The organism is Halomonas sp. CH40 (genome assembly GCA_041875495.1).
GTDB lineage: Bacteria > Pseudomonadota > Gammaproteobacteria > Pseudomonadales > Halomonadaceae > Vreelandella.
The window spans coordinates 3225456-3340798 of sequence record CP112982.1; the positions used below are offsets into that span (position 1 = coordinate 3225456).

A 115343-nucleotide genomic window follows, 5' to 3' on the forward strand; every position below is an offset into this window, starting at 1 on the left:
GGGCGGTTGAATGCTTTCACAATGGCAGGAAAGCCTGCTGTTCCCAGCAGCAAACCGGCCCCACCTGCCTTCAACACATCGCGACGTTTCAACAGGATGCTCCCTTATCGTTGTTGTCTTGCATCATGCCGGGTTTAAGTTCCTGAATACAAGTAACCCTTGCAATATCTAAGCACCAAGAGCCGAGCGCCTGCATTTTGAGAGGAGAAATCACTGCCAGGCTAGTGCCGGGCATTATCTGGAACTGCCCCAAATGCCGCCTGAGCTTACCGCCGCCAACGGCTGGGTGCGAAGGTAGCCGGTCAGCCCCTTACCGATAGTGATGGGTGATCGTCAGCGACTGTATCAACTTTTCGAGATACTTTTGGATAATGCCTGCCGCTATCGTCAGGCTGAAAAGTATCTCTATGTTAAACTATGGTCAGAAGAAGGACCCAATCACTGGCAGGTATTCATTCAGGATAACCGTGTGGGGATTGCCCCGGAGCATAATGATCAGGCATTTTCACTGTTCATCCGCCTGATGGCCGATAGCGAGCCGCCCGGGGCCTGCCATGGCTCGTCAGATAGTGCGCCAACTGGATGGCAAGCTGAGTATTGATGACAGCAGCCCGGAGGGCACTACCTTCCTTCAGGCTCTTATTTGTGAAGGATATAAGCAATGCAAGAGGCGCGTAGACAAGGGAACCACCAAATTCTCCTGGTTGAGGATGATCAGGCTGATGCCTATATCACCCAACGGGTTTTCAAGGAAATCGCCCAGAACCTGCATCAGGGCATTGTCCTTGAGCACAGCGAAACCGGTGAAAGCGCTCTGGCGCTATTGGAAGCGCGCCTGGGTGATCGTCAGCCTCTACCTGATCTGATTCTGCTTGACCTTAATATGCCCCGCATGGACGGTTTCACGTTTCTGGAACATATCAAGGTTCACCCACGACTACGTCTGATTCCTGTTGTTGTCCTCACCACCTCCAGCGCGCAGAGCGACATCCGCCGATCCTATGCGCAAGGAGCAGCAGGCTATGTGGTGAAATCTACCAGCATGGATGAATTCACTCACCACATGCAGCATCTGGCGATTTACTGGTTCGAGCTGGTCAAACGGGCAGCCCCTTGAGTTTCAGGACACCATTATGCAATCACTTGACATCATTTTGATCGAGGATGAAGACGGCGATGCCGCCTTGATCCGCTATAGTCTCAAGTTCAGCGGTGGCGAGCACCAGATTACCTGGCTGAAAAGCCTGGAGGCATTGAACCAGCATCTTGAAGCGCACAACACAGCGGCGGATATCATCCTGCTTGACCTTAATCTGCCGGACTCCACCGGGCTTGAAACCGTCTCCCGCTGCAAGGCCATGGCGTGCGGCACACCGATTGTGGTGCTGACCGGCCATGATGATATGGATTTTTCCCTCAGAGCCCTGGAAGCCGGCGCCCAGGATTACCTGATCAAGAACCAGCTAAAAGCTGAAAACCTGCTTCGCGCCATACGCTATGCCATGGAACGCCACCAGTTGGAACGCCGACTGCAGCAGTCAGAAGAATTGATGATGGCCGCGATAGAAGGCGGCAACCTGGGTGTCTGGGAATGGAATCTGGAAGACGACAGCTATTACAACAGTGAACACCTGCTTGAAAGTCTCGGGTTTGATCCGGATGACCCGACGTTACCTGCTTCCGCTTCCCAGTGGATGAACCGGATTCACCCGGATGATCAGCGCGCTTTTCTTGCCGCTCTCCATGAACACCTGAACAACCAGACCAAGCGCTACCAGAGCGAATTCCGCTATCAGCACAAACAGGGGCACTGGGTCTGGCAGTTCGCCTCCGGCCATGTGGTCAGCTGGGATAGCCACTGCAATCCAAAGCGCATGGTGGGCATCCAACAGGATATTTCCGAGCGCAAGGCCATGGAGGAACAGTTGCGTGAGCTGGCCATGCATGACCCCTTGACCGGCTTGCTCAACCGGCGCAGTTTCATGAATGCCATGAATCGTGAATATGCCCGGGTCAAACGCCAGGAAGACTATTCCACCAGCATTCTGATGCTGGATATCGACCATTTCAAGAAGGTCAACGATACCTATGGCCATGCGATTGGCGACGAAGTGCTCAAATTCTTTGCCGCCACCGTTGCAGATGGGCTGCGCGAAAATGACGTTTTTGGCCGCTTAGGAGGAGAGGAGTTTGCCATCCTGCTGCCAGATACGCTGCCAGCAGGCGCTCTCAAGGTGGCCGAAAAAGTTCGCGCCAGCATTGAGGCCATGCGGGTTGATGCTGACGGCCAACGCTTTGGCATTACCACCAGTGTCGGAGTGGATAAATTGCGCGCTGATGATCATCGTCCGGATAGCGCTCTGGCTCGTGCGGATACCGCGCTTTATTCGGCAAAGCAGAACGGCCGTAATCGGGTGTGTCAGCCAACAGACATGATGAATGACAACATCGTAACCTCTGAGTAAACCAGGGGTAATTGGGACTGTTTATGCGCCTATTGACTTACTCGCTCTTATCAGCTCGGCTTATTCTGCTGGCACTGCCCTCATTCACCCAAGCAATGCCGACCACTACCGTGGAGGTGTTTGAACCGCCCAAGGATACCTTCTCGTGGAGCTGACGCCCTGGCAACAGCTGGAAGGCTACTACGGTAATGGCCTCTGGTTAATCCTGAGTCTGGCGGCATTACTGATCCTGGCCACCCTGTTTCTGCTGATACTCTATCTGCGCACAGCGCGCCTGTTTCAACGCTTTAATGCGCTTTTCTATTACTCGCCCAGTGCCAAGCTGCTGCTGCATGTCAACGCAGACGGCGCCCCCCTCGTTTCGGATAGCAACCTGGCGGCAAGCGAGCTTTTTCAGGCTGATAGCAAACGGGACCTGGTGGGTAAAGGCATTCTTGATCTTTCCCCTCCTTACCAGGCGGATGGCAGCCTATCCACTCAGCTTGCCGGGGAACTACTTGAGCGCGCCAGCGACCAGCCCCAATCGTTTATTTGGCAGCTTATTGACCTTAAAGGACAAAAAGTTACCGCTGAAGCCAAGCTGATCAAATTCAATCAGGGTGCTTTGGTTGATAGACTCGACCACGCGCCCACTTATCTGGTCGCCCTGCACAACATCACTCAGCAGGAAAAGGATCACGCTGACCTTGAAGCCGAGCGCAACGCCCTTAAAAACATTCTGTGGGGCACCGCGGCTGGCACCTGGGAATGGAACGTCCAGACCGGCGAAACCCGTTTCAATGAGCGCTGGGCGGAAATGGTGGGCTATCGGCTGGAGGACATTTCGCCGACCTCTATCGACACCTGGATGACGTTCTGCCATCCGGATGATCTGCCCCATTCCGAGGCCATGCTGAATGAGCACTTTGCCGGCAAACGCGATGCCTATGATGTGGAAGTCCGCATGCGGCATCGCGACGGCTCCTGGATCTGGGTGCAGGATAGAGGCCGCGTGGTTTCCTGGGACGGCGACGGCAATCCCCTGTGGATGGCCGGCACTCACAGCGACATCACAGCGCGCAAAGAGGCTGAAGCCCAGGCCTACGCGGCCATGGAGCAGACCCGCCGACATGCTGCCCTGCTACCCGGCATGCTTTACCAGTTCTGGCAGCATCCGGATGGGCGGTGCGCCTTCCCTTATGCCAGCCAGGGTATTGCAGAAATCTATGGGGTCACACCAGAAGCGGTACGCGAAGATGCCCGCCAGGTTTTCGCGGCCATCGACAAAGATGACGTTCAAAGAATTGCCGATTCCATCCAGAATTCTGCTGAACAGCTGACAACCTGGCGAGCAGATTATCGTGTCAATCATCCACGCGGCCATCAGCTCTGGGTGGAAGGCATTGCCACCCCGGAGCGCCTGGAGGACGGCAGCACTCTGTGGCACGGTTATCTCAGGGATATCAGCGATGAGCATGCCACTCAGCTAGAACTGGAGCAGTACCGTGCCTCTCTGGAACGCTCCAACAAAGAGCTTGAACACTTTGCCTATGCCGCCTCTCATGACCTGCGCCAGCCGCTACGCATGGTGACCAGCTATGCCCAACTGCTGGAACGCCAGCTAGGTGATGATCTGGACGACGATACCAGCATCATGCTGCATTACATGCGTGATGGTGCCCAGCGCATGGACAGCATGCTGCTCTCACTGCTGGATTACTCCCGGGTGGGCCGCAAGGGCCAACCCATGCAGGCGATGGCGCTCAAGGAGGCTGTCGAGGAAGCCATGCATTTTCTGACGCCTGCCATCCAGGAAGCCGCTGCCCATTTCGATATTGACGATTACTGGCCACAGGTCTACGCCAGCCCCGATGAAATGACCCGGCTTTTCCAAAACCTGATTAGCAATGCGCTGAAGTATCGTGCGCCTGATCAGGACATTGTGATTGGCCTGCACGTCGCGTCCAGCGCCGATGCCCGCACCTGGCAGGTAACCGTCAGCGATAACGGCATTGGCATTGCCCCGCATCAGCAAGACCGCCTGTTCAAGGTGTTTCAGCGCCTGCATACCCGCGAGCAGTACGAAGGCACCGGGGTTGGCCTGGCCATCTGCCGCAAGATCGTCGAACGTCACGGTGGCAAGATCTGGGTGGAATCGGAAGGTGAAGGTCAGGGCAGCCGGTTTATTTTCACCTTGCCGCGGCAACGACCAAACCGGGATGATCGGTAATGCGCGTTTATAGACGATTCTATCAGTCGCTAACGTTCACGCTGACCATTTTGGTGGCCAGTACCAGCTGGGCCATGCCGGATTTTGAGACCTTCTTTACTCAGCATTCCACCCCCATGTGGATGATTGACGTCGAGACCGGCATTATCGAGCGCGCCAACCCCGCGGCCAGAGCCTTCTACGGGTTTGAACAACTGGAAGGCAGGCATATAGACCAGATTAATATGCTCAGCCCCGCACAAATCAATGCCGAAATCCAGCTGGCGGCTGAAGCCCAACGCAACCATCTATATTTTCGCCACCGCCTGGCGGATGGCAGCGTCAAGGTCATGGGTGTCTATACCGATCCCTTCGAGGTCGAGGGGCGTGAGGTGCTGATTTCATCCCTGTATGACACCAGCGATTTTGAGGACTCCGCCGAACGTCATTATATTCAGCGTATGGAGGAGCAAGTCGATCTGCAAACCGCTGAGCTTCAGGCTTCTCGGCAACGTACTTTCTGGATAGCAGCGGTTGGCACCTCGCTACAACTGGGCGTGATCGGTATTCTGGCCATCATTCTGCTGCGCCTGCGCGCCGCACAGCGAGAGAACAATCGCCTGATCAAGGAGCTTTCCTTTCGCAACCGGGAGCTGGAAAGGTTAAGCCAGGTAATGGCCCACCACTTCCAGGAACCTAGCCGTCGGCTGGTCAGCTTTGCCCAGCAGCTGTCCCAACAGCTCTCTGGGCAACAGTCTCAACAACAATCTCAACAACGAACTCAACAACAGTCACAACAGCGCTCGGAAACCGTCACACTGGAGGCGGAAAGCACCCGGACAGCGGTTAACTTTATTGATAACCAGGCGCGCCAGCTCAGAGCACTGGTCAGTGATATACAGCGTTATCTCAGCCTGGAGATAACGCTTAAACCGGAAACCATTGATGTCGCAGGCTTGATTGAAGAGGTCTGCACCGAGCCTGCCTTGGCACCGCTGAAAAACAGCGGCGCCCTGGATATCGTGACGCCACTGCCCGCCGTCAAGGCCGATGCTCGCCAACTCAGGATGATTTTCCACGTGCTACTGCATAACGCCTGGCAGTATCGCCACCCGGATAAGCCGCTCCAGGTGCGAATCTCGGCGCAAATCATTGGCAATCACGCCAGGTTGCGGATAGAGGATAACGGTAGTGGCATCAGCCCCGAATATCGCACCCAGGTACTCGAGATGTTTACCCGACTGGTGCCTCACAATGAGCGCTACCCAGGCACAGGTATGGGTCTGGCCTTGGTAGTCAAGGCATTGCGCAACCTGGACAGCAGAATCGTCATGGAAGACGGTATCGATGGTGGTATTGCCGTACTTTTTGATTTACCCCTAGCGAGGTGATTCCTTGGACACTCCCCCCTCTGAAACGTCATCAAACCCCTATGCACAAGAGGGCCTGAATGACTTTGTCGTATTGCTGGTAGAAGACGAACCCGCCGACGTTCACTTGACCCGAATGGCCTTTGATAAGAGTCGGCTACTGGTCAAAATGTGCGACGTCGGAGATGGCGTTGAGGCCCTGGCATTTCTGCGACAACAGGCCCCCTATCAGGATGCGCCGCGCCCGGATATCATTCTGCTTGACCTTAATATGCCACGCATGGATGGCAAGACCCTGCTGCAACATCTCAAGCAGGACGACGATCTCAAACATATTCCAGCCATCGTCCTCACCACCTCGGAAGCAGAATCGGATATTGTCGATACCTATAATCTTGGCTGTGCCGGTTTTGTGACCAAACCCGTGGATCTAGTGCAGTTTCTGCAAGCCATACAGAACGTTGAAGACTACTGGCTGACCCTGGTCAAACGTCCGCAATGAACCAAACCAGGCAAGACACTATGATCCCAGACACCATTATCCCAAACGCTCAGCAGGTGGATTATCAGACACTCGCTGAGCACCACCCCTTTATGCTCAATCGCTTTCTGCCGGATACCACCCTGGTGTTTGCCAACCGCCCCATGGCGGCCTTTTTCGGCGTCACGCCAGAGGCCATGGTTGGCCAGCGTTGGCTGGAGGCCTGCCAACACGACGAGCAGCAGAAATGGCTTGAGCTGTATCCGAAGTTCACACCGGAAGCGCCTCGCCACCGTATCGTCAATCAGGTACAGGACGCAGATGGCCAGTCGCGTTGGGTGGAGTGGATCAATACCGCCTTTTTCAACGCAGCAGGCGAGATTCTCTATTTTCAGGGAGTGGGCATGGACGTCACCCAGAGAGTGACCGCCCAGAACCAACTGCAAGAAAATGAGGCGCGCTATTCCCTCGCCCAAAAGGCCTCCAGTTTCGGTATCTGGGACTGGTATCCTCAGCGCGACGAAGTCTTCTGGGATGATCATTGCTACCGGATGTTGGGGCTGACGCCTTCTGATATCCCGCTGACCTTTGCCAGCTGGCAGGCACTCCTGCATCCGGACGACCTTGAACGCTGCAGAAGCGCCGTACATAACCAGCTTGAGGCGGGTGATGAATTCATTGTCGAATTCCGCTATCAGGCGGCCCAGGGCTACCGCTGGGTTCAGGGGCGCGGCCAGGTCGTGGAACGGGACGCCCAGAACAACCCTACCCGCCTGATTGGCGTGCACCTGGATATTCACACGCTCAAGGAAACCCAGCTGGAGCTGACCCGCTCTAATGAAGAGCTAGAGCACTTTGCTTATGCGGTTTCCCACGACCTGCGCCAGCCGCTGCGTATGGTCAACAGCTACCTGCAACTGCTGACCCAGGAACTGGGCAACGACCTGAGCCGTGATGCCGAAGAAATGATTGGCTTTGCCCGCGAAGGCGCCGAACGCATGGATGCGATGATTCTCGGCATCCTCAACTATTCACGGGTGGGTCGTAAAACGTCGCCGCTAACTTGGGTCGATAGCCGGGAAGTAGTCGATGAAGTGCTCAGCTACCTTAAGCCTAAGCTGCAAGAGACGGGCGGACACATTGAGGTTCGCGGTGACTGGCCCGAGGTGTATGTCAGCCGCGATGAACTGGTACGCCTGCTGCAGAACCTGTTGCACAATGCCCTTAAATACGTAGATGAAAACACAACGCCCAGGGTGATTATGTCAGGCCGTCAGTCATATAATTGCTGGCATGTCACGATCAAGGACAACGGCATAGGCATTGCCCCTGACCAGCAGAACCGCCTGTTTCGGGTATTTTCACGCCTACAGCCGCGCAGCCGGTTTGACGGCACCGGCATTGGCCTGGCCGTGTGTAAACGCATTGCCGAACATCACGGTGGCCATATAGACGTCGATTCTCAAGGGGACGGCTACGGCAGCTGTTTCCGGTTTTCCCTGCCGATTTACACTGAGCCATTAACGACCCAGAAATAGACAGCCCGTTGATAAACACCAGCAATCTGTCTGACTCAAAGCTAACTGCTAGACGTAAAAGTCCAGGTCTTCCTGAGTCTTCAGTAGATCGCGCATCTTGATGGGGTCATCACCAAAGAAAAATACCAGCCCCCAATGGGTGCCAAATGCTGAGCGATCGGGCACTGTTTCTTCGGCAGGCGCGGTTAATTCGTGCGACTCGAAATACGGATGCTCAATACACTCTTTAGGCATTTCCAGCTTGCTGACCACACGGCGTTTCGGATATACGCCAAAGCAGCCTGCGTAACCTTTGGCATCCACCACTTCGCGTGGGAAAAAGGCAGCCACTTCCTCTTTTGTGCTCTTCGGATCAAATACCAGCATGGACGCCTGATAAGCATTGAACCCATAGGCACGCTCGATCAGTTCAAACGCCTTGAAGCCCGGCGGACGATAAGCCACCTCACCAAAGTACATTTCACCATCGGCGGTGACAAAGTATTCAGGGTGAATCAGCCCGAACTGAATATCAAAGGTCTTGATCAACAGCTCAATCTGCTTGGTAATCAGGTGGCGCCAGCTTTCAAGCTGCTCGGTGGCAGGCACAAATACCGAATAGCCAAGCGTGACGTATTCGGAAATATTCAGAAACTGGATCTTACCATCGTGGATCCATGCCTCCACGGCGAACTCCCAGCCGTCGAGATGGCTCTCCATCAGCAAGGGGTATTCTTCTTCTGGAATATTATCAATTTCTTCTACCGTACGGATCATACGGTGGCCAAGACAGCCTGCCTTATCAAAAGCTTTGACATGAATCGGATCATCCACGTCGCCATCAAGCTTCAGCAGCGTCTGGTTGACGCGCTTCATAAAGCGAATGATGTCTTCTTTTTCGTGAGCTTCTTCGAAAATCCCGACGCGGATGCCTCCCAGCTGGGCACGGCGCTTCATCAATGCCTTGTCACGAAACAGGATCGATTGCCCAAACATGCGCGGGTTATCAAGCAACACGGAGTTAATCGCACCGGACCATTCCACGGTTTCTTCAAATAATGGAATGGCAACATCAACGCCCTCTGCCTTCAGCCTTTCGGCGATCTGCATTGAGCGGTCGTTAATACGCACAAAGTCCCAGGCAATAAACGGTATCTTGTTGGCCGCACAAAAATCGGTCGCCCACTCTGGCGCAACCACAACATAACGACGATCAAATTTCTGAGCCGCCTTGATCGCATTGATACTCCAGCCCAGCAGGGCGATATAGCCTTTATTGGGATCTTTAGGCGTTTCGGTACCCTTCACGGAATCCATTTCCGGATCGCGCCAGGACAGAACTTCTTGAGACATTTTGTCTTGAGACATTTTGGATTCAGACATAGCAGACATTAATTATTCTCCAGAAATTTATACTTATAAAATCGTCGTTAGCTCATAAAAGGGCTTTAATCAACGCCCTTGAGCACCACGACGCAACCAATCATGAACAAAGGCCAGCTTGCGGTGAGCCGCCTCGGAAAGCACAAAGGGGTAAATATCCGACAGCCCCATGGAACGGTTTACGTGGTTGACCCGCATCACCAGATTAGCGGCGACATTAACCAGCACCTTGGTATCAGGCTCTGCATAAGGGTCCCAGCGGTGGCTCGGCATTTCGGGCGTTAAAAGCCCCGTGGCAATAAAGCTGTCGGTGATATCGGTCAAGTGCAAAAGGTGTGCGGCGGTTTCCGCCCAGTCTTCATGGGGGTGCGCAGACGCGTAGGATGTCAGGTAGAAAAGCTCCCAGTCTTGAGGTGGCCCTTGCTCATAATGCTTTTCAAGCGCAGCGCCATAGTCAGCGCGCTCATCGCCAAACATCTCACGGAAAGCTACCAGGAAATCCTCACGCAGGCTGAGACGCCACCACAGCATGTGGGCAATCTCATGGCGCATGTGCCCTATCATGGTTCTGTAAGGCTCATTCAGTGCTTCTTTACGCGTCACACGCACCACAGGGTCAGCTTCAGACACGCTAATGGTGACCACACCCTCACCGTGACCCATCGGCGCCAGCGTATAACCATCAGCAAGCATATGAAAAACAGGCCTTGTTCCTGGGTCTTCCGGCCTGAACCAGTGCCAGCGACCCAGATTATCAATCACCCAACGCTTTGCCGCTTCTGCCTCTGCCCAATTGGGAATGACATCGGGGATTTCCAGGTCAGGGGCCAGTGCCGTCATCGCACATGAGCGACAGAAAGCACCCTGTTCAGGCGCAATCCAATTACAGCCAATCACATTTCGGTTAGCACAAAATGGAGGTGTCGGCAGAAAAGCCCGCGCCTGGGGGTCATACGCAACTGGCGTACCTTCAGCGGTCAAGAGGTTGTGGAACCATAGCGTTCCGTAGCCTACCGGGTTTGAAAATGCCTGCATTAACATGCCCCTCGATAATTGAAAAATACAAAACCTTTAAAGTCATACATAAGAGCCGATAGTCGACACTATAGTTATTTTTTTAATAGGAAGTACCCATAAAATTTTAGCTAAAAACTATAATTAAGCGCGAGCATGGTTAGACAACAACTTAACAGATAAGTTTAATTTTGTGAGTTAAACAGAGTGCTTCATGCTTTAACAATACTCATTGCTTTACATGAAAACATCCATTCTAGATAACTTACAACACCATGTTTTCATGTCGTCATTGGAAGATGCCTGATCATTCGCTTGGGCCTGAATGCACTTATAAACACACCACACAAAATACACAAGTATTAAATTAACAGTAATGAAGCTTGCCTGTACAGCGCAGCAAAATCACCACAGATGCGGAAAAGCCAGCACAGGCATAAACATTATTTTTTTAACTTCTTGCAGCAAATTTATAACCGAAACCGTTATTTTTAGTGGAATTCACTGGAAAACAGGGATTTTTTTTGAACAACTTACCTTAAAAATGTCTGAGGCATCATGTGCGGCAATTTATGTTAAACGGTATTTAAACTATTTTTCCTGCCTTCAGACAGACGAAATCTGAATTTCAAGACTATCTTCAGTCGCCTCCTTGGCATCAGTCAGGGTGCTCTGAAAGCCCAGCCTCTCAACTTTATTGGCATTTGAGGGGGATGACATCATGAGCTGTGTCGCTAGCTCATGATATGCATCAGGTTTAAATGAGGAAGTGCTGTTAGATGATGGCGTGGCGAACCTTGGCGGAGATCCATTCCGATACCAGGACGGTCGCAAAAATCATCACAAAGATGACGCTCACCTGATCCCAGGCCAGGCTGTTGATAGAGGCATTTAGCTGCAGGCCAATACCACCCGCTCCCACCAGGCCCAGCACCGTCGATTCACGAATGTTGATATCCCAGCGGTAAACGCTGATACCGGCAAAGGCGGGCAATACCTGGGGCAGCACACCATAGCTCATCACCTGCATGCGGCTGGCTCCGGTGGCGGCAATCGCTTCAACCGGCGTCGGGTGGATCTCTTCAATCGCCTCATAGAGCAGCTTGCCTACAAAACCAATCGAGCGCAGCGCTATAGCAATAATGCCCGCCAGCACACCCGGCCCCAGAATCGTCACCAGTAACATTGCCCAGATCAGGGAATTGATGGAGCGCGACGAAACAATAATTGTCAGTGCCAGACTGCGAATCAGAGGATGCGGTGAGGTGTTGCGGGCAGCGAGAAACGCCACGGGAAAGGCCATCATGATACCCAGCGCCGTACCCAGAGTGGCAATATTGAGGGTATCCCACATGGGCAGCCAGAGTTGATGGGCATAAGTCCATTCAGGCGGCAGCATACGGCTGATCAGGTCCGTGCCCTGGCGTCCCGCATCCTCAACAAATACCCACATAGTGTTATCGGAGATGACTTTCCAGCACAATAGAAACAGGCTGATTCCCGCCAGCCAGGCCAGGTAGCCAAGCCATTGTGCTTTGGTGGTTCGCAGGCGCCACTGCGGCTGCCCCTGGGGAGAAGTGGAAACAGGCATGGTGAGTTCCTTGACTTAAATGACTGAAGGCAGGCTACTGCGTCCAGCGCCGCACAAAGCTTGAGCTGTATTCAGACAGCAATACGATGGCAATAATGATCAGCAACACCGCCGCTGACGTGTCGTATTCGTAGCGGTTAATCGAAGTGTTCAGGGTCGCCCCTATGCCACCAGCGCCGACAATGCCGATGACTGCCGATTCGCGGAAGTTGATATCCAGGCGATACATGGAGAGCCCAATCAAACGCGGCATGACCTGAGGCTGCACGGCGTGGTTCAGGGTTTGCCACCAGCCAGCGCCTGTGGCCCGCACCGCTTCCACCTGGCGCTCGTCAAGGTCTTCAATATCTTCAGCCAACAGCTTGGCCATAAAGCCAATGGTGGCAAACGCCAGGGTGATCATCCCTGCAAAGGGGCCAAAGCCGAACATCACCACAAACAGGATGGCAATAATCACTTCCTGAAAAGTACGCGAGACGGCGATAATCCCACGACAGACCCAGTAGACCGGCAGTGGGGCAATATTACGTGCCGCCCCCAGCCCGACAGGCACGGCAAGCGCCACGCCAATCACGGTGGATGTCACCGTCATGGTCAGGCTTTCCAGCAGCCCTGCCCAGATATCGTCCCAGCGGCTGATAAAGTCGGGTCGGGTGAAGGCGGCCAAAAATTCCAGCCCGCGGCCTGCGCCTTCGGCAACCCTGGCCCAGTTAACCTCGACGCTGCTCAGCGCCAGAATCAGGTAAACCACCAGACCCACCCACAGGGCCAGGCGCAGGAAAGGAGACTGAATCAAGGGCAGCCGACGCCACCGCCCTGCCTGAGCCGCTTTCTGGCGCTGCTCACTGAGCGCTGCTTCGGTCAGCTTCACCGCGCACCTCCTGCGGCAACCCTTGCCATTGGCGTCGGCGGCGTTGGGGCAGACGATGTCTCTACCGCCGTCTCATTTTCCGGCTCGGGCGTTGTATCCCAGTCTTCCTCACCGTAGATGGTGGTCAGAATGTCGCTGGTCAGCTCACTGGGCGGGCCATCAAAGACAATCTCACCGGCACGCAGACCAACGATGCGGTCAGCAAACTGCTGGGCCAGCGCTACATCATGGATATTGATAATGGCGGCCAGCCCCCGTTCAGCGCATAGCTCACAAATCAGACGCATGATCTGGCGGGAGGTTTTCGGGTCCAGGCTGGCGGTCGGCTCATCCACTAACAGAAGCTTGGGGCTTTGCAACAGCGCCCGGGCGATACCTACCCGCTGGCGCTGACCACCGGAAAGCGCATCCGCGCGTTTATCCAGCGCATGGGGAAGGCCAACCCGCTCCAGCAAGCGAAACGCTTCCAATACGGCCGATTGCGGATAGCGGCGCAGAAAACTGCGCCAGAAGCCTACATAGCCCAACTGGCCGGAAAGCACGTTCTCCATTACGGTCAAGCGGTCGACCAAGGCATACTCCTGAAAGATCATGCCCATGGAACGCCGCGCATGGCGCAGTTTCTGGCCGGAAAGCCGGGTCAGCTCGGTGTCTTCCAGCGTCACACTGCCCTCAGTCGGCTCTACCAGCCGGTTAACGCAACGGATCAGGGTGCTTTTACCCGCGCCGGAAGGGCCAATCAGGGCCATCACCTGGCCTTTAGGCAAGGTCAGTTCGATATTGGTCAGGGCGCGGTCCCCGGTCGGGTAGCGCTTACCCAGGCCGCTTAACTTCAGCATGATCTCAATCCCGTTTTTAGTTTGCCTGATACAGCAACACGGCCAGAAGGCAAGCCTCCTGGCCGTTAACATTCATTTGAATCAGCGGTTTAGTCGCAGTCGTAAGTCACGCCGTTGGCATCGGCGATGGTACGAATCACGTTCCAGTGTTCCTGATAGGTAATCGGGATGAACTGGGCTTCACCGGAGTTGGCAAACTCAGCTTCCAGGGCCGAGCCTTCCCAGTCATAGCTGAAGAAGGCGTCCTGAATCTGCTCCTGAAGCTCAGGCGTCAGATTATGGGCCGTGCCGTAAGCGGTGGTCGGGAAGGTTTCGGAGGTAAAGATAGAAACGTAGTCATCTTCAGCAACCACGTCTCGCGCCAGCATGCGGTTGAGCACCGAGTTGGCTACGGCAGCGGCTTCATAGTCCTTGTTGACGACGCCCAGAATGGAGTTGTCGTGGGAGCCGGAAAACGCTGTTTCAAAGTCTTCGTCAGCTTCCATACCGTATTCAGAACGTAACAGCGCCGAAGGAGCACGGAAACCGGAGTTGGAAGTGGGTGACGTAAACGCCAGCTGGCTGCCCTGGATATCTTCAACGCTTTCAATACCGCTGCCCGGGTAGGTGATGATTTCCATCTCATACCCGAAGCTGCCATCTTCTGCTGCCATAATGGTGAACGGACGGAAGCCACCACAGTTGACTGCAACAGGCACACCGCCGGTGTTGAAACCCGCCACATGCAGTCGGCCTGCGCGCAAGGCTTCCTGCTGAGCAGCGTTAGACTGCACCGGGAAGAACTGCACCCGCTTGCCGGTTGCCTCAGCCAGGTGGTCCAGGAAATCAGCCCACACATCGGCGTAAACGGCCGGGTCTTCCACAGGGGTATAGGCAAAGATCAGCGTATCTGGGTCGACCCACTGGGATTCGTCGGTGGGAATATCTGCCACCAGATCGCCGTCATTATCGGCATAACGTGACGACATATCAGCGCTTGCCTGAAGGGCAGCAACGCTGAAAGCACCGGTAATGGCAACGCTGAGCAGCGAACGCAGGAAGAAGGGCTGCTTAAACGGGTGAGTATGAACGCGCATGGAACACCTATAGGGGATAGGGGTGAAAACATCATTTACAGTTCAATCCTTGCAGAACCGGATGACGTTTCCACGACAGCGCCATGACACTTGAATGACACCTGAGGCGGGCTGATGCTAGCTGAACGCAATCACTGCCAACCCACCTGATGGACAATAACAACAACGATTTAAATCTTTGACACCTTCACAGCCGTGCCTGTAGCAACCAGGAATAGCATTGATTTACCACCTCCTGAAATTTCGCTGTAGTCGAGATCAATCCCAATAACCGCATTGGCCCCCATCTGCGCGGCTTCTTCTTTCAACTCATCAAGGCAGGCAATACGTGCATCGCGCAGAGCGTTCTGGGATGACTTGTTGCGACCACCAAAGAAATCACGCACCCCTGCAAACATGTCCTTGAAGACATTCATACCAAATACGCATTCAGCGGAGACGATATCGATGTGCTCTGTCACACGATAACCTTCCAAGTGTGACGATGTGGTAAGCGTAACTTTCTGCGACGACATGGATACCTCACGTTTTAGCGGATCAAGAAGCAAAAAATAAACAAGGCAGGCCTTAATAATATAAACCCAGGCTTAAAAAGGAAAAAATACAGTAGCCATGATTAAAACATATAAAGCTAAAAAAGGACCTGACAAAGCAGAAACAAAATAATAGATTACTATTCTTTACTTTTAAATATATTAGCCATCATCAAACTTATCAAAAACTTTCCAGCTGGTTCAGAAAATAAATAAAAACAGCTATCCACCGCTTAAATTAGTCAAAAGCAGTATCCCTAAAAATGTGAAGATTAAAGATAATAAGCATTATTGCCAAAAGTTCAGTTTGTTAAAACTTCACATAAATCATCCCCTATGGCATGCTGCATTGCACTTGCCGATATTTCTCGCGGAGAAAACAATGAGCCTTGGGGCCCGACTTATCCTGATTGCGGTTGGTCTGGTGTTAGTAGCAGCCCTGGCTACCTGGCAAGTCTTTGACCGGATGATCAATGGCGTTATTGAACAATGGGGAACACAGGTCGCCGAAGTCCAGGTTCGCTACGATAGCGCCCGCCTGCTGCGGCCTCTGGAACGCGAAATAGCCCTGGCGCGGCAAATGGCTGACTCCCCGATTATCCAGGACCTGGCGCATACCCCGGATAATGACAGCCTTTTCCAGAATGCCCTGGCTGAAATGGAGCGCTTTCGCGGCAACTTTGGTGCCAATAACTACTTTATTGCCTACGCCCACAATGGCGCCTATTACTATAATAATGCCGATAATGAGTTTGCTGATCAGCGCTTGCGTTACTACCTGTCAGAAGACGACCCCGATGATGCCTGGTTCTACCGTTTGATCGAACAGGGTCGCGATATTCACCTCAACGTTAACCCTGATACCGAGCTGAACGTCACCAAACTCTGGATTGATGTGCTGATGCGTGACCGGGTAACCAATGACATCCTGGGTATCGTGGGTACCGGCATAGACCTTGAAACCATCTTGGCTGAAACCGTCGCGATTGATCAGCCCGGCATTACCACTATCTTTGTTGACCATGGCGGTGCCATCCAGCTGTATCGCGACCGTAACTTTATTGAATATGCCAGCCTGGTCAAACCGGAGGGGCAAAAAAACCACCTGACGCAGTTGATCAGCGGGAGTGAAAGCCGCCAGCACACCCTCAGCCTGCTGGAGACGGCCAAGACAACACCGGGCGATATTCACACTGCATTTGTGTCAGTGGAGAACAAACGCCACCTGATGGGCGTTGTCTGGCTGCCCAGTGTCGGTTGGTATGAAGTCACCCTGATGGATCTGGATGTGATCATGCCCTCCTCGCATTTCATGCCTTTACTGCTGACGGGCATCAGCATTCTTATGATCAGCATCGTGTTGCTGCATGTTGCCGTGCGGCGCTTTGTGTTGAAGCCGATCAGCCAGCTCGAAGCCGCCATGCAAGCCCTCAAGGGCGGCTACTATGATAGCCGTGAGCTGCCCAAGGGAAACGGCGAGATGGCTCGGCTGATCTGGCATTTCCACGACATGGCCAACACCATACAGACACACACCAACGAGTTGGAAAGCCGAGTTGAGGCACGTACGGCTGAACTCGACAAACTGGCCCGCTTTGACTTGTTGACAGACCTGCTGAATCGCCGTGGTACTGAAGAGGCCCTGAAACAGACCTGCCTTAGAGCCGAACGGGAAGAGCAGTCTCTTTGCCTGTTATGGCTCGACATTGACCGCTTCAAGCTGATCAACGATAACCACGGCCATGAAGCCGGTGATCTGGCTCTCCAGCAGGTCGCGGACTGCCTGCGCGAACAGCTACGCCCCTATGATGTAGCAGGGCGCTGGGGAGGCGACGAATTCCTGATCATGCTCTACCCCTCAACCCATCAGGATATGCAACAGATTGCTGAGCGGCTGCGTCATCGGATAGCGGATCAGGTAAGTCTCAATGGCGAGCCGATTACCGTCAGTATCGGCGGCTATTGCACTAACGAAGTCGAACCTCTCGCGGACATCCTCGCCTACGCCGACCGAGCGCTATACAAAGCAAAGTCAGAAGGGCGCAACCGGATCTGCACCGTCAAGGTGCCCCCTGGCCATCCATACGCCGGGACGTCCAACCACCGCGAATAAACCCCATCAGGTCATCGGCAAGCAGCAGCTCACCATCCTGAGGGTGGATGCCAATGCGCAATGGGCGCCCCTGATGACGGGCCTTTCGGGCCTGAACAGCATTCCAGGCGCGCAGAAAGGTGGCGCGCAAGCGGGTATCCGCTTCAAACCCCACCAATGGCAGAGGATCAAGCTGGCCGGAGCGAGTATCCAACAGGCCACGAGTGACCTCGATACGCCGATAGGGCAACATCGGCCAGCGTGTCTTGGGCAAGGCCCCCAGCGCCCAGGCGGGGGGCACATAGCTGCTCGGCTCTGGCAAGCCTTGCTGGTCAAACCAGGCAGCACTACGGCGCATCAAAGCCTCTATGCCTTCTGCGTCCAAGGCCAGGTGTTCGGCCACATCGCGAGAGATCAGGGCGGAATGCAGGCGATGCCAGAGGCCTTTTACATACGGCGCCTTATGGTGCCAGCCGTGGGCGGCAAGCTCGATGCCCTGGGCCGACCAGTCGGCCAGTTGGCGAATATCCTCCGCCTGCCAATCCCGCCCCGGCACCACCAGCAGGGTAATTTCATTATGGCCGTTATCCTGAAGCTGCCCAATCAGCCAGCGTACCCGTTCCAGGGTTTCAGGCATCACATCATGAATACTGATCAAGGCCTTCATGGCCGCCCTCCCCGTGCGTGGTCGGCAAGCACGTCCAACCATTGCGCCACGGTTTGCTGGTTCAGTGTGATAGCCGCCTGGCGGGCCTGCAGTGCCTTTTTCTGCCAGCGTTCAGCGGGCCACTCGGCCAGGGTATCGAGAACATCGGCAACGCTCTCCCCCTGGCGCAGCGGAATCAGTACATCCGCCAACTGCTGCCAGTCGTGAATACCGGCATTCTCGGAAACCAGCGCTGGCCGCCCGCGAGACAGGGCTTCCAGGGCGATCGAGCCAAACGTTTCCATATGCGAAGGCAGTACCAGAAGGCTCGACTGATCGATCAAGGCGCGCAGATCATCGCGGCTCAGCCAGCCTCGGTAGTCAAGGTTATCAAGCTCCCTGACGGCCTGCTCAACGACCTTGCGCAGCGGCCCGTCGCCGCCCATCACAAAATGTAATTCAGGATGGCATCGGGCAGCCTCAATAAAAGCATCAATATTCTTTTCCGCCGCCAGCCTTCCTGCATAGCAGACCTGGGCCAGGGTTACCGGTGGAGGCACCGCTGGCGCTTCCAGAAACCCCGGTTCAAGCGGCGTTCCCATGATGTCCACCTGGGTGGCGCCGAGTTTTTTTACCTGCTGCACCAGGTCACTGTTATTGACCAGTACGGTGCCACTGCGGCGGCTGATAAAGCGGTTAACCCCTTGCAGAAAGCCATTGATCACGCGCTTTTTGACAGGCCCCCAATACAGATCGGCCAGCCCCTCAAAATCGGTGTGATAGGCAGAAATAAAGCCGCAGCCGTGACGCCGCGCCATCCACAGCCCCAGCATGCCAAAAGGCCCGGGGGTGACGCTGACGATGATATTGGGGCGCAGCTCGGCCAACTGGCGGTTAACCCGCCACAGGTTGGGCACCACCAGCCGCTGGGTGGCATCCCCGGGTAGCGGGACAGAAAGAATATCCACCCGCCCACGGGGCTTGGGCTGAAGGGTTTCCACAACGGCCACCTGCTGGTGTAAATGAGCCAGCAAGTCATGGTAGTAGGCGCCCGTACCATTACGCTCGGCCAGTGAGTCCGAGAAAATTGCAACGCGTAGCTGTCCAGCCGCCAGCCGGGGCGCTTCGGGGGAATACTCGGCAGTCTCGTTCACGGCGTTATCCGGATTCGATGAGGAAGAGCTATCAGCTGATAGTAGAGAGGCAAGAGGCGTTGCTCAAGCGGTGATTGAGGTAACACCAGGGCATCGCCGCTATTGGCACGCGGGCGATGGGGTCGCTTCGGCAGCGCAAGCAGATGGGTTTCCAGCCTCTCGCTCACTTCAACCTCCAACGACTCCAGGGCTGCGGGAATCACCTCACCGGGGGCAGCGCCCAGGTCGGCCATATCCACCACGGCTGCCCGCCCGGTTGGCCAGCGGGTCAGCGTCTCGGTCATATAATCCAGGGTATCCGCGAACTGGTCGGCAAACAGCTGCTGAAACGCGACAGCGTTCACGGCGCTGCCAAACAGCACACGGGCGCTGTCAATGGAGCTGATCTGAGAGTTCAGGGCCGCCAGCGGCTCGCGCACGCAGATAATAAAGCGCCCGTCTGGGCACAACCCATAAAGCCCCTCAAGCCAGCTACCGAAGGCGGCATTCTTGGACAGCAGACGACGCTGGCCACCGTCCACATACATATGGCGCTGCAGGCAGCTGTAATAGAATGCCAGCAGCCGCTGACGCCGCTCTCGCGGCATCTGCCGATCCAGATGGCCAAGCTGCTGCAGGCCGACAGCAGCAGGAAACGCTAGCAGCATGATAAAGCAGCCGGCCACCGGCAGCAGCGCCAGGTAATCTTCCTCGGCGGCTTCCAGCCCCACTTCGTGAATATCATCCAGCCCACCCGCAAGGCGTCGCGTCAAGGCATTCACGCCGCGCTGCCCCAGCCCGCCCAGGCGCTGATCCAGCCAGGCCAGGGCATGGATGATTTTGCGCTGAACAATAGACGGCGCCAGCAGCGCCTCCCAGGTGGTCAAAGTGGTATAGCGCTCGTGGTCGACGGCCAGGGTGCGGTGCAGAAAAGTGGTGCCACTGCGCGGAATGCCGGTCACAAACAGCGGCTGCTTGATGACCACCTTCCGGTAGCCAGGAAACAGCAGCTCATCCAGCAGCAGGCAGGCCGCATGGATCAGCTGCACCAGCAAGAACAGCGGCATGCCCAACAGCAGGACGACGGCGCGTCTGAACGTCATGGGTGCCAGCGGGTCGCGCCAGCGCACCAGCGCGCCCAGCCACCAGCCCAGATAGCGGCCAAGCCCTTCGGCCAGAGTGCGTAGATGCTTCATGGTTCCTTGAATACCAGCTTGTGGGAAAAAACGTAATTAAAGCTCATGCCCACCAGGCCTCCCAGCCAGACCCCCAGCAGAGGCAGCCAGAAGGTTGCCTCTGGCATAACGCCCATGCGCCCACCCAGCGCCACCGTTAGCGCAAAAACGCCGTAGTTAAGCAGGCCACCCAGCGCAAAGACCGAATAGAACCGCCATAAATCCGCCAGCAGATGACGAAAGCGCCGCTGATGATGGAAGGTAAAATGGCGGTTCAGAAAATAACCGGCGGTCATGGCCATAAAGTACGAGAACACCCGTGCCAGATAGACATTGGCATCCAAACCTTCATGCAGCCCGTATAGCGCGCCGATATCGATCAGGGCGATGCTACAGGCCACCATGGCAAATCGCCCAAAGGTGGCCAGAGAACTGCTGGATGTTAGAAGACGCTTGATCATGCCTTGATTTTATCTGGCCTGCAGCAGGATACCAGCGGGTAACCTTCATCCTCCAGGCGCTGGGCCAGAGCAGCGATATGGGCAGGGCCGACTTCGCAGCAACCGCCCACCAGAGTAGCGCCCTGCTTAATCCAGCCCAGGGCAATCTCGGCGTAGGCAGCCGGGGCCAGATCCTTGCGCGAGGTCAGCTTGTCCACGGTGCCCCCCGGTTGCAGCGGTGCCACTGAGGTAAAGCCATTGGCGTAGCCGCCAAAGGGTACGCCCAGCCCGGACAACTCGCCCATGGCAGCCGTCACTGCTTCAGGTACCGAGCAGTTGACCAGCACCGCCTCGGCGCCTGCGGCAACCACCGCCTTGGCCGCAGCGGCCAGGGGCTCACCAGAACGCAGCCGGGTGCCATCGCCGTCATCCACGGAGAACGCCACCCACACCGGGAAGCGTCTTTCCACCGCTGCCTGGGTTGCGGCAAGCGCCTCGCGGGCCAGCGACATGGTTTCGCACAGGAAGACATCCACGCCCGCGGCCTGCTGCTCTACCAGGCGGCGGTAATCGCGCTGGCAGATCGCCTCATCCGGCACGCTATCAGGGTGATAACTGGCCACCAGCGGCGGCAGACAACCTGCTATGCGCACCTCTTTCTGGCCGCTTTCGTCCCGCGCCTGATGGGCAGCTTTTAGCGCCGCAGCGTGCAGCGTCTCAAACATTGCAGGGTCGCCATCACGGGCCAGACGCTGGGGCGTGGCGCTGTAGTTATTCAGCTTGATCACCCGAGCGCCCGCCGCGATGTAATCCCGGTGAGCAGCGACGACCAATTCAGGTTCATCCAGCATCACCTGGGCGGACCACAGCGGCGTTACCGGGCGCTGGCTGCGCTTTCTCAGTTCTTGGCCCATGCCACCATCAAGCAGTACGATATTTTCTTTCACTTGGCTATTCCCCTACCTGGAGGCCGTCGGGTTGCTATCTTCTTGCCCATCGCCGGTGTAACGTTTCAGGCCGATGGTAAGCGCCGAGGTTACAAGATTAACCTTACAATCGCGATGACTTTTCAGAAGGATTCAGCATGCAGCCTGACCCGCATTATTACCCCTGCTCCTCACGCCGCATGGTCACCTTTGGCCAGCACGGCATGGTGGCCACCTCGCAATCACTGGCGGCCCAGGTAGGCAGCGATATTCTCAGGCAGGGCGGCAATGCCGTGGATGCCGCGATTGCCACAGCCGCGGCGCTGACCGTGGTGGAACCCACCTCCAACGGGCTTGGCAGCGATGCCTTTGCCATTGTGTGGATGAAAGGTGAACTCTATGGCCTGAATGCCAGCGGCCCAGCGCCGCAAAGCATTTCCTGCGACGCCGTCACCGCGCTCGGGCATAGTGAGATGCCAGCCAACGGCTTGCTGCCAGTGACCGTACCCGGCGCTCCGGCGGCCTGGGCCGCGCTCTCCGGGCGCTTTGGCAAGCTCGACTTCGCGCAACTGCTTACTCCGGCCATTCAGCTGGCGGAACGCGGCTTTGCGGTCTCCCCCGTGGTCAGCCAGCTTTGGCAGCAGGCGGAACACCGCTACCGCCAGTGCGAGCAGCCCGAGTTTACTCCCTGGTTTGCTCATTTCGCACCTGCAGGCCATGCGCCGCAGCCGGGGGAAAGCTGGCGCTCTCCTGATATGGCAAGGAGCCTGCAGCGTATCGCTGATACCCGAAGCGAGGCCTTTTATCGCGGCGAACTGGCAGATGAAATGGACGTCTTCTCACGCCAGCACGGCGGTTTTTTGCGCAAACAGGATCTGGCGGACTTTACGCCGGAGTGGGTCACGCCCATCAGCGTGCGCTATCGCGGCCACGACATCTGGGAAATTCCGCCTAACGGCAGCGGCATGATTGCCCTGCAGGCGCTGGGCATGCTGGAAACCCTTGGCGACGAACCACGCAACCCGGCAGACGCCCTGCATCGGCGCATTGAGGCCACCAAGCTGGCCTATGTGGATGGCCTGCATTACATCACTGAGCCCGGTGAGATGGCCGCAAGCACTGAGCAGATGCTGTCTTCGGATTACCTGACCGCCCGCGCCCGCCTGATTAGCGAAAACGCCCTCCTCCCTGAGCATGGCAACCCCATCAAGGGCGGCACCGTCTATCTGGCCACGGCGGATGCGGAAGGCAATATGGTGTCGTTTATCCAGAGCAACTTTGACGGCTTCGGTTCCGGCATGGTGGTGCCGGGTACCGGTATCAGCCTGCAGAACCGTGGCTGGTCGTTTTCACTCAACCCGAACGATGCCAACGTGTTGGCACCAGGCAAGCGCCCTTACCATACAATTATTCCGGGCTTTATTACCCGCAACCATCAAGCGGTAGGGCCCTTTGGCGTCATGGGCGGTTTCATGCAGCCCCAGGGGCATGTGCAGGTCGTCATCGCCCTGCTGGAAGAGTTACTTAACCCCCAAGCGGCACTGGATAAGCCGCGCTGGAAATGGACTCATGGCAAGACGGTGGAGGTCGAACCCGATTTCCCCGACCACCTGGCCCAGGCGCTGGCCCGGCGCGGCCACACTATTGTCAGAGCCAACGATGGCCTGACCTTCGGGCGCGGCCAGATTATTCTACGCTCCGCTGAGACAGGCGGGCTGCAGGGCGGCACTGAACCCCGCGCTGACGGCGCGGTATTGCCTGTGTAGCGCTCATTGAGCAGGCTAGGCCTTCCACCAACCGGGCAATAACGCCTGCAGCTTTGGCGCAGTAAAGCGGTCATCCAGCAGTTCGATCAGGCCGTTATCGTCCGGGCTGCGGATGACCCGCCCGGCTGCCTGCACCACTTTCTGCAAGCCGGGGTAAAGATAGGTATCGTCATCGCCCTGCCCAAAACGGGCCTGAAGCCGAGCCGCCTGGGCCTGCTGGAAGTGGCCAAAGGGCGGCAGGCCCAGGGTGGCAATATAGACGCCGACCAGAGCATCACCTGGCAGGTCGATGCCCTCGGCAAAGACCCCGCCCAGCACGGCCAGCCCGACCACCCCGCGCTGGCGGCGGAAAACCTCGATAAAGGCCTCACGCTCCGCTTCACGCATACCGGCCTGCTGAGCATGCAGCGGCAGCGAAGGGTCAACGGCGGCCAGGTGGTGCTGCAGACGCTGCAGATAGGCAAAGCTGCTGAGGTAGATCAGATAGTTCCCCGGTTGCGCCGCATACTGGCGGCTGACCCGCTGGGCAATTGGCGCCAGCGAGCGCTCCCGGTCTCGATAGCGGGTGCTGATCCGCGGATAGCGTACTTCGACCTGGGCCGCACGGAACGGGCTGGCAATCGTCTGCGCCACCGTGCGGGGTGGCAGGCTCAGCAAGTCGCGGTAAAAGCGCGTCGGCGTCAGGGTAGCTGAAAACAGTACGCAGGCATGGGCGGCCTTGAAGCGCTCGGCAATCAGATCCCCCGGCACCACATTGTCAATCGCCAGGGTAGCCAACCGCCCTGGCCGAGCACGGCCACCCTGGCGGTTCTGACGGCTGACCAGCGTTACCGAGCAAAGCGAATGCTCGCCAAAGTCATCCATCAGGCGCATAAAACCTAAGGCATCAAACAGCAGCGTCTGCAGCTCGGGCACCACCGCATGCTCGGTCATATAGGCGGTCAGGTCATTCACCAGACGCTGCAAGGCGCGATTCAGCTCGCTGGGCACCTCCTCCAGATAACGGGTCAGCGGTTCATCACTGGCCTGCTCGCTATCGTAGGTCTTGATCAGGCGCCGCCAGGCCCGCTGAAGCGCCTCAAAGGTAGATGCCAGGCTTTTCGGGGCGGCGCGTTTGGCACTACTGACATCCGCTTGGCGCAAACGGGCGGAATACATACCGCGGGCGCGCTCGACCAGATTGTGCGCTTCATCCACCAGCGGCATCACCCGCCAGCGGTTCTGGCGGGTCAGCCCGTAGAGCAGCGCCTGACGGTCGAAGTAATGGTTCACATCGCCGACCACCACATCGCTCCAGCGGGCCATTTCCTGGCCAAGGTAATACGGGCAGATGGCATGCTCGGCCGCCAGCTGCTGAAGGCGCTGCCGGGTGAGCCAGCGTGCCTTGGCGGCCGCTTCCCTGGCCGCAGGCAGGCGGTCGAAGAAGCCGCTGGCCAGCGGGCAGCTATCGCCATGGCAGGCGCGATCAGGGTATTCGCAAGCCTTTTCCTTGGCAGTCAGCTCAACGATTCTGAGCGGCAGCGGCGAGGCAGAGGCCGTGGATGAGATTGAGGTATCGACCAGTTGCTGCAGGCTGGCAAGCACGGGTTCGCGCCCGGTAGTGCGGGCGGTGAGTACAAACAGGCGATCAAGCTGCTGCGCTGGCATGGCCATCAAGGCAGGAAACAGCACGCCCAGGGTTTTACCCAGGCCGGTGGGTGCTTCCAACAGCAGGGTGCGCTGGGTGCTGGCGGCTTTGTAAACCGTCTCGCTCAAGCTGCGCTGGTGGGGGCGAAAATCGGCAAACGGAAAGCGCAGCTGCTGGAGCGCCTGATCCCGCTCGCCGCGGTGTTGCTGCTCCTGACGGTGCCAGGCCTTGAACCGGCGGCACAGGGCTTCCAGCTCGGCCATCAGCTCTGCCCGCGTCATGCACGCCTGCTCAACGGTTTCCTGGTGGCTGCTGATATCCACATACACCAGACGCAGCTCTACCTCGTCCAGGCCATCGCGCTGGCAAAGCAGGGCACCGTAGACCTTAAGCTGTGCCCAGTGCAGGCGATGCTGGCCCGCGCCGATGCGCGACAGGTCACCTCGGTGGGTCTTGATTTCTTCCAGGTAAACCGGCGTGGCATCTGCGTGGTAGCCATCCGCGCGACCGCGTAACTGAACGCCCAAGCACGCCCCTTCCAGCAGGTACTCCGCCTGATACCCGGCCGGGCGTTGCGATTGCGCCCACTGATGCCCGGCAATCCCCTCTTCCGCGCTGGGCGAAGGCGTATAGCGATACTCCAGGCTGCCGGTGCGGGCGGCAAACTCACACAGCGACCTGACCGCTACTTTCATAACGGGCCATCAGACGTCTGGGCGGTTTCGGTCTGCCAGCGCACATGGCAGACGCTGACGTTAACCCCCTGGGCCTGCAGGGCGTTCAGCCACAGCCGCTGGTGATCCTGCAGGCGGTCTCCCGGCCCTTTGACTTCAATCAGCTGATACGTCTTCGCCTGCTGATTCAGGGCAATCAGATCCGGCAGCCCACGGCTGTGATGGCGCAGGTCCAACAATAGGTGTTCAAAGATAAAGCGCCAATCCGCCGCGGGAATACACGCCAGGGCCGCCTCCACGCGCTCGGGCGTCAGCGTTGGCCAATACACTAAAGAGCAGCGAATGCCCTGCTTGCTGGCCAGCCGCTCTTGGATGATCTGGCGATAGCGACCGTCATCAAGCGCCTTGAAGGCCTGATCCACCAACCCCTGGCGCGCCTCGACAAACCCCGGCCGGAACAGGTCTGCAGGGCCCGCCTGGAAGGGGTGAAAAAAGGCGCCGCGCACCGGGGCAAACAGCACCGGCCAGAACAGCAACGCAAAGATACCGGTAAACAGGCTGTTTTCAACGTGATAAAGCTGCCAGTCTGTATCGCTGAGCGCTTCAATCACCACCTGTTCAACGCGCCCCACTGCAGGCGGCAGGCTAAGCTGTTGCAGCGGTAACGCCTCAATAGTTGGCTTTTCAACGACCAGCCCCGCCTTGTGTGCACTGCGTTGCAGAATGCGCTGGAGTTGAACGCGGGTTTCCGGCTGGGGAATCTGCGCCAGCGCCTCCACAGCCTCAGCGTATACCTGCTCAGGCGGCGCCGATTTTTCCTTCAGGCGCAGAGCGCGAACCCGGGCATCCCGGTGCTGGCTATGGGCATAAAGGGCCAGGGCAAGGTCACGCTCGCCCCGGCGTTCTGCTTCACGGCCAAGGCGAAACAGCACCCGTTGGCGGCGATAGTCCAGCCATTCGGTGCCCACGGCGTCAGGCAGCTGCTGGCTAAGCACCGCCAGCGCTTCGCCCTGGGCGGCGCGCGCTTCCAAATCCGCCAGGTGCAGATACAGGTCTACTTCATCACGCTGATGAAAAGGCCGTGATGCTGAGGTAAGGGGGACGTCTTCAAAGCGCTGCTGCTGCAGTTCGGTGACCACAAACTCTGACCACCGCTGGCGCAAGTTGCCAAAAAACATCAGCCGCAGGCGATCAAACAGAGCCGCCCGGCATAGCTTCACCACCTGTACCGGCGCTTGCAGCCACCAGTCGGTTAACGGCTGAGCGTTACCCTCATCAGCCTCCAGCAGTTTCTCCACCAGCTGCGCCTTGCTGTGCGAGGCCAGCCAGCGTTCATCCGGCCTGAGGTGGCGCGCCAGCGCCAGGCACTCCGGGCGTTTCAGCAGCGGGCAAAGCTGTTCCAGCGTCAATAAGGGGGCCACACTGACCCAGCCCGTGGCAGACAGCATCACCAGCGCCTGATCAAGGTCCGGCACCTCCGCATACGTCAGGGCATCACAACGAAACAGCTCGCCTTTACGCATCACCATGCGCATCAACAGCGCCTGGGCAGGCTCAGGCAGCTGCAACAGCTCACCCAGCGCATCCGCTTCCTGCTTAGTCAATAAATCCGCATAGTGGTTGAGGCAAAGGGAGATCATCTGCTCGGCATTACGCAGATAATACAGCGGGTCATCCAGTGAGGCGGCCTTGATATCAGCGGTGGTCATAATGGATTGAATGGTAGACTGGTTCCCTATGTGCATGATGGAAGAAGCGAGCATTAACCACAGCCAATAATGCCATCATAAACGTTCACCTTGCGAGGACACCATGCGAACCTTACAACTCAACGCCGATATGGGTGAAAGCTTTGGGCCCTGGGTGATGGGCCTGGATCATGAGGTGATGCCGTATATTGACCTGGCCAATATTGCCTGCGGCTTCCATGCCTCCGACCCGGATGTGATGCGCAGCACGGTGCGCATGGCCGTTGAGCATGGCGTGAAAGTGGGCGCTCACCCCGCCTACCCGGATCTGGTCGGTTTCGGGCGGCGCAGCCTGGCCTGTTCAGCGGCGGAAATCGAGAATCTGGTGCTGTATCAGATCGGCGCGCTGGCGGCGATCTGCCGGGCGGAAGGCACCGAGCTTAGCTACGTCAAACCCCACGGCGCCCTGTACAACGACAAGGCACGCAGTGAAGAGATCTTTACCGCCGTGGCCAAGGCAGTGGTCGCCTTTGATCCTCAGCTGCCATTAATGACGCTGGCCATCCGCGACACCTCCCGCCTTAGACAGCTGGCCGAGGCGCAGGGCATTACCCTGCTGCTGGAAGCCTTTGCCGACCGTGGCTACGATGCGGATGGGCATCTGCTGTCGCGCCGCCTGCCGGGGGCCGTTCATCACGACCCGGATACCATCATTGAGCAGGCGCGGCGGATTGCTCAGAGAGAGGCGCTGACCGCCAGCGATGGCAGCGCCCTGATACTCGAAGCGGATGCGCTGTGTGTGCACGGTGATAACGCCGAATCGGTGGCCTCGGTGCGCCGGATTCGCGAGATGCTGGAGACGCTATGATCATGGCTCAGCCCTTGCCCCGATTGGAGCGCGCTGGTCTGGATGGCTGGATGGTGCGCCTGTTTGAGCACATCGACGATAGCAATCTGCCCTGGCTGACTGCCCTGGCCCATGACTGTGAAGTCGCCTTTGGCTCAGCGCTGGTTGATCTGGTGCCCTCCTACACCACCCTGCTGGTGGTGTTTGACCCAGCCCAGCTGGCCCCAAAGGCCGCGCGCCAGACGCTGACTCAACTGCTCGCTAACTTAAGCCCCCAGGAAAACGCTGTTGAAGGCAAGCTTCATGATATTCCCACCTGGTATGACGAAAGCGTAGGGCCGGATGTTGAACGGGTGGCAGAGCTCTCCGGGCTTTCGACTGAACAAGTGATCGAACGCCATGTCCAGCAGGAGTACCGCGTGTTCGCGCTGGGTTTTGCGCCAGGGTTTGCCTTTATGGGGCTGCTTGACCCCACGCTTCATTGCCCGCGCCTGGACACGCCGCGCCAGCGGGTACCGGCAGGCAGCGTGGCAATTGCTGGCCAGCAGACGGCAGCCTACCCTAGCGTCACTCCCGGCGGCTGGAACCTGATTGGGCGCACCGCCATCAGGCTGTTTGACCGCCAGCGCGAGGGCTTCAGCCTGCTCAGGGTGGGCGACCGGGTGCGTTTTGTCAGTATCGATCGCGCCCGCTTTGAAGCTGACGGCGGCGACACCACGCCGCTCAAGGCAGCACCCAGACAAAAGGAGGCACGCCGCTGATGAGTACGCCGATTGAAAAAGGCCTGGATGGCCTGCGCGTGACCCGTGCCGGGCCGCTGGCGCTGTTGCAGGATGCTGGGCGTTTTGGCGTTCGCCATCTCGGCGTGACCCAGGGCGGCCCCGTCGACCTGCATGCCTGGGCCTGGGCCAACCACCTGGCCGCTAACCCCTGGGGCACCACGGCGCTGGAAGTGACCTTTGGCGGGCTGGAGCTGGTAGCAGAACGGGCAATGACCCTGGCCATCACCGGCGCCGACCTGGGCGCCCAGCATAACCGGCAGCAGGCCCCCTATTGGCAAGCGTTCCAGGTCAAACCAGGCGACACCCTGAGCTTTGCCACCCCGGTAAACGGGTTGCGCAGCTATCTGGCCGTGGCGGGCGGCTTACATGGTGAAGCGGTAATGGGCAGCACAGCCTGCGTGGTGCGCGAACAGCTGGGAGGAATCGACGGCCTGGGCCACCCCTTACGTGAGGGTGACCGCCTGATGGTGCAGAAAGCCACCCGCCAGACCCGTGATACACCGGTTACTGCGCCGCCAAGCCTCCCTGACTACAGCGCCGACGCCACCCTCGATTGTCTGCCAGGCGCCCAGATCGACGCATTCAGCGGCAAAAGCGTCTTCGATGCGTTCAATAGCCAGTGGCAGGTGGACCAACGCACCGACCGTATGGGCGTCCGCCTCACCGGGCCAAAGCTGCGCTGCAACATCGACTCCATGATCTCGGAAGGCATTTCGCTGGGTGCCATTCAGGTACCGCCGGATGGCCAGCCGATTGCGCTGCTTAACGACAGACAGACAATTGGCGGCTACCCCAGGCTGGGTAACCTGACACCCCTTGCCGCCTCGCGCCTGGCTCAGTGCCAGCCGGGGCAGAAGGTGAAGCTTCAGGCGGTGTCTGTTGAGGTTGCGCAGCGCAGGCATCAGGCGTTTTTGGCGGGGTTTAGGGGCTAAGGTGGTGGGTTTGTTGTTAAGAGATCTACTGACCTGCTACTTGAAAACTCAATGGCTCTTATACCTTTGAGTTTTTGAGGTTTGGCTGGTATCGGCCATGAGCTGTCTTTTAGGCACCACTGATGTAGCGATTTAACATTTGTAGCAGGGGCGCGACGTCAGGAGCGTCCCCTGCCTACACTTGTTAGTGGTTGTATAACGTGAAGTCGTGGTCGAACCACAGAACAAAGAAGACGTCTCTTTGCCGGTACGGTTCGCGTGAGCCACTAACGCTGAAATAAGCGGCGGCACGTCAGGGACGACCGGTGGACGGCCGCCAGGCCGGAATGATGGTGTTGAGGTGATCCCCGCCCGGCAAGCTCGCCCGCCTGCGGCGAGTGGGTGGCTTGCTTTGCGAAGCCGGAACTGTCATTCCCGAGTGGGGTAATCGGGAATCCACCTTGATCTTTGCTCGATGATGCACGGTTGATGGTGAACCGCCACGTCAGTTAAGCACGTTGTGCTAAAGTAATGGCATCACGACAAGGAGTCATCATGAGCGATCAGGACGATAGCCGCCGCGCCGACCACGATAGCCCGTGGAAGATGGCGTTGGAGTCATACTTTCAAGAGTTTCTGGCACTGCTGTTCCCAGCCATCAATGAGCAGGTGGACTGGTCAAAAGGTTACAGCTTTCTCGATATAGAACTTCAGCAGATTACGCCGGATGCAGACAGTGGAAGACGCTACGCTGATAAACTGATCAAGGTGTACGCTAAAGATGGCAGCGAGACCTGGGTGCTGATTCACGTCGAGATCCAGGGTGAGCCTGAAGAGGCGTTTGCTGAGCGAATGTATACCTATCAGTATCGGTTGCGAGACCGCTACAGCATTGACGTTGTCAGCCTGGCGGTATTGGCGGATACCCGTCAGAACTTTCGTCCGACGACGTTTCATTATACGCGCTGGGGATGCGAGCTGACGTTTACTTTTCCCACGGCTAAACTGATCGACTGGGAAATGCATTGGGCGGATCTTGAAGCCAGCAATAACGTCTTCGCATTGGTAGTGATGGCTCAGATTCAAGCCAAGCGGGTGAAAGGCGGCGCGACGCGCAAGAATGTCAAGGTTGCCCTGGTTCGGCTGCTGTATGAACGAGGCTACAGCCGAGAACAGATCATGCGGTTGTTCAATATCATCGACTGGATGCTGCAGCTGCCCAGAGCACTGGAACCCGAATTTGTCCAGGCGGTCTACGCCATACAGGAGGAAAAGCAAATGCCTTATGTGAACACAATTGAGCGCTTAGGTATCGAGAAAGGCGAAAAGTTGGGGATCGAGAAAGGCCGACAAGAAGAACGCCAAGCAGCCGAACAGCGCGCCCTGGAAAGCAAGCGCAATGCTGCCCGTAAGTTAATTGCCTTTACTGAGATGAGCGATCAGCTCATTGCGGAGATTGAAGAGCTGCCGGTTGAAGAAGTCGAAAAGCTACGCACCGAAACGCGGCATTGAAACTTTTTACGTCGCTACGAAAGGTCATTAGCCACGAACGCTCACGGACGGCACGGACAAACTCCTTTCGTTTTTTATGAGCAGTTTGGTTTTGACCTTGTCCGTGTTTTCAGTGAGGGTCTGTGGCCATTTTTTTACTCACCACGCCGCCGCACGGCCACCACACCTGCCAATTCGGTTACCCCCGAAACTGTCATTCCCGAGTGGGGTAATCGGGAATCCACCTTGAATTTTGCTGCTGCCGCCCGAAAACCAAGGTCAACGTGGATTCCCGCTAAAGCCATGCGGAAATGACGGATGTGGGTTCGCAAGTATGACGTTTGCGGGCTTGCTAACTGGCTTTGCTTTGCGCCAGAGAGGAAAGCGCTTCGCCAATGGAATGCAGCATTTCCTGGGTGTGGCCAACGTCCTGCCGGATCTCTTTGGCGGAGGAGGACGAACGCTCGGCTAGTTTGCGCACTTCTGCCGCGACGACCGCAAAGCTTCTGCCTGCTTCACCTGTTCTACCAGGCTCTGCTGCGGCTGATTACGCTCAGGAACGGCAAGACGTGGCAGCAGGGTAATGCACAGGGCCTGCTCGCCGCTTGGTAGCTTTACCGCCGCACTCCTCATTAAGAGTGCCCCAGGCATCTACTGCTTCACAGTGATGCCCATCCGAGTGATGGCTTTCCTGCATCAGCTCCGTAATGGCATTGGCATCAAGGGTCGGCACAAGGGTACCCAGCCCACAGCCATTCATTGGCGTGTCCGGTGTTCCCAGTCGCGTATAAAAGCCTGGTTGCGGTAAGGCAGTAGGGATGTTCCGGTGATGCGAGCAAGTAGGACTTTCATGTAGCAACCTCCCTGTTAAGTCTGTATAGATAAAGATGTTATAAGTTCCAGTTAGAATGAATATACTTGTACAATTCTTTAATGTATTTTTTTGTTAAATAAAAAGGAGTTGGGGTAAATTGAAAAATTATCTGTATATAGTCAGTATTTTACTGAGGTTTTGCTGTAAAGAAAAAAAATGAATAACTGATAAACCCTTGCGGCTTCTTAAAACATTGCCTACTGTAAATTTGTTGCATAGCTTTTTTGAGGCGTTTTTTGAACAGCTTTTTGCATAGCCCGATCAAGACAAGTAGCCGGTGAGCAACAAGGAGGCAGGACGATGGATAGCAAGAGATGCGGATGTGCCAGGGTGGAGGAGCAATGCCGTCGCTGTGAAGGCAAGCTGCCGTTTGATATCACCATGGCGTTTCAGCCAATTGTGGATGTAAAGGCGGGTAAGATACACGCCCACGAAGCTCTGGTTCGCGGCACCAGCGGTGAGTCCGCTGGGCAGGTGTTGGCCCAGGTAACAGACAAACTGCTCTACCGCTTTGATCAGGCCTGCCGGGTCAAGGCCATTGAACTGGCCAGCCAGTTGGGTATGTGCCAGCCGCTATCGATCAATTTCCTGCCCAATGCTGTCTATGAGCCAGAAGCCTGCATCCAGGCTACGCTGGAAGTCTCCCAGCGTGTGGGTTGGCCAATTAGCAAGCTGATTTTTGAAATCACCGAAACCGAAAAGGTACGCGACCAACAGCATCTGCAGTGCATTGTGGATGTCTATCGTCGGATGGGCTTTAAGGTAGCGTTGGATGATTTTGGCAACGGGTTTGCCAATCTGGATCTATTGACCTCGCTGACCCCGGACAAGCTGAAGATTGACCGTGCCCTGGTGATGGGCTGTGACAGCGACAAACGCCGCCAGGCGATTCTCCGCTCTCTGGTACACCTGCGGCGCGAACTGGGCTTCAAGCTGATTGCCGAAGGCGTGGAGACTTCGGCAGAAGCCCGTTGGCTATTGGCCGCTGGCATTGACCTGCAGCAGGGCTTTTTCTTTGCTCGCCCTGCCTTTGAGCAGGTAATTGAAAATGTCGATGATGCCCTTGAAATCGTCCACCGGGCACCCGCCGCCCCCAAAACTCGGGCGCCGAGCCGTTTTGCCAGTGCTTTGAGGTGCAGCCGAGCAATGCATCAGACAGGTTAACGGCGAATGCCAATGGTTCTGCCTGCCATGGCCGGGCGCTCTGCCGAGCGTGGCAGTGCATCAATGGCTGTTTGAATAGCCGAGGGAAAGGGCGCTGGGCGTACTGTTGTGCTATCCATACCCATCAGCATCTGCTCGCTGGTGGCCAATCTTTCCCCTTGGCTGTCATGCAGCTCAAAAAATACATGCAGGCGCTTGGTATCGCTATCCAGCAGTGCCAGCGAGACCGCCAAGGGCTCGCCTTGATGGGTTTCACGCTGGTAACACAGGTGGGTTTCCAAGGTATAAATGGTATAGCCATAGTCGGCCCGCCCGCTTTCATCCAGGCCGATATGATCCATCAGTGCCTCCACCGCCAATGAAAATACCCGGGCATACTCGGCGTCGTTCATATGGCCGTTATAGTCGACCCACTCAGCGGCGACCTGAGTGTTAAAGATAATCATTGTGTGGCTCCCCTGGTTGTTATTGCTCGGCTGCGCGCAGAATGGCATCCAGCGCAGCCTGGTAGCCCTGGGTGCCCAGCCCGGCAATCACGCCGTTGGCGCGCAGCGACACATAGGAATGCTGCCGAAAAGCCTCGCGCTGGTGAACATTGGAAATATGCACCTCAATCACCTTGCCCTCAAAAGCGTTGAGGGCATCCAGAATGGCAACCGACGTATGGGTATAGGCCGCCGGGTTGATGATGATGGCATGAGTGCCATCAGTGCGCGCGGCCTGGATCGCATCAATCAGCACGCCTTCATGGTTGCTTTGCAGGCAGTCCAGCTCCCAGCCGGCCAGCACGGCTTTCTCACGCAGGGCATTGTTGACGTCATCCAGAGTTTCATGGCCATAGATGTCGGGTTCCCGGCTGCCCAGCAGGTTGAGGTTAGGGCCGTGAAGAACCAGGATTTTATGCGGGGTGTTGGGATAAGTGGGCATGGCGACTCCTGAACGGAAAATAGATCAAGCATCATTCTAACCACACAGAGGCTGACGCGGCATGGATGCCGGGTAAAAAGCGCGCTAAAAAAACGCCCCTGACAGACATACGTCAGGGGCGCCAGCGTCAGTCACTTGTCAGACGGTTAGCCAAACAGCGCGAAGCTTCCAGAGTTCAGATACATATGAACGATAATACCGGCGATATAACCCAGCATGATTACCGGGGTCCAGCGCAGGTGGCCCATAAAGGTATAAGCGCCGCGGGCCTGACCCATGACCGCCACACCCGCCGCTGAACCAATCGACAGCAGGCTACCGCCGGTACCGGCCGTCAGGGTGATCAACAACCACTGCCCATGGGACATATCCGGCTCCATGGTCAGCACCGCAAACATCACCGGGATGTTATCGATCAACGCCGAGATCACGCCCAGGGTGATGTTGGCACCGGTGGCGTTCCAACCCAGGTACAGGCTCTCGGAAAGCATCGCCAGATAGCCCATGAACCCAAGACCACCCACGCACATGACGACCCCATAGAAGAACAGCAGAGTATCCCACTCGGCCCGCGCCACGCGGTTGAAGACATCAAAGGGCACCACGCTACCCAGGTTTTGCAGCTTCTTGTGATCACCCCGGCGGCTATAGCGTTCACGCTTGCGCTCCAGCGAGCGCGGCAAGCTGCGGCGGAGGTAGTAGCCGAAGAACTGCAGGTAGCCAAGGCCCGTCATCATGCCCAGCACCGGCGGCAGATGGAGGACGATATGGCACAGAACGGCGGTGGTAATGGTCAGCAGAAACAGGAAGATAATCCGACGGGCACCGCGTTTCAGGTAGACATCTTCGTAAACGCTTTCCGGCTTGGCATCCTTGATAAAGAAACTCATCACGATGGCGGGCACCAGGAAGTTGACCAGCGACGGGAAGAACAGGATAAAGAACTCCTGGAACTCGACCATGCCCGCCTGCCAGACCATCAGGGTGGTGATATCGCCGAAGGGGCTGAAGGCGCCGCCCGCGTTGGCCGCCACCACGATATTCACACAGGCCAGATTGATAAAGCGCTTGTCACCCTCGGCGACTTTGGTCACCACGGCACACATCAAAAGAGCCGTCGTCAGGTTATCGGCAATCGGCGAGAGCACAAAAGCCAGGCCACCGGTCAGCCAGAACAGCTTGCGATAGTTAAAGCCTTTACGCAGCATCCAGGAGCGCAGCGCATCAAACACCTTGCGCTCGTCCATGGCGTTGATATAGGTCATCGCCACCAGCAGGAACAGCATCAGCTCGGTGAACTCCAGAAGCGTCACGCGAAACGCGTGTTCGGAATCTGCCGACATGCCGTTCTGGACATACACCCAGCCGATGAGGCCCCAGATAATACCGGCGGCTACCAACACAGGCTTGGACTTGCGCATGTGGATCTTTTCTTCGGCGATGACCAGCATGTACGCCAACACAAAGACCGCAATGGCAAAAAAGCCCACGCCTGTACTGGTCAGGTCAAGCTCGCCGGTAGCCGCCAGCAGCGCAGGGCTGAACAGCATAAGCGCCGAAAACGCGCAGATGGCTAACAAAAAAAGCCAGCGGCGATGGCATCGCGGCTGGCTGGGAGGTTCGTTCAAGGGTGTCATAGTGAGTTTATCCTTACCGTCTTTCGTCCAAAGGCGTGAAAGAGAGTGGTTGATATAAGGGGTGGCAAAAAACCGCATTAGTCTAGCAGCCCGTATTGCAATGCAATAAGGAATAAAAACGAATGAATCTCGAAGATAAGCCAATAACCGTGTCTTTTTTTTGTAAGGTAGCCCTTTGGGGAATGGTATCTTCGTAAGAAGTGGTTTTCGCAGGATAATGAACTGATGTTGACATTCGACTTTATGTGCAGGTTTTTACACTATGTCACATAACAACGCCTTAAATTCCTCAAGTTAGAAATTCCCACGCCGAAAGACTAGACTATAAATATTAAAAAAAGTGAACGGATAGGCTGGCTGTAGTCATACTTGGCAAGCCAATTCGGTCACTTAAACCAATAAGCCTTGTCGGCAGCGCCGCTTCAAGAAGCGATCGCCACATGCGCCAGTCAGATCATGAAAGCGATACAGTCTGCGGGCAAGGCAAAGGATTAGGTTCTGGTATGTCTATTTCATCACTGGGTATTGGGTCTGGGCTGGACCTGAACGGCCTGCTCGATCAGCTGCGTGACGCTGAGCGTGAGAAGCTGAAGCCCATCGAGCAGCAGCTGGAATCCGAGCAGACACGTATCTCGGCCTATGGCCAGCTTGAAGGGGCGCTCTCGGAGTTCCAGTCAGCGGCAGATGCCCTTGGCGATACGTCTTTATATGAAAGCCTGTCGACCAGCACCAGCGGTGAAGCCGTGAGTGCAGCGGCGGATGAGACTGCCATGCCGGGCAGTTATACCGTCAATGTTGATTCGCTTGCGACGCGCGGAACGCTGGCGTCTCAAGGGATTACTGACGCGCCTGATGCCGCTATTTCTGGTGCCGAGCAAACGTTAACGTTTTCATTTGGTGGTGATACTGACACCACAACCGATACTCAGGTGACGATTGCTGCCGATAGCTCCCTTGAGGATATCCGTGATGCGATCAATGCCGATGACAATGCAGGCGTAGACGCGTCAGTCATCTTTGACGGTAGTGAATACCGTTTGGCACTCAGCTCCCGAGAAACCGGTGTCGAAGCTTCAGTTGATGGTTTTACCTTCAGCGGCACGGCGCCCTTTTCAGAAAGCACGGGAACAGCCGCCCAGATGGGTACAGATGCCTCACTCAACGTCAACGGCGTGACCATTACCAGCGCGACTAACCAAGTAGAAGGCGCCATTCAGGGCGTCACGCTCAATCTGCAGAGCGAAGGTGCCAGCACGGTTGCCGTTGAGCAGAATACCCTGGCCGTGCGCGAAGCCGTCACGGGGTTTGCGGACGCCTATAACACTCTGAAAGATTCCATTGGTGATCTGACAGCGTTCAACCCCGAGACGGGGCAGGCAGGCGAGCTCAACGGCGATAGCACAGTGCGCACTGTGGAATCCCGCCTGCGCAGCGAACTAAGCGGCGGTGTCGCCAGTAGTGGCGATGGCTTTTCGATGCTCAGCGATATCGGGATTTCCATTGAGCTGGATGGCAGCATGTCAATTGATCAGGAGCAGTTGGATAACGCGATTGCCAACGATCAGCAGGCGCTTTCTGATTTTTTCGCTGGCAATGACACAAGCACCGGCCTGGCTGAGCAGCTGAGTGACAGTGTCGGCCAGATGCTCAGCAGCACCGGCACCGTGCAAGGGTCAATCAACGGCGCTGAAAGCCGTATTGAGTCCCTTAATAGCCGTTACAGCAGCATGGATCAGCAGGTAGAACGCACCATTGACCGCTACCGCACCCAGTTCAGCCAGCTGGACGGTATGATTGCCGAGATGAACCAGACCAGTAATTACCTTACCAACCAGTTTGCCGCTCTGGATTCTCAGATGAACGCCGGTAACTGATCACGGTTGAGGGGCTGAAATGTCAGCCCGCCTCTTGATAACCCGCCATAGGCCGTTGCCTGGGCGGTTTTTTTGTATTCTGCGCTGAAAAATACGCCGTCGTGCAATGGCTTAATTGTGAATAAAGGTTAAAGTTGGCCGTTAATCAGTCGATAATAACACTGATTAATTTTCACCTTTACCACGATGGCGGCATGTTTTGTTTTTCTTGGCGCCGTCAGCCCACAGCGCAGCTTCCTGTCTATCGGTCAGAGTGTGTTAGCAACTGCGCAATACGTGTTGGGTTTAGCCAGAAACACTGAGGACTCCCAGTATGGCAACAATAACCTCTCTCGGTATTGGCTCAGGCCTTGATCTCAGCGGGCTGCTTGATCAGCTCAAGGATGCAGAACGAGAAAAGCTGACACCAATTACCCGTCAGCAGGAGCAGCAGGAAGCCAAGATCTCGGCCTATGGCAAGCTGGAGACGGCCCTGGACAGCCTGAATGACGCCGTGGATGCGCTAAGTAAACCGTCATTGTATGAAAGCCTTTCCGCCAGCGTGCGCGGCGACGAGATCACCGCGACCACTGACGCCACCGCACTACCCGGCAGTTACCGGGTAGAAGTTACCGCGTTAGCGACAGCCGGTACCTTGGCCTCTAACGGTGTGGCAGCCAGTGATACCGCGCTGGCGCTTGATGGTGCCACCCAGCTGCGCCTGGACTTTGCAGGCCAGGATAGCGTGACTCTGGATATCGCCGCCGATAGCCGCCTTGAAGATATTCGTGATGCGATTAATGCCACGGAAAACAGCGGAGTCAGTGCGAGCATTATCTTTGATGGCACCACGGAAGGTTATCGTCTGGCACTTAGCTCCAGTGACACCGGTCAGGATGCTTCAGTGAATGGTTTTACTTTCTTGGATGCTTTAGACGCTCCAGTTGCTACCCAGCCATTGAGCGTTGATGCCGACACCTTGACCGGAAACAGCGGCCAGGATGCCTCTCTAACCGTTAACGGCGTCACCATCACCAGCGCCAATAACCAGATTGAAGGCGCCATTCAGGGCGTAACCCTGGATCTCAACGCCCTTAACATCGGCGCGGGCGAGACCGCCAGCAGCACGGTCAACGTGGAACGTAATACCCTGAAGATCCGCGAATCGGTGGGTGACTTTGTCGAGGCCTTCAACGGCCTGAAAGAGACCATTGGCACCCTGACCAGCTTTGACGGCGACCGTGAAACCGCCGGTGAGCTGGTGGGCGACAGCACGGTGCGCACCATTGAAGGGCGTTTGCGCAGCGTGCTGGGCAGCGGCGTCGCCGGGGGCGAATTTTCCACGCTGAGCCAGTTGGGGATTACCCTGCAGCGCGACGGCACCCTGGAAATGGATGACGATACCATCAGCAGCCTGGCCAAGAACCAGCCGGATGCGCTAAGCAGCTTCTTTGCCGGTGCCGAAGGCAATAATGGCCTGGGCGACCTGCTGGGCACCGCCATTGACCAGCTCACCGGCAAAAACGGCACCCTGGGTGTTGCGATCAGCGGCGCAGAAAACCGTATTGAAAGTCTCAACACCCGTTATGAACGCGCCGAGCTAAGCATCGAACGCACCATTGAACGCTACCGGGTACAGTTCGGCCAGCTGGATTCGATGATTGCCCAGATGAACCAGACCAGCACCTACCTCAACCAGCAGTTTGACGCCCTCGACGCCGCGCTTGGCCGTAAGAAGTAAACACACTGCAAACGCCTAACGGGTGGCTCCACCCGTCGGGCTATTCTTTCAGATGGGTATAAAGATCAAGGAAATAATAGGGTATATGGGGAGTTGACGGCTCTTACCACGGCACGCTGCGCCGCCCAGTCTGAAACTCCACTACCTTCTGGTAAATCTCTCGCGCCCGCGCCATGGCATCCTTTTCCATCTCATCCAGGCTGACCTCGCGGTTGCCTTTGGCGCCCTGGCTGTGTAGCAAGGCTTGCACATCGGCGCGGTAGCGTTCCAGCAGGTGGGTAAGGTTGGCATGGATCATCTGGATTTCCAGCATCAGCTTGCGTTGCATTTCACGGTAGCGCAGTAGGTCCTGCGGCTGTTTGGCGTTATCAATCAGGCTTTGCAGGGTGGTATTCACCAAGCTGCGTGCCTGTTCCAGCCGGGGGGTGATCACAAACACCACATCGTAAAGCTGAACAGGGTCTTTATAGTGTTGGAAACTGTGTTGAAAGCTCATGGTATTGATTACCTGGAGTTAGTCATTTTCTCGGCGCATTTCAGCCAGCTTTTCTGGCGTGATCGGCTGCTGCCTGGCGTCCAGCATCTGGCCGCCCAGTGCCGCAACATCATGGGTAAAGGCAATCAGGTCGTCTGGGTTACGTGAGACTTTATGGGCGTTTAAAAAGCGGATCAGGATAGACACCCCTTTAACCGGCGGATGTTCGCCTTCTTTATGCAAAGGCGGCAGCTTGCCCGGCGAGGTCGCGCTGGCCACCATCAATGGGTAGCCATGCGGTCCCGGCGGCAGGTGAAAAGCACCCAAGGCGTCCTCGTAAAAGGCGTTTCTGTCTTTAAGCATCTTGCCCAATGCCTGGTTAATTGCCTGGCTTGGCTGTTCAAACACCACAAACAGGCATTGCTCTGCGCGAGCCTTGGGTTTTGCCGCTGTTTTTTGTCTGGAAGGGGCTTCTGGCGTAGCAGGCGGTGGGGTCACCGCTTCTTCAGGTTGTTTTGCAGCCTGGCGAGGCTTGATAACCACACGGTAGAACAACACCAGGCTGATCAGCCCAAAGAAAACGGCAGCACCGGCCAGCAATACAGGGATCTGTGAGGGCGACATCAGTCTTTCCTTCCATACCAAATGTTAAATCATAGGATACGCTTTTATAGGCAAAATGCAGCTTTCTCATCAAGTTACCAACCGTTACATCTTTTTTAACTTTTAACCCTAAAGGTTTGTCCTGGCAGGCCGTAATTATTAATAACGGCACACACTGTGGCCGACAAGCAGGCCTCAACGGCCAGTGCAATTGAAAGGAGAATTACCATGTCCGTGATCAACACTAACATCACTTCCATGATCGGCCAGCAGAACCTGCGTGAGTCACAAAATGCGCTGCAGACTTCAATGGAGCGTCTGTCCTCTGGCCTGCGCATCAACAGTGCCAAGGATGATGCGGCCGGTCAGGCAATCGCCAACCGGATGTCTTCACAGATCACCGGTCTGGCACAAGCGCAGCGTAATTCTAACGACGGTATTTCTGTGGCTCAAACTGCAGAAGGCGGGTTAGATCAGATTAATAACAACCTTCAGCGTGTTCGTGAGCTGACTGTTCAAGCACAGAACGACACGAATTCACCGGACGATTTGAACTCAATTCAAGATGAAATCAATCAGCGCTTGAAAGAAATCGACCGTATCTCATCTGAAACCGATTTTAACGGAACAAAAGTTCTTGCCAGCGATCAAGGTCTGAGTATTCAGGTAGGTGCTAATGATGGTGAGATAATCAATGTCAATTTGAGAGAGATGACTGCAGAAACACTCAACCTATCAGACTTTAACGTTAATGGACAGGTTCGTGATGATAAGGCAACCACTTCAGATCTGATAGCTGATTCCAATTTCACTTTAGATCCAGCAGATGGCTCTTTTGATACCACTCAGAACAGAGCAGCGTCTGGTACAAACTTAAATCAGTTAGTTAATGATGGTGACTTGGTCGATATTGGTAGTGGTAGTTTTGCCACTGATGTAGCAAATAATCGTGCCACTTCACTTAATTTTGCTTCGGAAGCCCAAGGTACTGACACTATAACTATAGACGGCGAGGTATATACGTCTAACAGCGGTACTGGGTTTACCACAACTGATAGTGACGTTTCGTTTGCAGCAGCAAACACAGATTTAACTGGCCGCCTTGATTTTTCAGACACCACCTATGTTGAAATCAAAGGTACAGATGCTGCTGGTAATACCTTTGATGGTACTCCTGGTAATCAATTGTTTGTCAATTCTTCTGGCGAACTATTCTCAGACGCTAGTGGTACTGCAATTACAATAGACGCTAGCGGTGATACAGCCGGCGTTGGTAGTAATGCTACGATAGATAATTTCTTGGGTGGTAATGCAGGTACTAATGACGCAGTTTTGACTCTGGAGTCGGCTACGTCTGGCAACGTAGGAAATATTACCTATACTGGTAATAGTGTCGATACAAATGCGGATATTGCTGGTACATATACAGATGCAGATGTTGCTGGCTTGATTGATCAAGAGAGTTCTGATATTACAGCAACTTTGAACTCTACTAGCTATACCATTGACTCTGCTGGTGAAGTTACAAGTAGCGGTGATGCAGTATATTATAATGGATCAGCTTTAGCGGTGGCTTCAGCTGGTAATGAGGCTACGGCGACAGGTGGCGCTGCCTCAGGTGCTGACACCTATACACTCGACGGGGGTACTGGCGAAGTCACCCTAACAAACGCTGATGTGAGTGGTGCTCAAGTATTTGTTGATGAAGATAAGTCTGGACTAGATGCTCTGACTACTGATGACGGCGGTCAGGAAACCTACTATAGAATTAATGATGATGATGGTAAATTTGTAGAGTATAACTCTTCTGAAGATGGCAGTGGTAATGCCTTGTTTGTTGACTCAAGTGGTGTAGTTAGTACTGATGAATTCAGTGAAGATGCAAGCGCTCTGTCTAGTGATCCGCTTGAAGCACTTGACTCTGCTCTTAGCCAAGTCGATAGCTTACGCTCTGATTTAGGTGCAGTACAAAACCGCTTTGAGGATGCTATTACCAACCTGAGTACTAACCAGACTAACCTTGCTGATGCCCGTTCGCGCATCGAAGATGCCGACTACGCCGTCGAAGTGGCGAACATGACCAAGAACCAGATCCTGCAGCAGGCCGGTACCTCCGTTCTTGCCCAGGCCAACCAGCTGCCGCAGGGCGTTCTGTCTCTGCTGGGTTAATCTGAGGCTTGGGATTGATAGAGACTTTTCTCTATCACTGAGAAGCACACTAAACCGGCTCCCTTTGGGGGTCGGTTTTTTTAGGTTAGCGCCCTAAAGTTTCTTAGCTTTCTGCCGATTTATAGTTAATTGCTTTGGACACAAGGATGCGCTGTGAGCGTGATCAATACCAATATCGCTTCTTTGACAGGGCAAGCCAACCTGCGCAATAACCAGTCATCGCTGAGCACGGCGATGGAACGCCTATCGTCAGGTATGCGGATCAATAGTGCAAAAGACGATGCGGCGGGGCAGGCGATAGCAAATCGTATGACCGCCCAGATCAATGGGTTTGCTCAAGCACAGCGTAATGCCAATGATGGTGTTTCCTTTGCTCAGACGGCAGAAGGCGCATTGGATAAAGTCAATGAGCGTCTGCAACGCATACGGCAGTTATCGGTTCAAGCGTTAAACGAGACAAACTCTCCCCAAGATATTAAGTCTTTACAGAACGAAGTGAACCAAAGTTTAAGTGAAATCGAACGCATTACGGAAACAACAAGCTTCAATGGGATTTCTATTTTTTTAGAAGGCAATGAGGTAGAAGTCCAAGTTGGTGCTAAAGACAACGAAAAGATTTATTTGCCTAGCATCGCTCTAAGTAGTGAGGTTTCACGTGTAAAAAGCATAAATTTTGTTTCATTGAGTGAAATCTCAAATGAAATAGATAATGTTGAAGTTGTTGACAACAATGTTGATGCTTTAAGTGATGCCATTTATCGTCTGCCTAAAGCTCGCTCTGAAGATGTAGCTCGCCAAATTTCACTGGGAGATGAAATTAGTGTAGGAGATATTGATATTCGCCGTGACGGCGAAGATGTTTTTACGCGATATGAACGCAAAAGTAGAAATGAAGCAGCATCTTTAATTCTATCTAGTCCAGGTCAATTTTCAATCAGTAATGATAATGGTTCATCCGTGCAGGTTATAGTAGATGAGGATGGCTCTATTTCGGGTTTGTCAGGTGAAAAATTTGGAATCGACACAAATCAGGCTTTTGCTCTGGGTGTGGATGTGGATTCTGAGATACAAGATGTCAGTAGTCTTTTTGCAAATGACCCAGCATTAGATAACTTAAGTTTTTTTACTCGTTTCCCAGGCGGTAATGAACGAAATATTGGTGTCACTAGTAACCCAGGCGCGACTATTTTTGGAACCTTCATCCGAGACGAGACAGCTAGTAACGTGGGCGATTTTTTTAGTGGGCGTAATGTTTCTATTGAGGGTGTTGATTACGAAGTGTCCAGCCTTGGAGAAGACGTCTCGGTTTTAGGCGAGACACAATATATTTCTCTAGATAACACTTTTACAGGCACGCAATCTGTTTATCGCCAATTTGGTAACGTTTTTCTGGATGATGATGATAATTCAGTAGATATATCAGATGAGAAATTGAATGACCTAATTAAGGTAGAGGATAACGTGCCAGATTCAAATCCTGATGTGAAGGAAGAAGAAAATTATCTGGTTCCCAAGGAAAAAGTGTTGAATACAATTGATGAGTCAATTGCAAAAATTGATAGTGCAAGGTCAAACTATGGAGCGGTACAAAACCGTCTAGAAGGAGTTATTGGAAACTTAGGGATGTCACAAACAAACCTCTCTGCAGCCCGTTCGCGCATCGAAGATGCCGACTATGCGGTCGAAGTCGCCAATATGACCAAGGCGCAGATATTGCAGCAAGCAAGCACATCAATATTGGCACAAGCCAATCAAATTCCCCAAAACGTTCTCTCCTTATTGGGATAACGCGGATCTACAATGACCGATGACGAACGCCAGCATGTGATCAATGAGCTACAAAAGGTCATCGATGATACCCAAGCCACCCTCAGCCGCTTTGAAGCCACCAGTATGGAGGATGAGATGCGTGAGGACTATGGCACGCTGCTGGGGATACTGGATGACGCGGTGAAGCAGCAGCGTGAGCATACCAAGGTGATGCTGGGGTAGTGGCGTAATACAGCCCCGTCATTCCCTGCCTCTGGCGGGAGCCTATTGTGATGCAGGCAATCGGGCATCATCTGCCAAGGTCAGAATGGATTCCCGATAACCCCGCTCGGCAATGACGGTGGGGTGGTGGCTCGGGAATGACGATGTTGACCTGATATTCGGTCATGGCAGCTTTAGGCTCTCCATCGGTGCTGAGTACGCTGAGGCGGCATCACTTTCAACTCATCAGCATGACAGCAGTTCTTCCAATGTCTCGGCATGGAAGATACGCTTACCCCACGACTCAAGCTGCTCGGCATTAGCCGCGTTGAGCTTATTCTGTGCCCAGTCAGGGCACTCGCCATACTTAGAAGTAATCTGCAGTTTCAGAAGTTTGGCTTCGCCTTTTACTTCCCCTCTTGCTTCTCCTCTCGCTTCCCACTGTTCAGGCCATTTCTTGATTCGTTCTGCCAGCATGTCGTGTACCTCATGCAAATTGGTGAAATCGCTCACTTCGGGGAATTCCAACCCTGGGGCACGATTGGGCAAGAGAATGGCGGTGCGCTGATCAGTCGGCAATGTCTGGAAGGTGCTCAGCCCTGAATCAATGCTGCGTCTCGGCGCGTAGCCTTTCGACTTCGGTCACTGGGAGCTCTTCAATCTCTGCGATTAACTGATCGTTCATTTCGGTCAACGCTATCAGTTTGCGCGCGGCATTACGTTTGCTTTCCAGAGCACGTTGCTCGGCTTCCTGACGCCCTTCCTGGCGACCTTCCTGACGACCTTCCTGACGGCCTTGCTGGCGGCCTTTCTGGATGCCTCTTTCTTCCCATAGTTCAGGCCACTTTTTAATTCGTTCTGCCAGCATGTCGTGTACCTCATGCAAATTGGTGAAATCGTTAACCTCGGGGAACTCCAACCCTGGGGCACGGTTGGGCAGAAATACGCGATAGAACCAAACGATGATTGCCCGCCTTAAATTGGCTTGTTCTGGCCCGCTTAGCCATTCTGCTAAATGCCCCATCGCTTCTGAAACGTCTTTTTCGTCACGGTGTTTTTCAATGCGAAACACCGCCGCTACGATATTGCGCATTTCGTCCGACCAGCCCGGCGCATCGACAATCGCCCCTTCGTCCAGCAGCAAATAGCGCAGATTGGGCCGGTAGTCCTCTAAACCACCCGGTACCGGTTCGACCAGGTCCGCAATGTTCTGTGCTGCATTCCAACGTTTTTCTCCATTATAGAGCACAATCGGCAGTACCGGCGGCAATTTACCGCTTGGCGTAAAGGCTTCCTGGCGAATCAGGTCCTGATACAACAGCCCCAGATAACTCATGATCCGCACAGCCATGTGCTTGTCTTCAGAGGATTGGAACTCCAGTAGAAGATAAACGTACAGCCAGCGATCCCGCCACCATATTCGCCAAATCATGTCATCTTCGCGGTCGCGCAACTCATCGGTGATATAGGTGCCGCTGACCTGCTCCATCTGGCTAAAATCCAGCTGCTCCACCCAGGCTTCATTTACAAAGCCGGTCAGTAGATCCCGCACCATCTGTTTGTGCGAAAACATCAGATTATAGCTGTGGTCGTGGCGATGATGAACCTTCCTGGCCATGGGTGCTCCTATCTCAATATCACAACTTTAGCATAAATGCATATGTTGAGTGAGGCGATGGAGCAGCAGTGTGAGTATACCAAGGAGATGTTGGGTTGAAGTCGCGGGCACTGGCGGGAAAGGTCAAAATGGATTCCCGATAACCCCATTCGCGAATGACGGTGCGGTGATGAATCTGGTGTTCGGTAATGACAGTGACAGGCGGGCTTCCATCATCAACAAATGCGTTTGTTTCTCGTTGCTACATCAACGTGACTTCAAATCTGTCAGCCGTAACAACAGGTGTTTTGGCATGCCGGGGGCCTTCCTTTATTTCTACCAAGCCATAATCGCCCATTTTTTTAATAGTGCGGCTTAAGCTTTCTTTTCGACGCCCTGTTAGCTCGGCAAGCTCCCCCAGTGATTGTGGCTTACATTGGCGAATCGTTTTAAGAAGCTCAAGGTTTTTCGTATTCAATAGGCGAGACATGGACTCGACGCTATCGAACCATATCTTGGGTTCTTCAGCCGCAGGTGTATAGAGACCTTTGGCCATCGATATCGTACGTTGGCGGAAATCATCACGATTCATTATGCCGATCTTGATGGTTGTCATATTCCTTCCTCTCGAAGTATTTCATCGACTTGTTGCCAAAAGTCTTCAATTAGCTGAGCGGCAGAGTCAAAGTAATAATCACTGACAACGCTGCGATAATGACGGTGATCCCATTCTTCGCGGCGCCCCGCGAACTTTCTACGTTTAATTTTTGGTGCATGTGCATTGTCAAATCCAAGTAGCCGTGTCCCGCTCTTATGATGCAACGTCAAACTGTACTTTATTCCATGAGGAATACTGGGTGTTGCATTGACTCGTCGCACTTCAAATTTGACCCAAAAATCACCCTGGATGCCATACTTAATATCGTCGAGAGCTAATAAGGTGTCTAGTCCTTGATCATCCATGTGATTATTTCCTGTTCCATGGATGAAATTTAGATGGATTGATCTCAGGTGTCAACTGTGTGAGTGTCGGCCACTGTGTGATGTTGTTCCCGATGGCCCGGTGAATATTGATGTTGCAGAGTTGAACGTAGATCAGCTGCAAAATGAAGCCGTGAAGACGTTGCCATTCTGCAGGCCTACTAATCCGATACGCCGATCGTCTTTTAAGTGCGCAGGTATACAGGAGCCATGATGACCCCAGAAGAGCACAAACATGTGATCAATGAGCTACAAGAGGTCATTGACGATACCCAAGCCACCCTCAGCCGTTTTGAAGCCACCGGCATGGATGATGAGATGCGTGAGGATTATGACAAGCTGCTGGGGATACTGGATGACGCGGTAAAGCAGCAGCGTGAGCATACCCAGGTGATGTTGGGGTAGTGGCGTATACAGCCCCGATTCGCTGCAGGTAGCCATAACCCAGAACTTGATTAAGCACTTAACCCGTGACGGTGCCCTGTTGCATCGGCATAGGCTCGGGTCTGCAGAGGAAGCAGGGCTTTGCGCAGTGGCGTCGTGGAGTCGCTTAGGCCCCATCGCTTGCTGGGGGAATATCGCCCTTGGGTGGGTATATCTCCGCTTCCCAGCAGCTGCTGATGGAAATACTGTGTGAGCTGTTGCAGGTGGCGTGCGGTATTACGGCGGCATACGGGGTAGTGGCTTAGTAGCTCAAGCACACAGAGTGTTCGCTGGAAGTCTTTACGAGGCATCACGCCACGCAATAGTTCCAGTTCCGCTTGAGTCGGCTGATAGCCACGGAACCAGACAGCTTCTGCCAGCTGCTTCACATCGTCGATCGAATGCTCAAGAGGACGTGACCCGACTCGATACAGCCGTTTATGTGTGAAGGAAAACGTCATGACTCGTCCTCGCTACAGTGATAGTCGTCAAGAATCACCTTCAGATTACCCAGTATACGTGCTTGATCGCCCACATAGTAGCTGATCGCTTCTCGAGCTAATCGCTCGAACTCATTAATGTCGATATAGGAAAGTTTCAATAGCGTCTGGATATCGATTTGATCACGATCACCAAAGCGACCGAGCTTCGAAATAGCCACATCTAGCGCGCTTGCGACGTACACTTCTACATTAGGGGCGCTGCTTTGGGCCATCAGTTGAACGACGCGATCTTCATAATCTTCATGTAGAGGAGACAACGCAGTATTAAAACTGGTGTCGAGCTCCAGCATCTGGACATTGCCTTCTTCATCAGAAAAAATATAAGCGTCTTCACCCAGAAGGGCCACTATTTCAGATTTATTGGCTAAACCATGTGAAGAGATCTCGGCGTCTATATCCGCACTTCCCCGTGCCTGTGAGTGGATATGAACCGCACAGCCACCGAAAACAATCACTTGAAAGATACCTTTATCACCGTTTGCATACACCGGTTCCAACACATCGAAAAACTCAACGAGGGCAAGCCCTAGCGCAGTTCCAGGCTCAATTATCGGGTAATCACCCGGTTCTATCGACATGATTTCTCCTGGAAAACGGATACCAAACACTATTGCAGCTTACGCTGGCAAACGCTTAATCGCATCCTACCTTATCTTATCTATCCACTGCGTAAAAATCAGCCAGAGACGATGTGTTTATCCATTCCCGCATGGCCTTGGTAGGAGTCTATTGTGATGCAGGCAATTGAGCATCATCTGCCAAGGTCAAAATGGATTCCCGATAACCCCATTCGGGAATGACGATGTTGACCTGATATTCGGTCATGTCAGCTTTAGGCTCTCCATCGGTGCTGAGTACGCTGAAGTGGCATCACTTTTCAACTCATCAGCATGACAGCAGTTCTTCCAATGTCTCGTCACGGCCGCGAGACGCAACCCCTCTCCATGACAGATTGCCGTATCATCACGAGCATAGTGAAGTGATCTGGGGGTTGCGCTGGGTCAAGCTTGAGAAGGTGATCCAGCACCGTTAAAGGCAAGATCAGTGCTTATCTTCGGGCAATCTCGTCAACCGCCAATCCCGTCGCTTCGACAATCTGCTCATCACTGAGCACACCGAAGGCCAACAAATGACGGGCAGTATCACGCTTTTCTTCTAAAGCACGGGCCTCTGCTTTCTGCAGAACCTTCTGGCGCTCTTCTCGGCGCTCTTGTTGCGCCTAATTTTCAAGATTCTCTGCCTTATCCTCCACCAAGCTGTTGAGCTGATCTAAATTGACCTCAGCTCCGCGCCGCTGCAGGTGAAGGCGAGATCAGTGCTTGCCCAGTAGAGTCTCCAAACTATCCGCTGTCAGAATCTGCGCTACCCAGTCATCAAGTTGTGCATCAGAAGCGGAGGCAATGTGCTTGTCAGCCCAATCAGGCAGCTCACCAAATTTCAGAGCGATCTGCTTGCGCAAGGTGCCCTCTACACCTTCATGTACTGCTTTCGCACGCTCATAGCGCTCAATCGTATTCACGTAAGGCATATGGTTTTCCTCCTGTATGGCGTAGACCGCCTGTACAAACTCGGGTTCCAGGGTGCTTGGCAGCTGGAGCATCCAGTCGATGATGATAAATAACGTTACGACCTGGTCGCGGTTATAGCCCCGCTCATACAACAGCCGTATCAGCGCTACTTTGACGTCCTTGCGTGTGGCACCGTCTTTCACTCGCTTAGCCTTAATCTGGGCCATGACCACCAGAGCGAAGACATTATTACTGGTTTCCAACGCCGCCCAGCGCGCTTCCCAATCGATCAATTTAGCCGTGGGGAAGGTAAACGTCAGCTCGCACCCCCAGCGTTGATAATGGAAGGTGGTAGGCCGAAAGCTGTCACGGGTGTCGGCCAGCACCGCCAAGCTCACCACGTCCACCCCATAGCGATCTCGTAGCCGGTACTGGTAGGTGTACATGCGCTCGGCAAAGGTGTCTTCCGGCTCGCCCTGGACTTCAACATGAATCAGCACCCAGGTTTCACTACCGTCGTTAGCGTAGACCTTGATCAGCTTATCGGCGTAGCGCCTACCGCTATTGGCATCCGGCGTGATCTGCTGCAGCTCCTTATCGAGAAAACTGTAGCCCTTCGACCAGTCCACCTGCTCATGAATTGGAGGGAATAGCAGATCCAAAAACTCCTGAAAGTACCCTTCCAACGCCATCTTCCACGGACTGTCGTGGTCAGCGCTTCGAGAGATATCCGTTTCGCTCATGCGCACTCCTATTTTAATAGGTCGATTCTACCACGGCAGGGCTTGTCAAGCGCTATCGCCGCTCACGCTATCGGCCTGCTACGTCAAGAAAAAAAGAACCCACCTAAAAAGCCCTGCCCCACGCTGCCGATTAAGGGCAGGCGTGAGGCAGGGCGTAGGGGATGTCAGTTATGAAAGTGACCTTACAGCCACCCGCGTTGTGCAAAGGAGGTAAAGCCTTCATGGCCAACGACAACGTGATCCAAGACCCGGATATCCACCAGCCCCAGAGCTTCTTTGAGGCGTTGGGTTAATCTGAGGCTTAGGATTGATAGAGACTTTTCTCTATCACTGAGGAGCACACTAAACCGGCTCCCTTCGGGAGTCGGTTTTTTTATTGGGGGAGCTATGACCGATGATGAGCGCCAGCATGTGATCAATGAGCTACAAGAGGTCATTAACGATACCCAAGCCACCCTCAGCCGCTTTGAAGCCACCGGCATGGAGGATGAAATGTGTGAGGATTATGAAAAGCTGTTGGGGATACTGGATGACGCTGTGAAGCAGCAGCGTGAGCATACCCAGGTGATGTTAGGGTAGCTACGTAATACAGTTCCGTCATTCCCTGTCACTGGCGCGAGTCTATTGTGATGCAGGCAATCGTGCTTCATCTGCCAAGGTCAAACTGGATTCCCGATAACCCCATTCGGGAATGACGGTGCAAGGTAATGTCGGGAATGACGATGTTGACCTGATATTCGGTCATGGCAGCTTTAGGCTCTCCATCGGTGCTGAGTACGTTGAGGCGGGATCACTTTCAACTTATCAGCATGACAGCAGTTCTTCCAATGTCTCGGCATGGAAGATACGCTTACCCCACGCCTCAAGCTGCTCGGCATTAGCCGCGTTGAGCTTATTCTGCGCCCAGTCAGGGCACTCGCCATACTTAGAAGTAATCTGCAGTTTCAGAAGTTTGGCTTCACCTTTTACTTCTCCTCTCGCTTCTCCTCTTGCTTCCCACTGTTCAGGCCACTTCTTGATTCGTTCTGCCAGCATGTCGTGTACCTCATGCAAATTGGTGAAATCGCTCACTTCGGGGAATTCCAACCCTGGGGCACGGTTGGGCAAGAGAATGGCGGTGCAGTGGTCAGGTGGTCAGTCGGCAATGTCTGGAAGGTGCTCAGCCCTGAATCAATGCTGTGTTTCGGCACGTAGCCTTTCGACTTCCTTAACCGGTAGCTCTTCAATCTCGGCAATTAGCTGATCGTTCATTTCGGTCAACGCTATCAGTTTGCGCGCGGCATTACGTTTGCTTTCCAGAGCACGTTGCTCGGCTTCCTGACGCCCTTCCTGACGACCTTCCTGGCGGCCTTGCTGGCGGCCTTTCTGGATGCCTCTTTCTTCCCATAGTTCAGGCCACTTTTTAATTCGTTCTGCTAGCATGTCGTGTACCTCATGCAAATTGGTGAAATCGCTCACTTCGGGGAATTCCAACCCTGGGGCACGGTTGGGCAGAAATACGCGATAGAACCAGATAATAATTGCCCGCCTTAAATTGGCTTGTTCTGGCCCGCTTAGCCATTCTGCTAAATGCCCCATCGCTTCTGAAACGTCTTTTTCGTCACGGTGTTTTTCAATGCGAAACACCGCCGCTACGATATTGCGCATTTCGTCCGACCAGCCCGGCGCATCGACAATCGCCCCTTCGTCCAGCAGCAAATAGCGCAGATTGGGCCGGTAGTCCTCTAAACCACCCGGTACCGGTTCGACCAAGTCCGCAATGTTCTGTGCCGCATTCCAACGTTTTTCTCCATTATAGAGCACAATCGGCAGCACCGGCGGCAATTTACCACTTGGCGTAAAGGCTTCCTGGCGAATCAGGTCCTGATACAACAGCCCCAGATAACTCATGATCCGCACAGCCATGTGCTTGTCTTCAGAGGATTGGAACTCCAGTAGAAGATAAACGTACAGCCAGCGATCCCGCCACCATATTCGCCAAATCATGTCATCTTCGCGGTCGCGCAACTCATCGGTGATATAGGTGCCGCTGACCTGCTCCATCTGGCTAAAATCCAGCTGCTCCACCCAGGCTTCATTTACAAAGCCGGTCAGTAGATCCCGCACCATCTGTCTGTGCGAAAACATCAGCTTATAGCTGTGGTCGTGGCGATGATGAACCTTCCTGGCCATGGGTGCTCCTATCTCAATATCACAACTTTAGCATAAATGCATATGTTGAGTGAGGCGATGGAGCAGCAGTGTGAGCACACCAAGGCGATGTTGGGAGCTGCAATACCCAGAGTGGCGTGGCCATGAGGGGGGGGGGGGGGTGGACGTAGCGGGTTGAAGTGAGCCTTAACGCGCTGAGGGTATGAACGTAACTTTATCGACGTCCCGCGTTTCGTGATGTACTATGTACACATTGCCATGCATTGGTCTAAGGACACGCCCTACGTGAGTCATGCCATTGAATTTATTGAAACGTCGACTTTTACCCGACAAATCCAGGCTATGGCGACGGATGATGAGCTGAAGGAACTCCAACGCACCCTCATCGCTCAACCAGATAAGGGTGACCTGATTCAAGGCACGGGAGGACTGCGAAAGATCCGCATGGCCTTGGGGCATCAAGGCAAACGCGGCGGCGCTCGGGTCATTTACTTCCTGGCCACCGCTGACACCATTTACTTGATATTGGCCTACCCTAAGAGCGTGAAAGACAGTTTGACGCCTACCGAGAAGACCACATTGAAAACACTGACCCACCAGTTGAAGGGAGAGGTTTCCAAATGAGCATCTTTGACGAACTTCACACATCACTGCAGGAAGCCGTCGATATCAAGCAAGGCAAGGCTCAGGCTGCGCGTGTGACACGCCACGAGGTGGCGGATGTCAAAGCTATCCGGGCCACGCTGCACGTGTCACAGGCCGAATTTGCCGAAGCCATGGGGACAAGTGTCGATACCATCAAAAGCTGGGAAACCAAACGCCGCAACCCCACGGGCCTTGCGGCCAAGGTGCTGGCGACGATTCAGGACAACCCGGCTTACTTCAAAGAACTCGCCTCCCATTGACCTCATGCTGGTTATACAGCGCGCTTAGCGCGTTAGTAGGTGAGAGAATCCGGTATCGGCATCTGAAAGTTGTGGCCGCACGCTAGGCACTAAGAATCAATGCTGCGTTTCGGAGGCGGCATCACTTTCAACTCATCAGCATGACAGCAGTTCTTCCAATGTCTCGGCACGGAAGATACGCTTACCCCAAGCCTCAAGCTGCTCGGCATTAGCCGCGTTGAGCTTATTATGTGCCCAGTCAGGGCACTCGCCATACTTAGAAGTAATCTGCAGTTTCAGAAGTTTGGCTTCCCCTCTTGCTTCCCCTCTTGCTTCCCACTGTTCAGGCCACTTCTTGATTCGTTCTGCCAGCATGTCGTGTACCTCATGCAAATTGGTGAAATCGTTAACCTCGGGGAATTCCAACCCTGGGGCACGGTTGGGCAGCAGCACGCGATAGAACCAGATAATAATTGCCCGACGTAAACTGGATTGCTCGGAGCCGCTTAACCACTCTGCCAGATGCCCCATGGCGTCTGACACGTCTTTTTCGTCACGGTGTTTTTCAATGCGAAACACCGCCGCTACGATATTGCGCATTTCGTCCGACCAGCCCGGCGCATCGACAATCGCCCCTTCGTCCAGCAGCAAATAGCGCAGATTGGGCCGGTAGTCCTCTAAACCGGTTACCGCTTGGCGTAAAGGCTTCCTGGCGAATCATATCCTGATACGCGAGCATTGGCGGGAAAGGTCAAAATAGTTTCCCGATAACCCCATTCGGGAATGACGGTGCGGGATAATGTCGGAAATGCATATGCGGAATTCCGACAGGCATTCCTGGGCTGATGTAACCAATGGCCGTTTTTTGAGCTATTCTTATTATTGAATATACATCTGCCAGGGAAGGCTTTATGACGACGACGTTGCTTGATCCCACCAATGATTACGTTTTCAAACGCCTGTTTGCCGAGAATCCTGATCTGCTGGTGGCGCTGATTAACGATCTGCGCCCGGATTTACCTGCGATCACCACGGTCGATATCACCAACCCCAATATCGAGCCTAGTGAGCTGGCGGGTAAATACATCATTCTGGATGTGCTCGCCCGCGACAACTCAGGCCACTGCTATAATGTCGAGATACAGGTACGCCGTTACGATGCCTGGCACAAACGCGGGCTTTTCTATCTGGCCAGCCTGCTCAGCAAGCAGCTAAGCGCCGGGGAAGATTATCAGGCACTGAATGCGGTGGTCGGGATTCATCTGCTGGATTTTGATCTGTTTACTGCCACGCACAGTGAGCGACAGCAGGCTATCTGGCGGTTTGAGATGCGCGATGGTACTCAGCCGCATATATCGCTCGGGAACCTGTTGCAGATGAACCTGATCGAACTGAAGAAAGCCGACCGTCTAGGCATACCTGAAAAGCCCTTGCGGGCGTGGGTTAATTTTCTCGAGCACTGGAAAGAGGGACAGGCAATGGTAGATACAAGCTATGAACCAGTAAGAAAAGCCATGGAACGTCTGAAAGAACTCAGCGCTGATGAAGAAACCCGGCGGCTGGCTTTTGTACGCGAACGCGCCCTGCGCGATGAAATCTCCTTTATTAACGATGCTGAACGCCGAGGGCGTGAAGAGGGTCTTGAAGAGGGCCGCAAGCAAGAACGTGAAGTTGTCGCTCGCAACCTGATTGCCATGCAGGTGCTTGATGACAAGCAAATTGCTTCAGCCTCTGGTTTGCAGGAAGCTGATATCCAGCGCCTGCGTCATGAAACCAGGCACTGATCAAAGGCGCTCTCTTTTATTTGGATAAAAGCAACCCGTCAACAGCATCGCCACGCCTGTCATTTCCGCATACGCTTGGCGGATTCCATGCTGACGCAGGTAATCGGGCATCGTTGGACAAAGTCAAAATGGGTTCCCGATAACCCCATTCGGGAATGACAGTATGGGGTGATGTCGGGAATGACGATGTTGACCTGATATTCGGTCATGGCAGCTTTAGGCTCTCCATCGGTGCTGACGAGTACGCTGAGGCGGCATCACTTTCAACTCATCAGCATGACAGCAGTTCTTCCAATGTCTCGGCACGGAAGATACGCTTACCCCACGCCTCAAGCTGCTCGGCATTAGCCGCGTTGAGCTTATTCTGCGCCCAGTCAGGGCACTCGCCATACTTAGAAGTAATCTGCAGTTTCAGAAGTTTGGCTTCGCCTTTTACTTCTCCTCTCGCTTCCCCTTTCGCTTCCCACTGTTCAGGCCACTTCTTGATTCGTTCTGCCAGCATGTCGTGTACCTCATGCAAATTGGTGAAATCGTTAACCTCGGGGAATTCCAACCCTGGGGCACGGTTGGGCAGCAGCACGCGATAGAACCAGATAATAATTGCCCGACGTAAACTGGATTGCTCGGGGCCGCTTAACCACTCTGCCAGATGCCCCATGGCGTCTGACACGTCTTTTTCGTCACGGTGTTTTTCAATGCGAAACACCGCCGCTACGATATTGCGCATTTCGTCCGACCAGCCCGGCGCATCGACAATCGCCCCTTCGTCCAGCAGCAAATAGCGCAGATTGGGCCGGTAGTCCTCCCTGGCCATGGGTACTCCTATCTCAATATCCAAACTTTAGCATAAATGAATATTTTGAGTGAGGCGAGCAACAGCGTAAGCATACCAAGGAGATGTTGGGTTGAAGTCGCGGGCACTGGCGGGAAAGGTCAAAATGGATTCCCGATAACCCCACTCGGGAATGACGGTGTGGGGTAATGTCGGAAATGATGGTGCTGTAGTTAAGGGAGCGTGATGATATGCTCGCCCGCGAGAACTCAGGCCACCACTATAATGTCGAGATATCGGTACGCCGTTATGATGCTTGGCACAACTGCGGTGGCGTTCTGATCTCTAATTTCGCGCTATCTGTCTGAAGGCAGCCTTGTCAGGCGCAGTCTGCGGCACCTTCACCAAACATGTCGAACATTAGTTCACGGCCCATGGAAGTGAGCACAAAGCGGCCGTATTCATTATAAATGGCGGCTTCGCTGTTGATCAGCACTTTCTGGCAGGTAGCCCATTCAGGCGCCTGCTTGCTGATAGCGGCCAGGTCTCGGCGCTCAATGCCGCGATGGGGCAGGGTAATACTTTCGAGTACGTGACCGTGGTGGTAAAGCAGTTCAGCCGCTGTCGCAAGGCACTGACGCAGGCTGCGTTGCAGATGCGCGGCGGTTGATGTGTTGGGAGTCATAAAAGGTCTCCTGCAAGAAGCCCAAAAAAGGGGCTTGTTGCAGCGCATTATAAAGCATCGCGAAGCTAATACCAAGGTCGAATAAAGACCAAGGTCTAAATGGCTTTGTATGTCTGCTCTATATTTCATTTCCCTGAATTCAACATAAAAACCCGTGGAATAGACACGTAAATGCTGTTCGACCCTCGTATTCTTTAAAAATGGGGATGTAAAAAATCAGCGCCAAGAGTAATGTTGTTACTGCAGGCGTCGTAAATCATTAGCTGGAATGAGCCATAGGTTGAAACAGCTTGCCCCCTGAAAAGCGCTTCTGTGGCCAGTATCCTGAATACATCAGCTGATAGATTGCGTTGATACAAAACCATCACACGTTCAATAATAATGAGGTTTACAAGATGGAAGAGAAACCAGAAAAGGTTCGTCAAAAACCCGGTCTCGGGCTTGCCCTGACGCCTGTCATACTGACGCTGATCGCTATCGGCACCCAGATTTTCTATTTTGGCGACTTCACTCCGCATATCCCATTGGCTATCGGCCTGGCCATCACTTCTGTGGTAGGTATCAAGCTTGGCTTCCGCTGGAAGCGGATTGAAGATGGCGCCTTCCACGTTATCAACGTCTCGTTACCGTCGGTATCGGTGTTGATTCTGGTCGGCATGATCATTGGTGTCTGGATCGCCAGTGGTACCGTTCCCAGCCTGATCTATTATGGCCTCTTGATGCTGTCACCGGCCTTCTTCCTGGCCGCCGCCATGCTGATCTGTTCGGTCGTATCGGTGTCTCTGGGTACCTCTTGGGGTACAGTCGGTACTGTCGGCCTGGCGCTGGTGGGTATTGGTGCTGGCTTTGATATCCCGATCTACTGGACAGCCGGTGCAGTGGTTTCCGGTGCTTTCTTCGGCGACAAGATCTCCCCGCTCTCCGACACCACCAACCTGGCATCAGCCGTCACCGGTAATGACGTCTTCTCGCATATCAAGAACATGATGCCAACCACCATTCCAGCCATGCTGATTGCACTGGTGATCTATCTGGTGGTGGGCTTCACCATGATCGATGATCAGGCCGCTTCTTTTGATCGTATTGAAGCAATCACCATGTCGTTGAACGAAAACTTCACGATCTCGCCCTGGCTACTGTTGCCGGCATTGCTGGTTATCATTCTGGCGGTCATGAAAATGCCGCCGATTCCTTCCCTGTTTGCCGGTGTGCTTGCCGGTGCATTTACCGCAATGGTGACGCAGGGCGTTGGCTTGCACGATATTGTGACCTATGCCAACTACGGTTACTCGATTGAAACCGGCGTTGACGAGATGGATAGCCTGCTCAACCGCGGGGGTATCCAATCAATGATGTGGACCATTTCCCTGATCCTGATTGCACTGGGTTTTGGCGGCGCGCTGGAAAAAACCGGCTGCCTGGAAACCATTATCAAGGCGATCATGGCTAAGGTGCGTTCCTTCAAAGGCGTCCAGACATCGGCGATTGCCACTTCTTTCGCGACCAACCTGGTCGCAGGCGACCCCTACCTCTCTGTTGCGCTGCCGGGCCGTATGTATGCACCGACCTACCGTGGTCTGGGCTACTCGACCCTGAACCTGTCGCGTGGTATCGAGGAAGGCGGAACCCTGATGTCGCCGCTGATTCCCTGGAACGCGGGCGGTGCCTTCGTTATCAGTGTGTTGGGTCTGGGGATTGGTGAAGGCAACGTCGAAAACCTGCTATACATTCCATTGGCCTTTGCCTGCTGGTTGTCGCCGCTGATTGGTATCTTCTACGCTCAGACGGGGCTGTTCTCGCCCAAGGCGACGGATGAAGAACGCACGAAATGGAAAGAGCAAGACGAGCATGTTGCTTCTTCTGATGCCTTAGGCGCTGCTGCCGATGCGGCTGTGAGCAATGCAACATCAGCATCTGGTTCAAACGCTTAGAGACGGCTGATAGCCAACACCTGAAACAGCGTTAGACTGGATCGCGAACACCCCGCCCTTTTAGCAGGCGGGGTGTTCGTTTTTGAGATCAACGTTTTTAGATCAATAACGGTGGGAGAGACGTCATGAGTCTGAGCCGTCCAACGGTTGTCATTGGGGGTGGAATTGTTGGCATATGCTGTGCCCTTTATCTGCAAAAAGACGGCCATGCCGTGACCCTGATAGAGCCTGCCAAGCCAGGTGATAGCACGGCCAAGTGGAGCTGCGGGCAGATTGCGGTCAGTGAAATTATTCCCCAGTCCAAGCCGGATATCATCAAGAAAGTGCCCGGTTGGTTGCTCGACCAGAAAGGTCCTCTGGCCCTGCGGCCCGCTGCGTTGCCGGGCTTGCTGCCCTGGATGCTGCGTTTTGTCACCCATGCCCGCCCGTCCAGAATCAACACCATTGCCCATGAGTTGGCCAGCCTGACAAGCCGCGCCTTTCAGGATTACGCCCCGCTGCTGGAAAACTGCCGCCGCGATGACCTGATTGGCCAGCATCCGACCCTGGAGCTTTTTGATACCGCCGCCGGGCTGGCCCATGAGCAGACGTACGTTGAGCTACGCCGCTCGCTGGGGTTTGCCTCCGAGGTGCTCAATGCCGAGCAGATTGCCGAAAAAGAACCGGCGCTGGCCGGGCGCTTTTCACACGGCTTGCTGCTGGAAGACTGGCGCACCGTGTGTGATACCGAAACCTTTATTGTCGAGCTGGCCAACAGCTTTGTTGAGCAGGGCGGAACGCTTGTAAAGGGCAGTGTCTCGATGATCAACACCCAGGGCAGCCGCGCAGTGGGCGTGATCCTGGAAAACGGTGACCAGCATCCCGCGGAACAGGTTGTGGTGGCCGCCGGAAATGGCAGCAAGGCATTTTTTGACACTCTGGGCGTCAAGGTGCCGCTGATCAAGGTGGGCGGGTATCAGGTGGTACTACCCACGCCGGATGTGGAACTGACCCATGCCAGCTTTTATGCCGATGGCGGCTTCGGCATCATTCCTATGGAGCGTGGCCTGCAGATTGGCGGCACGATAGAATTTGCCAGTGAACACGCTGAGCCCAATTTCAAGCGCGCCGAGATGATACTTGAAAAAGCCAAGGGCATATTGCCTGGGCTCAACACCGATGGAATGGAGTTTGGCGCCGGTTGGCGGCCTTTTCTGCCGGATACCAAGCCGGTGATTGACCGTTCCCCCGCTCTTGAAAACGTGGCGATGGCCTTTGGCCACGGCCAGTTAGGCTTGACGGTGGGGGCAACCACCGGGAAGCTGGTGGCTGACCTGCTGGCGGGCAAGGCTACGGATGTTGACCTGACCCCGTTCAAGGCATCGCGTTTTTAGCGTTTTCAGGAGTGAGCCAAACATGGTGATTCAATGAGCGTAGCGGCGAATAATGCACCTTCCCTTTCGGTAGGTATCGTGTTGCTGCATCGTTTTACTCTCTTGCCGTTTGCGGCCTTTGTGGATTGCCTGCGCCTGGCGGCCGATGAAGGTGATCGCAGCCGCCCGCTGCGCGCTCAATGGGTATTTATGACGCCCCACGGCGAACCGGTAGCCTCCAGCTGCGGCGCGGTGATTTCGGCGTGTCAGCCGTTTCAGCCGCCTTCCCGTTTTGATTACCTGGTGGTGATTGGTGGCGTGCAGGAAGACAAAACCGCCCTTGAAGCGGCGACCAGCGCCTACCTGCGTGAAGTCGATCATGCAGGCATTCCGCTGGTGGGGCTATGTACCGGCGTGTTTGCGCTGATTCAGGCCGGGCTGATGAAAGGGCGACGCTGCTGCGTCAGCTGGTATCACTATCATGAAATGGCCAAACGCTTTCCCACCGCTGAGCCAGTGGCGGATCGGCTGTTCATTGATGACGGTGATCGTATCACCTGCGCCGGTGGGGCCGCCGCCGCCGACCTGGCAGCGTTTCTGATCGAGCGGCATATCGGCAAGGCCTGGGCGATGAAAAGCCTGCATATCATGCTGCTGGATGAAGCCCGGCAGGGCGCGTCGCCTCAGCCCCAGCCGGTGGTATTTGGGCGGGTGGAAGACCGCATCGTCAGGCGCGCCATCCTGGTGCTTGAGCAGCATCTTGGCCAGGTGATCAGCATGGATGCCCTGGCCGAGCGGGTAGGTACCTCGCGGCGCAATCTGGAACGCCGTTTCAAGGCGACGCTGGACGTCAGCCCTCAGCAGTTCGCCCGTGAGCTGCGCCTGCGTTACGGCCTGTGGTTGTTGAATTATACCGGCAAGAGCGTCACTGATATTGGCGCCCGCTGTGGGTTTGCCGATACCGCACACTTTTCGCGCCAGTTTCGCGCCTGTTTTGGCGCTTCCCCTTCAGAGCTGCGCAAAAACGCAACGCTGCCCAATGGCCATCAGGTCGACCCTTTCTTTCTGCATGTTGACGGCCAGCCAGCGCTTTAGCGGTGGCTTGCGGCTGGGAGCTGTTTTGCTCCAGGGTCGTTAATATTTGAAATGTTCATGCGTTTTGTCGCATTCGTTCAATTCGTGGCGCGCGTAATCGCCTTTAATCAAATACTACAGAAATCCCTATTACTCACCAACAATAATGACGTAGGGCTGTCGGGGTGGCGTACACCGCCCGCAGAAAGCCTGACGCATTCAGGAGCCTTCCATGCAACGCTATTCTGGCTTCGGGCTGGTCAAGCATGCGCTCAGCCATCACGAAAACTGGCAGCGCCAGTGGCGCAACCCTACTCCCAAACCGGCCTACGACGTCATTATTGTCGGCGGCGGCGGCCATGGGCTAGCCACTGCCTACTATCTGGCCAAGGAATTCGGTATCACCAATGTCGCGGTGATCGAGAAAGGCTGGTTGGGCGGCGGCAATACTGCGCGCAACACCACCATCGTGCGTTCCAACTACCTGTGGGACGAATCGGCCTTCCTTTATGAACATGCCATGAAGCTCTGGGAAGGGCTGTCCCAGGATTTGAACTATAACGTCATGTTCTCCCAGCGCGGGGTCATGAACCTGGGACATACCCTGCAGGATATGCGCGACATTCAGCGCCGGGTCAACGCCAACCGCCTCAACGGCATCGACAGTGAAGTGCTCGATACCGCCGGGGTGCAGAAAATCGTCCCCATCATGGATTGCTCCAAGAATGCCCGTTACCCGGTGCTGGGGGCCTCCTGGCAGCCGCGTGCCGGGGTGGCCCGCCATGATGCCGTGGCCTGGGGCTATGCTCGGGGCGCCGACGCGCTAGGCGTAGACATCCTGCAGCAGACAGAAGTCATCGGCTTCAAGATCCGTGACGGCCAGATCTACGGCGTGCACACCAACCGCGGCGATATCGAAGCCAAGACGGTGGGCTGCGTAGCGGCCGGCAACTCCGGGGTGCTGGCAGGAATGGCGGGCTTCAGACTGCCGCTGGAATCCCATCCGCTGCAGGCGCTGGTCTCCGAGCCGATCAAGCCGGTGCTGGATACCGTGGTCATGTCCAACCATGTGCACGGCTATGTCAGCCAGTCGGACAAGGGCGATCTGGTCATCGGTGCCGGTATCGACGGCTACAACGGCTACGGCCAGCGCGGTAGCTACCCGACGGTGGAGCACACCCTGCAAGCCATTGTGGAAATGTTCCCGATCTTCTCGCGGGTGCGCATGAACCGTCAGTGGGGCGGTGTGGTAGATACCTGCCCGGATGCCTGCCCGATTCTGTCGAAGACGCCGGTCAAAGGCCTCTACTTCAACTGCGGTTGGGGCACCGGCGGCTTCAAGGCCACGCCCGGTTCGGGCCATGTGTTTGCCGCCAGCCTTGCCAAGGGCGAGATGCATCCGATTGCAGCGCCTTTCTCCATCGACCGCTTCCACAGCGGTGCGCTCATCGATGAACACGGCGCGGCCGGCGTCGCGCACTGAGGAGTTTTCGTCATGTTCATTATTTATTGCCCGTATTGCTGCGAATATCGCGAAGAAGAAGAGTTTCACCCCAAGGGCCAGGCGCACATTGAACGCCCCAAGGATCCTGAGGCCTGCAGCGACGAAGAGTGGGGCGATTACCTGTTCTTCCGCGATAACCCGCGCGGTGTTCACCATGAAATGTGGGTGCATGCCGTTGGTTGCCGCAAGTTCTTCAACGTGACCCGCCACACGGTGAGCTACAAGATTCTGGAAACCTACAAGATGGGCGAAAAGCCCTCGGTGACCGCCGAGAGCGTTGCAGCCACCACCGCCACCCCGGAAAGCGTTCAGAAAGAAGGAGTCCGCGCATGAGCCAGCATCAGGATACTGCCGGTCGCCGGCTCAAGGCAGGCGGGCAGATTGACCGCTCCCGTTCCCTGAACTTCACCTTTAATGGCAAGGCTTACCAGGGCTATGCCGGTGATACCCTGGCCTCGGCGCTACTGGCCAATGGCGTTGATATCGTCAACCGCAGCTTCAAGTACTCGCGTCCGCGCGGCATTGTCACCACTGGGGCCGCCGAGCCCAACGCGGTTGTCCAGCTGGGCGCGAGCGAAGCGGCCCAGGTGCCTAACGTGCGGGCCACCCAGCAGGCCCTCTATGCAGGCCTGAGCGCGGCCAGCACCAACGGCTGGCCGAACGTCCAGCTCGATATGATGGGCATGATTGGTAAGCTCGGCGGCAAGTTCATGCCGCCAGGGTTCTATTACAAGACCTTCATGGCCCCGGCCTCGATGTGGATGACCTATGAAAAATACATCCGCAAGGCCGCCGGCCTGGGCCGCAGCCCGATGGAGCCGGATGCCGACATTTACGATCATCTTCACCAGCATTGCGACATCCTGGTGGTGGGCGCTGGCCCAGCGGGCCTGGCAACCGCGCTATTGGCTGCCCGCAGTGGTGCTCGGGTCATTGTCGCTGACGAGCAGGAAGCGCTGGGTGGCTCGCTGCTCGATGCGCCCTATACTCTGGATGGCGAGCCTGCCGAGCAGTGGGTGGCACGCGTGGTCGAAGAGCTAGCCGGCATGCCACACGTGACCCTGCTGCCGCGCACCACCGCCAACGGCTACCACGATCACCACTTCGTGACCTTGCACGAGCGGCGCACCGAGCACCTGGCCGATACCGCGCCAAACGTCAACGGCCGTCGTCAGGTGCGCTCGCGCATGCACCGCGTGCGGGCCGGTCAGGTGGTGCTTGCCACTGGTGCTCATGAGCGGCCGCTGGTGTACGCCAGTAACGATGTTCCCGGCAACATGGTGGCTAGCGCCGTGACCGCCTACATTCATCGCTATGCCGTGGTGCCGGGCAAGACGCTGGTGGTCTCCACCGCCAACGACGAGGGTTACCGTGCTGCTATTGCCTGGAAGCAGGCCGGCCATGCAGTCGCCGCCATTGCCGACGTGCGTGACACCCCGGACGGTGACCTGGTTGAAAAAGCCCGCGAACTGGGTATCCGCATCATCACCGGCAGTGCTGTGATCGAAGCCAAGGGCAGCAACCGGGTCAGCGGCGCGCGGATTGCCAAGGTCGACCTGCAGCGTTTCTGTGTCAGCGGCGCGGTGGAAGAGCTGGCCTGTGACACCATCGCCACCAGCGGTGGTTTCAGCCCGGTCATTCACCTGGCCTCACACACTGGTGCCCGCCCGACCTGGCGCGATGACCTGATCAGCTTTGTGCCCGGCCTGGTGGAAGGCGTGCATGCCTGCGGCGGCGCCAATGCCAACTATGCCCTTGGCTCGCTGTTCTCTGAGGCTGTCGACGTTGCCGCCCGCGCTGTAGCTGCCCTTGGCATGAGCCCTGAGCCGATCACCCTGCCGACAACTGATGAGCCGCGCATTGGCAAGGCGGTGGCACTTTTCCAGGTGCCCCATGAAAAGGACACCCTCAAGGCACCCAAGCAGTTCGTTGACCTGCAAAATGACGTCACCGCTTCTGCCATCGAGATTGCCACTCGCGAAGGTTTCGAGTCGATTGAGCACGTCAAGCGCTACACCGCGCTGGGTTTTGGGACCGATCAGGGCAAGCTGGGTAATATCAACGGCATGGCGATTGCTGCGCGCTGCCTGAAGCGCCCGATTCCCGAGGTCGGCACCACCGTTTTCCGGCCCAACTACACCCCGGTCACCTTTGGCGCCATTGTCGGCCGTCATTGCGGCAGCCTGTTTGACCCTGAGCGTTACACCGCCATGCACGACTGGCACGTGGCACGCGGCGCTGAATTCGAGGAAGTCGGCCAGTGGATGCGCCCCTGGTACTATCCACAGAAAGTGAATGGCAAGCTGGAAAGCATGCACGAGGCCGTCCAGCGTGAATGCCTGGCGGTGCGTGAAAAGGTCGGTATTCTTGACGCCTCGACCCTGGGCAAGATTGATATCCAGGGCCCCGATGCGCGCGAATTTATCGGCCGGGTTTACACCAACAAGTGGGCCCAGCTGCCGGTCGGCAAATGCCGCTATGGCCTGATGTGCAAGGACGACGGCATGGTCACCGATGACGGTGTCACCAGCTGCCTGGGTGAAAACCACTTCCTGATGACCACCACCACCGGCGGCGCCGCGGCGGTACTGGAGTGGCTGGAGCTATGGCATCAGACCGAATGGCCGGAGCTGGATGTCTACTTCACCTCAGTTACCGATCACTGGGCGACCATGACGGTGACCGGGCCTGAAGCCCGCAAGCTGGTTAGCGAACTGACCGATATCGACCTCGACCGCGATGCCTTCAAGTTTATGGAATGGCGTTCCGGTAAGGTGGCCGGCGTTCCGGCGCGTATTTTCCGGATCTCGTTCACCGGTGAGCTGAGCTTTGAAATCAACGTTCAAGCCAACTACGCCGAACACGTCTGGAAAACCCTGTTTGAGCACGGTGAGAAGTACGGCCTGACCCCCTACGGCACCGAAACCATGCACGTGCTGCGCGCCGAAAAGGGCTTCATCATCGTCGGCCAGGACACCGATGCCTCGGTGACCCCGGAAGATCTCGGTATGCAGTGGTGCGTCGGCTACGACAAGCCGTTCTCCTGGATCGGCAAGCGTGCGCTGACCCGTTCGGATACGGCGCGCCGTGACCGCAAGCAGTTTGTCGGCCTCAAGCCCAAGGACCCCAGCGTGGTGTTGGGAGAAGGCGACCAGATCGTTCGTGATCCCAACCATGCCATCCCGATGCCGATGGTCGGTCACGTGACGTCCAGCTACTACAGCCCGACCCTCAAGAGCGGCTTTGCGCTGGCCGTCGTCAAGGATGGCCATCAGCGGATGGGCGAGAGCGTCTTCCTGCCTACCGTCGATGGCACGGTTCACGAAGCTGAAATTGTCAGCCCGATTTTCTATGACCCCAAGGGAGAGCGCCAGCATGTCTAAGGTCGCGACTTTCGATACCCGTGCCGAGGCCGACCTGCCGGTCGCCACCCCCATGGCCTACAGCTTTGCGCACAGCGGTGCGCCTGCCGTCACCCCGCAAAGCCGCGTGGTGCTGCGCGAACGCCCGCTGCAGGGGCATCTGATCCTGCGCGGCGGCGCCATCGTCCTTGATGAAGCCGTGCGCAAGGTGCTGGGCATCAACCTGCCCGGCGAGCCCCAAGGCCTTACCATTGATGAGTCCGGCCAGCGCTCGGTGCAGTGGCTATCCCCGGATGAATGGCTGGTCATCGTGCCCGACGGCGAAGCCTTCGAGCTTGAAACCGCCCTGCGCCACGAGCTCGCCGATGCCCACTACGCCATCAGCGACGTCAGCGGCGGCCAGACCCTGCTAGAGCTGGAAGGCGAAGGCGCCACCGAGGTACTGATGAAAAGCGTCATCTACGACGTTCACCCATCGCACTTCAAGGTCGGCAAGGGCGTGACCACGGTGTTCGCCAAGGCCACCGTGATCCTGCGCCGCCCCAGCGACACCCGCTGGGAGCTGGTCGTCCGCCGCAGCTTCGCCGACTACACCTACCGCTGGCTGCTCGACGCCGGCGACGAGTTCGCCATCGGCGTGGAGCGCTGAGCCTCGGCTAGACGCAGGGTAGGTTAACGACACCGGCCTGGCAGAGACTTCTCTGCCAGGCCGGTTTTTTATGAGTGTTGTTTATGGTGGAAGGGCGCTGCCCACTAGCGAACAAAGCGACCCTCCCGCAGGCTGGTTCAGTGCAGGGGTTGATCCGGGAATGACAGTTCAGCGCAGAGATTGATCCGGGAATGACAGCCCCCCACACCCGTCATTCCCGCATGCCTTTAGCGGGAATCTGTGTTGAACCTGGCTACGCCCCCCAGGTACCGATTCGCCAGCCATGGCAGTGCGCTTCGCTCTGCCAGATCTTATCGTCCCACGGCACCTGTTCATCGCGGTTGAAGATCACCAGATGCGCTTCATCTGCCCCCACACGATCGGCGTAGTCGGCGGTCTGCTCCAGCCCCTTGGCCAGCACTGCCTCGCGGCTTTGATGCTGGAGTTTAAGCTCAATCACCACACGCTGCACCGGGCCGGTAAAGCCTTGGGTCTCATCCAGCGGCCACTCGATAAACAGATCCGTGCGCTTGCGCCCCAGGCCATATTCACGGCTGATACGCCCGCCGCCATTGATGATTCGCTGCAAAAACGCCTGCATCAACAGCTGCGGCCCGGCCTCCTTATACTGAAAGCGCTCCAGCCAGCTCTCGGCGTGTTCACGGAAAAACTGCTGAAACCCGGCCAGTAGTTTTGGGATATCTAGCCGGTGCTCAGGGGTTAAATACCACACCTGCTCCTGGTTGGGGATGCGCGTCTGCATGATCCAGGTGAGATCTCGCGGAATCACTTCACGATAGATCCGGTTGCTGATGCGTAGCGACGGCGTGGTCTCGATCAAGCCCAAGTCTTCCACATACTGCTGATCGTCCGGCGCGATATTCTGGATATCCAGACTCTCCTCACTGGAGAGCAGCGCACTCATCACCCGCTGTACCCGCGGCTCGCGCAGTTTATCGGTCAATTGGTCCAGGTGGGTGGCGCGAGATTGAATCAGCTTTTCGCGCGCGCTGCGGTAATCTTCCAGTGTCAATAGACGAGAGCGTTCCCGGGCGGGCTTGAAACGCCACGTCAGCTCGTAGCCCAAGGCATTGACCAGCCACGGCTGGCCACGGGTATCCTCCCACAGTTCAGGGAAGATACGGGAATCGAAAGGCTGCCCGGTGGCTTCCGTATGCTGGCACCAAAGCTGCTCGCATTCTTCATACATAAAACTGCCCATACGCAGGGATTCAGCCTTAATATTGAAAGCGCTACCACCGGTAATCACCTCGGCGCCTTCCTGATGAAGGCGGTAGTCGCGTACATCGCGGACGCCACACAGGATAATCGACTGTGGGAACGCCGCCGGGCGCTGGGCATAGCCAGCACGGATCTGGCGCAACAACGAGATAAGGGTATCCCCCACCAACGCATCCACTTCATCCAGAAACAGCACCGTGGGTCTATCCATCAATGCCACCCACGCCTCCAGCAAACGGGTGAGAAGATCCTGCGGACTGCTTCCCCGTTGGGCGGTAAGCCACACTTCCAACGACGTCTCACCAAGGTAAAGCCGAATAGAACGCACGATGGCGCTACACACAGCGGGAATCCCTTGCGTCTCATCCCCGCGCGCTGCCTGCGCCCCTTCGATATTGGCGTAAGCGCAGGCGTAATCCCCCTGTTCGTTAAGCGCCTGCATCATCGCCAACAGCGTGGTGGTCTTACCCGTCTGGCGCGGGGCATGAAGAACAAAATAGCGCTCCTGATCAATCAGATGCTTAATATCCTCCCAGTCTACGCGGCTAAGCGGGTCAATGTGGTAGTGCTTACTTGGCTTAGTCGGGCCAGCGTTATTAAAGAAGCGTTCCATATGGTAATCCCCTGCTTGGCGCAGCCTTGGTGTTGCCTTCAGATTAACATAGCCAGTCTCATCAGCACGGCCATCGACTTCCTCAGCCATATATGCCCAAGAGCTAGGTTTCACTCGTCATTCTCGCGTGCTGTCCCACGCCCGTCATTCCCGCGTGCTCTTGGCGGGAATCCATGGTGATGCAAACATGCCGGCATCATCAGGCAAGGTCAAACTGGATTCCCGATAACCCCATTCGGGAATGACGGTGCGGTGGTTATTGTATTCGGGAATGACGGTGCGGTGGTTGTCGTATTCGGGAATGAAGGTGCAGTGGTAGTACACTCGGGAATGACGGTGTTGAGCGCCAATAATCGGTACAGTTGGAACGCATCATTATTGCTGAAAGAACTTTAACATATAACCTTATGCCATTAATCACGATGCGTGAGATTGTCACACCCAGCATGTGCCTCAGTCGTTGTCGTTGACACCTGCTCCGGCGCCGCCTCGGGAGGCGTCTGAAGACTCGACCAGAATACGATGCGCCAGCGCCTTCAGGCGTGACCATATAGCATCATCTACGTCGATGCCTTCCTGCAGCGAGCGCTCGCGACAGGCCATCAGGTCGGATTCTGAATGGCGCGCCAGCAGGTCAAGATCGTGGTCTGCGCCCAGGGAAGGCAGTAGCTCAACGTGGTTGGCCATCACCAGGGTAATGCCGTCGTTGGGTTCGTTTTCTTCCGGCACATCGCGCACCGAATAGATGCGTACTTCAGGCGTCGGATGACCGGCCCGAAAACCTACGACCTGCTCGGTCAGCGGCACCTGGGCATTGCGCCAGAAAGCCGTGATATTGATGCCTCGCCCGGCCAGGCGGGAAAGATAGCCCATGATCAGCTGGCGGTTGTGGCAGCGGCGGATCTTGACCACTGAAAGCCCCCGCGCTCGGGCCTTGGCAAAGCCCAGCTCGGTAGCCAGGCTGATACTGCGCAGCACGCTCTGGCCATGGCCGTCGAGTACCGCCAGGTCGTCATCCTGATAGATGACTTTGGGCAGGGATTCCGGGTCTTCTTCAAGCAGGAAATCCAGCCCGCGGTTAAGCTGGTCAATCGCGTTGAAGCCATGGCACTGCATCCAGGCCACCATGTCAGCAGCATCGGCGGCATCGCCATCTTCAAAACCAATCCCGGTGAAGGCTTTGCGGCACAACCCCTGTAGCTCGTTGAAGGAGACTTTCATGATGTTTCTCCACGCGCAGAAGGATGAACGGAAGGCACTACTGCGCTGGCATGGGGCGATAGCCCGGCCGCGCCAACGACACCGTTTTCAAGCGTTGGCTGCAGCGGAAAGCTCCAGTCATCAAAGTGGCTGAGATCCTGCGGCTCGGCGTTGAGTTCTTCCACCAGCGGTGCGCCCTGGAACAGTGTAATGCGCACCCAGCGGTCAGATTTCGGGTCAAAGCGGCTGGCCCCGAAAAACGCAAGTTTGGTGCGCAGCAGGTGCATGGGTTTCATATCCTGGTGCCACAGATTGGCGTGGATATCGCCGTAGGTATCCTTTACCAGGGTCTGTACCCGGCGGATGATTTCCTTGTGGCGCGGCTTGGCGAGCAGAAAATCCACCACCTTCGCCTTGGGGTTGCCTTCAAGAAATTCGCAGATGGCCTCATGGCTATGGGCGACCCTTGGCCCCATGGCAATCAGCATTTCCTTCTCGGCGCCGGATTCTTCATGACGCACCCCTAGCCGTGGCTCTTCCTTTTCCACTGAGCGGTACCAGAACCAGTAGCTGCCTTCGCGGCTTTGGTAGTCATGCGCCAGCGCCCAGCTGTAATGGGTCTCGATCAGCTGACGCAGGCGAATCAGCGGCATATCCGGTTGAAGATCCAGGTTTTCGGTTACCCCCATCTGCTCTTCCAAAGGGTCTACCAGCTCAGGATATAGCTCAATCAACAGGGTATTGATCAGCTCCTGGGCCTCAAGTGACAGCGTGCGCTCACTCCAGGCTGTCAGCTGCGCCCAGAGGTCATCTTCCAGGGGTGCACTTTCCAGCCAGGCGAGTACATCCGGCAGGCTGGCGACTGTCTCAGCATTGCGCTCGGTCTGCTCAGCATCTTCGGTCACGGTTTCCGTCAGATGCTGCAGGGCGCGCCGGGTCAGCGCTATCATCCGCTGGCGATCTTCCTCGCTGGGCGCCTGGCGCTGAGCAAGCGCCAGGGCGGTTTCGCGCTGGTTGACCCACTGGGCAATCAGCTGAGGATGATTGATCAGAAACGGGGCCATCCCCAGCCCGGTGGAGTTGCCAATGCCCAGATAGCGGCGCAGCTCGGTGGCCAATGCGCAGGCGCTTTCCGGCGCCTGGCTGCGGGCCAGATGTTCGACCTGCTCAATCGAAAAATGGCGCAGCAGATAGACACCGGCCATCTGCGGCGAAAAAGGCCGCCGAAAATCCGGGTTTTCATACAGGCGAGCAAAATCGGCAATGCCGAATTTGCCGTTGCCGTAAACCGCAGTAGTGCGATACAGGTAGCCAACTCGGGTCAACCACTGGGGGTCAGGCTGCTCCCCTTTGGCCAACGCTTCCACAAAGTGAGCAAAGTTGCGCAGGCTTTTATTGGCGCGGGAAAGCACCAGCACTCTGGGGTGCTGGCGGCCAGCCTCCTGCAGCGGCACATTGGCCGCCATCTGCTCCAGCAGGCTCTCATCCACATCACCTTCCACCAGGCCAAAGGTAACGTCCCAGGCCTCCGCAATCACTCGGTCGGAGCGGCGTGAGTCGTCCAGCGCCTGGGCAAACATCACCCCGTGGTAGCGCCCGTAGGGCGTCTGCAAGCGGTAGATGGCAGTGCCATAACCGTTTTCATCCAGATCAAAGCGCTCGCGGCTGACCTGCCAGCGCTGGCGCCCCATCTGGCGCATCAGAGTACGCACAAAACTCAAGCGGCAGGCATGCAGGCTCCCCAGACGCTCAAGCTGCATAACATCATCGGCACAGCGCAGGTTAAGAGGGGCCAGCGGCGCCAGCCCCCAATCGCGGTTATTCATGAACGATGACCTTCTTACGCGTTGTCAGCCCCTGTTCGCGCGCCATGGCATAAGCCGCTTTTGGCCCTAACCACAGCGACGGCAACAACACCAGCGAGACAGGAATGGCCGTAATCACGATAAACTGCTGCAGCACACCAATCTGCCCGGACCCCATGTAAAGCAGAATGGCCGCCATCAGCGCCATGGTGATACCCCAGAAGATACGCACGGCCGTATGCGGCTCATCATGGCCGGTACACACCACGGCAATCGCGTAGCTCATGGAGTCACCAGTGGTCGCCACGAAGATGGTGGTCAGCATCAAAACCGCCAGCGCCATGAAGGTGCCACCCGGTAGCGCCTGAGCCACGGTCAGGGTTGCGACATCAAACTGGAAATTATTCAGGGCTTCTGCCAGATCAATCGCGCCGCTCATCTGATAGTAGATGCCGGACCCGCCAAGCAGGGTAAACCATACGGTGGTGGCAATCGGTGCCATCACGGCAACGGCCAGAATCATCTCGCGAATGGTACGACCACGGGAAATACGCGCTACGAAAATCGCCATCAGCGGGCCGTAACCGATAAACCAGGCAAAGAAGAACACCGTCCACCACTGCATCCACCAGCCCGGCGCGGTTTCCGAGGTCACGGTGGCCATGGCGAAGAACGAAGTAATGTACTGGCCAAACCCTTGCAGGTAGGCATTGGTGAAAAACAGCGTTGGGCCGAAGACGAAGATCACCGCCGCAATCGCTAGCGCCAGAAAGACATTAAAACGGCTGAGGATCTGAATGCCTTTATGAATACCGGTGGCCGCCGAGGTCACGTAAACCGCCCCCAGGCCAATCAGAATGATCAACTGAGTGATATAGCCTTCACTGATACCAAACAGCTCATGCAGGCCAAAGCTGACCTGAGTGGCCAGAAAGCCGATCGGGCCCACGGTGCCCGCCACGACGGCAATCACACAGCAGGCATCGACCACACCGCCCAGCCAACCACGCATCAAACGCTCACCCAGTACCGGGGTCAGCAGGGTGCGCGGCTGCAGCGGCAGGCCACGGTCGTAGTGCCAGTAGGCCAACACAATCGCGGTCAGTGAACCCAGCACCGCCCAGGCCAGAAAGCCCCAGTGCATAAATGACTGCGCCAGCGCGCTGGCAATCGCTTCCACCGTGCCGGCTTCGCTATCAAAGGCAGGCGGCGTCACCACAAAGTGATACACCGGCTCACCGGCAGCAAAGAACACGCCACCCCCGGCCAGCAGGGTACACATGATGATGGAGAGCCATTTGAAGGTGCTCAACTCTGGCTTGTTCAGCCCACCAATCTTGGCGCTGGCCGCCGGGGAAATGGCAAGCCCAATGGCAATAAAGAACGTCAGCAACAGAAACAGCTGAAAGTAGGAGCCAAGCACTGCCGCCGTCCAGGCGAACCCGGTGGAAATGACGCTGGCCACCCCCTCGATATTAACCAGAGAAAGCAGTACAAAAAGAATCACGAAGCCGCCACTCAGGGCGAGTACGATCGGGTCGCCGAACTTGCCAAGCCCGGAGGCATCGTCCTTGTTGGGGGGCTGATGGGAGGAAGAGTCCATGTTTAAACCTCATTATTGATTGTTGTGGGTATTAGTCGTTGTGACTGTTGTGTGATGGGCGAGGCACTGCAGCCAGCCAGTGCCTCCTGAAGTGTCAACTCACCTCATTGGGGTCGTCGTGCGCTCCAGCAATTCGACCCAGTTGCGCCCCATAATGCGGGCGACATCTTGCTCAGCGAAGCCTTTAGCGCGCAGGGCTTCAATCAGGTTGGGGAAGTCGCGGCTATCGCGTAGCCAGGCCAGCGGCTTGGGCCAGCCCGCGTTATTAGCGCTGCCTTCGCCGTAATCCATCTCTTTTGACCAGCGCCCGTTGCGCATCCATTCCAGCACCGAGGTTGGCTGGTTCTGGCACAGGTCGGTTCCCAGGCCGACATGCTCGATACCCATCAGGTCAACGGTGCGGGCAATCATGTCGCAGTAATCTTCCAGGGTGCAGTCCGGGCCGTTCTTCAGGTGGAACGGATAGGCCGAAAAGCCCAGCAGGCCGTCGTTCTCGGCAATCGCCTTGAGCACCTTGTCAGACTTGTTGCGCTTGGCGTCATGGAAGAAGCTCGGATTGGCGTGGGAGATAATCACCGGCCGCTCGGAAATCTCGATGGCGTCAAGGGTCGAACGCTCGCTACTGTGCGACATATCGATCACCATGCCGACCCGGTTCATCTCGCGGATCACCTGGCGGCCAAAGCGGGTAATGCCGCTGTCTTCGCTTTCATAACAACCGCAGGCCAGCAGGCTCTGGTTGTTATAGGTGAGCTGCATGATCAAAAGCCCCAGCTGACGCAGCACCGCCACCATGTCGATATCATCTTCGATTGGCGAGCAGTTCTGGGCGCCAAAAAAGATACCCACTTTGCCCGCCTCACGGGCGCGCTCGATATCCCCCGGCGCATGAACGGGCATGATCAGGTCGCCGTGGGCTTCAAAACGGCGATTCCATTCGCCGATGCGGGTCAGGGTCTCGCGCAGGGTTTCGTGGTAGACCAGAGTGGCGTGGACGGCATCCACACCGCCCTCGCGCATCTGTTCAAAAATTTCCCGGGACCAGTTGGAGTACTGCAACCCATCCACGGTCAGCATCTGTCTGGACATGCGCGACTCCTTACGCCTTGACGTAGCAGGTCTTGACCACGGTGTAGAACTCACGCGCATAGCGCCCCTGTTCACGCGGACCAAAGCTTGAATCCTTACGCCCACCGAAGGGCACGTGGTAGTCCGTTCCCGCCGTCGGCAGGTTGACCATCACGCAGCCGGTCTCGGCTTGTGCCTTGAAACGGGTGGCCAGGGCCAGGGAATCGGTAATAATGCCTGCGGTCAGGCCGAAGTTAGTGTCATTCAGGGTGGCAATCGCCTCGTCCATATCCGCCACCTTGATCACACAGGCAATCGGGCCGAAGACTTCTTCACGGTTAATCGCCATCTCATTGGTGGTATCCACAAACAGGGTCGGCGCCATGAAGTAACCGTCGCTGGCACACTCAACCCGCTCACCGCCGAAGGCCAGTTTGGCACCCTCGGCCTGGGCGCGCTCGATCCAGTTCAGGTTGGATTCAAGCTGACGGGCATCGGCCACCGGGCCAATCTGTACGCCGTCTTCCAGCGCTGGGCCGACCTTGGCTTTCGCCAAACGCGCGCTGAGCTTGTCGACAAACGCATCGTGAACCGCCGTGTGGACAATCAGACGCGACGAGGCGGTACATTTCTGCCCGGTGCCGGAATAGGCGCCGTTGAAGGCGGCTTCCACGGCCAGATCCAGATCGGCATCCTCGGCCACAATCAAGGCGTTCTTGGAGCCCATTTCCAGCTGGCACTTGACCAGATTGCCGGCGGTGGCAGCGGCGACGCGGCGGCCGACTTCCAGCGAGCCGGTAAAGGTCAGCGCATTGATGGCGGGGCTGGTGATCAGCGCTTCACCGACGCTGCCGCCGCTGCCCATCAGCAGGTTGAAGGTACCTGCCGGTAGCGCCTGACGGCTGATGATCTCGGTCAGCGCCCAGGCGCTGGCGGGCACCAGATTGGCGGGTTTGAAGATCACGGCGTTACCGAACGCCAGCGCCGGGGCAATCTTCCATACCGCCGTTGCCATGGGGAAGTTCCAGGGGCTGATAATCCCCACAATGCCCACCGGTTCACGGCGGGTCTCGACTTCCACACCAGGGCGCACGGAATCGACCCGCTCATCCAGCTGGCGCAGCACTTCGGCGGCATAGTAGTGGAAGAACTGCGCCGAGCGGGCGACTTCGCCCATACCTTCTGCCAGCGGCTTGCCTTCCTCACGCGACAGCAGGCGCCCAAGCTCTTCCTTGCGTGCCATCAGCTCATCGCCAATCGCCATCAGCACGCCGTAGCGCTGCTCTAGCCCGGTTTTGGCCCACTCCCGCTGCCCAAGGCGCGCAGCATCAATGGCTTCTTTTACCTGAACGGCACTGGCCTGGGCATAATCACCGATCACATCCGTCAGATCAGAGGGGTTGGCATTGGTAATGTGGCTTGTACCGTCGACCCATTGACCGTTGATATAAAGCGCGTGCGGGGATGACATAAAGATTTCCTTCAGCAGGGTGAATAACAAGCGTTTGACGTCATGCTAAAGAAGACGTGAAGATAAGGATAATCAATAATACAGATAAAATGATCAGCAAAACTTACCACCTTAAACGGTTGATAACAGACCATGCTCCCCGACCTGAAACTGGCGCCCATGCGCTATGTGCTGGCGATTCTTGATGCCGGTGGTTTTCATGCCGCCGCCCGTCAGCTGCACCGCAGCCAGCCGGCCATTTCCATGGCCGTGCGCGACCTGGAAGAGCGGCTTGGCCAGCCGCTGTTTGAGAAAGGCGGCGGTAAGGCCCTGCTGACCCCTTTCGGCCACTGGTGCGTGCCGCGCTTTCGCGAGCTGGTGGCCCACCATGACCGCGTCTGCCGGGATGCCCTGGCGATTGCCCGCCAGCAGCACGGCCGGGTAGATATTGCCGCCGTGCCTTCGGTGGCCAGCCGCCTGATGCCCGCGCTGCTGGCCGGGTTTCTGCAACGCTACCCAGGGATTGATATCAGCCTCCAGGACGGCCATTCCGAACGGGTCAACGAAATGGTGCTCAAGGGTGAAGTCGAACTCGGCATCACCAGCCTATGGCTGCCCGACGAGGCGCTGAGCTTTGAAGCCCTGCTGCACGATGATGTTGGCGTGGTCTGTCGCGACGACCACCCGTTGGCGCAGCAGAAGGCGTTGCACTGGCGGGCCCTCAAGCCCTATACGCTGATTCGCAATGGCACCTCGCGCTTGCTGGAAGGCTCACCGGCGGCAGAGCTTCTCACCCATAGCAGCCTGTATATTTCCAATATGATCTCGCTCACCGCCATGCTGGAAGCCGGTATCGGCGTCACCACGCTGCCCCGGCTGGCCTTTCAGGAAGAGCACAAGCGGCTGTGCTTTATCCCCCTGGCTACTCCCCACCTTGAACGTCAGATGGGCCTGTTGCGCCGTTCAGGGCAGAGCCTTTCCCCCGCCGCTGACGCCATGTACCACTATCTGATGGCTCAGCTGGGGGAAGATGAAAAGCGTTGAAAGCCGCCGTTAACACCCGTGTCGCAACGGGGCAGGCGGCTTGCAGCCTTTAAGTCTAGACTCGGCAAGGTTGACTGTTTTTTGCCCTGGAGGCCCCATGGATTACCACGCTTACCGCCACGCCCTTGCCGCCGAACTGCAAGGCGCTGAGCTGCCCTTCCCGCGCGCAGAATTTGCCGCCCGCCTGGCACGTACCCGCAGCCTGATGCAGGCAGCTGGCCGTGATGCCCTGCTGCTCACCGACCCGGCAGATATTTTTTACCTGACCGGTTATCACACCTTTGAAGTCTCGGTGCATACCGCCCTGGTGGTCACCGCTGAACGCGTCACCTTACAGGTGCCCTCAATAGAAACCGGCCCGGCCGTGGTCACTGCCACCGTGGATGAGATTCTTGGCTATCGCTGGGAAGGCATTGATGAGGTGATCGCTCCGCTGGCCGACCTGCTGGCGCCGTGTCACGCCATCGGGCTGGATGCATTCAGCGCGGGCCTGCGTTTTGGTGTTATCCAGCCATTACAGGAACGCCTGGGCAGCGAGCGTTTCCACCCGGACGGCGGCAACATTCTTGACGGCCAGCGGCTGGTCAAGCGTGAGCTTGAGCTGGATTGCCTGCGTGAAAGCGCCCGGATTACCGCTGCGGGCCTGGCGGCGGCAGAAGCCATCATTGCCCCGGGCATGACCGATAATGATATCGCCGCCGAAGGCGCCCGCGCCCTGATTGCCGAAGGCAGCGAATTCATGAGCCTGCAGCCGATTGTCACCAGCGGGCGGCGGATCAGTGTGATTCACGTCAACCACAAGCGCACCCCGATTGCCCCAGGCGACCCGGTGTTTCTGGAATTCGGTTCCGCTTACCAACGCTACACCGCGCCCATGATGCGCACTGCTGTGGCGGGTCGGGCCAGCACTGAAATGCAGGCAGTGCGAGATACCTGCCGAGGCATTTATGAGGCGCTGATCAGCACCATGCGCCCCGGCAACACCTTTGATGATGCCGCCAAAGCCGCTGAAGCCGTGTTGGCACCTCATGCGCAACGGCTGTTTTTCTCCGGGGTGTTTGGTTATGCGGTGGGTGCCCAGTTCCCGCCCAGCTGGGTGGAAGGCACCGGCTATATTGCCCGTGGCCAACAGCGAGTCTTCGAGGAAAACATGGTGTTCCATCTGCCCATCTGCCTGCGCCTGCCCGGCCAGTGGGGGATCGGCATCAGTGATACCGTGCGGGTCACCGCCCAAGGCGGCGTGGCGCTGACCAACAATGATTGGCAGATCAATCAGAAACTGTGACTAGCATAAGGGGTTACCCAAAACGCCGCCTACCTGATAAAGGTAGGCGGCGTTTTTTTACAGCCTCAATGCTTGTGATATCGCCACTTGGGCGCGTGTATCTTGAAAGGCTTGTAGATACCTTATGCTTTCTGACCTTCGCTGGTTGAGTTTTCGCTTACCAAATGCCTGGTCGTGAGGTACTGGTTCGTCGGGTTGTTGCTTGTTGAGGCGGATAAATGTAAATTTTTGATAAGGTTTATTCTAGGACGACCAAGCTGCAGGTACATTGTCAGGCAAATATTCTAATGACCGACAGGGCAGACAAAGATGATGTCCAACCCACTACTGAAGACTGACTTCGACTACCTCAACGACCCGGCCCGCCTTGAAGCGCTTTATAGGCTCAATATTATAGATACACGCAGTGAAAAGGTTTTTGACACTATCACCCATTTGACAGCCTCCCTTTTTGGGGTGCAGCTGGCCACCATTCATCTGGTGGATGACCATCGTCAATGGGTAAAGGCGTCGTCGAATGGCACTCGTGCGCCGGATACTCCTGTGGGTAAAACCTTCTGTGAGCGCACCGTGGCGCAAAAAGCCATGGTTCTCATACCAGACTTGCAGCAGGACCCTGATTTCCGCAGCAGTCATTTCGTCACTGGGCCATCAGGGTTGCGTTTTTACGCCGGTATGCCCTTGATCACCAAAGATAATCAGGTGATTGGCACTCTTTGTCTGCTGGATTCACGCGCCAATCTCTTTGAATCCTTTTCTGACCGCGACATCAGTCTGTATCGCTACCTGGCCGATATCGTGATTCGCACCATGGAGCTTCGAGAGAGCCACATAAGTGCCCAAAGACGTTTTATCCAGGCGAGCGAGGAGGATGGTATTACTGGCCTGGTTAACAACCGGGGCGTCCTAGCACATTTAAATGAGAAATTCAATCATCATGGTGGGTCTGAGAGCATTGCTGGAATGATCGAGATTCGCTTACAAGGCCTCGAACGCATTCGTCATGCCTATGGAACCGTGTTCACTAATCAATTGTTGCAACAGGCCGCCAGGCGAATTCAGATGGCAATTCAACCTGAGGATCTTTTGGCAAGAAGCACGGATATCAGTTTTCTGGTCTCCAGGGTGTCTGTCGCTTCAACGGAAAAGCGCGCCAGAAACCTGATTACCACCTGGGCCGAGGAGCAGGCTCAAAAGCTGCTGGAGGCGTTCCAACCGCCTTTCGTTAATGACGGGGAAAACTTTTACCTTCTGGCCCACCTGGGCCTGGCATACTCCCTTAGCAGCGACACAAGCGGATACTCTGTTCTGGAAAGGGCAGAGAGTGCTGCTGTGCAGGCTCAGAAAGACAGCAGCGTCAGCTCGATGTGCTGGAGTGATCCAGAACTTAGAGAAGAATATAAACATGCTGTGGCCATCGAATCTCGTTTGCGCAAAGCCATTGAGGATCAGCAGCTGGCAGTTGTTTTTCAGCCGATTGTGGATCTGCATGCCAACAATAAGATTGTAGGCGCGGAGGCACTGGTCAGGTGGCCGCAGTCGGGAGAGCCAGCCAGTGGGCCGGACATCTTTGTGCCCTTGGCGGAAGAACTGGGCCTGATTGGCCAAATGGGATCATGGGTATTTGAAAATGCCTGCCAGACACTCAACTACTGGAATGACGTCTGTGGCCAGGATCTGTGGATGTCGCTCAACGTATCACCCAGGCAACTACAGGACCCTACTCTGGTTTCCCAGCTCGAAACCATTACCTTGAAGGCTGGCCTGACGCCCGCCCAGATAAAGCTGGAAATCACCGAAAGCGGGCTAATAGAGCAATTTGATCAGGTCGCGCACCTTCTCAATGAGCTTTCCAGCTGCGGCTTCAAGCTCGCCCTGGATGATTTTGGCACAGGGCATTCGTCATTAAGCCGTCTGATCCATCTTCCCTTTAACATCCTGAAAGTTGATCGGGCATTTGTCTCTGACAGCCCCGACGGGCCAGGTGCCGCCGTTGTGGCCAGCTTATCCAGCCTGGCCACATCCTTGAACCTGGAAACGGTCGGCGAAGGAATCGAAACAGGCGCTCAGGAACGTTTTCTCCAGCAGCATGATTACCGCTATGCACAGGGTTACCGCTATGCAAAGCCGCTGACAGCCGACGATTTTCTGAAAAAGTTGAATCAACAAATCAATTGTTAGCTTGAAAGGGTATGACAAAGATTGACACTTTCCCTTTAACAGGCACGATACTATTAATGGAGAGTTTACAATTAGGCGGTAGTTAATGAGCGATAGGCACGTTGAAGGGCTCCCTGAAGGCAAAAATGACAGAGCTGCTCTACATAGCGACTTGGAGGCGTTTTTTGCAGTATCGCTTTCCCTGATGGCCATTACCGATCTCGACGGGCGCATCTTGCGGGTTAATCAGGCCTTTTATGAACTTCTCGGCCATGATCCCGCTAGCCTGGTGGGCCAACATGCCTTTGATTACCTCCACCCTGACGATACCCCTCAGACAGCTGAAGCCTTTACCCGCATGGCGGAAGGCGCCACCGTTATCAACTTTGTTCACCGTTTTCGCGCGGCAGATGGCCGTTATCACTCATTGGAGTGGCAGGCCCGCGCCCGTGATGGCAGGGTCTTCGCCTCCGGCGTTGATGCCACCGAGCGGCTGGCGCTGGAAAACCAGGCCGATGAAGACCGCGAGTTCCTGCAGGACGTGATTGATGCCTTGCCAACGCCGATTTTTGTCAAGGATTGGCATGGCCACTTCAGCATGGTCAACCAGACGCTGGCCTCCGTTTTTGGCGCTTCACCTGAGGCAATCATCGGTAAGACCGACGTTGACTTTTCACCGCGCCCGGAAGAAGTCAAAGCCTTTTTGCTTGACGACCAGGAAGTGTTGAGCAGCGGAAAAATCAAGTTTATTCCTGAAGAGCCGGTAACCGACAGTACCGGCCAGCAGCGCTGGTTCCAGACCACCAAGATTCCCTTGCAGCTAAATCTGCCACGCGAAAAGCGGCGGCTGGTAGGCGTCGCCACCGATATTACCCATCGAAAACAGCGTCAGGACAAAGCGGAACAGGCCAGCCAGGCCAAAAGCCTGTTTGTGGCCAATATGAGCCATGAAATCCGTACCCCACTCAATGCCATCATCGGCTTTGGTGATCTGCTCAGCCAATCTTCATTAAACGCCTCACAGCGAGAATGCCTGGATAATATTCAGTCGTCCTCGCAGTTGCTGCTGGGCATCATCAACGATGTGCTCGACTTTTCCAAGATCGAATCCGGCAAACTGGAAATGGAAAATCAGCCTTTCCGCCTGGAAGATCTGCTTGCCCAGCAGCGAGCGCTGTTTTCACGTCATGCCGATGAAAAGGGCCTGGCCTTTGTGTTGCGCAGTGACCCCCGCTTACCGGAGGCCGCCTACGGTGATGCCTTGCGCCTAAAGCAGGTCATGACCAATCTGGTCAGCAATGCCATCAAGTTCACCACTCGCGGAACGGTCAGCGTTGAACTGAGCGGTGAATGCGATACAAACCGGCAGTGCCAGCTATGTATTGATGTGACTGACACCGGTATCGGTATGTCCGAAGACCAGCTTGCCAACCTGTTCAATGCCTTTACCCAGGCTGATGTATCAACCACCCGGCGCTATGGCGGCACCGGGCTTGGGCTAGTGATCAGCCGCCAGTTGACCGAATTGATGGGCGGCCAGCTGTCGGTGGACAGCGAGCCGGGTAAGGGCACACGCTTCAGGGTCACGCTGCCCTTGAGCGTTGCCAACATGCCAGAAAACGCCGCTGCGCTGGAAACAGACAATATATCGCTTGAAGGCAGTCGGATTCTGGTGGCCGAAGATAACAGGATCAACCAGAAGCTGATCAAGCGCATCCTGACCCGTTTTGACGCTGAGGTGACCCTGGTCAATAACGGCCAGGAAGCACTTGACGCCTGCTGGACACAGACGTTCGACGCCATCCTGATGGATCTGCAAATGCCACTGATGGATGGCTTTGACGCCACCCGGGCCATACGCATAAACGGTTTCAGGATGCCGATTATTGCCGTTTCCGCTTCCGTATTTGCCGAAGAAAAACAGCGCGCCGAGGTGGCCGGGGTTAACGCCCACCTCGCCAAGCCGGTCAATGCTGATGAGTTAGGCCGCCTGCTGCGCTTTTATCTGGCCGGCTAGTCTGCCTGCTTCATGCCGCTATTCCCAATCCAGCAAGCGCCCGGGTCAACTCATCCTGGGTGAAGGGTTTGGGCAGGATAGCGTTGGCGCCCGCCATCTTGGCGGAATCCAGCGAGAATGTTTTCGAAAGCGTGCGGCTGCCGCCAGACATCGCCAACACCGGCAGCTGCGGATAACGCTTATGGATCTCGACAACCCCTTCAACGCCGGTACGTCCAGGCATCACAATATCGGTGATTACCAGGGCAATCTCGCGATGCTGTTCCAGATGGGTCAACCCGCTTTCCACGCTCTCTGCGCTGTGTACGCGGTAGCCAAGGCGTTCCAGCATACGGGTCAGCATGCTGCGTAAGGCGCTATCGTCATCAATAATCAAGACTGTCGTCATGGGCGCTCCTGTGGTGTGTCTCAACTAGGGGTGTATTCATGCACCAGCGGTAGTGTCAGGGTCATGTCCGTGCCCTCGCCGAGCTGGCTTTTGACGTGAATCCGCCCCTGCTGGCGCTGTATCAAGGTGTTGACAATGGCAAGCCCGAGCCCTGTGCCCTTGCCAGCACTACGGTTGGTGAAGAAAGGGGCAAATATCGTATCCAGATGTTCAGGGGCAATGCCCTGGCCGGTATCGCTGACCCGCAAACGGGCGGTGGCCCCTTGCTGCCAGCTGGAGAGGGTGAGCAAGCCACCGTCTGGCATCGCCTTGGCGGCGTTTTGGCACAGATTGTCCATGACCCGCATCATCTGCGATGGGTGAATCAGGACAGTGACGTTGGCATCGTTATGCACCACACAATGAACATCGCTCGGCAGGCGTTTTTTCAAGCCCTCGGCATAGTTTTCCAGCCAGTCAGCAAGATTGACCGCCTGACATTCCAGCGGCTGCTCGCTGGCATAGAGCAACATTTCTTCAACCAGATCGGCACCGCGCTGACCCGCCATCTGAATCTGCTCAATATTGTCAAACAGCGTTGGCTGGGCCTGCAGCTCTTCGTTAAGCAGGTCAGCATGGCCGTTGATGACCTGCAGGATATTATTGAAGTCATGGGCAATCCCGGCGGCCATCTGGCCTAGCGCACGCATCTTTTCCTGGTGATGAGCCTGCTGGCGGCGCTGGGCAAGCTCAGCTTCCTTGTGCTTCAGCGCGGTAATATCCATTACCGTCCCGACGATCTGCACCGTCTTGCCCGCCACTACCTGTGGTTGGCCGCTGACATCTACCCAGACAGGGCGGCAGCCTGGCCCCTGGCTTTCCAGGGGCAGCTGAATATTGAAGGCGCATTGGGTATCGATACTACGGGTCAACTGCTCGCGTATCTGCTGCTCGGCTTGCGGCATGTAACGCCCTAACCAGACATCAATGTGGGCCTGACCTTCAACGCCAAAGATCGTATTGACGACTTCATTACACCAGAGATTGCCTGATTCAATATCCCAGTCGTAAAGGCCAATATCGGCGCTATTAACCGCCTGATGCAGGCGCTGATCATAGCGGCGCATCAAGCATCCCATTACCTGAGCGGCCAGGGTCGGCAGATGCTGCAACTGCGCGCGGGAGAGATCGCGTACCTTGTGATCAATCAGGCACAGGCTGCCAATCCGGTCACCGTCCGGGGTGATCAGGGGGGCACCCGCGTAGTAGCGGATATAGGGTTCCCCTGTGACCAGAGGATTATCGACAAAGCGCGGATCCTGCCAAGCATCCGGCACCTCGAAAATATCTTCGCTTGCGGTGATGGCATAGCCGCAGAATGAAATATTACGCGCTGTTTCCATCAGCTCGGTGCCGGGGTGGCTTTTGAAACGCTGCCACTCCTTGTCGAGAAAGGCCACCAGCACTATCGGCACCTGAAAAAACGCCCGCGTCAGCGCCGTTAGCGCTTCGATCTCGGGATCCTGATCCATATCGCGCAGGGTGTAGCGCCACATGGCTGACAGGCGCTGGTCTTCATCATCTGGTAGCGGTGGTGCTTGCATAACGGACTACTCGAATTATGTGAGCGTGGGATGACGCGCACTGGGTACTACCCGTTGTTATATTGATTACTTGATTGATTACTCAACGTGCTCATCAACCAGGCTGAACCAGCGGCAGCGTGACAGTCATACGGGTACCGCGCCTCAGTTGGCTTTCCACCTCGATACGCCCCCCATGGTTATCCAGAATACTGTCTACCACGGCAAGCCCCAGGCCATGGCCATCGCCTACGTCTCGCGTGGTGAAAAAGGGGTCGAAAATAGTATCAAGATGTTCACCTGCAATACCGCAGCCGTTATCGGTTATCCGAATACCGCCCCATTCACCTGCCTGCCAGGTGGCCAATATCAGCCGGGCATCTGGCTGTGCCGACATGGCTTTGACGGCATTGCCGCACAGGTTATCCATAACCCGTTCAAGCTGGTCGGCATTGGCCATCACCCAAGGTGCAACGGGCTGATTCACCTGCAAGACAAGCCCAGCAGGCAGCTGCGGGCGCAGCGCCTCGGCATAGCCTGCCAGCCAGGTGCTTAACTCAAGCGGCTCACGCGGCGGCGGTTGGTCGCGCACGTAAAGCATCATTTCATCCACCAGTTGGCGCCCGCGCTGGCCTGCACGGCCAATTTCACTGATGCTTTCAAGCAGTTGCGGCGCATCGCCAGCATCCTGCGCCAGCATTTCCGCATTGCCATTGATGGTTTGCAGTATGTTATTGAAATCATGCGCTATCCCCGCAGCCATCTGGCCAAGCGCGCGCATTTTACGGGTACGCTTGATTTCCATATAGCCATGGTAAAGCCTGGCCATAATGGCAACCTTGCTGATTAGCTGGTGCGGTTTAACCGGTTTTGTCAGGTAATCATCGGCACCGCATTGGCTGGCCAGCTGCCAGTCTTCAGGCGTATCGTTGGAGGTCAGGATAATCACCGGATGCCAGCGCTGTTCAGGCGTTTCTGCCTCCCAGTCACGCAGCGTCCGGGTGGCGGCATAGCCATCCATACCCGGCAGCATGATATCCATCAGCACCATATCAATCGGTTCAGCGGCCAGTCGACGTAGCCCTTCTTCGGCGCTACCGGACGTGACCACCCGGTATCCCGCGCCTTCTAACAAGCGGCAGATCAGGCGCTGCTGAAGCGGGTCGTCCTCGACACTGAGCAGGGTTAATGGCGTAACCGGCGGCGTCACTTGCCACTCTCACGGTGTATCACCATTAGATCAATTTCAGGGGCAGCTACCAGCGGCAAGCGTAAGATAACCTCAGTACCGCGACCCGGTGCGGTTTCAACCCGCACGTCACCACCGTGCTGAAAGGCACACATTTCAACCGTCACCATTCCCAGCCCGCGCCCTTGCCCAGGGGGCTTGGTGGTAAAAAAGGCATCAAAGATATAGGCTTGGGTGGTGCTGTCCATACCCATACCGTTATCACTGACACATAGCTTCAGGCAGGGGGTAGTGGCGTCAAAAGTGTCCTGAGTCATTGTGATAAGCAGCCGCGGCGCGGGCGTATCGCTCAAGGCATCCAATGCGTTGTCGATAAGGTGTGTCACAGCACGCGTGACAAAGGTGGTGTCGAGTTCCACCCGGGCGGGCGCCTGCTGATCAATGATTTCCAACGTCAGCGGCGCAGCCAGCGTCGCCATCTTTGCCTGGCAGCCCGCCAGAGTAGCCTCTAACAACTCGCATGGATCAAAGGCATTATACTCCAGCGCAAAACCACCGGCACAAAGCGTCATATCATGGATCAGGTCAGCGGCCCGGTCACTGGCCAGATGTATCTGGCAAGAGTTTTCATAAGCCGGATGCTCCGGGTTCAACAGGTACTGGTTGAGCTCAGATAGGCCATGGATAGAACCCAACAGGTTATTGAACTCATGGGCAACGCCCGCCATCAGTGTCATCATGGCACGCATGTGCCCCTGGCGCTCTTGCCGGGCACGGGATATTACAGGTGTGTTCATAGCGTGTCTCCAACAAGGTGCCAGTCAACATACATAGATCACCATTGCACAGGATATATCGGTGTTTTTTATGTCATGTGTAGTCAAGACCCCTCCTTAACAGATTGCGCATTTGGATACATTCAGCGGCAGGGTGACCTTCATGGTCGTGCCCTCGCCAAGTGTGCTTTCAACGTCAAAACTGGCTGAATGGGTTTCGAGGAAATGCTTGACCTGCAGCATGCCAAGCCCTGTGCCGCCACGGCTGCTTTTGGTGGTAAACAATGGGGTAAACAGGTTTTGTTGCACTTCCTCGGACATACCACAGCCGTTGTCTTCGACCATCAGAGTCACCGCACCCGCTGCACCGACCTGGCTCAGCGTCAGTGTTACCTGAGGCCTTGGTGTTCCATGGGTGGCCTCACCGGCATTTTTCAGCAGATTGACCAACATCAGCAGCAGATAGGTTTCGTCAATATTAACGAAAACAGGCGTATCCGGAGTCGCAAGCTCCAGCATCAAGGGCTTGGGTAGCGTTTTACTCAGTACCGGTTGCATGGTGCGTAGTAGGCGCGTTAAGTCTAAACACTGTGGCGTCGGCGCCTGGAGGCCGCCACGCAGCCGCTTCACCATTGCTTCCGCTTCCTGGCAGGCATGCAGAATCGCCTGCAGGTTCTCGCGGCGGTCAGCCACCATGGTTTTTTCACCAAAGGTAACGAGATTGACCTCTGCCAGCCCGTGAATCACCCCTAGCATATTATTGAGCTCGTGGGTCGCCGAAGAGGCCAGTACGTACTGGCTTTCCAGAGTGACCAGCCGCTCGGTACTGGGCTCGATATCTTCGACGTTGTACCCCATGGACAAGTAGCCGATCACACTGGCATCCGGCGCGAACAGCGGCTGCACGGTGCGCTCCTCCACCCACAGGTCGCCATATTTGGTGCGATTGGTATAGCGCCCCACCCAGGCGCGACCTTCGGCCAGCGCGGTTTTTACCTTTTCATGGGTGCTGTAGGGCGTGTAGATGCTGCTCCAGGTTCTGGGATGCGCACCTTGCACTTCATCGGCACTGTAGCCAGAAATTTTACAAAAGGCCGGGTTGGCATACACCACTCGCTTGTCGACATTCGTCGCAACAACAAGGGCGTCGGAAAGATCAAACAGGTCACGCAACGAGAACTGCTTTTCCAGGCTCAGCGGTTCAGCGGTCGACATTTATTCACATACCCCCGATTACCCATTTTCAAGCGGCCTGCTGGCCAGCGCGATTTGCACGGCATCACGCAATGCGGCCAGGCCGAAAGGCTTCTGCAGCGACTGGTCGGCCCCGGCCATACGCGCCGAACCAAGCGCAAAGTTGCTTTTAAGCGCCCGCTGCCCGCCTGAGATGGCAATGACCGGCATAGTCGGCAGGTCTTCACGCAGCTTGAGGATGAACTCGGTACCATCCATCACCGGCATACAGATATCTGTGACCACTAGATCGACCTGCTGCTGTTCAGACAGGTTCAACGCCTGCTGGCCGTCAGCGGCTTCCAACACCTGGTGCTTGTCAACTGCCAGCATCTGCTTGACGGTGTAGCGCATCTGATCATCGTCATCCACCAAAAGAATCTTGGCCATAGGTGCCTCCTGTTCAACACGACAAAGTTAAAAAAGCTCAATTTTAGCGTTCGCCCCATTGCTAGGCTGGCCGCTGTTAGCATCAGCGGCTGTGCCTGCAAGGTTGGCGTGAGTGTGATGATGGGCATCTTTTTCAGCGTACTCAGCGCTGATCGCGGTCATCAGCTCCCAAGGGGGTGGAGCACCCTGTTCCAGCGCATCAAGAATCTCGCGTAAGGCGTCGTTGCGGGTGAGTATGCTGTCGCGGATGCGCTCGGTGATCTGGCGCGTCACATCCTGGAACTGGATATTGCCAAGGGCGTCATTGACTTCATTGGCCAACCCCTGATGATGCTGGGTGATGGCGCTGAGCAACATGCGGTAAAACAGCCGCATGTCGGTGTAGCCATCGTACAGCTCCTGGGTCTGTACCATTAGCCGTTTGACCTCGTGGATATCTTTCTGGATACGCTCTTCCATCTCAGGGCCGAAATAGCTTTCCACCGCTGCCTGTACCTCGTGAATCCCCTCTGTAATGGAACGCGCCGCTTCCGAGGAACTGGCCGCCAGGGCACGAACCTCCTTGGCGACCACTGCAAAGCTACGCCCGGCCTCACCAGCATGAGCCGCTTCAATCGCCGCATTCAGGGAGAGCAGCGCGGTGCGCTGGCTGATTTCCTGAATCGATTCAACCCGTTTATTCAGGTCGCTGATGCGGTTCCCCAGCAGGCGAAAGTCCTGGCGCTGCTCTTCAATATGTTCAGGCAGGGTGTGAATAAACTCGGCCAGCTCCTTGATCACATAGCTGCTGTCTTCAAACGAACGCTGCATCTGCTCGCTTTGCTCACCCGCCTCACCCAGGTAAGTCATCAGCTCGTCGGCCAGGCCATTAACGCTGACCAGGCTGTCTATCAGGGTGTTGGCAGCCTCTTCGGTAAAATCGATGGTTTCTGTCAGCCGATCCATGGCCAGCTGGTCATGTTCGGCCAGCGCATAGACCCCCTGGGCCACCGGGGTGCTGCCTGTGCTATACGCGGCCTCGCGAGATGCCGCTGACGATGCCTTCGACATGGCTAGACGCTCCCTTGCCAGCCACAGCGCAACGGCCAGCGCTGCCCACACCAGCCCCCAGCCGAAGGTGGGTAACGGGGTGCGCTGAGCCAGCCAGCCCGATGCTGCCGACAGCAACGCCAGGACAGTCAACAACAGCGGTATGCTTAAACGCGGTATCTGCCGACGGCACCACCGCAATGACGCGCGCCACATATCAGGCTCCTGGTACCACTTGTTTGATCACATTAATAAGCTCGGTGCCCTGCACCGGCTTGACCAGCCAGCCAGTCGCCCCGGCCTTCTTGGCTTCGTCACGGCGCGCCTGCTGGGATTCAGTGGTCAACACCAGAATCGGCACGAAACGATAGCCGGACAGCGCCTTGACCGCCTGAATCAGCTCCAGGCCATTCATTTTGGGCATATTGATATCCGTGATGATCAGGTCAGGCTTCTGGCTGAGACCTTTGAGTTTTTCCAGCGCCGCCTGGCCGTCAGGCGCTGTGCCCACGGCGTAGCCTGACTGTTTGAGAATGTTGCTCAGGCTCATCAGAATGGTGCTGGAGTCGTCAACGAGAAAGATACGCTTGGCCATTTTACTTCTCCTTAAAGTGGGTCAGAAATCCGTGGGTCAGACATTGCAGCCTGCTGTGGTTTAAGCGACGCCGCCAGGGCACGGTAGTCCCGCGCGCCTGCGCTGTTTGGCGCATGGCGATGGATCGGCAGGCCGTAGGCAAAGGCTTCGGCCAGCTTGATGTTGTTACGAATCCCCGCCAGCATACGCGCTTCGCCAAACTGACGACTCAGCCGCTCAACCGTCTGACGATGCACCTGCAGCCGCCTATCCACCATGACCGGCAATAGCCCCAGCATGCTCAGTGAAGGGTTATGCTGAGTAGCAACACGGTAGAAAAGCCGCGCTAACTGCTGTACCCCGACTTCCCCCAGGTGATGGGGCAGAAACGGTACCAGTACGCCATCGGCGGCGCTCATGGCACTGATCAGCAAACCATCCTGGGTGGGCGGCGTATCAATGATCACGGCGTCAAAGTGGGCGCGAATGTCGGCGGCTTCCAGTGCCCGGCGCAAGCCGCTTAACGGCCACTGCTGGCCATGCCCGCTAAAGCGGGTATCCGCCGGTATCAGGCTCACCCCCTCACAGCCAGTCGGGCGCCACAGCGGGGCCAACGGCGTGGTGGGGTGCGTCAACAGGTAATGCGTTGTGGCGTTGGCGGCAGGCGTATCACTCACCCCCAGGCCAATCGCTGCGTGACCCTGACTGTCCAGGTCAATCACCAGCACGCGGTAGCCCTGGCTGCCCCATAGGGCGGCCAGGTTCACGGTGGTGGTGGTTTTACCCGTGCCGCCTTTACGGTTGGCCAGCGTCAGAATCACCGGGTTACCCCTGCCCTTGAGTACTGCCTGGCGTCAGTGCGCTTTCCAGCACGCTGGCAAGCCAGGGGTCACCGGGCAGCGGATCAAGCTTGGTGCCCGCCATTTGATGAGCGGCCAGGATCACCTGTAATACAGCACTGTGCAGGTAATCACAGTGGCGTAGGTTCAGGCTCGCAGTGGGGTGCTCCAGCAGCCAGCCGTGCAGGGTTTCGGCATCCTCGACTTCGCAGGCGCCGCTTAGCACCGCGCTGCGGCGTTTGAATTCAATCGGCATGTTTATACGTCTCCTTGAGCGCTGGCCAGAGCCGGTGGCGACAGCAAGGCCGCCAGGTTGATGATCAGCAATACCCGGCCATCGCCCATCAGGGCGCTGCCGGAATACAACGAGTAACCGGCCATGATGCCTTCCATGGGCTTTTGCACGATATCCATCCCCTGGCGGAAGTCATCAATCACCAGCCCCACCTGCTCACCGTTGTGTTCAACAATCAGCACGGCCTCTTCCTGGCCCGCCTCGGCGGCTTCCAGGCCGAGCAGTGAGCGCATGCGCTTGAGCGGAATCAGCTTGTCGCGCAGAACGATATTTTCGCTGCGCTTGATGCGATGGATGGCACTGGCGGGCACCCGCACGGTTTCGCGAATGCTGGTCATGGCGATGCCATAGTCCTGCTCGCCAATCTTCACCATCATCACCCGCGCTACCGCCATGGAAAGCGGTAGCAGAATACGCAGCGTGGAGCCCTTACCAGGCTCGCTGGCCACGCTGATGGTGCCCCCTGAGGCGGCAACGGCGGTGCGCACTGCATCCATCCCCACGCCCCGCCCGGAAATATCCGAGACTTGTTCAGCCGTCGACAGGCCGGCGGCAAAGATCAGCTGCAGCGCTTCCTGATGGGTGATGGAGTCAAGCTTCTGTTCATCGATCAGCCCGCGCTGATAGGCTTTGTGCTTGAGCTTTTCGGCATCAATACCGCGTCCGTCGTCGATCACTTCAATCAGCACCTGATCATCCAGCGCCTGGGCGCGCAGCTTGATCATGCCTTTGGCGGGCTTACCCGCCGCCTGGCGCTCAGCCGGGCTTTCCAGGGCATGATCCAGGCTGTTACGCACCAGATGCACCAGCGGATCGGCCAGATGATCGACCACGTGCTTGTCGGCCTCGACGTCTTCGCCTTCAAGCACCAGCTCGGCGTTTTTGTCGAGCTTGCGGGTCATATCGCGCACCAGCCGTGGGAAGCGCTGGAAAACCACTGATAGCGGCACCATGCGCGCGCCCATCACCGCCTGCTGCATACGGTCAGCGATGCGGTCAATATTGGCGTAGTGGCTGGTCAGTTCCTTGGCAACCGCCTTGGACGTCATGCCTTCGCTGGCATGCTTGGCCAGAAATGGCAGTGCATTTTTGGCCACCACCAGCTCACCGGCCAGGGTCATCAGCTCATCAATGCGCTGTTGTTCAACCCGAATGGTATGGCTTGGCGCATGGGCTTTTTCAGCTTTTTCAACAGGCTCAGAAGAGCGATCTGGCAAGGCGCTGGGCGCAGGTTTGCTCGCTGCCAGCGGCGGCGCAGCGGCAGACGTGGGCTGCGCTGGCGGCACCAGCCTGCCTTCCAGCCAGCTGGCCAGAGGCTGGCTGTGCTGCTGTTCCCGCGCCGCTTGCAGGGCCGCCTCAAAACCGGCTCCCGGTGCCTGTTCCAAGTGCCCCAGCATACGCCGTATTACCTCTTCCACTGCGGCCAGGCGCGGGGCGAAAAGCGCTTCGCTTGCCGAGGTTTGCAACACTTCCACTTGCTGCTGGAGTACCTGATAGACCATGGCGATATGATCATCAGCTGCCTCAAGAGTCGGCGGCTGCTCTGACGATGCCGTTTGGCTCAACGGGCCTGCCTGACGCGGCTCACGAGGCTGGTAATCATCGCCAGTGGCAAGGGCATCAAGCAGGCCGAGAATCACTTTCTGCGGTGGCGCAGGCAGGCGCAGGGCCAGCGCCAGCCAGTGGACAATACTGTGTTGATAAAGGCGTTCACCGCACAGTTCACGCAGCGGAGCAAGCCGCTGGCCCAGCGCCTGCCAGTCGGCGGCTTCCGCCAGCGGCAGGGCCTCATCAGCAAAGGGCACAAACAGCTCATCGTCGCTTTCGCCCTGTTCACCTTCTGGGTGGATCAGCACCTCAGCGGGCAGCGTGGAGACCTGAAGCGATTCTGCCAGGTAACGAAAATGATGCTGAACAGCCACTTCGTCAGCCAGCGCCAGCAGCCTGATATCCAGCACGCAGCGAAACGGATCCAGTGCTTCCAGGAGTGGCCATGGCTCGCGCGGGGTGATGTGGAGCGCTTGCAGGCCGTCCAGGGTCTTGACGCTTTGCAGCGGGTCGTGGCCCTGGAAGAAACACTCTTCAGGCGGCGTAAAGACCACTTCCAGCAGAGAGGTTTCAGCCTTGGCAAGATAGCCCTCAAACAGTGCCCGGCGGCGGGCATCAGGCAGCTCACGCACCCACAGCGGTGCGCTGGCAGCAGGTAATGTGACGGCCGCTGCCGTATCAGGCGCGATGTGAACACTTGGTTCAGGCGTGGCGGTGGGCGCTCCGCCGGGGGCGGCCTGAAACGCCTGATTCAAGGCACCAAGCTGCTCAGCCAGCTGCACCGGGGCCGAGGCCGGTAGCGCCTCGCTGGCTTCGATGCTGTCAAGCCACTGGGTGGCGACATCCAGGGCATCGAAGATGCAATCGGTCAGTTCCGGCGTCAGCGCCAGGGTGTGGTCGCGCACCTTATCCAGACCATCTTCAATCACATGCAGCAGGCGGCTGAAATCACTCAGGTTGTCAAATAGCCCCGATGCGCCCTTGATGGTATGCATGGCGCGAAACAGCTCATCCAGCAGTTCGCTGTCAGCAGGTGTCTTTTCAAGCGCTAATAGGCAGCGGCTGGCCACTTCAAGGTTATCCCGGGCCTCGTTGATAAACGACTGCAGCAAGGGGTTCATCGGGCACCTCCCTCAGCGCTAAGCGGTTCAGGCGGCGTCAGCAAAAGCGTTACCAGCTGCTGAAGGTACTCGGGTTCCGTCGGCTTGATGAGGTACAGGTTGGCACCGGCGCTAAAGGCCCGCGCGCGGTCATGGTACTGCGCTTCGGTGCTGATCATGACAATCGGCACCTGGCCCAGACGGGCATCACCGCGCACGGCCTGTACAAAACGGTAGCCGTCCATCTTGGGCATGTTAACGTCCACCAGCATCAGGTCTATGTCTGCGCTGGTCATACGCTCCAGGCCTTCCACGCCGTTTTCCGCCTCAATGACGGCATGGCCCAGCGCTTCCATAAGTTCGCGGTGGTAGAGGCGAACCGTGACGGCATCATCGACGATCAATACGGTTTTCACCCGGCACTCCTTGAGGTTGGTTGAGATGGCCACTGACAGGCTTTTGATAGGCCAGCGCCTGGGCAAATTTGCGCACGGTAAATAGCGACGAAATGCGGCTCATGGATTCCGAGTGGCCAAGAAAGATCAGCCCACCGGGTGTGAGCGCATCAAAGAATACTTCTGCGGCGCGTCGCCGTGCGGCGTCGTCAAAGTAGATCAACAGGTTGCGGCAGAAGATAATGTCGAAATCGCGGTAGCTGCGCGTCTGTTCCAGGTCAGACAGATTGACCTTGGTGAAGGCAATAGCATCGCGCACCTCAGCATTCAGCTGCCAGCGCTCGCCTTCCAGCGCGGTAAAGTAGCGCTTGCGGATGCGGTCATCGACGTGCATCAGCGAGCGCTTGCTGTAAATCCCGGCCTGGGCCTTGGCCAGCACTCGGGTATCAATATCCGAGGCGACAATTTCAACATCCGTATTGGCCAGCGCCGGCCAGTGCTCCAGCAGCATCAGGGCAATGGAATAGGGCTCTTCACCGGTGCTTGAAGGTATCGACCAGATCTTCAGCGTCTCGCCGTGCCCACGCGCTCGGCGGCGTTCTTCCAGCGCTTCGCTGACCAGACATTCAAACTGGTACTTTTCGCGCATGAAGTAGGTCTCGTTGACCGTCATCACGTTCACCAGGTGCTGGAACTCATCGCCCCTGGCCTCAAAGCGCACAAAGGTAAAGTAGCTGCGAAAGCTGTCATGGCCGGTCATACGCATGCGTTCAAACAATCGCTTATCGACGAAATAGCGCTTGCTGTCTTCGAAGAACAGCCCAGTGCGGCGGTAGAAATAATCGCGAAAGCGGGCAAATTCTGCTGGCGTTATCGGCTGGGTGGCCGTGTGTCGAACCGTTTCAACCATGCGGTGCATCCTTGTCATCGGCAGGAGGATCCATACGCTCCAGCGCTATCCGGGTGGCAAAACGCAGATAGGTGGGCAGGTCGGGGCGCGCCAGCAGCCGTTCCAAGGCAGGCCGCATCTCGGCGGTGCCCAGCTCGGTGGCCCGGTCTACGGCGGCACCCAGCACGTTGGCATGGGATTCCTGCATCAACACCCGGGTGATCCACGCCGGTGCCTGCGGATGCGGTAGCGCCCGTAGAATATCCAGCGCAAAGATGCGCACATCGGCATCGTCATCTTCCAGTAACTGATCCAGATGCGGTGCTACCTGCTCCGGTAGTGACTGCAGAAGGTCAATGGCTTCGTTGCGCAGCACGGCACTTTCCGAACGCAGCAAAGTGATCAGGCCGTGAGTGACGGTGGCAGAAGCCTCAGAGGACGGCGCGCGGTGGGCAATCTGCTCCAGGCTGCAGAACAGGGCTTCGCGCACACTTTCATCATTCTCGACTTCCAGCGCCGCCAGTAAGTGTTCGGCTGTCTCGGGGGCGTTGCCCAGGTCGCGGGCTGCCCAGCGGCGGATGGGAGCCTGTTCAGCGCTGAGTTCCACCAGCAGATGGGCAGCGTCACGCGGGGCGTGGCGTAGTTCCTGGGGATCGGGCTTTGCTGTATCGGGACGTTTTAGCGCCATGCTACACCTCGTATGATTGTCATCCCGCCGCGCTGACCCAATCGATCAACTGCTCGGCTATCGCCTCCTGCGGCAACACCGCAGTGGCACCCTGGCGCTCAACGAGCGCACGCGGCATGCCGTACACCACGGCACTGTCTTCGTTCTCGGCAATCGTCAACGCACCGCGACGATGCGCCTGAGCCATTTCTTCGGCACCGTCGTCGCCCATGCCGGTCAGTTGTACGCAGATCAGCTCGCGGTCACGAAACACCTCGCGGGCGGACGCCATCAAGCGGGTAATACTCGGATGCCAGAGATGCCCGTCTGAGGCGGGTATGCTGATCATGCGTACATTACCCGCGCGTTTGACAATACGCGCATCGGCATCGCCACGGGCGATATACACATGGCCCGGCTCCAGCAGCGCCGGGCCACGCACTTCCCTGACCTCCAGCGCGCACTGACGATCAAGGCGCTCGGCAAATGGCTTGGTGAAATGCGCGGGCATATGCTGGGCCACGACAATCGGCACCGGAAAATCTTCTGGCAGCTCACGCAATATGCTTTCAAGAGTACTTGGCCCGCCGGTCGAGACGCCGACCACCATCAGCTTGTAGCGGCAGCCCAGGCTGTGTCTCAGCGAGCGGCGCGGCGCTGGCGGCTGGGCATCACGCGCTTGGCGACGCTGCACCTTGCTGGCAATCGGGCGCCGCTGCTGGGCTGCCGCACGGACTTTTGCCTGCAGTTCCTGCTCCACATCGCGCAGGTTGAGCGAGACGGTGCCGTCGGGTTTGTTGACGTAGTCAAAGGCGCCCAGTTCCAGCGCTTCAAAGGTGGCAAGTGCGCCTTTTTCGGTCAGCGACGAGACCATGATCACCGGCAGGGGGGATTCCACCATGATGTGGCTCAGGCAGGTCAGCCCATCCATGACCGGCATATTGATATCCAGCGTGACCACGTGCGGCGCAAAGCTTTTCAGCTGCTCAAGGGCGTCCTGGCCATCTCGCGCCGTCGCGGTGATGATGTCGCCGACGCTTTCCAGCATCTGCCTGAGCTGACGCCGCATCAGCGCCGAATCATCCACGATCAATACCTTGAGCGGCTCGTCTAACGGCATAAACACATATCCTGCAGGTTAGGTGCTGGCACCTGAAATGTCGGCGTTGTCACCGGCGTCGGCGCTGTCCAGCAGCGCCTGCTGTTCATCGTGGCTCATCAGGGCATCGATATTCAGCAGCTGGATCAGCTGGTTGTCCGGCGTGCGCACGACCTCGCCCAACAGCCGCTGCTGGGCTGCGGAAAGGCGCGGTGCCGGTTCGATAGTGTGGCGCTGCAAGCGGCGCACTTCGCTGACGGTATCGACCACAAAGCCGGTGGTCACGCCATCAAGATTAAGCACCAGGATGCGCTGACGCTCATTATTGGTGATCCGCGACAGGCCAAAACGGGCGCGCATATCCACTACAGGCAGCACGCTACCGCGCAGATTGATCATCCCTTCGATAAAGTCCGGGCTCTTCGGCACATGATAGAAACGCTCGGGCAGGCGGGTGATTTCCTGTACCTGTTCAATCGAAATGCCGTATTGCTGATCGTTCAGGGTGAAGACCACCAGTTGGCACTCATCGGAAATTTCATCGACAGCAGATTCTTCTGACATGACATCCTGCTCCTGGTGTGAGTTCGACGGATCCTGGCGATTGTCCAGCGCCAGGGCGCCCGCGTCGGCGAATAACGGGTCGGTTGCCAGCAGGCTAAGCAGCCTCTGCCCTTCATCCAGACGACAGATGGCGGCGACATCCTGCATATCAGGGTCACGGGCCAGCACCTCGGGCACCGGCTCCAGGCGTTTTTCTTCCAGGCGAACCACTTCCTTGACCTGATCGACGGCCAGCGCCAGGCGCACACTGCCACGCCGCAGAACAACCACTACCTGGTCGCTGGCAACCTCAATCTGCGCCAGCGCCAACAGGGTGCGCAGCGAAAACAGCGGGAATGTCTTGCCACGCCGCGACATCAGCCCCAGCACATGCGGCGGCGCCTTGGGCGTGTGGCTAATCTGCTCGGGGTAACGCAGCACTTCCTGAACATCGCCAAGGCGGAAGGCATACTCCTGGCCATCAACCTCAATGCTGACCAGCTGGGTCAACTCTTCACTCTCGCCGTTGGCGGCCAGCGCCTGATTGGCCGCGCTGCCCACACTGGCCAGGGCGCCCGCCACGCTGCTGTCATCGCCGCTGAATTCGCGCGCCATCAGCGCTTCCAGGTCAAGCAGCTGCAAAAGGCTCTGCTGCTCGCCTTCCAGGCGGTAGATACCGGTCAGCAGTTCAGTGTCCACACTGCCAATATCGGCCGCCGCTTCAATGCGCTGGCTGTCCAGCGTCAGCACCCGGTCAACGTGATCCACCACCATGCCCACGCTCTGGCCCATGTCCAACAGCAGCACGCGGCTGGCGTCGTCGATCTCAGTGCGCCCCATGCCCAGCAGCGCACGCAGATCAATAATCGGCGAAACGCTGCCCCTAAGCCCGGCCAACCCCAGCAGCGACGGGGGAGTTAACGGCACCTCAACCGGCGTCTGATAGCGCATGATCTCCAGCACCTGGGACATAGGCAGCGCGAAAAGCTCGTCTCCCAATGCAAAACTGACGACCTGCACCAGAGCATCTTCCGCGCTGGAAGCGTCTTGTTGCGGTATTGCAGCCATACTCTGCCCTCCTGTCGGCGCGGCGATCAGTTGCTCTGCATCTCATCGGCGATGGAGGCAATTTCCTCAACTGATGCAGCCAGTTCTTCAATGCCCTGGCTTTGCTGGTCAGCAGCGGTCGATGCTTCACGCACACTTGAAGCGGACTGCTCCGCGGCAGTGGCAATCTGCTCCATGCCTTTTTTGCTTTGAGTCACTGCGACGATAATCTCGCTGCCGGTTTCATCCACGCGGGTGGCGGCATCCTGCAGTTCGCGGCGCAGTTTGCCCAGCGCATCAATATCGTTGAGCACCTGTTCAGTCCGCGCCACGTCGGCTTCCACGGTAGCCAGCGAAGCGTCCAGGTCACTGGCAACCGCGTCGGCCTGGTCCTGAATACGGCGCACCAGATCCTGCACCTGTTCAACATTGGTAGAGGCGTCATCAGCAAGGTTCTGGATATCTCCGGACACCACCGCAAAGCCCTTGCCGTATTCCCCGGCACGGGCGGCTTCCACCGCGCCGTTCACCGCCAGCATGCCGGTCTTGATGGCAATATTGGCGATGGCATTGGCAATCTTGTCGATCTGGCGGTTGAGGCGCTGCACATCGCGCACGTTTTCCAGGTTGCGCCGCGACGCGGCCAGGTCGTCGCGGATCGCTTCAAACATGGTGTTGACGTTGGTCTGGTTCTCGTCAAGCTGCTCGCTGATCGCGGTGATGCTGGTAGACGCCTGATTGGCGCGCTTATCGCTGACCTTGACCGCCTCTTCAATCTGGCTGATCGCTGCCAGGCCCTGCTCTGCCGCTGAGGCGCCCTGCTCGGCACCGGCCAGAATTTCCTTCAACGCGGTTCCCACTTCCCGGGCGCCGCGGTTGAGCTCTTCAATCGAAGCGGACAGTTCTTCTGCGGTTGAGGCGACGTTCTCGGCGCTCTTGGCCACATCGGTGCTGCCACGCAGTTCATCAGCCACTTCTTCAAGCTCGGTCGCCGCTTCTTCAGCACCGTGCAGCGCCCGGCCCTGTTCAGACAGCGAGTTCACCACTTCTTCGGCAGCGGCGGCCTGCTGATCAGACGCTGAGGCCACGCTTTCAGACCCCTGCTCAAGGTCGTCCACTGCGCGGCTGACTTCCTCAACGCTTTCATTGACATCCCGGGCGCCGCGATTGACGTTGCGGATTTCCTTGAGAATGTCGTCGAAGCCTTTCTCAATGACGTCGCCGTTTTTAATCTGCTCTTTAGCTGAGGCTGCTGAATGCTTGACGGCACTGCCTGCCGCGTCGCTCTTCTCGCGAATCTTGTTGACCAGATCGGTGATTTCGGTGGCGCTACGCTCAGCGCCTTCTGCCAGGGTACGCACCGTATCGGCGACGACCGCAAAGCCCTTGCCGTGACGCCCGGCACGCCCTGCCTCGATAGCCGCATTGAGCGCCAGCAGGTTGGTCTGGTCAGCAATCCGCATGACCTGGCGCGCAGCTTCATTGATCTCACCGGCCTGCTCTTCCAGGCGTTCCATCAATCCCTGAGAGCTTTCCTGACGCTTTGCAGTGGCACGCAGGCTTTCCACCAGCGAGAGAATTTTCTCACCGGCTTCATCAGCGCGCTGATTGGCCTGTTCGGCCAGTTTGCGCGCCGAGACCGCTGCTTCGGATTGCATTTTGACCTGTTGGGCAATACTGCGTACCGCGGCCAGGCTTTCCTGGCTCGCCGATGACCCCTGTTCCGCACCGGAGGCAATTTCCTGCACCGCTTCACTCAGCTGATCCCGCGCCCGGCCGGATTCCGTAATACCCGCCGCCAGCTGCTGGGCGGCACTGGCCACACGCTCGGCAGACTGTTGCTGCTTAGCCAGCGTGCGGGCACGCCGACGGTGCTGCTCTGTCGCCCGGGAGGCGTCATTCTCTTGGGGAAGGGACGTAGAAGACGTGCGGGTCGTCATACTCTTTTTCAGGGCCATGGGCATGCCACCTTATAGCTATACGATTAGGGCGCTACAAAAGCTCGGACAGAACAGGGTGCACAGCCCAAGCCAAAGCAAAATTCACGTCAGTTATGGATCAGCGCAACTCATGTCAGCCACTTTTTCAGGACGACTGGATGATGGAAGCGCGCAGTAAAATTATGTTAATTGAGGGGATTGTAAAACAATATTTCTGTTGTGAATGTCACGAATTGTCAAAATTGCTCCACGCACATCGTGTCGATGATGCGCTCAGTCAAGGCCACGTACGCCAGCAGGTGGACACACGCCATGCACCACCTTGTCTAACGCGTCTCACTCAGCAGCGTTTCGGCCCAGGCAACGGCGGCCAGGTAGTCTTCATTCAGCAGGGCGATGATCTTGGCGCTGAGCTGGCCAAGCTCTCCACGTTCAAAACGCTCCACCAGTAAAAGCAGTTTTCCCAGGCTGCCTTCACGGGTGAGAAGTGCCTGTTTAACCTCGTCTGCCAGAGGAATCGACCCGATCAGCGACTGCATGCTTTCACCTTCTACCTGCCCAATCAGCGACAGCAGCCCGAGAGTAAAGGCGGTACTCTCGTCAACATCTTTCAGGCGTTGGGCAACCTGACGACAGACCCCAGCGCGAATCACCACTTGCCTGAGCTGAAGGCTCTGCACCGGGTCGTTGCGCGACAGCGATAGTGCTGCGGCCATGGAGGTCAAACGCTGGGTGCCAAGCAGCTGGATGGCTTCGCGCAGGCTGCTGATCGGCCGCACCAGGTTGGCATGAGCGGCGGAATTCAGCTGACGAAACACCAGATTGCATAAATGCGGGTGCTGGGCCAGCAGGCTTTCAAGCCGGGCGTGATCCGGTTCGGTCAGGGCCAGTTCCGCCAGCAACTGCATTTCTGCCGCGGGGTTGCTGGAGCGCCGACGGTTAAGCGGCTGCACATGGTTGGGCGGTGAAAATACATAGCCCTGAAACAGATCAAAGCCTGCCAGGCGCGCCTGCTTCAACTGGGCACGGCTTTCCACGAAGGTGGCTATCAGCTGCAAGCCGCTACGGCGGTAGCGGGCTGGCCAATCCTTCGCGTCCTCACGGCGGATATCAACCTTGAGAAAATCAGCCGCCTGCAGCACCCCATCACCGTCGCTGAGCAGCAAGGTGTCATCAATACAGATGCGATAGCCTTGCGCGCGCAGCGTTTCAAGACGCGCCAGTATGTCCTGCTCACTCAGCAGATGGAGCGGAATTTCCGCCACCAGGCGCTGAGTGGGCAAAGGCATGATATCCGGGTTGGCAACCCACTCAGCGGTGGCATTGAAAAACAGGCAGCGCTCACCGACCAGCGCCTGCAGGCCCACTTCGTAGAAGGCCGTGGCACAGGCTCTGGCCGTTGCCAGCAGCGGGTCGTCAATCCGGACGCTATCTGCCCCCGGAGACGCGCGATATAAAAGCTCATCTGCCACATGGTGAAACTGTCTGTCGCAGATAGGCTGAATCGCTACGCTGTAACCGGATTCAGCGGTCTTATCCAAGGCGCCTCCTTGTCGTTTTTCCAATCATCAATCATCGGTGAGGGCTGCATCAGAGTCTCGCAACACCAAGGGCGAGCCCTTTATACAGTGGCAAACCACCACGGCCCCCCTCGGCTGGGTAGGTATTTACGATCTTGCAACCGTCAGGTAATGGTTAATGGTATTGCGCAGCTCAGTGACCTTGACGGGTTTGGTGATCACCGCCTGCATCCCCGAATCAAGGCAGCGCAAGGCATCTTCCGGCATGGCGTTGGCGGTCATTGCCAGTATCGGCAGGGTTTCACCCCGTGCGCGCAGCTGCCGGGTGGCTTCGGTGCCATCCATCACCGGCATCTGCATATCCATCAGTACCAGGTCAAAGTGTTGGATCGCCAGGATATCGAGCGCTTCCTGGCCGTTCTCCACCACGCTAACGGCGTGGCCAAGCTTGGTGAGCTGCTTGCGCGCCAACATCTGGTTAACCGGGTTATCTTCCACAACCAGTATGTTGGCACACAGGCTGGGGGCTTCCGGCTCGCTAGGAGCGACAGGCGCCATGGGCTCGGCGGTTTTAAAGGTTAGCTGGAAGGAAAACCGGCTGCCGCCATTTGGTTTGCTTTGCAGCTCGATATGGCCGCCCATGGCTTCGACCAACTGCTGGCTGATCACCAGCCCCAATCCTGTGCCTTGGCGGCGCCGGGATAATGAGCTGTCTACCTGTGAAAATGGTTGGAACAACTTGGACTGCTGCTCTTCAGTCATGCCGCAGCCGGTATCGGTAATGCTGAAGAAAACGCGCAGCTGATCTGCGTGATGCTGGGCAATCACATCCAGCGCCACGCTGCCTTCATCAGTAAACTTGAAAGCGTTGTTGAGCAGGTTCATCAGCACCTGGCGCAAACGGTCCGGGTCGGCGACAACGACCCCCAGCTCTTCAGGCCGGTCGCAGTAAAACATCACCGAGGTGTTTTCAGCACGCAGCCGGTAGCTGTAGCAAAGCGTATGCAAACACTTGTCCAACGAGAACGGCCGCGGCGCCAATGCCAGCTTACCAGCGGCAATACGTGAATAATCGAGAATATCGTTGATCACGGTAGAAAGCGCTTCAGTGCTGGCGCGCAGGGTGTTCAGGTAGTCGCGGCCTTTCTCAGTGCGTACCACCTCTTCTTCGAGCAGGTCGGTCAGGCCGACAATGCCATTCAGCGGCGTGCGCACTTCATGACTGACCACGGCCATGAAATCAGATTTGGCCTGGCTGGCTTTTTCAGCCTGCTGTTTGGCTTTTTTCAGCTGAGCATTGGTTTCGCTCAGCGCCCGCTGACGCGACTCCAACGATAGCCGCTGATGGCGCAGCTGAAAGAGCAGAATCAAACCCGCCAGCATGGTCAAAGCCACCAGCACCAGCGATGAACGTATCAGGGTATACAGGGCTTCGCGGTCACGTTGGCGCTGGCCGGCAAAATACAGATTGGTACGTACCGCCAAGGCACCCGTCGCCTCCTGTATTTCAGCGAACAGTTGATCAAGCGTTTCGCGCTGTGCAGGCAGGGATTCCGGCGTCAGCGCTTGCATCGTTCCATCCACCGCCTTGATATCGGCCAGCATGGTATCAATGCTATGCCCGCGCAATTCGACCCTGTGTATCAGCTCGGCCACTTGCCCTCGCTCTATAACCCTCAAGCGGCTGTAGAGGATATCGTAGGCAAGCGTTAGCTCTGCCAAGGAGTCCGGGGTCGCCTTGAGCAAGGCAATGCGTACATCCTGCAGTTCACGATCAAGCTGATAGGAAGCCCACAAGGCGTCTTCCAGCAGGCGCTTGTCCGAGGCCTGGTGCTTGTATAGAGCGATACCTCCCAAGGTCATGGAGGCAAGAAAAAGCACGCTGATTCCCAGTACAGACCAGAATCGCTCGCGAATCATGGAACACAGAAATGTCTTTATACGACCTATATTCATCCAAGCCATTCGGTATTGCCCTCAGCGTGTCAAGTTCAGGGCACCAGCAACCGATTGACCTGCCAGACAGAGCGCGAGTAGATGATTTCCTGGTGCAGGTCAGCGTCACTGTCGAAAGGGTAAATAACAAAGACCGGACCATGTTCGCGTACGCTCATCGGCTCGCCATTGGCATGGGTGGCCAGAATAACGTCGTATTCATAGAAATCTGCTACCGGAATTTCCGCTTCGTAATCATTCAGGGCAATCGCAATCACGCTATCGCCCTGAGCATCAACGGCTTCAAGCACTGACCTTGCCAGCGGGCCACTAAAGGTAATGGTTTCATCATGCCAGGGTGTTGCCGTCACCGTGGTGTGCATGCCCAGTTCAGAGAACATCGCATGGTCAAACACCGCCCGTTCGCCCTGATTGGTTGCACCGATATCACCGCTGACGGTGAGTACCGCCTGGCCGGTGGGCGCCTCCAGCGCGCTACTGGTCGATACCATAGCTGCCCACACGGCAGCGCTATACAGCATGCATAGCGCGGTGCGCTGGAAAGGCCGTAAAAAAGACATAGAAGTTTCCTCGTTTGGCACAGTATTTGAAATTGTGTTTGAAATTGCGTTTGAACATGGCGCTGAAACAGCGTTACTGAGGCGTTGATGAAACCACAAAGCAACACTGCTTAACAATTTTCAACGTTTTATCCTACGCGATTTTGAAGGCTGAAATGCAAATTTTTGCAACGTTACGCGCTCACACCGAGTTCGGACCTGACGACTTTGTATCAGCACTGCGGTGAGAAGATGGTTTGGGGGAGTCAGGGTCCGCAGAAGGCTCGGCCAATGCCAGGAAATCATCCAGCGTCATGGCGTCAGAGGCAGCCAGCGGCAAGCGTTCTGCCCGTGGTTGATAGACCCGCAGGATCTCACTTTTCAGACGCTGGAAATTGATCGGCTTGGTGACATAGCCTTGCATACCATCCGCCAGATAACGTTCCTGATCGCCTTTCATGGCGTTGGCCGTCAGGGCAATGATGGGTGTCTGCGGCAAGTCATTGAGGCGTTCAAACTCACGAATGGCATAGGTCGCCTGCACGCCGTCCATTACCGGCATCATGATATCCATCAGGATAATATCGAAACGGCTGTCGCGGACTTTTGCCACCGCTTCCTGCCCATTCAGAGCCAGTTCGCACTTTGCGTTGAGTTTATCCAGCAGTTTGAGAGCCAGTTTCTGATTGATCCGATTGTCTTCCACCAGCAAAACATCCAGTGGCACCTGCGGTTCATGTCCTGCATCCTTTTTCATCGGGGGTAACCCTGCACGGGTCTGGGCATCGCTCTCGGCCAGCACCTGCTGAAGGTCTCCAAGCGTCAGCGGCTTGGTCAGATACCCTGGGATACCCAACTCCGTGCAGCGCTGGGTATCACCTGCCAGGGCTGAAGAGGTCGCCAGATACAGGGCTGATGGCGCCACCAGGGATTCATCAAGCAGCTTGGCGGCCAGTTCATAGCCACTCATCCCCGGCATATGTACATCCACCAGTACCATGCTGAACGGGCGGTCGTCATCCTGAGCATGGCGCAGGCGGAACAAGGCTTCCGGGCCGCTGCTGCAAAGCTCAAACTCCACACCCAGCGCCTTCATCATGGCGCTGAAGACATCACGGTCCACCGGTTCATCTTCCACAAACAGCACCCGGTGGCGCTGCGCATCAAAGGTGGCCTGCATGGCCTTCGCGGGTGGCTGCGACAGCGTCAAGGGAACATCAAAGGTCACACAGGTGCCCTGCCCCAGCTGGCTGGTGGCAGAAATACTGCCGCCCATCAGCTCCACCAACTGGCGGGTAATGGCTAACCCAAGGCCGGTGCCTTCAAAACGCCGATTGGCCTTGCTGTCAACCTGTTCAAAGGCTTCAAAGATGCTGTCCACCTGCCCGTCAGGAATGCCAATGCCGGTATCTGTCACACTGAACGTCAGCCAGGCAAGCTGATCCGGGTGTTCCGCCAGCGCTTGAGGTGTCAGCTTCACATCCAGGCGAACATGGCCCCTATCAGTAAACTTGAGCGCATTACCCAGCAGATTGTTCAGCACTTGCTGGAAGCGCACCGGGTCTAACCATACGTAGCGCGGCAAGGCGTCGTCGAGGTGGTAGAACAGCTTGACGTTCTTGACCATGGCTCTGGGTGCCTGCGCTTTAATCACCTGCCCCAAATAGTGGTAGAGATCGGTGCTCTCAAGGCGCAGATCCAGCTTGTTGGCTTCGATCTTGGAAATATCCAGCAGCAAGTTGATGATTTCCAATAGATGCTCGGCGCTAACCCGGGCCAGATTCAGGTATTCCTGCTGCTCTTTTTCCAGTGACGTTTCCAGCACCAGCTCCAGCATGCCCATAACGCCGTTCATCGGCGTGCGGATTTCATGGCTCATGTTGGCCAGAAACTGGCTTTTGGCCATGTTGGCGGCCCTGGCCTGCTCAATCTGATGCTGCAACTCGCTTTCATACAGGCAGGCACGGGCGGCAACGGCGAGTTTTTCCATCAGCTTGGCAAGCGACATCAGCAGGCTGTGTGAAAACCCTTCACCTTTGCGATGTAGCAGCAGTACCCCAAATTCCGGCAATGCGAACACGTAGCGCTCGCCCTCCCCGTTAAGGTTAACAATACGCAGTGGCAGGCTGGCCGAAAAATCAGCCAGTTGCTGGCGGTTTTCAGGCAATTGCAGGCTAGCAATAAACGCTTGATGTTCAGGGCGCTTATTGAGCGTGCGGGGAATGCATAGCGCATAATTCCAGCTCAGCCGCTCCTGCTCGGCCATGCCCGCCATCAGCCTTTGACCTGGCTCTGGTGAAGAGGGCGCTGTGAACTGCAGTACACTGGCACTGACACAGTTCAGCGCACGCACCATGGTGCCCACGCTTTGGGTCAGCATGGGCGCAAGGTTCAGGCTTTGTCCGATCGACAAAGAAATCTCATACAGTAGTTCGGTTTCTGCCAGCTTGTTCACGCCGTTTCCAACCTGTTGTTCTCCACGTGTTGATGCCATACCTGCTGGCTCCCGGCAGTACCTAGCCGTTCTGACGGCACCCCTGAGCGAATGATCAACCCAGTACGCCCAGTACAATCGTCTTGTTATAGAACTCCAGGTAATCGCTACCGCTGTTGGCAATTTCTCCCAGCGTGAAGGCGCCGAATACTGATTCGCCCTGCCCGACAGCCTCCAGCTCCTGGGTCATGTCATCGCCCAGAAACAGCACGCGGGAGATACAGTCAATCAGCAGCCAGTCAGCTGACGTACGCCTTGAGCCCTGGTGCTCGGCCATGGCCTGCTCGCGGGCATGGGCTGCTGCGGCAATCAGGGTGCTCGGGTTACCATTAAGCAGCTTGATCATACAGCCTTCCGGCACTTCACCCACACAGGTCAACTCGCCCTGTTCGTTCATCATCAAGGGGTCGCGCACCACCATTTCAGCCCCTAGCCGCGAAATACCCAACGGGTAGGATTTAGCCACGGAAAAGAAGTTGTCGAGGCTGATATCCTGGCCGCTGTGGGCATGAATCATTCGTGCGTAGAAGGTCGCAGCAGGCTCCCAGTCAATGCTTTTTACCACATTGCGCTCGCTGGAAGTGACGGTAAACGCTTCGCTGACCGGCTCCCAGCCGTGGGTAACGCCAATGCTGCTGGGTACCGGCAGCAGCGCAATCAGCGCCGCGTCTTTTTTCAGGCCCTGCGGGGTGATCACGCAAGGGCGCTTTTCAAAACTTAACGAACCGGCACCGCCGCCAATAAAATTGTTTTCCAGCCCGAAGGTGTAAAACAGGCTTTCAATCAAGGCGTTGATACGCGATGCCAGCCCATCGACAATCACCAGGTAGGTCTGCTCGCCACTGGCTTCAGGCCAGCGCTCGGCCAATGGCAGCAACGCTTCTTCGTACTCGGCGTCCGCATCGCTCAACCCTTCAATCACACCAAGTTCGGGCGCTGCCTCCAAGCCTACCAGTAGCGTCCCTTTGATATGGTTACTGCCCTGATAGGCAATCTGCGGAAAGATACCGCCGGATACCGGCACCTCAGCGGCCTGCAAAAGAGGGTCAACGTCTTCCGGCTGCCAGCCGTTTTCATCGCAGGCCAATACCAGTATGGCGGCGACGTCGGCCTGGGATGCCAACGTCTGTAGTGATGCCGCAAACCCCTCCACAGTTCCACTGGAATCAAATTGTAATTGCATCGTGATTTCCTGTTGGTAAGCCAAGTCTTAGGGTGGTGATTTTAATGGTGTTGGTGAGCCACTATTTATTAGTTATTGAGTCGCGAGCAGCCGTTGACTTACGCTCCCTGGCCGTATCAGTTGGCCACGACTGCTTTGACATGGGCCTGCAGGAAAGCCAGGCAGGCTTGCGGTTCCATGGGTCTGGCCAGCAGAAACCCCTGAACGTCATCCACATCAAGCGCATCGAGATAGTCACGCTGGCGCTGGGTTTCTACGCCTTCGGCCACCGTCTTGAGCCCCAGGCCCTGACTCAGAGCCGTCAGTGAACGCACAATGGCACGATTTTGACGCGCTTCAGCGACATCAATGATAAAGCTACGGTCTATCTTTAGCGTATCAAGTGGAAAGCGCAGCAAGTATTCATAGGATGAGTGGCCGGTGCCAAAATCATCAATGGCAAGCTTGAACCCCAACTTCTTGAGTTCATAGAGGGTCGCAAGTGTGGCTTCCGGATTGCTCATGGCGGTGCTTTCAGTGATTTCCAATTCCAGCTGCTGGGGCTTTACATCATACTCAGCCACATACTGAGCAAGACGCTTGGCAAGCCCGGCCTGCTCAAACTGGCGCGCCGAGATATTGATTGCCATGGCAACCTCAACGCCCTCAGCCTGCCACTGCGCCAACTGGCAACAGGCCTCTTCGGCCACCCAGTCACCTACATCAATAATCAGGCCGCTTTCTTCCAGCAAAGGAATAAACTCACCGGGCGATACCACCCCACGCGTGGAATGACGCCAACGCAGCAAGGCTTCAACACCGATAAAGCGACCGCTGGAAAGCTGCTGTTGCGGCTGGTAAACCAGAAAGAACTCCCGGTTGCCCAGCGCTTTGCGCAGGTCATTTTCAAGGCTCAGGGCATTGGTATCGTCAAAGGCTTCAACATCGTGATAAAGCATCACCTTTTGACTGCCCGCATTATGGCGACAAAAACGCTGAGCCAGCAGGGCCGTTCGCAACAGCTCATCACTGTTACTGCCATCCTGAGGATACAGGCTGACACCCGCGGTGAAATCAACGAAGACCTCTTCACCCTTCACCTTGTGGGCGCGGGCCAGCGGCTGCATCCAGTTGTGGTAATAGGCCTGCATTTGCTTGCTATCCGTGTGAGGCATTGCCACCGCAAAGGTGTCTGCCTCCAGACGGCAAATCAGAGCCTCGTGGCCCAGGCTTTGTTTGAGGCGCTGGGCAAACATGGCCAGTACCTGATCACCGGCGTCAATCCCCAGCGCATCGTTAATCCGGTGCAGGCGGCTGATATCAATCACACCGATCGACCAGGTCACCTGTTTGCTGTCTTCCAGTTGCTCATCCAGCAGGTTCAAAAACAAGCGTCGCTTGGGCAGGTCGGTCAGGCCATCATATTCGGCAAGGTAGAGCGCTTTATCCTCAAATAACCGCAAAGCAGTGACATCCTGAAAGGCGCCAATCAGGAACCCCTCCTGGGTTTTGGGGCTACTTTGCAGGCGCACAACACGTTCGGCATGGCCCAGATACAGGGTGACTTCAAGGTTGAGGCCCTCCTGACCTTCCCGGGCAGCTTCCAGCGCGGTATCCAGGCGCAGCCCGTCGGTATCATTCAGCAGCACCAGCAGGGCCTGGCGATTTTCCGGCAACGCAGTGCAGTTCAGCACTTCGGCGGCATCTTCTGACCATGTCAGCGCATCATTGCTGAAATTCAGCTGCCAGAACCCCAGACGAGCCAGCTTGCAGGCACTGGCTTGCTCCATCTGTGCCTCGCGCAGGGCTTTTTCGCGCTCAGCCCCGCGCAGGGCATATTTGACCCGCTCCACCAGCAGCGGCAGATTGATCGGCTTGGTAATAAAGTCGGTGGCTCCCGACGTAAATGCCTGATCAATCGACGTGACATCGTCGGAACCGGTCAGCATCAAGAGCGGCCGCTCCTGATTGGCAATGCCCGCTTCACCATTACGTACCGCCTGAACAAATTCAAAGCCGTTACGCCCCGGCATACTGACATCCACCAGGGCAAGATCCGGGTTGCTTTCTTGCATCAGGCCCAATGCCTGCTCTACATCCGCCGCCTGAATGACCTGATAGCCGCGCTTTTTAAGGCCCGACGATGTTAACAGGCGCACGGTCGGGTCATCATCTACAACAAGTAGCGTCTGCGCTGGCGCCATGCGGTTACCTCAATGCTGTTATCGCAAATGGGGGTGAAAATAATAGTTGCGATTAGTGTAAACTCTCTCGACGCGTTATTTGTTAATGTTTGTTAATATTATAACGATAAACATCGTCGCATTCATTAATCTTCAAGTACATTTTCAAGACGTGCGGTTAGAAGAGAGCACTTATGACCCTGACACTCGACACCCTGCAAGAATTTGATACCAGCGCCGGGCTTGCCTATGCCGATGGCGATGAGGAACTTTATCGTGAAGTGCTGGCCATGTTCCACGAGCAGCTGAGCGATGAGTTTGCCCAATTACCAGAGCAACTGCGCCAAGGCTGCGATGACACTCTCGCCCGTCAGGTGCATACCCTGAAGGGGTCGGCGGGTTCTGTGGGCGCAACGCGTATTGAAGCCGTGGCCAAAGCGATTGATCAGGATTTCAAGGCAGGCAAGGTGCCCAACGATGAGCTTATAGACACCCTGCAGGCCTCGGTACAGGCGGCCAGCAATGAGCTGGCAGCGCTGGTCTGATGACGCTGCCCACTGAGCGCAGCCTGGCACCAGCCTTCCGGCACTCCCGAGTCACCGACTCGAACGTTAAACATTATCATTCCCTTTCGGGGTAACGAGCAGGCTCATGCATATCGGTATACTCGAAGATGATCCGCTGCAACGTCGCTTTCTCACCACATCGCTCAAAAACTGGGGTGATAAACACACCTGCGTTGACGCTTTTGAGCGCGCTGGCGAGCTGTTAAAAGCACTCCAGAAGCAGACCTTTGATTTGCTGATTATCGACTGGTACCTGCCAGATGCAGACGGGATGCACCTAGTGCAACGGTTACGCCAGGATTTTGGCTGGATGGGCCCGGTATTGTTCATTACCGCAAGCCAGGGTGAGAACGATGTGGTGATGGCATTGGAGTGCGGCGCAGATGACTTTCTGACCAAGCCTATCCGCCCGGCTGAGCTACGAGCGCGCCTTTCCGCCCTGGCACGCCGGGCTGATATCAACAAGGGTATGGTTGCCGAGAATCTGTCCTTTGGCTCCTATACTCTGGCCCCACACAGTCATAGCATTTTATTGAATGACCAGACTATCCCCTTGACCCCACGGGAATATGACCTGGCAGCGCTGTTTTTATCGCATATTGGCCAGCTATTTTCTCGCGAGCATATTCTTGAGATTATCTGGGGAATCAGCGCTGACATTACGACCCGAACGATTGATACTCACCTTAGCCGGTTACGCAAAAAGCTGGCCTTCAACGGCCAGCATGGCTTGCGTCTCAAGAGTGTTTATCAGTATGGCTATCGCCTGGAGCCCGTCGACTAACGTCGGATCCTCAAGAAAGTAGCCTTAGCGGTGTTTCTGCGCCACCTTGGCATCACGCCCCTGACGCCATAGTTTGTGCCCAAACAGGGCGGCGGCGGTGAGCCCCAGGGCGGCAACGCCCAGCATCAACCACATCATCGGGCTACCCAGATGGCTGTGTACCTGCGTTGGGGCATGGCCTGAATGCGCCTGAACGCTGTTCATCAATAGCACAGCGATAAAGCCTGCCAGGCTAACGAGAGTCGTTACGCTATGTTTGCGGGTTAGCAGCATTATCTTTCTCCTGAAAGTGATTTAATCTATGGAAAGTTCAAGCACTGGCGGCGGATGGGCGACGCTCATCAAGCATGCCTTTATCGAGAATGAAGCGGATGATCTCTTCAAGTCCGACGCCGTCGTAGAGGTTGGTAAACACAAAGGGGCGTTCGCCGCGCATCTTTTTCGAATCACGCTCCATCACCTCAAGGGAGGCGTGTACCTGCTCAGCAATATCAATCTTGTTGATAATCAACAGGTCTGACTTGGTGATACCCGGCCCGCCCTTGCGTGGGATCTTGTCACCCGCGGACACGTCAATCACGTAAAGGGTCAGGTCGGAAAGCTCAGGGCTAAAGGTGGCCGACAGGTTATCGCCGCCGGATTCCACCAGCACCAGTTCAAGCTTGGGATGACGCGCCTGGAGGTCATCAATCGCAGCCAGGTTCATCGAGGCGTCTTCACGGATGGCGGTATGCGGGCAGCCACCGGTTTCCACCCCGAGAATACGATCCGCTGGCAGGGCATCGTGCTTGAGCAGAAAGTCAGCGTCTTCACGGGTGTAGATATCATTGGTGACCACGGCAATATCGTAGTATTCCCGTAGCGCCAGGCAGAGTTGCTTGAGCAGCGCGGTCTTACCCGAACCAACCGGGCCGCCGACTCCTACGCGTAAGCAGTGGGTCATGGTTGTCTCCTCATTAAAGCGGCTTGTTAAGCGTCTAACTTCTGAATAAACGTGAATACTGGGTTTCGTGCAGGGCACTGGCCAGGGCGACACCGGGCAAGGCCGGGCCAAGGTATTCATCGTCAAGCTGTTGGGCCTGCTCCACCGCCGCGACAAGTTCCATGCGCAGTACCTCAAGCACCCGCTGGGCAGCGGTATGCCCTAACGGCAACGCCTTGCAGGCCACGGCCAGCTGGTTTTCCAGCCAGGCCCAGCCAAACCCGAGCTGCGCCTGATGCACCGGCACACCACGGAGGTAGGCGGTATAGGCAAACCAGGTGACGTACCCTGCCTGCTCAGGCAGCAGGTTGTTATCCGGCAGCAATGCCAGGCTGCCCGACAGGCGTTTGAGAGAAGCCCCTAGACGGCTGTCTTCGGCTGCCAGCTCGGCAGTTTCGCGAGTCGCCGCTAGCCAATCGTCCCATTCAGCAACCGCAGCGTGGTCGCCACGCTCAAAGGCACTGTACAAACGCGCAATCAGCGGCAGTTCACAGCGGGTCAGGCCATCTTCCAGCACGCCGGAAAGCCACTCGGCCAGGCTGGTTTCACCTTCCACCCAGCCGAGTTCAAAGGCACTTTCCAACCCTTGAGAAAACGCAAAAGCGCCAATCGGCAACGCCGGGCTGACCAGCTGCATCAGGCCGAGCAGCGCCAGCTGATCATCCTGGTGGGCAGGCACGCCCGGTTCAGTGAGCATGTTCATGGTGGTGCTCATGAGGGTGGCTGTGTGCGTGTTCGTGCTCATGGCCGTGTTCATGATGATGAGCATGTCCACCGACGCCTTGGTAGGCGCCTGACTCGGAGTCGAAGGTGGCATCATGGTGTTCAAGCCGGGCGCCGAGTAACACCGCCAGCTCCTCCAGGACGTGATCCGGCGGAAAGCGTACCCAGCCGCCGTCGGCATCCTCACCCAGAGCCAGCTGCACATGGCGGTTGCCCAGATGGTAGGCCAGCCGTGCCAGCGGCAGGCCGGCACTGACTCTTGCCGTAACCACCGGTTCAATGGCCGCACGCACCCTGATCACCTCGCCGCTTTCAGCCTTCAAGCCCTCGCCATCACGCAGCACCGGGCCACGGTCGAGAAACAGCCCCAGCGGCTGGCCGCTGTCGCTTTGCGCTTTCAGGCGACCGCGAATACGCAGTTCAAACGGCAGTGTCAGGGTATCGCTGGCAGCGCTTGCGTCTATTGGCCCCAGGCGTTCTATCAGTTTCAACATAGCGGCTCCTCAAATAAAAACAGGCTTGGGACAAAATGAACCTAGAACAGGTGGTAGCGTTGGGCCAGCGGCAGCTCGGTCGCCGGCTCACAGGTCAGCAGCTCACCATTGCAGTGCACTTCATAGGTCTGCGGGTCAACGCTCAGCTCGGGGCAGGCATCGTTGAGCTTCATATCCTGCTTGCGTATCTCGCGCACGTTCTTGCAGGCGGCCAAGGGGCTTGCAAGCCCCAGCCTTTCTTTGACGCCTGCGTCCAACGCGGCCTGGCTGACAAAGCTCACTCGCGTCTGGCTGGCAGCCCGACCAAAGGCACCGAACATAGGGCGGTAATGCACCGGCTGGGGCGTGGGGATGGAGGCATTGGGGTCGCCCATGGGGGCAGCGGCAATCATGCCGCCCTTGATAATCATCGCTGGCTTGGTGCCGAAAAAGGCCGGTTTCCAGAGCACCAGATCCGCCATCTTGCCGACTTCCACCGAGCCGACTTCATGGGCAATACCGTGGGTCAGCGCCTGGTTGATGGTGTACTTGGCGATATAACGCTTGGCGCGGAAGTTATCGGCGCCCAAGGCTTCATCTTCCGGCAAGAGGCCACGCTGCACCTTCATCTTGTGGGCGGTTTGCCAGGTTCGGCAGATCGACTCCCCTACCCGGCCCATGGCCTGTGAATCAGAGGCAATCATCGAGATAACCCCCAGATCATGGAGAATATCCTCAGCGGCAATGGTCTCGCGGCGAATGCGCGAGTCGGCAAAGGCCACGTCTTCGGGGATATTGGGGTCGAGGTGGTGACACACCATCAGCATATCGAGGTGTTCATCCACCGTATTGACCGTGTAAGGCCGGGTCGGGTTGGTGGAGGACGGCAACACATAGGGCTTGGCGCAGGCGGTGATGATATCCGGCGCGTGGCCGCCGCCAGCGCCCTCGGTGTGGTAGGTGTGAATGCAGCGTTCCTTGAAAGCCGCCAGGGTATCCTCGACAAACCCCGATTCATTAAGGGTATCGGTGTGGATGGCGATCTGCACATCGTAACGCTCGGCCACGCTCAGGCAGTTATCAATCGACGCCGGGGTGGTTCCCCAGTCTTCGTGCAGTTTAAGGCCTATGGCACCCGCTTCCAGCTGGGCTTCCAGCGCTTCCGGCAGGCTGGCGTTGCCCTTGCCCAGAAAACCGATATTCATCGGCATTTCATCCACGGCCTGCAGCATCTTGCCAATATGCCATTCGCCCGGCGTACAGGTGGTGGCATTGGAGCCGGTAGCAGGTCCAGTGCCGCCACCCAGCATGGTGGTAATGCCGCTCATCAACGCTTCTTCTACCTGCTGGGGGCAGATAAAGTGGATATGCGCATCAATACCACCCGCAGTGAGGATCTTGCCTTCCCCGGCGATGACTTCCGTACCGGGGCCGATGATCAGCTCCACATCCGGCTGGGTATCCGGGTTACCGGCCTTGCCGATGGCCGCAATGCGCCCCTTCTGCAAGCCAACATCCGCCTTGACGATACCCCACCAGTCGAGAATCAAGGCATTGGTGATCACCGTATCCATAACGGCCTCGCTATGCTGCTGGCTTTGCCCCATGCCATCGCGGATCACCTTGCCGCCGCCAAATTTCACTTCATCGCCGTAGTGGGTAGCGTCCTTCTCGACTTCAATCCACAGCTCGGTATCGCCCAGGCGTACCCGGTCACCCACGGTGGGGCCATACATATCGGCGTAGGCCTGACGGCTGATCTTGTTGACCGGCTTCATTGGCTGTCTCCTTGCTGAGCATCCATTTCCAGGGGGCCCATGACATCCCCGCGAAACCCGTAGATATGACGCTTGCCGACAAAGGGAATCAGGGTGACTTCACGGGTCTGGCCTGGCTCAAAGCGGATAGCGGTGCCCGCCGCCACATCCAGGCGCAGGCCACGCGCTTTACTGCGCTCAAACACCAGTGCCGGATTGGCTTCGGCAAAGTGGTAGTGCGACCCCACCTGAATAGGCCGGTCGCCGGTGTTGGCTACCTCCAGCGTGATCCGCTCGCGGCCTGCGCACAGCTCAATATCACCGTCCTTTAACTGATACTCACCGGGAATCATGATGGCCCCTCCTGATTG

103 protein-coding genes and 6 pseudogenes (1 of these 109 only partly in view) are annotated in these 115343 nt (G+C 56.5%); 39 read left to right on the forward strand and 70 right to left on the reverse strand.

Features of this window, described 5'->3' with window-relative positions; translation table 11 throughout:
- Nucleotides 1-92, reverse strand: the 5' portion of a protein-coding gene (locus tag OR573_14690; protein ID XGA79711.1) for an extracellular solute-binding protein. The gene continues 1165 nt to the left of window position 1, outside the view; only the first 92 of its 1257 coding nucleotides appear in the window; it begins with the start codon at nt 90-92; its stop codon lies beyond the left edge, outside the window.
- Nucleotides 93-322: 230 nt separating this feature from the next.
- Here OR573_14690 and OR573_14695 point away from each other — a divergent pair, with 230 nt between their 5' ends.
- The 7 genes from OR573_14695 (at nt 323) to OR573_14725 (ending at nt 8042) form a co-directional block, all read left to right on the forward strand.
- Entirely contained in the window at nt 323-601 is a 279-nt protein-coding gene (locus OR573_14695; protein XGA79712.1) for an ATP-binding protein, read from the forward strand.
- A gap of 60 nt (nt 602-661) precedes the next feature.
- On the forward strand, nt 662-1117 hold the full coding sequence (locus OR573_14700) for a response regulator (GenBank protein ID XGA79713.1): 456 nt from the start codon (nt 662-664) through the stop codon (nt 1115-1117).
- A 16-nt stretch (nt 1118-1133) separates the two neighbouring features.
- Nucleotides 1134-2465 (forward strand): diguanylate cyclase, encoded by a 1332-nt coding sequence (locus OR573_14705; GenBank protein XGA79714.1) that lies wholly within the window; start codon nt 1134-1136, stop codon nt 2463-2465.
- 145 nt (nt 2466-2610) lie between these two features.
- Nucleotides 2611-4674 (forward strand): PAS domain-containing protein, encoded by a 2064-nt coding sequence (locus OR573_14710; protein XGA79715.1) that lies wholly within the window; start codon nt 2611-2613, stop codon nt 4672-4674.
- Nucleotides 4674-6044 (forward strand): ATP-binding protein, encoded by a 1371-nt coding sequence (locus OR573_14715; protein ID XGA79716.1) that lies wholly within the window; start codon nt 4674-4676, stop codon nt 6042-6044. The genes OR573_14710 and OR573_14715 overlap by 1 nt, the downstream gene beginning before the upstream one ends.
- Before the next feature lie 4 nt (nt 6045-6048).
- Nucleotides 6049-6525, forward strand: a complete 477-nt coding sequence (locus tag OR573_14720; GenBank protein XGA79717.1) for a response regulator — start codon at nt 6049-6051, stop codon at nt 6523-6525.
- A 20-nt stretch (nt 6526-6545) separates the two neighbouring features.
- Nucleotides 6546-8042 (forward strand): PAS domain-containing protein, encoded by a 1497-nt coding sequence (locus OR573_14725; protein XGA79718.1) that lies wholly within the window; start codon nt 6546-6548, stop codon nt 8040-8042.
- Between the two features lie 48 nt (nt 8043-8090).
- On the opposite strand, the gene OR573_14730 is transcribed toward OR573_14725, so the two are convergent.
- The 7 genes from OR573_14730 to OR573_14760 form a co-directional block, all read right to left on the reverse strand.
- Nucleotides 8091-9338 carry a carboxylate--amine ligase gene (locus tag OR573_14730; protein ID XGA81764.1) on the reverse strand — a complete coding sequence of 416 codons (1248 nt, stop codon included), beginning with the start codon at nt 9336-9338 and terminating at the stop codon, nt 8091-8093.
- A 135-nt stretch (nt 9339-9473) separates the two neighbouring features.
- Nucleotides 9474-10439, reverse strand: coding sequence for a putative zinc-binding metallopeptidase (locus OR573_14735; GenBank protein XGA79719.1), 966 nt, complete (start codon nt 10437-10439; stop codon nt 9474-9476).
- A gap of 754 nt (nt 10440-11193) precedes the next feature.
- Nucleotides 11194-12009 (reverse strand): phosphonate ABC transporter, permease protein PhnE, encoded by an 816-nt coding sequence (gene phnE / locus OR573_14740; GenBank protein ID XGA79720.1) that lies wholly within the window; start codon nt 12007-12009, stop codon nt 11194-11196.
- Nucleotides 12010-12043: 34 nt separating this feature from the next.
- The gene (phnE, locus tag OR573_14745) at nt 12044-12880 is read right to left on the reverse strand and encodes a phosphonate ABC transporter, permease protein PhnE (protein ID XGA79721.1); all 837 of its coding nucleotides are present in this window, start codon (nt 12878-12880) and stop codon (nt 12044-12046) included.
- Nucleotides 12877-13719 (reverse strand): phosphonate ABC transporter ATP-binding protein, encoded by an 843-nt coding sequence (gene phnC, locus OR573_14750; GenBank protein ID XGA79722.1) that lies wholly within the window; start codon nt 13717-13719, stop codon nt 12877-12879. The genes phnE (OR573_14745) and phnC overlap by 4 nt, the downstream gene beginning before the upstream one ends.
- 89 nt (nt 13720-13808) lie before the next feature.
- Entirely contained in the window at nt 13809-14795 is a 987-nt protein-coding gene (gene phnD / locus OR573_14755) for a phosphate/phosphite/phosphonate ABC transporter substrate-binding protein (GenBank protein XGA79723.1), read from the reverse strand.
- A 170-nt stretch (nt 14796-14965) separates the two neighbouring features.
- A complete protein-coding gene (locus OR573_14760; GenBank protein ID XGA79724.1) occupies nt 14966-15310 on the reverse strand; it encodes a YbjQ family protein in 345 nt (114 codons plus the stop codon).
- A gap of 400 nt (nt 15311-15710) precedes the next feature.
- Between OR573_14760 and OR573_14765 the strand changes: the two genes are divergently transcribed.
- Nucleotides 15711-17441, forward strand: a complete 1731-nt coding sequence (locus OR573_14765; GenBank protein XGA79725.1) for a diguanylate cyclase — start codon at nt 15711-15713, stop codon at nt 17439-17441.
- Here OR573_14765 and OR573_14770 read toward each other — a convergent pair.
- From OR573_14770 to OR573_14790, 5 genes are read right to left on the reverse strand one after another with little or no spacing between them, the layout of a single operon-like run.
- Nucleotides 17389-18087: a polysaccharide deacetylase family protein gene (locus OR573_14770; protein ID XGA79726.1), complete on the reverse strand. Its 699-nt coding sequence runs from the start codon at nt 18085-18087 to the stop codon at nt 17389-17391. The two genes, OR573_14765 and OR573_14770, sit on opposite strands and share 53 nt — an antisense overlap.
- Nucleotides 18084-19220, reverse strand: a complete 1137-nt coding sequence (locus OR573_14775) for a glycosyltransferase (GenBank protein ID XGA79727.1) — start codon at nt 19218-19220, stop codon at nt 18084-18086. Before OR573_14775 ends, OR573_14770 begins: the two co-directional genes overlap by 4 nt.
- Nucleotides 19217-20395: a sulfotransferase gene (locus OR573_14780; GenBank protein XGA79728.1), complete on the reverse strand. Its 1179-nt coding sequence runs from the start codon at nt 20393-20395 to the stop codon at nt 19217-19219. Before OR573_14780 ends, OR573_14775 begins: the two co-directional genes overlap by 4 nt.
- Nucleotides 20392-20835: a GtrA family protein gene (locus OR573_14785; GenBank protein XGA79729.1), complete on the reverse strand. Its 444-nt coding sequence runs from the start codon at nt 20833-20835 to the stop codon at nt 20392-20394. Before OR573_14785 ends, OR573_14780 begins: the two co-directional genes overlap by 4 nt.
- The gene (locus tag OR573_14790) at nt 20832-21761 is read right to left on the reverse strand and encodes a homocysteine S-methyltransferase family protein (GenBank protein ID XGA79730.1); all 930 of its coding nucleotides are present in this window, start codon (nt 21759-21761) and stop codon (nt 20832-20834) included. The genes OR573_14785 and OR573_14790 overlap by 4 nt, the downstream gene beginning before the upstream one ends.
- 137 nt (nt 21762-21898) lie before the next feature.
- Here OR573_14790 and OR573_14795 point away from each other — a divergent pair, with 137 nt between their 5' ends.
- Entirely contained in the window at nt 21899-23506 is a 1608-nt protein-coding gene (locus OR573_14795; GenBank protein ID XGA79731.1) for a gamma-glutamyltransferase family protein, read from the forward strand.
- A 15-nt stretch (nt 23507-23521) separates the two neighbouring features.
- Here OR573_14795 and OR573_14800 read toward each other — a convergent pair whose 3' ends face one another.
- Together OR573_14800 and OR573_14805 are read right to left on the reverse strand one after the other, a co-directional pair.
- Nucleotides 23522-25828: an ATP-dependent DNA helicase gene (locus tag OR573_14800; GenBank protein XGA79732.1), complete on the reverse strand. Its 2307-nt coding sequence runs from the start codon at nt 25826-25828 to the stop codon at nt 23522-23524.
- Nucleotides 25825-27570 carry a VRR-NUC domain-containing protein gene (locus tag OR573_14805; protein XGA79733.1) on the reverse strand — a complete coding sequence of 582 codons (1746 nt, stop codon included), beginning with the start codon at nt 27568-27570 and terminating at the stop codon, nt 25825-25827. Before OR573_14805 ends, OR573_14800 begins: the two co-directional genes overlap by 4 nt.
- A 49-nt stretch (nt 27571-27619) precedes the next feature.
- Here OR573_14805 and OR573_14810 point away from each other — a divergent pair, with 49 nt between their 5' ends.
- The 4 genes from OR573_14810 (at nt 27620) to OR573_14825 (ending at nt 31547) form a co-directional block, all read left to right on the forward strand.
- Nucleotides 27620-28363 (forward strand): LamB/YcsF family protein, encoded by a 744-nt coding sequence (locus OR573_14810; protein ID XGA79734.1) that lies wholly within the window; start codon nt 27620-27622, stop codon nt 28361-28363.
- Between the two features lie 2 nt (nt 28364-28365).
- On the forward strand, nt 28366-29103 hold the full coding sequence (gene pxpB, locus OR573_14815; GenBank protein XGA81765.1) for a 5-oxoprolinase subunit PxpB: 738 nt from the start codon (nt 28366-28368) through the stop codon (nt 29101-29103).
- Complete coding sequence (locus OR573_14820) at nt 29103-30056, forward strand: biotin-dependent carboxyltransferase family protein (GenBank protein ID XGA79735.1); 954 nt, start codon at nt 29103-29105, stop codon at nt 30054-30056. The genes pxpB and OR573_14820 overlap by 1 nt, the downstream gene beginning before the upstream one ends.
- Before the next feature lie 534 nt (nt 30057-30590).
- Nucleotides 30591-31547 carry a hypothetical protein gene (locus tag OR573_14825; GenBank protein ID XGA79736.1) on the forward strand — a complete coding sequence of 319 codons (957 nt, stop codon included), beginning with the start codon at nt 30591-30593 and terminating at the stop codon, nt 31545-31547.
- Nucleotides 31548-31878: 331 nt separating this feature from the next.
- Here the strand turns inward: OR573_14825 and OR573_14830 are convergent.
- A pseudogene (locus OR573_14830) lies at nt 31879-32079 on the reverse strand (methyl-accepting chemotaxis protein).
- The gene (locus OR573_14835; GenBank protein XGA79737.1) at nt 32080-32286 is read right to left on the reverse strand and encodes a hypothetical protein; all 207 of its coding nucleotides are present in this window, start codon (nt 32284-32286) and stop codon (nt 32080-32082) included.
- A gap of 414 nt (nt 32287-32700) precedes the next feature.
- Here OR573_14835 and OR573_14840 point away from each other — a divergent pair, with 414 nt between their 5' ends.
- Entirely contained in the window at nt 32701-33564 is an 864-nt protein-coding gene (locus OR573_14840; protein ID XGA79738.1) for an EAL domain-containing protein, read from the forward strand.
- Here the strand turns inward: OR573_14840 and OR573_14845 are convergent.
- The 3 genes from OR573_14845 to nhaD form a co-directional block, all read right to left on the reverse strand.
- Nucleotides 33561-34010, reverse strand: coding sequence for a thioesterase family protein (locus tag OR573_14845; GenBank protein ID XGA79739.1), 450 nt, complete (start codon nt 34008-34010; stop codon nt 33561-33563). The two genes, OR573_14840 and OR573_14845, sit on opposite strands and share 4 nt — an antisense overlap.
- A 19-nt stretch (nt 34011-34029) precedes the next feature.
- The gene (aroQ, locus tag OR573_14850; protein ID XGA79740.1) at nt 34030-34491 is read right to left on the reverse strand and encodes a type II 3-dehydroquinate dehydratase; all 462 of its coding nucleotides are present in this window, start codon (nt 34489-34491) and stop codon (nt 34030-34032) included.
- A 146-nt stretch (nt 34492-34637) separates the two neighbouring features.
- Nucleotides 34638-36128: a sodium:proton antiporter NhaD gene (gene nhaD / locus OR573_14855; GenBank protein XGA79741.1), complete on the reverse strand. Its 1491-nt coding sequence runs from the start codon at nt 36126-36128 to the stop codon at nt 34638-34640.
- Nucleotides 36129-36631: 503 nt separating this feature from the next.
- Between nhaD and fliD (OR573_14860) the strand changes: the two genes are divergently transcribed.
- Together fliD (OR573_14860) and fliD (OR573_14865) are read left to right on the forward strand one after the other, a co-directional pair.
- Nucleotides 36632-38002, forward strand: coding sequence for a flagellar filament capping protein FliD (gene fliD, locus OR573_14860; protein ID XGA79742.1), 1371 nt, complete (start codon nt 36632-36634; stop codon nt 38000-38002).
- A 313-nt stretch (nt 38003-38315) separates the two neighbouring features.
- Nucleotides 38316-39722: a flagellar filament capping protein FliD gene (gene fliD / locus OR573_14865; GenBank protein XGA79743.1), complete on the forward strand. Its 1407-nt coding sequence runs from the start codon at nt 38316-38318 to the stop codon at nt 39720-39722.
- Between the two features lie 103 nt (nt 39723-39825).
- On the opposite strand, the gene OR573_14870 is transcribed toward fliD (OR573_14865), so the two are convergent.
- Both OR573_14870 and OR573_14875 read right to left on the reverse strand, forming a co-directional pair.
- A complete protein-coding gene (locus tag OR573_14870; protein XGA79744.1) occupies nt 39826-40218 on the reverse strand; it encodes a hypothetical protein in 393 nt (130 codons plus the stop codon).
- Nucleotides 40219-40236: 18 nt separating this feature from the next.
- A complete protein-coding gene (locus tag OR573_14875) occupies nt 40237-40821 on the reverse strand; it encodes a hypothetical protein (GenBank protein XGA79745.1) in 585 nt (194 codons plus the stop codon).
- Nucleotides 40822-41028: 207 nt separating this feature from the next.
- On the opposite strand from OR573_14875, the pseudogene OR573_14880 reads away from it, so the two are divergent.
- From OR573_14880 to OR573_14900, 5 genes and pseudogenes are all read left to right on the forward strand, one after another.
- A pseudogene (locus tag OR573_14880) lies at nt 41029-41433 on the forward strand (flagellin FliC).
- A 1260-nt stretch (nt 41434-42693) separates the two neighbouring features.
- Nucleotides 42694-42969, forward strand: a pseudogene (locus tag OR573_14885) (flagellin).
- Nucleotides 42970-43128: 159 nt separating this feature from the next.
- Nucleotides 43129-43524: pseudogene (locus OR573_14890) on the forward strand (flagellin FliC).
- 978 nt (nt 43525-44502) lie between these two features.
- A pseudogene (locus OR573_14895) lies at nt 44503-44757 on the forward strand (flagellin).
- A gap of 12 nt (nt 44758-44769) precedes the next feature.
- Nucleotides 44770-44961 (forward strand): hypothetical protein, encoded by a 192-nt coding sequence (locus OR573_14900; protein ID XGA79746.1) that lies wholly within the window; start codon nt 44770-44772, stop codon nt 44959-44961.
- A gap of 225 nt (nt 44962-45186) precedes the next feature.
- Here OR573_14900 and OR573_14905 read toward each other — a convergent pair whose 3' ends face one another.
- The 4 genes from OR573_14905 to OR573_14920 form a co-directional block, all read right to left on the reverse strand.
- Nucleotides 45187-45519, reverse strand: a complete 333-nt coding sequence (locus OR573_14905; GenBank protein XGA79747.1) for a hypothetical protein — start codon at nt 45517-45519, stop codon at nt 45187-45189.
- A gap of 25 nt (nt 45520-45544) precedes the next feature.
- Nucleotides 45545-46558 (reverse strand): Rpn family recombination-promoting nuclease/putative transposase, encoded by a 1014-nt coding sequence (locus tag OR573_14910; GenBank protein XGA79748.1) that lies wholly within the window; start codon nt 46556-46558, stop codon nt 45545-45547.
- A 241-nt stretch (nt 46559-46799) separates the two neighbouring features.
- The gene (locus tag OR573_14915) at nt 46800-47153 is read right to left on the reverse strand and encodes a transcriptional regulator (protein ID XGA79749.1); all 354 of its coding nucleotides are present in this window, start codon (nt 47151-47153) and stop codon (nt 46800-46802) included.
- A complete protein-coding gene (locus OR573_14920) occupies nt 47150-47500 on the reverse strand; it encodes a DUF6516 family protein (GenBank protein XGA79750.1) in 351 nt (116 codons plus the stop codon). Before OR573_14920 ends, OR573_14915 begins: the two co-directional genes overlap by 4 nt.
- A gap of 228 nt (nt 47501-47728) precedes the next feature.
- Between OR573_14920 and OR573_14925 the strand changes: the two genes are divergently transcribed.
- The gene (locus OR573_14925; GenBank protein XGA79751.1) at nt 47729-47923 is read left to right on the forward strand and encodes a hypothetical protein; all 195 of its coding nucleotides are present in this window, start codon (nt 47729-47731) and stop codon (nt 47921-47923) included.
- 50 nt (nt 47924-47973) lie between these two features.
- Here OR573_14925 and OR573_14930 read toward each other — a convergent pair whose 3' ends face one another.
- The 4 genes and pseudogenes from OR573_14930 to OR573_14945 all read right to left on the reverse strand — a co-directional run bounded on the left by OR573_14930 (nt 47974) and on the right by OR573_14945 (nt 50991).
- A complete protein-coding gene (locus OR573_14930; protein XGA79752.1) occupies nt 47974-48402 on the reverse strand; it encodes a hypothetical protein in 429 nt (142 codons plus the stop codon).
- Nucleotides 48399-49022: a DUF6036 family nucleotidyltransferase gene (locus tag OR573_14935; protein XGA79753.1), complete on the reverse strand. Its 624-nt coding sequence runs from the start codon at nt 49020-49022 to the stop codon at nt 48399-48401. Before OR573_14935 ends, OR573_14930 begins: the two co-directional genes overlap by 4 nt.
- Before the next feature lie 734 nt (nt 49023-49756).
- A complete protein-coding gene (locus OR573_14940; protein ID XGA79754.1) occupies nt 49757-50695 on the reverse strand; it encodes a hypothetical protein in 939 nt (312 codons plus the stop codon).
- 182 nt (nt 50696-50877) lie between these two features.
- Nucleotides 50878-50991 (reverse strand): annotated as a pseudogene (locus OR573_14945) (DNA repair protein RadC).
- Nucleotides 50992-51082: 91 nt separating this feature from the next.
- Here OR573_14945 and OR573_14950 point away from each other — a divergent pair.
- Complete coding sequence (locus tag OR573_14950; GenBank protein ID XGA79755.1) at nt 51083-51274, forward strand: hypothetical protein; 192 nt, start codon at nt 51083-51085, stop codon at nt 51272-51274.
- 225 nt (nt 51275-51499) lie between these two features.
- On the opposite strand, the gene OR573_14955 is transcribed toward OR573_14950, so the two are convergent.
- Together OR573_14955 and OR573_14960 are read right to left on the reverse strand one after the other, a co-directional pair.
- On the reverse strand, nt 51500-51730 hold the full coding sequence (locus tag OR573_14955; protein ID XGA79756.1) for a hypothetical protein: 231 nt from the start codon (nt 51728-51730) through the stop codon (nt 51500-51502).
- A gap of 135 nt (nt 51731-51865) precedes the next feature.
- Nucleotides 51866-52867, reverse strand: coding sequence for an Rpn family recombination-promoting nuclease/putative transposase (locus OR573_14960; GenBank protein XGA79757.1), 1002 nt, complete (start codon nt 52865-52867; stop codon nt 51866-51868).
- Between the two features lie 264 nt (nt 52868-53131).
- On the opposite strand from OR573_14960, the gene OR573_14965 reads away from it, so the two are divergent.
- Both OR573_14965 and nadS read left to right on the forward strand, forming a co-directional pair.
- Nucleotides 53132-53470 (forward strand): type II toxin-antitoxin system RelE/ParE family toxin, encoded by a 339-nt coding sequence (locus OR573_14965; GenBank protein ID XGA79758.1) that lies wholly within the window; start codon nt 53132-53134, stop codon nt 53468-53470.
- Nucleotides 53467-53751 carry a NadS family protein gene (gene nadS, locus OR573_14970; protein ID XGA79759.1) on the forward strand — a complete coding sequence of 95 codons (285 nt, stop codon included), beginning with the start codon at nt 53467-53469 and terminating at the stop codon, nt 53749-53751. The genes OR573_14965 and nadS overlap by 4 nt, the downstream gene beginning before the upstream one ends.
- 135 nt (nt 53752-53886) lie before the next feature.
- Here nadS and OR573_14975 read toward each other — a convergent pair whose 3' ends face one another.
- Nucleotides 53887-54381: a hypothetical protein gene (locus OR573_14975; GenBank protein XGA79760.1), complete on the reverse strand. Its 495-nt coding sequence runs from the start codon at nt 54379-54381 to the stop codon at nt 53887-53889.
- A gap of 260 nt (nt 54382-54641) precedes the next feature.
- Between OR573_14975 and OR573_14980 the strand changes: the two genes are divergently transcribed.
- Complete coding sequence (locus OR573_14980; GenBank protein ID XGA79761.1) at nt 54642-55514, forward strand: Rpn family recombination-promoting nuclease/putative transposase; 873 nt, start codon at nt 54642-54644, stop codon at nt 55512-55514.
- Nucleotides 55515-55785: 271 nt separating this feature from the next.
- Here the strand turns inward: OR573_14980 and OR573_14985 are convergent, their stop codons facing one another.
- Both OR573_14985 and OR573_14990 read right to left on the reverse strand, forming a co-directional pair.
- Nucleotides 55786-56328 carry a hypothetical protein gene (locus OR573_14985; GenBank protein ID XGA79762.1) on the reverse strand — a complete coding sequence of 181 codons (543 nt, stop codon included), beginning with the start codon at nt 56326-56328 and terminating at the stop codon, nt 55786-55788.
- A 337-nt stretch (nt 56329-56665) separates the two neighbouring features.
- On the reverse strand, nt 56666-56971 hold the full coding sequence (locus OR573_14990; protein ID XGA79763.1) for a hypothetical protein: 306 nt from the start codon (nt 56969-56971) through the stop codon (nt 56666-56668).
- A gap of 395 nt (nt 56972-57366) precedes the next feature.
- Between OR573_14990 and nhaC the strand changes: the two genes are divergently transcribed.
- From nhaC to OR573_15025, 7 genes are all read left to right on the forward strand, one after another.
- Entirely contained in the window at nt 57367-58902 is a 1536-nt protein-coding gene (nhaC, locus tag OR573_14995) for a Na+/H+ antiporter NhaC (GenBank protein ID XGA79764.1), read from the forward strand.
- A gap of 125 nt (nt 58903-59027) precedes the next feature.
- Nucleotides 59028-60275: an FAD-dependent oxidoreductase gene (locus OR573_15000; GenBank protein ID XGA79765.1), complete on the forward strand. Its 1248-nt coding sequence runs from the start codon at nt 59028-59030 to the stop codon at nt 60273-60275.
- Nucleotides 60276-60308: 33 nt separating this feature from the next.
- Nucleotides 60309-61349, forward strand: a complete 1041-nt coding sequence (locus OR573_15005) for a GlxA family transcriptional regulator (protein XGA79766.1) — start codon at nt 60309-60311, stop codon at nt 61347-61349.
- A gap of 211 nt (nt 61350-61560) precedes the next feature.
- Nucleotides 61561-62811, forward strand: coding sequence for a sarcosine oxidase subunit beta family protein (locus OR573_15010; GenBank protein ID XGA79767.1), 1251 nt, complete (start codon nt 61561-61563; stop codon nt 62809-62811).
- 12 nt (nt 62812-62823) lie between these two features.
- A complete protein-coding gene (locus tag OR573_15015; GenBank protein ID XGA79768.1) occupies nt 62824-63165 on the forward strand; it encodes a sarcosine oxidase subunit delta in 342 nt (113 codons plus the stop codon).
- The gene (locus OR573_15020) at nt 63162-66215 is read left to right on the forward strand and encodes a sarcosine oxidase subunit alpha family protein (protein ID XGA79769.1); all 3054 of its coding nucleotides are present in this window, start codon (nt 63162-63164) and stop codon (nt 66213-66215) included. The genes OR573_15015 and OR573_15020 overlap by 4 nt, the downstream gene beginning before the upstream one ends.
- Nucleotides 66208-66843: a sarcosine oxidase subunit gamma gene (locus tag OR573_15025; protein XGA79770.1), complete on the forward strand. Its 636-nt coding sequence runs from the start codon at nt 66208-66210 to the stop codon at nt 66841-66843. Before OR573_15020 ends, OR573_15025 begins: the two co-directional genes overlap by 8 nt.
- Nucleotides 66844-67096: 253 nt before the next feature.
- On the opposite strand, the gene OR573_15030 is transcribed toward OR573_15025, so the two are convergent.
- The 6 genes from OR573_15030 to OR573_15055 all read right to left on the reverse strand — a co-directional run bounded on the left by OR573_15030 (nt 67097) and on the right by OR573_15055 (nt 75845).
- Nucleotides 67097-68788 (reverse strand): ATP-binding protein, encoded by a 1692-nt coding sequence (locus tag OR573_15030; protein XGA79771.1) that lies wholly within the window; start codon nt 68786-68788, stop codon nt 67097-67099.
- A gap of 363 nt (nt 68789-69151) precedes the next feature.
- On the reverse strand, nt 69152-69919 hold the full coding sequence (locus OR573_15035; GenBank protein ID XGA79772.1) for a DUF3726 domain-containing protein: 768 nt from the start codon (nt 69917-69919) through the stop codon (nt 69152-69154).
- On the reverse strand, nt 69916-71724 hold the full coding sequence (locus OR573_15040; protein ID XGA79773.1) for a hypothetical protein: 1809 nt from the start codon (nt 71722-71724) through the stop codon (nt 69916-69918). Before OR573_15040 ends, OR573_15035 begins: the two co-directional genes overlap by 4 nt.
- On the reverse strand, nt 71717-73306 hold the full coding sequence (locus tag OR573_15045; GenBank protein XGA79774.1) for a BCCT family transporter: 1590 nt from the start codon (nt 73304-73306) through the stop codon (nt 71717-71719). The genes OR573_15040 and OR573_15045 overlap by 8 nt, the downstream gene beginning before the upstream one ends.
- 99 nt (nt 73307-73405) lie before the next feature.
- Nucleotides 73406-74395: a dipeptidase gene (locus OR573_15050; GenBank protein ID XGA79775.1), complete on the reverse strand. Its 990-nt coding sequence runs from the start codon at nt 74393-74395 to the stop codon at nt 73406-73408.
- A 10-nt stretch (nt 74396-74405) separates the two neighbouring features.
- The gene (locus OR573_15055; GenBank protein ID XGA79776.1) at nt 74406-75845 is read right to left on the reverse strand and encodes an aldehyde dehydrogenase family protein; all 1440 of its coding nucleotides are present in this window, start codon (nt 75843-75845) and stop codon (nt 74406-74408) included.
- Between the two features lie 132 nt (nt 75846-75977).
- On the opposite strand from OR573_15055, the gene OR573_15060 reads away from it, so the two are divergent.
- From OR573_15060 to OR573_15075, 4 genes are all read left to right on the forward strand, one after another.
- Nucleotides 75978-76868 carry a LysR family transcriptional regulator gene (locus tag OR573_15060; GenBank protein ID XGA79777.1) on the forward strand — a complete coding sequence of 297 codons (891 nt, stop codon included), beginning with the start codon at nt 75978-75980 and terminating at the stop codon, nt 76866-76868.
- Between the two features lie 97 nt (nt 76869-76965).
- Nucleotides 76966-78153, forward strand: coding sequence for a Xaa-Pro peptidase family protein (locus OR573_15065; GenBank protein ID XGA79778.1), 1188 nt, complete (start codon nt 76966-76968; stop codon nt 78151-78153).
- A 309-nt stretch (nt 78154-78462) separates the two neighbouring features.
- Complete coding sequence (locus OR573_15070) at nt 78463-80334, forward strand: sensor domain-containing phosphodiesterase (GenBank protein XGA79779.1); 1872 nt, start codon at nt 78463-78465, stop codon at nt 80332-80334.
- Nucleotides 80335-80419: 85 nt separating this feature from the next.
- The gene (locus OR573_15075; protein XGA79780.1) at nt 80420-82330 is read left to right on the forward strand and encodes an ATP-binding protein; all 1911 of its coding nucleotides are present in this window, start codon (nt 80420-80422) and stop codon (nt 82328-82330) included.
- 10 nt (nt 82331-82340) lie between these two features.
- Here OR573_15075 and OR573_15080 read toward each other — a convergent pair whose 3' ends face one another.
- From OR573_15080 to OR573_15190, 23 genes are all read right to left on the reverse strand, one after another.
- Nucleotides 82341-82718 (reverse strand): response regulator, encoded by a 378-nt coding sequence (locus OR573_15080; GenBank protein ID XGA79781.1) that lies wholly within the window; start codon nt 82716-82718, stop codon nt 82341-82343.
- Nucleotides 82719-82738: 20 nt separating this feature from the next.
- Nucleotides 82739-84301 (reverse strand): GAF domain-containing sensor histidine kinase, encoded by a 1563-nt coding sequence (locus OR573_15085; protein XGA79782.1) that lies wholly within the window; start codon nt 84299-84301, stop codon nt 82739-82741.
- A 94-nt stretch (nt 84302-84395) separates the two neighbouring features.
- Nucleotides 84396-85490: a response regulator gene (locus OR573_15090; protein ID XGA79783.1), complete on the reverse strand. Its 1095-nt coding sequence runs from the start codon at nt 85488-85490 to the stop codon at nt 84396-84398.
- The gene (locus OR573_15095; protein XGA79784.1) at nt 85487-86266 is read right to left on the reverse strand and encodes a HAMP domain-containing sensor histidine kinase; all 780 of its coding nucleotides are present in this window, start codon (nt 86264-86266) and stop codon (nt 85487-85489) included. Before OR573_15095 ends, OR573_15090 begins: the two co-directional genes overlap by 4 nt.
- Before the next feature lie 96 nt (nt 86267-86362).
- On the reverse strand, nt 86363-87460 hold the full coding sequence (locus OR573_15100; GenBank protein ID XGA79785.1) for a PAS domain-containing sensor histidine kinase: 1098 nt from the start codon (nt 87458-87460) through the stop codon (nt 86363-86365).
- Between the two features lie 18 nt (nt 87461-87478).
- A complete protein-coding gene (locus tag OR573_15105; GenBank protein XGA79786.1) occupies nt 87479-87868 on the reverse strand; it encodes a response regulator in 390 nt (129 codons plus the stop codon).
- A gap of 27 nt (nt 87869-87895) precedes the next feature.
- Complete coding sequence (locus tag OR573_15110) at nt 87896-89113, reverse strand: methyl-accepting chemotaxis protein (GenBank protein XGA79787.1); 1218 nt, start codon at nt 89111-89113, stop codon at nt 87896-87898.
- Nucleotide 89114: 1 nt separating this feature from the next.
- Nucleotides 89115-89492: a response regulator gene (locus OR573_15115; protein ID XGA79788.1), complete on the reverse strand. Its 378-nt coding sequence runs from the start codon at nt 89490-89492 to the stop codon at nt 89115-89117.
- Between the two features lie 11 nt (nt 89493-89503).
- Nucleotides 89504-90292: a ParA family protein gene (locus tag OR573_15120; GenBank protein XGA79789.1), complete on the reverse strand. Its 789-nt coding sequence runs from the start codon at nt 90290-90292 to the stop codon at nt 89504-89506.
- Between the two features lie 4 nt (nt 90293-90296).
- Nucleotides 90297-90566 carry a hypothetical protein gene (locus OR573_15125; protein XGA79790.1) on the reverse strand — a complete coding sequence of 90 codons (270 nt, stop codon included), beginning with the start codon at nt 90564-90566 and terminating at the stop codon, nt 90297-90299.
- Between the two features lie 2 nt (nt 90567-90568).
- Nucleotides 90569-93274: a chemotaxis protein CheA gene (locus OR573_15130; protein XGA79791.1), complete on the reverse strand. Its 2706-nt coding sequence runs from the start codon at nt 93272-93274 to the stop codon at nt 90569-90571.
- On the reverse strand, nt 93271-93669 hold the full coding sequence (locus tag OR573_15135) for a response regulator (GenBank protein XGA79792.1): 399 nt from the start codon (nt 93667-93669) through the stop codon (nt 93271-93273). The genes OR573_15130 and OR573_15135 overlap by 4 nt, the downstream gene beginning before the upstream one ends.
- Nucleotides 93644-94558 (reverse strand): protein-glutamate O-methyltransferase CheR, encoded by a 915-nt coding sequence (locus OR573_15140; protein XGA79793.1) that lies wholly within the window; start codon nt 94556-94558, stop codon nt 93644-93646. The genes OR573_15135 and OR573_15140 overlap by 26 nt, the downstream gene beginning before the upstream one ends.
- A complete protein-coding gene (locus OR573_15145) occupies nt 94551-95225 on the reverse strand; it encodes a HEAT repeat domain-containing protein (protein XGA79794.1) in 675 nt (224 codons plus the stop codon). The genes OR573_15140 and OR573_15145 overlap by 8 nt, the downstream gene beginning before the upstream one ends.
- Before the next feature lie 19 nt (nt 95226-95244).
- Complete coding sequence (locus tag OR573_15150; protein XGA79795.1) at nt 95245-96324, reverse strand: chemotaxis response regulator protein-glutamate methylesterase; 1080 nt, start codon at nt 96322-96324, stop codon at nt 95245-95247.
- 18 nt (nt 96325-96342) lie between these two features.
- Complete coding sequence (locus OR573_15155; GenBank protein ID XGA79796.1) at nt 96343-97914, reverse strand: chemotaxis protein CheW; 1572 nt, start codon at nt 97912-97914, stop codon at nt 96343-96345.
- A 26-nt stretch (nt 97915-97940) separates the two neighbouring features.
- Nucleotides 97941-99851 (reverse strand): methyl-accepting chemotaxis protein, encoded by a 1911-nt coding sequence (locus OR573_15160; GenBank protein XGA79797.1) that lies wholly within the window; start codon nt 99849-99851, stop codon nt 97941-97943.
- Between the two features lie 308 nt (nt 99852-100159).
- Complete coding sequence (locus OR573_15165; GenBank protein ID XGA79798.1) at nt 100160-101374, reverse strand: HDOD domain-containing protein; 1215 nt, start codon at nt 101372-101374, stop codon at nt 100160-100162.
- Nucleotides 101375-101500: 126 nt separating this feature from the next.
- The gene (locus OR573_15170; protein ID XGA79799.1) at nt 101501-103234 is read right to left on the reverse strand and encodes a response regulator; all 1734 of its coding nucleotides are present in this window, start codon (nt 103232-103234) and stop codon (nt 101501-101503) included.
- 110 nt (nt 103235-103344) lie between these two features.
- Nucleotides 103345-103869 carry a molybdopterin-dependent oxidoreductase gene (locus OR573_15175; GenBank protein XGA79800.1) on the reverse strand — a complete coding sequence of 175 codons (525 nt, stop codon included), beginning with the start codon at nt 103867-103869 and terminating at the stop codon, nt 103345-103347.
- Between the two features lie 181 nt (nt 103870-104050).
- A complete protein-coding gene (locus tag OR573_15180) occupies nt 104051-106342 on the reverse strand; it encodes a response regulator (protein ID XGA79801.1) in 2292 nt (763 codons plus the stop codon).
- 55 nt (nt 106343-106397) lie between these two features.
- Nucleotides 106398-107525 (reverse strand): FIST C-terminal domain-containing protein, encoded by a 1128-nt coding sequence (locus tag OR573_15185; protein ID XGA79802.1) that lies wholly within the window; start codon nt 107523-107525, stop codon nt 106398-106400.
- Nucleotides 107526-107641: 116 nt separating this feature from the next.
- The gene (locus OR573_15190) at nt 107642-109708 is read right to left on the reverse strand and encodes an EAL domain-containing protein (GenBank protein ID XGA79803.1); all 2067 of its coding nucleotides are present in this window, start codon (nt 109706-109708) and stop codon (nt 107642-107644) included.
- Between the two features lie 173 nt (nt 109709-109881).
- Between OR573_15190 and OR573_15195 the strand changes: the two genes are divergently transcribed.
- The gene (locus OR573_15195; protein XGA79804.1) at nt 109882-110232 is read left to right on the forward strand and encodes an Hpt domain-containing protein; all 351 of its coding nucleotides are present in this window, start codon (nt 109882-109884) and stop codon (nt 110230-110232) included.
- 106 nt (nt 110233-110338) lie between these two features.
- The gene (locus OR573_15200; GenBank protein ID XGA79805.1) at nt 110339-111037 is read left to right on the forward strand and encodes a response regulator transcription factor; all 699 of its coding nucleotides are present in this window, start codon (nt 110339-110341) and stop codon (nt 111035-111037) included.
- 24 nt (nt 111038-111061) lie between these two features.
- Here the strand turns inward: OR573_15200 and OR573_15205 are convergent, their stop codons facing one another.
- From OR573_15205 to OR573_15230, 6 genes are read right to left on the reverse strand one after another with little or no spacing between them, the layout of a single operon-like run.
- On the reverse strand, nt 111062-111310 hold the full coding sequence (locus OR573_15205) for a hypothetical protein (GenBank protein ID XGA79806.1): 249 nt from the start codon (nt 111308-111310) through the stop codon (nt 111062-111064).
- A gap of 37 nt (nt 111311-111347) precedes the next feature.
- A complete protein-coding gene (gene ureG / locus OR573_15210) occupies nt 111348-111980 on the reverse strand; it encodes an urease accessory protein UreG (GenBank protein ID XGA79807.1) in 633 nt (210 codons plus the stop codon).
- Nucleotides 111981-112014: 34 nt separating this feature from the next.
- Nucleotides 112015-112722 (reverse strand): urease accessory protein UreF, encoded by a 708-nt coding sequence (locus tag OR573_15215; protein XGA79808.1) that lies wholly within the window; start codon nt 112720-112722, stop codon nt 112015-112017.
- A complete protein-coding gene (locus tag OR573_15220; protein XGA79809.1) occupies nt 112706-113236 on the reverse strand; it encodes an urease accessory protein UreE in 531 nt (176 codons plus the stop codon). The genes OR573_15215 and OR573_15220 overlap by 17 nt, the downstream gene beginning before the upstream one ends.
- Nucleotides 113237-113277: 41 nt before the next feature.
- Nucleotides 113278-114993 (reverse strand): urease subunit alpha, encoded by a 1716-nt coding sequence (gene ureC / locus OR573_15225; protein XGA79810.1) that lies wholly within the window; start codon nt 114991-114993, stop codon nt 113278-113280.
- Complete coding sequence (locus OR573_15230) at nt 114990-115325, reverse strand: urease subunit beta (protein XGA79811.1); 336 nt, start codon at nt 115323-115325, stop codon at nt 114990-114992. Before OR573_15230 ends, ureC begins: the two co-directional genes overlap by 4 nt.
- Nucleotides 115326-115343: the final 18 nt, after the last annotated feature.

What these genes read in the sequence shown, in the direction of transcription:
- fliD (XGA79742.1), top strand. Translation starts at nt 36,632, where the DNA reads ATGTCTATTTCATCACTGGGTATTGGGTCTGGGCTGGACCTGAACGGC.
- OR573_15060 (XGA79777.1), top strand. Translation starts at nt 75,978, where the DNA reads ATGCTCCCCGACCTGAAACTGGCGCCCATGCGCTATGTGCTGGCGATT.
- OR573_15145 (XGA79794.1), bottom strand. Translation starts at nt 95,225, where the DNA reads ATGGCGCTAAAACGTCCCGATACAGCAAAGCCCGATCCCCAGGAACTA.
- OR573_15080 (XGA79781.1), bottom strand. Translation starts at nt 82,718, where the DNA reads ATGACGACAGTCTTGATTATTGATGACGATAGCGCCTTACGCAGCATG.
- OR573_14730 (XGA81764.1), bottom strand. Translation starts at nt 9,338, where the DNA reads ATGGATTCCGTGAAGGGTACCGAAACGCCTAAAGATCCCAATAAAGGC.
- OR573_14780 (XGA79728.1), bottom strand. Translation starts at nt 20,395, where the DNA reads ATGAAGCATCTACGCACTCTGGCCGAAGGGCTTGGCCGCTATCTGGGC.
- OR573_15000 (XGA79765.1), top strand. Translation starts at nt 59,028, where the DNA reads ATGAGTCTGAGCCGTCCAACGGTTGTCATTGGGGGTGGAATTGTTGGC.
- OR573_14910 (XGA79748.1), bottom strand. Translation starts at nt 46,558, where the DNA reads ATGGCCAGGAAGGTTCATCATCGCCACGACCACAGCTATAATCTGATG.
- OR573_14915 (XGA79749.1), bottom strand. Translation starts at nt 47,153, where the DNA reads ATGACAACCATCAAGATCGGCATAATGAATCGTGATGATTTCCGCCAA.
- OR573_14940 (XGA79754.1), bottom strand. Translation starts at nt 50,695, where the DNA reads ATGAGCGAAACGGATATCTCTCGAAGCGCTGACCACGACAGTCCGTGG.
- OR573_14845 (XGA79739.1), bottom strand. Translation starts at nt 34,010, where the DNA reads ATGATTATCTTTAACACTCAGGTCGCCGCTGAGTGGGTCGACTATAAC.
- OR573_15180 (XGA79801.1), bottom strand. Translation starts at nt 106,342, where the DNA reads ATGGCATCAACACGTGGAGAACAACAGGTTGGAAACGGCGTGAACAAG.
- OR573_14950 (XGA79755.1), top strand. Translation starts at nt 51,083, where the DNA reads ATGACCGATGATGAGCGCCAGCATGTGATCAATGAGCTACAAGAGGTC.
- OR573_14925 (XGA79751.1), top strand. Translation starts at nt 47,729, where the DNA reads ATGATGACCCCAGAAGAGCACAAACATGTGATCAATGAGCTACAAGAG.
- phnC (XGA79722.1), bottom strand. Translation starts at nt 13,719, where the DNA reads ATGCTGAAGTTAAGCGGCCTGGGTAAGCGCTACCCGACCGGGGACCGC.
- phnE (XGA79720.1), bottom strand. Translation starts at nt 12,009, where the DNA reads ATGCCTGTTTCCACTTCTCCCCAGGGGCAGCCGCAGTGGCGCCTGCGA.
- OR573_14825 (XGA79736.1), top strand. Translation starts at nt 30,591, where the DNA reads ATGAGCGATCAGGACGATAGCCGCCGCGCCGACCACGATAGCCCGTGG.
- OR573_14820 (XGA79735.1), top strand. Translation starts at nt 29,103, where the DNA reads ATGAGTACGCCGATTGAAAAAGGCCTGGATGGCCTGCGCGTGACCCGT.
- OR573_15020 (XGA79769.1), top strand. Translation starts at nt 63,162, where the DNA reads ATGAGCCAGCATCAGGATACTGCCGGTCGCCGGCTCAAGGCAGGCGGG.
- OR573_15140 (XGA79793.1), bottom strand. Translation starts at nt 94,558, where the DNA reads ATGGTTGAAACGGTTCGACACACGGCCACCCAGCCGATAACGCCAGCA.
- OR573_15095 (XGA79784.1), bottom strand. Translation starts at nt 86,266, where the DNA reads ATGAACACACCTGTAATATCCCGTGCCCGGCAAGAGCGCCAGGGGCAC.
- OR573_15065 (XGA79778.1), top strand. Translation starts at nt 76,966, where the DNA reads ATGGATTACCACGCTTACCGCCACGCCCTTGCCGCCGAACTGCAAGGC.
- OR573_15075 (XGA79780.1), top strand. Translation starts at nt 80,420, where the DNA reads ATGAGCGATAGGCACGTTGAAGGGCTCCCTGAAGGCAAAAATGACAGA.
- OR573_15105 (XGA79786.1), bottom strand. Translation starts at nt 87,868, where the DNA reads ATGGCCAAGATTCTTTTGGTGGATGACGATGATCAGATGCGCTACACC.
- OR573_14930 (XGA79752.1), bottom strand. Translation starts at nt 48,402, where the DNA reads ATGACGTTTTCCTTCACACATAAACGGCTGTATCGAGTCGGGTCACGT.
- OR573_14705 (XGA79714.1), top strand. Translation starts at nt 1,134, where the DNA reads ATGCAATCACTTGACATCATTTTGATCGAGGATGAAGACGGCGATGCC.
- OR573_14840 (XGA79738.1), top strand. Translation starts at nt 32,701, where the DNA reads ATGGATAGCAAGAGATGCGGATGTGCCAGGGTGGAGGAGCAATGCCGT.
- OR573_15190 (XGA79803.1), bottom strand. Translation starts at nt 109,708, where the DNA reads ATGGCGCCAGCGCAGACGCTACTTGTTGTAGATGATGACCCGACCGTG.
- OR573_15070 (XGA79779.1), top strand. Translation starts at nt 78,463, where the DNA reads ATGATGTCCAACCCACTACTGAAGACTGACTTCGACTACCTCAACGAC.
- OR573_15215 (XGA79808.1), bottom strand. Translation starts at nt 112,722, where the DNA reads ATGAACATGCTCACTGAACCGGGCGTGCCTGCCCACCAGGATGATCAG.
- OR573_15160 (XGA79797.1), bottom strand. Translation starts at nt 99,851, where the DNA reads ATGGCCCTGAAAAAGAGTATGACGACCCGCACGTCTTCTACGTCCCTT.
- nhaC (XGA79764.1), top strand. Translation starts at nt 57,367, where the DNA reads ATGGAAGAGAAACCAGAAAAGGTTCGTCAAAAACCCGGTCTCGGGCTT.
- OR573_14960 (XGA79757.1), bottom strand. Translation starts at nt 52,867, where the DNA reads ATGGCCAGGAAGGTTCATCATCGCCACGACCACAGCTATAAGCTGATG.
- OR573_14875 (XGA79745.1), bottom strand. Translation starts at nt 40,821, where the DNA reads ATGTCGCCCTCACAGATCCCTGTATTGCTGGCCGGTGCTGCCGTTTTC.
- OR573_14835 (XGA79737.1), bottom strand. Translation starts at nt 32,286, where the DNA reads ATGAATGGCTGTGGGCTGGGTACCCTTGTGCCGACCCTTGATGCCAAT.
- OR573_15155 (XGA79796.1), bottom strand. Translation starts at nt 97,914, where the DNA reads ATGGCTGCAATACCGCAACAAGACGCTTCCAGCGCGGAAGATGCTCTG.
- OR573_15085 (XGA79782.1), bottom strand. Translation starts at nt 84,301, where the DNA reads ATGCAAGCACCACCGCTACCAGATGATGAAGACCAGCGCCTGTCAGCC.
- nhaD (XGA79741.1), bottom strand. Translation starts at nt 36,128, where the DNA reads ATGACACCCTTGAACGAACCTCCCAGCCAGCCGCGATGCCATCGCCGC.
- OR573_14695 (XGA79712.1), top strand. Translation starts at nt 323, where the DNA reads ATGGGTGATCGTCAGCGACTGTATCAACTTTTCGAGATACTTTTGGAT.
- OR573_14935 (XGA79753.1), bottom strand. Translation starts at nt 49,022, where the DNA reads ATGTCGATAGAACCGGGTGATTACCCGATAATTGAGCCTGGAACTGCG.
- OR573_14955 (XGA79756.1), bottom strand. Translation starts at nt 51,730, where the DNA reads ATGCTGGCAGAACGAATCAAGAAGTGGCCTGAACAGTGGGAAGCAAGA.
- OR573_14810 (XGA79734.1), top strand. Translation starts at nt 27,620, where the DNA reads ATGCGAACCTTACAACTCAACGCCGATATGGGTGAAAGCTTTGGGCCC.
- OR573_14920 (XGA79750.1), bottom strand. Translation starts at nt 47,500, where the DNA reads ATGGATGATCAAGGACTAGACACCTTATTAGCTCTCGACGATATTAAG.
- OR573_15035 (XGA79772.1), bottom strand. Translation starts at nt 69,919, where the DNA reads ATGAAAGTCTCCTTCAACGAGCTACAGGGGTTGTGCCGCAAAGCCTTC.
- OR573_15115 (XGA79788.1), bottom strand. Translation starts at nt 89,492, where the DNA reads ATGGCCAAGCGTATCTTTCTCGTTGACGACTCCAGCACCATTCTGATG.
- OR573_14795 (XGA79731.1), top strand. Translation starts at nt 21,899, where the DNA reads ATGCAGCCTGACCCGCATTATTACCCCTGCTCCTCACGCCGCATGGTC.
- OR573_14760 (XGA79724.1), bottom strand. Translation starts at nt 15,310, where the DNA reads ATGTCGTCGCAGAAAGTTACGCTTACCACATCGTCACACTTGGAAGGT.
- OR573_14735 (XGA79719.1), bottom strand. Translation starts at nt 10,439, where the DNA reads ATGCAGGCATTTTCAAACCCGGTAGGCTACGGAACGCTATGGTTCCAC.
- OR573_14990 (XGA79763.1), bottom strand. Translation starts at nt 56,971, where the DNA reads ATGACTCCCAACACATCAACCGCCGCGCATCTGCAACGCAGCCTGCGT.
- OR573_15185 (XGA79802.1), bottom strand. Translation starts at nt 107,525, where the DNA reads ATGCAATTACAATTTGATTCCAGTGGAACTGTGGAGGGGTTTGCGGCA.
- OR573_15050 (XGA79775.1), bottom strand. Translation starts at nt 74,395, where the DNA reads ATGTCCAGACAGATGCTGACCGTGGATGGGTTGCAGTACTCCAACTGG.
- ureG (XGA79807.1), bottom strand. Translation starts at nt 111,980, where the DNA reads ATGACCCACTGCTTACGCGTAGGAGTCGGCGGCCCGGTTGGTTCGGGT.
- OR573_15045 (XGA79774.1), bottom strand. Translation starts at nt 73,306, where the DNA reads ATGGACTCTTCCTCCCATCAGCCCCCCAACAAGGACGATGCCTCCGGG.
- OR573_14985 (XGA79762.1), bottom strand. Translation starts at nt 56,328, where the DNA reads ATGGCCAGGGAGGACTACCGGCCCAATCTGCGCTATTTGCTGCTGGAC.
- OR573_15025 (XGA79770.1), top strand. Translation starts at nt 66,208, where the DNA reads ATGTCTAAGGTCGCGACTTTCGATACCCGTGCCGAGGCCGACCTGCCG.
- OR573_15130 (XGA79791.1), bottom strand. Translation starts at nt 93,274, where the DNA reads ATGAACCCCTTGCTGCAGTCGTTTATCAACGAGGCCCGGGATAACCTT.
- OR573_15175 (XGA79800.1), bottom strand. Translation starts at nt 103,869, where the DNA reads ATGTCTTTTTTACGGCCTTTCCAGCGCACCGCGCTATGCATGCTGTAT.
- phnD (XGA79723.1), bottom strand. Translation starts at nt 14,795, where the DNA reads ATGCGCGTTCATACTCACCCGTTTAAGCAGCCCTTCTTCCTGCGTTCG.
- OR573_15015 (XGA79768.1), top strand. Translation starts at nt 62,824, where the DNA reads ATGTTCATTATTTATTGCCCGTATTGCTGCGAATATCGCGAAGAAGAA.
- OR573_15195 (XGA79804.1), top strand. Translation starts at nt 109,882, where the DNA reads ATGACCCTGACACTCGACACCCTGCAAGAATTTGATACCAGCGCCGGG.
- OR573_15030 (XGA79771.1), bottom strand. Translation starts at nt 68,788, where the DNA reads ATGGCTGAGGAAGTCGATGGCCGTGCTGATGAGACTGGCTATGTTAAT.
- OR573_14980 (XGA79761.1), top strand. Translation starts at nt 54,642, where the DNA reads ATGACGACGACGTTGCTTGATCCCACCAATGATTACGTTTTCAAACGC.
- nadS (XGA79759.1), top strand. Translation starts at nt 53,467, where the DNA reads ATGAGCATCTTTGACGAACTTCACACATCACTGCAGGAAGCCGTCGAT.
- aroQ (XGA79740.1), bottom strand. Translation starts at nt 34,491, where the DNA reads ATGCCCACTTATCCCAACACCCCGCATAAAATCCTGGTTCTTCACGGC.
- OR573_14715 (XGA79716.1), top strand. Translation starts at nt 4,674, where the DNA reads ATGCGCGTTTATAGACGATTCTATCAGTCGCTAACGTTCACGCTGACC.
- OR573_15100 (XGA79785.1), bottom strand. Translation starts at nt 87,460, where the DNA reads ATGTCGACCGCTGAACCGCTGAGCCTGGAAAAGCAGTTCTCGTTGCGT.
- OR573_15040 (XGA79773.1), bottom strand. Translation starts at nt 71,724, where the DNA reads ATGAATAACCGCGATTGGGGGCTGGCGCCGCTGGCCCCTCTTAACCTG.
- OR573_15205 (XGA79806.1), bottom strand. Translation starts at nt 111,310, where the DNA reads ATGCTGCTAACCCGCAAACATAGCGTAACGACTCTCGTTAGCCTGGCA.
- ureC (XGA79810.1), bottom strand. Translation starts at nt 114,993, where the DNA reads ATGAAGCCGGTCAACAAGATCAGCCGTCAGGCCTACGCCGATATGTAT.
- OR573_15110 (XGA79787.1), bottom strand. Translation starts at nt 89,113, where the DNA reads ATGTGGCGCGCGTCATTGCGGTGGTGCCGTCGGCAGATACCGCGTTTA.
- OR573_15055 (XGA79776.1), bottom strand. Translation starts at nt 75,845, where the DNA reads ATGTCATCCCCGCACGCGCTTTATATCAACGGTCAATGGGTCGACGGT.
- OR573_14805 (XGA79733.1), bottom strand. Translation starts at nt 27,570, where the DNA reads ATGCTCGCTTCTTCCATCATGCACATAGGGAACCAGTCTACCATTCAA.
- OR573_15005 (XGA79766.1), top strand. Translation starts at nt 60,309, where the DNA reads ATGAGCGTAGCGGCGAATAATGCACCTTCCCTTTCGGTAGGTATCGTG.
- OR573_14900 (XGA79746.1), top strand. Translation starts at nt 44,770, where the DNA reads ATGACCGATGACGAACGCCAGCATGTGATCAATGAGCTACAAAAGGTC.
- fliD (XGA79743.1), top strand. Translation starts at nt 38,316, where the DNA reads ATGGCAACAATAACCTCTCTCGGTATTGGCTCAGGCCTTGATCTCAGC.
- OR573_15220 (XGA79809.1), bottom strand. Translation starts at nt 113,236, where the DNA reads ATGTTGAAACTGATAGAACGCCTGGGGCCAATAGACGCAAGCGCTGCC.
- OR573_15230 (XGA79811.1), bottom strand. Translation starts at nt 115,325, where the DNA reads ATGATTCCCGGTGAGTATCAGTTAAAGGACGGTGATATTGAGCTGTGC.
- OR573_14700 (XGA79713.1), top strand. Translation starts at nt 662, where the DNA reads ATGCAAGAGGCGCGTAGACAAGGGAACCACCAAATTCTCCTGGTTGAG.
- OR573_14785 (XGA79729.1), bottom strand. Translation starts at nt 20,835, where the DNA reads ATGATCAAGCGTCTTCTAACATCCAGCAGTTCTCTGGCCACCTTTGGG.
- OR573_15200 (XGA79805.1), top strand. Translation starts at nt 110,339, where the DNA reads ATGCATATCGGTATACTCGAAGATGATCCGCTGCAACGTCGCTTTCTC.
- pxpB (XGA81765.1), top strand. Translation starts at nt 28,366, where the DNA reads ATGGCTCAGCCCTTGCCCCGATTGGAGCGCGCTGGTCTGGATGGCTGG.
- OR573_15125 (XGA79790.1), bottom strand. Translation starts at nt 90,566, where the DNA reads ATGCCGATTGAATTCAAACGCCGCAGCGCGGTGCTAAGCGGCGCCTGC.
- OR573_15010 (XGA79767.1), top strand. Translation starts at nt 61,561, where the DNA reads ATGCAACGCTATTCTGGCTTCGGGCTGGTCAAGCATGCGCTCAGCCAT.
- OR573_14725 (XGA79718.1), top strand. Translation starts at nt 6,546, where the DNA reads ATGATCCCAGACACCATTATCCCAAACGCTCAGCAGGTGGATTATCAG.
- OR573_14800 (XGA79732.1), bottom strand. Translation starts at nt 25,828, where the DNA reads ATGAAAGTAGCGGTCAGGTCGCTGTGTGAGTTTGCCGCCCGCACCGGC.
- OR573_15150 (XGA79795.1), bottom strand. Translation starts at nt 96,324, where the DNA reads ATGCCGTTAGACGAGCCGCTCAAGGTATTGATCGTGGATGATTCGGCG.
- OR573_14770 (XGA79726.1), bottom strand. Translation starts at nt 18,087, where the DNA reads ATGAAGGCCTTGATCAGTATTCATGATGTGATGCCTGAAACCCTGGAA.
- OR573_14870 (XGA79744.1), bottom strand. Translation starts at nt 40,218, where the DNA reads ATGAGCTTTCAACACAGTTTCCAACACTATAAAGACCCTGTTCAGCTT.
- OR573_14765 (XGA79725.1), top strand. Translation starts at nt 15,711, where the DNA reads ATGAGCCTTGGGGCCCGACTTATCCTGATTGCGGTTGGTCTGGTGTTA.